Origin of the sequence: Leifsonia sp. C5G2 (assembly GCF_013359685.1) — a bacterium.
Taxonomy (GTDB): Bacteria; Actinomycetota; Actinomycetes; order Actinomycetales; family Microbacteriaceae; genus Leifsonia.
The window spans coordinates 113,074-225,899 of sequence record NZ_JABFMV010000006.1; the positions used below are offsets into that span (position 1 = coordinate 113,074).

General features: G+C 71.2%; 107 protein-coding genes, 2 tRNA genes and 1 riboswitch (2 of these 110 only partly in view). Of the genes, 31 read left to right on the forward strand and 78 right to left on the reverse strand.

Annotated elements, in window-relative coordinates; all coding sequences use genetic code 11:
• Both HNO83_RS09990 and msrA read right to left on the reverse strand, forming a co-directional pair.
• On the reverse strand, window positions 1-229 hold the 5' portion of the coding sequence (locus HNO83_RS09990) for a single-stranded DNA-binding protein (protein ID WP_175337379.1). The gene continues 197 nt to the left of window position 1, outside the view; 229 of the gene's 426 nt are visible here — the first part of the coding sequence; the start codon lies at window positions 227-229; its stop codon lies beyond the left edge, outside the window.
• Window positions 230-353: 124 nt separating this feature from the next.
• On the reverse strand, window positions 354-878 hold the full coding sequence (gene msrA, locus HNO83_RS09995; protein ID WP_175337380.1) for a peptide-methionine (S)-S-oxide reductase MsrA: 525 nt from the start codon (window positions 876-878) through the stop codon (window positions 354-356).
• Window positions 879-999: 121 nt separating this feature from the next.
• Between msrA and HNO83_RS10000 the strand changes: the two genes are divergently transcribed.
• Entirely contained in the window at window positions 1,000-1,704 is a 705-nt protein-coding gene (locus HNO83_RS10000) for a hypothetical protein (RefSeq protein ID WP_175337381.1), read from the forward strand.
• A gap of 81 nt (window positions 1,705-1,785) precedes the next feature.
• On the opposite strand, the gene nadE is transcribed toward HNO83_RS10000, so the two are convergent.
• The gene (gene nadE, locus HNO83_RS10005; protein WP_175337382.1) at window positions 1,786-2,625 is read right to left on the reverse strand and encodes an NAD(+) synthase; all 840 of its coding nucleotides are present in this window, start codon (window positions 2,623-2,625) and stop codon (window positions 1,786-1,788) included.
• Window positions 2,626-2,717: 92 nt separating this feature from the next.
• Here nadE and HNO83_RS10010 point away from each other — a divergent pair, with 92 nt between their 5' ends.
• Window positions 2,718-3,935: a cation:proton antiporter gene (locus HNO83_RS10010; protein ID WP_175337383.1), complete on the forward strand. Its 1,218-nt coding sequence runs from the start codon at window positions 2,718-2,720 to the stop codon at window positions 3,933-3,935.
• A gap of 71 nt (window positions 3,936-4,006) precedes the next feature.
• Here the strand turns inward: HNO83_RS10010 and HNO83_RS10015 are convergent, their stop codons facing one another.
• Complete coding sequence (locus HNO83_RS10015) at window positions 4,007-4,861, reverse strand: LysR substrate-binding domain-containing protein (protein WP_175337384.1); 855 nt, start codon at window positions 4,859-4,861, stop codon at window positions 4,007-4,009.
• A gap of 162 nt (window positions 4,862-5,023) precedes the next feature.
• On the opposite strand from HNO83_RS10015, the gene HNO83_RS10020 reads away from it, so the two are divergent.
• Window positions 5,024-6,328 carry an MFS transporter gene (locus tag HNO83_RS10020; protein ID WP_175337486.1) on the forward strand — a complete coding sequence of 435 codons (1,305 nt, stop codon included), beginning with the start codon at window positions 5,024-5,026 and terminating at the stop codon, window positions 6,326-6,328.
• A 40-nt stretch (window positions 6,329-6,368) separates the two neighbouring features.
• Window positions 6,369-6,441, forward strand: a tRNA-Arg gene (locus HNO83_RS10025).
• Between the two features lie 115 nt (window positions 6,442-6,556).
• On the opposite strand, the gene HNO83_RS10030 is transcribed toward HNO83_RS10025, so the two are convergent.
• Entirely contained in the window at window positions 6,557-6,859 is a 303-nt protein-coding gene (locus tag HNO83_RS10030; RefSeq protein ID WP_175337385.1) for a thioredoxin family protein, read from the reverse strand.
• A 96-nt stretch (window positions 6,860-6,955) separates the two neighbouring features.
• Between HNO83_RS10030 and HNO83_RS10035 the strand changes: the two genes are divergently transcribed.
• The 3 genes from HNO83_RS10035 (at window position 6,956) to HNO83_RS10045 (ending at window position 8,514) form a co-directional block, all read left to right on the forward strand.
• Window positions 6,956-7,756 (forward strand): SGNH/GDSL hydrolase family protein, encoded by an 801-nt coding sequence (locus tag HNO83_RS10035; protein ID WP_175337386.1) that lies wholly within the window; start codon window positions 6,956-6,958, stop codon window positions 7,754-7,756.
• Window positions 7,757-7,766: 10 nt separating this feature from the next.
• The gene (gene orn / locus HNO83_RS10040; RefSeq protein ID WP_175337387.1) at window positions 7,767-8,390 is read left to right on the forward strand and encodes an oligoribonuclease; all 624 of its coding nucleotides are present in this window, start codon (window positions 7,767-7,769) and stop codon (window positions 8,388-8,390) included.
• Window positions 8,391-8,438: 48 nt separating this feature from the next.
• Window positions 8,439-8,514, forward strand: a tRNA-His gene (locus tag HNO83_RS10045).
• Between the two features lie 131 nt (window positions 8,515-8,645).
• On the opposite strand, the gene HNO83_RS10050 is transcribed toward HNO83_RS10045, so the two are convergent.
• Window positions 8,646-9,203, reverse strand: a complete 558-nt coding sequence (locus HNO83_RS10050; protein ID WP_175337388.1) for an ArsR/SmtB family transcription factor — start codon at window positions 9,201-9,203, stop codon at window positions 8,646-8,648.
• A 73-nt stretch (window positions 9,204-9,276) separates the two neighbouring features.
• Here HNO83_RS10050 and HNO83_RS10055 point away from each other — a divergent pair, with 73 nt between their 5' ends.
• The 5 genes from HNO83_RS10055 to HNO83_RS10075 all read left to right on the forward strand — a co-directional run bounded on the left by HNO83_RS10055 (window position 9,277) and on the right by HNO83_RS10075 (window position 16,950).
• Window positions 9,277-10,524, forward strand: coding sequence for an MFS transporter (locus tag HNO83_RS10055; RefSeq protein WP_175337389.1), 1,248 nt, complete (start codon window positions 9,277-9,279; stop codon window positions 10,522-10,524).
• Window positions 10,525-10,865: 341 nt separating this feature from the next.
• Window positions 10,866-11,657 (forward strand): aggregation-promoting factor C-terminal-like domain-containing protein, encoded by a 792-nt coding sequence (locus HNO83_RS10060; RefSeq protein ID WP_175337390.1) that lies wholly within the window; start codon window positions 10,866-10,868, stop codon window positions 11,655-11,657.
• 54 nt (window positions 11,658-11,711) lie between these two features.
• A complete protein-coding gene (locus HNO83_RS10065) occupies window positions 11,712-12,779 on the forward strand; it encodes a hypothetical protein (protein WP_175337391.1) in 1,068 nt (355 codons plus the stop codon).
• Window positions 12,776-13,129: a metallopeptidase family protein gene (locus tag HNO83_RS10070; RefSeq protein ID WP_175337392.1), complete on the forward strand. Its 354-nt coding sequence runs from the start codon at window positions 12,776-12,778 to the stop codon at window positions 13,127-13,129. The genes HNO83_RS10065 and HNO83_RS10070 overlap by 4 nt, the downstream gene beginning before the upstream one ends.
• A 56-nt stretch (window positions 13,130-13,185) precedes the next feature.
• On the forward strand, window positions 13,186-16,950 hold the full coding sequence (locus HNO83_RS10075) for a CLIPPER-2 domain-containing protein (protein ID WP_175337393.1): 3,765 nt from the start codon (window positions 13,186-13,188) through the stop codon (window positions 16,948-16,950).
• 22 nt (window positions 16,951-16,972) lie between these two features.
• Here the strand turns inward: HNO83_RS10075 and HNO83_RS10080 are convergent, their stop codons facing one another.
• From HNO83_RS10080 to HNO83_RS10130, 11 genes are all read right to left on the reverse strand, one after another.
• Window positions 16,973-17,251, reverse strand: a complete 279-nt coding sequence (locus HNO83_RS10080) for a hypothetical protein (RefSeq protein WP_175337394.1) — start codon at window positions 17,249-17,251, stop codon at window positions 16,973-16,975.
• Window positions 17,248-17,901, reverse strand: coding sequence for a nucleoside/nucleotide kinase family protein (locus HNO83_RS10085; protein ID WP_175337395.1), 654 nt, complete (start codon window positions 17,899-17,901; stop codon window positions 17,248-17,250). Before HNO83_RS10085 ends, HNO83_RS10080 begins: the two co-directional genes overlap by 4 nt.
• On the reverse strand, window positions 17,885-18,664 hold the full coding sequence (locus tag HNO83_RS10090; protein WP_175337396.1) for an energy-coupling factor transporter transmembrane component T family protein: 780 nt from the start codon (window positions 18,662-18,664) through the stop codon (window positions 17,885-17,887). Before HNO83_RS10090 ends, HNO83_RS10085 begins: the two co-directional genes overlap by 17 nt.
• Entirely contained in the window at window positions 18,661-20,169 is a 1,509-nt protein-coding gene (locus HNO83_RS10095; protein WP_175337397.1) for an ABC transporter ATP-binding protein, read from the reverse strand. The genes HNO83_RS10090 and HNO83_RS10095 overlap by 4 nt, the downstream gene beginning before the upstream one ends.
• A gap of 2 nt (window positions 20,170-20,171) precedes the next feature.
• Window positions 20,172-20,795 carry an ECF transporter S component gene (locus HNO83_RS10100; RefSeq protein WP_349627124.1) on the reverse strand — a complete coding sequence of 208 codons (624 nt, stop codon included), beginning with the start codon at window positions 20,793-20,795 and terminating at the stop codon, window positions 20,172-20,174.
• Between the two features lie 34 nt (window positions 20,796-20,829).
• Window positions 20,830-20,940, reverse strand: a riboswitch (TPP riboswitch).
• A 28-nt stretch (window positions 20,941-20,968) separates the two neighbouring features.
• Window positions 20,969-21,307 (reverse strand): spore germination protein GerW family protein, encoded by a 339-nt coding sequence (locus tag HNO83_RS10105; protein ID WP_175337399.1) that lies wholly within the window; start codon window positions 21,305-21,307, stop codon window positions 20,969-20,971.
• Window positions 21,308-21,362: 55 nt separating this feature from the next.
• Window positions 21,363-22,637: a DNA polymerase IV gene (locus tag HNO83_RS10110; RefSeq protein WP_175337400.1), complete on the reverse strand. Its 1,275-nt coding sequence runs from the start codon at window positions 22,635-22,637 to the stop codon at window positions 21,363-21,365.
• 133 nt (window positions 22,638-22,770) lie between these two features.
• The gene (locus HNO83_RS10115; protein ID WP_175337401.1) at window positions 22,771-23,433 is read right to left on the reverse strand and encodes a hypothetical protein; all 663 of its coding nucleotides are present in this window, start codon (window positions 23,431-23,433) and stop codon (window positions 22,771-22,773) included.
• Between the two features lie 53 nt (window positions 23,434-23,486).
• Window positions 23,487-23,813, reverse strand: a complete 327-nt coding sequence (locus HNO83_RS20105) for a hypothetical protein (protein WP_249776644.1) — start codon at window positions 23,811-23,813, stop codon at window positions 23,487-23,489.
• Between the two features lie 34 nt (window positions 23,814-23,847).
• Entirely contained in the window at window positions 23,848-24,621 is a 774-nt protein-coding gene (locus HNO83_RS10125) for a YidC/Oxa1 family membrane protein insertase (protein ID WP_175337402.1), read from the reverse strand.
• 90 nt (window positions 24,622-24,711) lie between these two features.
• Entirely contained in the window at window positions 24,712-25,014 is a 303-nt protein-coding gene (locus tag HNO83_RS10130; protein ID WP_175337403.1) for a DUF6412 domain-containing protein, read from the reverse strand.
• A gap of 98 nt (window positions 25,015-25,112) precedes the next feature.
• Between HNO83_RS10130 and HNO83_RS10135 the strand changes: the two genes are divergently transcribed.
• Together HNO83_RS10135 and HNO83_RS10140 are read left to right on the forward strand one after the other, a co-directional pair.
• Complete coding sequence (locus HNO83_RS10135; protein WP_175337404.1) at window positions 25,113-25,772, forward strand: SDR family oxidoreductase; 660 nt, start codon at window positions 25,113-25,115, stop codon at window positions 25,770-25,772.
• 10 nt (window positions 25,773-25,782) lie between these two features.
• Window positions 25,783-27,516 (forward strand): long-chain-fatty-acid--CoA ligase, encoded by a 1,734-nt coding sequence (locus tag HNO83_RS10140; RefSeq protein ID WP_175337405.1) that lies wholly within the window; start codon window positions 25,783-25,785, stop codon window positions 27,514-27,516.
• Between the two features lie 72 nt (window positions 27,517-27,588).
• Here the strand turns inward: HNO83_RS10140 and HNO83_RS10145 are convergent, their stop codons facing one another.
• The 13 genes from HNO83_RS10145 to HNO83_RS10205 all read right to left on the reverse strand — a co-directional run bounded on the left by HNO83_RS10145 (window position 27,589) and on the right by HNO83_RS10205 (window position 42,543).
• Window positions 27,589-28,122 carry a PaaI family thioesterase gene (locus tag HNO83_RS10145; RefSeq protein ID WP_175337406.1) on the reverse strand — a complete coding sequence of 178 codons (534 nt, stop codon included), beginning with the start codon at window positions 28,120-28,122 and terminating at the stop codon, window positions 27,589-27,591.
• A 43-nt stretch (window positions 28,123-28,165) separates the two neighbouring features.
• A complete protein-coding gene (locus HNO83_RS10150) occupies window positions 28,166-29,104 on the reverse strand; it encodes an oxygenase MpaB family protein (protein WP_175337407.1) in 939 nt (312 codons plus the stop codon).
• 10 nt (window positions 29,105-29,114) lie between these two features.
• On the reverse strand, window positions 29,115-29,672 hold the full coding sequence (locus HNO83_RS10155) for a YbaK/EbsC family protein (protein ID WP_175337408.1): 558 nt from the start codon (window positions 29,670-29,672) through the stop codon (window positions 29,115-29,117).
• 4 nt (window positions 29,673-29,676) lie between these two features.
• Complete coding sequence (locus tag HNO83_RS10160) at window positions 29,677-30,279, reverse strand: GNAT family N-acetyltransferase (protein ID WP_175337409.1); 603 nt, start codon at window positions 30,277-30,279, stop codon at window positions 29,677-29,679.
• 14 nt (window positions 30,280-30,293) lie between these two features.
• Window positions 30,294-31,799 (reverse strand): Asp-tRNA(Asn)/Glu-tRNA(Gln) amidotransferase subunit GatB, encoded by a 1,506-nt coding sequence (gatB, locus tag HNO83_RS10165; protein WP_175337410.1) that lies wholly within the window; start codon window positions 31,797-31,799, stop codon window positions 30,294-30,296.
• A complete protein-coding gene (gene gatA, locus HNO83_RS10170; protein ID WP_175337411.1) occupies window positions 31,799-33,346 on the reverse strand; it encodes an Asp-tRNA(Asn)/Glu-tRNA(Gln) amidotransferase subunit GatA in 1,548 nt (515 codons plus the stop codon). Before gatA ends, gatB begins: the two co-directional genes overlap by 1 nt.
• 3 nt (window positions 33,347-33,349) lie before the next feature.
• Window positions 33,350-33,661: an Asp-tRNA(Asn)/Glu-tRNA(Gln) amidotransferase subunit GatC gene (gene gatC, locus HNO83_RS10175; protein WP_217498896.1), complete on the reverse strand. Its 312-nt coding sequence runs from the start codon at window positions 33,659-33,661 to the stop codon at window positions 33,350-33,352.
• Window positions 33,662-33,727: 66 nt separating this feature from the next.
• Window positions 33,728-35,530, reverse strand: a complete 1,803-nt coding sequence (locus HNO83_RS10180) for an alkaline phosphatase family protein (RefSeq protein WP_175337412.1) — start codon at window positions 35,528-35,530, stop codon at window positions 33,728-33,730.
• 34 nt (window positions 35,531-35,564) lie between these two features.
• A complete protein-coding gene (locus HNO83_RS10185) occupies window positions 35,565-36,908 on the reverse strand; it encodes an alpha/beta hydrolase (RefSeq protein WP_349627125.1) in 1,344 nt (447 codons plus the stop codon).
• Between the two features lie 204 nt (window positions 36,909-37,112).
• Entirely contained in the window at window positions 37,113-39,374 is a 2,262-nt protein-coding gene (gene ligA, locus HNO83_RS10190) for an NAD-dependent DNA ligase LigA (RefSeq protein ID WP_175337414.1), read from the reverse strand.
• 9 nt (window positions 39,375-39,383) lie between these two features.
• Window positions 39,384-40,076 (reverse strand): hypothetical protein, encoded by a 693-nt coding sequence (locus HNO83_RS10195; protein ID WP_175337415.1) that lies wholly within the window; start codon window positions 40,074-40,076, stop codon window positions 39,384-39,386.
• A 56-nt stretch (window positions 40,077-40,132) separates the two neighbouring features.
• A complete protein-coding gene (gene mnmA, locus HNO83_RS10200) occupies window positions 40,133-41,233 on the reverse strand; it encodes a tRNA 2-thiouridine(34) synthase MnmA (protein WP_175337416.1) in 1,101 nt (366 codons plus the stop codon).
• A 128-nt stretch (window positions 41,234-41,361) separates the two neighbouring features.
• Window positions 41,362-42,543, reverse strand: a complete 1,182-nt coding sequence (locus HNO83_RS10205; protein WP_175337417.1) for a cysteine desulfurase family protein — start codon at window positions 42,541-42,543, stop codon at window positions 41,362-41,364.
• 49 nt (window positions 42,544-42,592) lie between these two features.
• On the opposite strand from HNO83_RS10205, the gene glgX reads away from it, so the two are divergent.
• Entirely contained in the window at window positions 42,593-44,677 is a 2,085-nt protein-coding gene (gene glgX, locus HNO83_RS10210) for a glycogen debranching protein GlgX (RefSeq protein WP_175337418.1), read from the forward strand.
• Window positions 44,677-45,165 carry a Cys-tRNA(Pro) deacylase gene (gene ybaK / locus HNO83_RS10215; RefSeq protein ID WP_175337419.1) on the forward strand — a complete coding sequence of 163 codons (489 nt, stop codon included), beginning with the start codon at window positions 44,677-44,679 and terminating at the stop codon, window positions 45,163-45,165. The genes glgX and ybaK overlap by 1 nt, the downstream gene beginning before the upstream one ends.
• Window positions 45,166-45,246: 81 nt before the next feature.
• On the opposite strand, the gene glgP is transcribed toward ybaK, so the two are convergent.
• Window positions 45,247-47,820: an alpha-glucan family phosphorylase gene (glgP, locus tag HNO83_RS10220; protein ID WP_175337489.1), complete on the reverse strand. Its 2,574-nt coding sequence runs from the start codon at window positions 47,818-47,820 to the stop codon at window positions 45,247-45,249.
• Between the two features lie 228 nt (window positions 47,821-48,048).
• On the opposite strand from glgP, the gene HNO83_RS10225 reads away from it, so the two are divergent.
• Together HNO83_RS10225 and glgB are read left to right on the forward strand one after the other, a co-directional pair.
• Window positions 48,049-50,031, forward strand: a complete 1,983-nt coding sequence (locus tag HNO83_RS10225; RefSeq protein ID WP_175337490.1) for an alpha-1,4-glucan--maltose-1-phosphate maltosyltransferase — start codon at window positions 48,049-48,051, stop codon at window positions 50,029-50,031.
• 38 nt (window positions 50,032-50,069) lie between these two features.
• Entirely contained in the window at window positions 50,070-52,277 is a 2,208-nt protein-coding gene (glgB, locus tag HNO83_RS10230; protein WP_175337420.1) for a 1,4-alpha-glucan branching protein GlgB, read from the forward strand.
• A gap of 91 nt (window positions 52,278-52,368) precedes the next feature.
• Here glgB and HNO83_RS10235 read toward each other — a convergent pair whose 3' ends face one another.
• From HNO83_RS10235 to HNO83_RS10245, 3 genes are all read right to left on the reverse strand, one after another.
• Window positions 52,369-53,154: an SDR family oxidoreductase gene (locus tag HNO83_RS10235; protein ID WP_175337421.1), complete on the reverse strand. Its 786-nt coding sequence runs from the start codon at window positions 53,152-53,154 to the stop codon at window positions 52,369-52,371.
• Between the two features lie 68 nt (window positions 53,155-53,222).
• A complete protein-coding gene (locus HNO83_RS10240; protein WP_175337422.1) occupies window positions 53,223-54,182 on the reverse strand; it encodes a tetratricopeptide repeat protein in 960 nt (319 codons plus the stop codon).
• 96 nt (window positions 54,183-54,278) lie between these two features.
• Complete coding sequence (locus HNO83_RS10245; protein WP_175337423.1) at window positions 54,279-56,174, reverse strand: hypothetical protein; 1,896 nt, start codon at window positions 56,172-56,174, stop codon at window positions 54,279-54,281.
• 191 nt (window positions 56,175-56,365) lie between these two features.
• Here HNO83_RS10245 and HNO83_RS10250 point away from each other — a divergent pair, with 191 nt between their 5' ends.
• Together HNO83_RS10250 and HNO83_RS10255 are read left to right on the forward strand one after the other, a co-directional pair.
• Window positions 56,366-59,200, forward strand: a complete 2,835-nt coding sequence (locus tag HNO83_RS10250) for a DivIVA domain-containing protein (protein ID WP_175337424.1) — start codon at window positions 56,366-56,368, stop codon at window positions 59,198-59,200.
• Between the two features lie 31 nt (window positions 59,201-59,231).
• Window positions 59,232-60,269, forward strand: a complete 1,038-nt coding sequence (locus HNO83_RS10255) for an AI-2E family transporter (protein WP_175337425.1) — start codon at window positions 59,232-59,234, stop codon at window positions 60,267-60,269.
• A 10-nt stretch (window positions 60,270-60,279) separates the two neighbouring features.
• On the opposite strand, the gene HNO83_RS10260 is transcribed toward HNO83_RS10255, so the two are convergent.
• The 10 genes from HNO83_RS10260 to HNO83_RS10305 form a co-directional block, all read right to left on the reverse strand.
• Window positions 60,280-61,020 (reverse strand): alpha/beta hydrolase, encoded by a 741-nt coding sequence (locus HNO83_RS10260; protein WP_175337426.1) that lies wholly within the window; start codon window positions 61,018-61,020, stop codon window positions 60,280-60,282.
• Window positions 61,017-61,316: an Rv1322 family protein gene (locus tag HNO83_RS10265; protein ID WP_175337427.1), complete on the reverse strand. Its 300-nt coding sequence runs from the start codon at window positions 61,314-61,316 to the stop codon at window positions 61,017-61,019. The genes HNO83_RS10260 and HNO83_RS10265 overlap by 4 nt, the downstream gene beginning before the upstream one ends.
• Before the next feature lie 23 nt (window positions 61,317-61,339).
• Complete coding sequence (locus HNO83_RS10270; RefSeq protein ID WP_349627126.1) at window positions 61,340-62,041, reverse strand: aggregation-promoting factor C-terminal-like domain-containing protein; 702 nt, start codon at window positions 62,039-62,041, stop codon at window positions 61,340-61,342.
• A gap of 54 nt (window positions 62,042-62,095) precedes the next feature.
• Complete coding sequence (locus HNO83_RS10275) at window positions 62,096-62,641, reverse strand: DivIVA domain-containing protein (protein WP_175337428.1); 546 nt, start codon at window positions 62,639-62,641, stop codon at window positions 62,096-62,098.
• Between the two features lie 12 nt (window positions 62,642-62,653).
• Window positions 62,654-63,730 carry a phosphatidate cytidylyltransferase gene (locus tag HNO83_RS10280; RefSeq protein ID WP_175337429.1) on the reverse strand — a complete coding sequence of 359 codons (1,077 nt, stop codon included), beginning with the start codon at window positions 63,728-63,730 and terminating at the stop codon, window positions 62,654-62,656.
• Between the two features lie 3 nt (window positions 63,731-63,733).
• Window positions 63,734-64,288 (reverse strand): ribosome recycling factor, encoded by a 555-nt coding sequence (gene frr, locus HNO83_RS10285; RefSeq protein ID WP_175337430.1) that lies wholly within the window; start codon window positions 64,286-64,288, stop codon window positions 63,734-63,736.
• Window positions 64,289-64,345: 57 nt separating this feature from the next.
• Complete coding sequence (gene pyrH, locus HNO83_RS10290; protein ID WP_175337431.1) at window positions 64,346-65,059, reverse strand: UMP kinase; 714 nt, start codon at window positions 65,057-65,059, stop codon at window positions 64,346-64,348.
• Between the two features lie 128 nt (window positions 65,060-65,187).
• The gene (tsf, locus tag HNO83_RS10295; protein ID WP_175337432.1) at window positions 65,188-66,018 is read right to left on the reverse strand and encodes a translation elongation factor Ts; all 831 of its coding nucleotides are present in this window, start codon (window positions 66,016-66,018) and stop codon (window positions 65,188-65,190) included.
• Between the two features lie 47 nt (window positions 66,019-66,065).
• The gene (rpsB, locus tag HNO83_RS10300) at window positions 66,066-66,989 is read right to left on the reverse strand and encodes a 30S ribosomal protein S2 (RefSeq protein ID WP_175337433.1); all 924 of its coding nucleotides are present in this window, start codon (window positions 66,987-66,989) and stop codon (window positions 66,066-66,068) included.
• Window positions 66,990-67,219: 230 nt separating this feature from the next.
• Entirely contained in the window at window positions 67,220-68,725 is a 1,506-nt protein-coding gene (locus tag HNO83_RS10305; RefSeq protein ID WP_175337434.1) for a sugar porter family MFS transporter, read from the reverse strand.
• 220 nt (window positions 68,726-68,945) lie between these two features.
• Here HNO83_RS10305 and HNO83_RS10310 point away from each other — a divergent pair, with 220 nt between their 5' ends.
• Window positions 68,946-69,665, forward strand: coding sequence for a murein hydrolase activator EnvC family protein (locus tag HNO83_RS10310; RefSeq protein WP_249776645.1), 720 nt, complete (start codon window positions 68,946-68,948; stop codon window positions 69,663-69,665).
• 15 nt (window positions 69,666-69,680) lie between these two features.
• On the opposite strand, the gene HNO83_RS10315 is transcribed toward HNO83_RS10310, so the two are convergent.
• The 8 genes from HNO83_RS10315 to HNO83_RS10350 all read right to left on the reverse strand — a co-directional run bounded on the left by HNO83_RS10315 (window position 69,681) and on the right by HNO83_RS10350 (window position 76,804).
• Window positions 69,681-70,790 (reverse strand): tyrosine recombinase XerC, encoded by a 1,110-nt coding sequence (locus tag HNO83_RS10315; RefSeq protein ID WP_175337435.1) that lies wholly within the window; start codon window positions 70,788-70,790, stop codon window positions 69,681-69,683.
• Window positions 70,791-70,873: 83 nt separating this feature from the next.
• Window positions 70,874-72,568, reverse strand: coding sequence for a DNA-processing protein DprA (gene dprA, locus HNO83_RS20765; protein ID WP_349627127.1), 1,695 nt, complete (start codon window positions 72,566-72,568; stop codon window positions 70,874-70,876).
• Window positions 72,565-74,103 (reverse strand): YifB family Mg chelatase-like AAA ATPase, encoded by a 1,539-nt coding sequence (locus HNO83_RS10325; protein ID WP_175337436.1) that lies wholly within the window; start codon window positions 74,101-74,103, stop codon window positions 72,565-72,567. Before HNO83_RS10325 ends, dprA begins: the two co-directional genes overlap by 4 nt.
• Window positions 74,103-74,459, reverse strand: a complete 357-nt coding sequence (locus HNO83_RS10330) for a YraN family protein (RefSeq protein WP_175337437.1) — start codon at window positions 74,457-74,459, stop codon at window positions 74,103-74,105. Before HNO83_RS10330 ends, HNO83_RS10325 begins: the two co-directional genes overlap by 1 nt.
• A 143-nt stretch (window positions 74,460-74,602) precedes the next feature.
• Window positions 74,603-74,926: a DUF2469 family protein gene (locus tag HNO83_RS10335; protein WP_018190696.1), complete on the reverse strand. Its 324-nt coding sequence runs from the start codon at window positions 74,924-74,926 to the stop codon at window positions 74,603-74,605.
• A gap of 54 nt (window positions 74,927-74,980) precedes the next feature.
• Window positions 74,981-75,643: a ribonuclease HII gene (gene rnhB, locus HNO83_RS10340; RefSeq protein WP_249776646.1), complete on the reverse strand. Its 663-nt coding sequence runs from the start codon at window positions 75,641-75,643 to the stop codon at window positions 74,981-74,983.
• Window positions 75,644-75,773: 130 nt separating this feature from the next.
• Window positions 75,774-76,121 carry a 50S ribosomal protein L19 gene (gene rplS, locus HNO83_RS10345; protein ID WP_175337439.1) on the reverse strand — a complete coding sequence of 116 codons (348 nt, stop codon included), beginning with the start codon at window positions 76,119-76,121 and terminating at the stop codon, window positions 75,774-75,776.
• Between the two features lie 185 nt (window positions 76,122-76,306).
• Window positions 76,307-76,804, reverse strand: a complete 498-nt coding sequence (locus HNO83_RS10350; RefSeq protein WP_175337440.1) for a hypothetical protein — start codon at window positions 76,802-76,804, stop codon at window positions 76,307-76,309.
• Window positions 76,805-76,897: 93 nt separating this feature from the next.
• Here HNO83_RS10350 and map point away from each other — a divergent pair, with 93 nt between their 5' ends.
• On the forward strand, window positions 76,898-77,662 hold the full coding sequence (gene map, locus HNO83_RS10355) for a type I methionyl aminopeptidase (RefSeq protein ID WP_175337441.1): 765 nt from the start codon (window positions 76,898-76,900) through the stop codon (window positions 77,660-77,662).
• Window positions 77,663-77,759: 97 nt separating this feature from the next.
• Here the strand turns inward: map and trmD are convergent, their stop codons facing one another.
• Both trmD and HNO83_RS10365 read right to left on the reverse strand, forming a co-directional pair.
• A complete protein-coding gene (trmD, locus tag HNO83_RS10360; protein WP_175337442.1) occupies window positions 77,760-78,443 on the reverse strand; it encodes a tRNA (guanosine(37)-N1)-methyltransferase TrmD in 684 nt (227 codons plus the stop codon).
• A gap of 25 nt (window positions 78,444-78,468) precedes the next feature.
• Entirely contained in the window at window positions 78,469-79,680 is a 1,212-nt protein-coding gene (locus tag HNO83_RS10365) for an MFS transporter (protein WP_175337443.1), read from the reverse strand.
• Between the two features lie 46 nt (window positions 79,681-79,726).
• On the opposite strand from HNO83_RS10365, the gene HNO83_RS10370 reads away from it, so the two are divergent.
• Complete coding sequence (locus tag HNO83_RS10370) at window positions 79,727-80,395, forward strand: GntR family transcriptional regulator (protein WP_175337444.1); 669 nt, start codon at window positions 79,727-79,729, stop codon at window positions 80,393-80,395.
• On the opposite strand, the gene HNO83_RS10375 is transcribed toward HNO83_RS10370, so the two are convergent.
• From HNO83_RS10375 to rpsP, 4 genes are read right to left on the reverse strand one after another with little or no spacing between them, the layout of a single operon-like run.
• Window positions 80,392-80,796, reverse strand: coding sequence for a hypothetical protein (locus HNO83_RS10375; RefSeq protein WP_175337445.1), 405 nt, complete (start codon window positions 80,794-80,796; stop codon window positions 80,392-80,394). The genes HNO83_RS10370 and HNO83_RS10375 overlap by 4 nt on opposite strands.
• A gap of 60 nt (window positions 80,797-80,856) precedes the next feature.
• On the reverse strand, window positions 80,857-81,480 hold the full coding sequence (gene rimM, locus HNO83_RS10380) for a ribosome maturation factor RimM (protein WP_175337446.1): 624 nt from the start codon (window positions 81,478-81,480) through the stop codon (window positions 80,857-80,859).
• A gap of 1 nt (window position 81,481) precedes the next feature.
• Window positions 81,482-81,712: an RNA-binding protein gene (locus tag HNO83_RS10385; protein WP_115694959.1), complete on the reverse strand. Its 231-nt coding sequence runs from the start codon at window positions 81,710-81,712 to the stop codon at window positions 81,482-81,484.
• 4 nt (window positions 81,713-81,716) lie between these two features.
• Complete coding sequence (rpsP, locus tag HNO83_RS10390; RefSeq protein WP_175337447.1) at window positions 81,717-82,193, reverse strand: 30S ribosomal protein S16; 477 nt, start codon at window positions 82,191-82,193, stop codon at window positions 81,717-81,719.
• A gap of 182 nt (window positions 82,194-82,375) precedes the next feature.
• Here rpsP and HNO83_RS10395 point away from each other — a divergent pair, with 182 nt between their 5' ends.
• From HNO83_RS10395 to HNO83_RS10410, 4 genes are all read left to right on the forward strand, one after another.
• Complete coding sequence (locus tag HNO83_RS10395) at window positions 82,376-83,512, forward strand: glutamate--cysteine ligase (RefSeq protein WP_175337448.1); 1,137 nt, start codon at window positions 82,376-82,378, stop codon at window positions 83,510-83,512.
• Window positions 83,513-83,557: 45 nt separating this feature from the next.
• Entirely contained in the window at window positions 83,558-84,223 is a 666-nt protein-coding gene (locus HNO83_RS10400) for an SGNH/GDSL hydrolase family protein (protein WP_175337449.1), read from the forward strand.
• Between the two features lie 50 nt (window positions 84,224-84,273).
• The gene (locus HNO83_RS10405; RefSeq protein WP_349627128.1) at window positions 84,274-84,966 is read left to right on the forward strand and encodes an SGNH/GDSL hydrolase family protein; all 693 of its coding nucleotides are present in this window, start codon (window positions 84,274-84,276) and stop codon (window positions 84,964-84,966) included.
• 82 nt (window positions 84,967-85,048) lie between these two features.
• A complete protein-coding gene (locus tag HNO83_RS10410) occupies window positions 85,049-85,780 on the forward strand; it encodes an SGNH/GDSL hydrolase family protein (RefSeq protein WP_175337450.1) in 732 nt (243 codons plus the stop codon).
• Window positions 85,781-85,790: 10 nt separating this feature from the next.
• Here HNO83_RS10410 and ffh read toward each other — a convergent pair whose 3' ends face one another.
• The 3 genes from ffh to ftsY all read right to left on the reverse strand — a co-directional run bounded on the left by ffh (window position 85,791) and on the right by ftsY (window position 88,812).
• Complete coding sequence (ffh, locus tag HNO83_RS10415) at window positions 85,791-87,359, reverse strand: signal recognition particle protein (protein WP_175337451.1); 1,569 nt, start codon at window positions 87,357-87,359, stop codon at window positions 85,791-85,793.
• Window positions 87,360-87,422: 63 nt separating this feature from the next.
• A complete protein-coding gene (locus HNO83_RS10420) occupies window positions 87,423-87,926 on the reverse strand; it encodes a DUF2004 domain-containing protein (protein ID WP_175337452.1) in 504 nt (167 codons plus the stop codon).
• Window positions 87,927-87,936: 10 nt separating this feature from the next.
• The gene (ftsY, locus tag HNO83_RS10425) at window positions 87,937-88,812 is read right to left on the reverse strand and encodes a signal recognition particle-docking protein FtsY (RefSeq protein ID WP_175337453.1); all 876 of its coding nucleotides are present in this window, start codon (window positions 88,810-88,812) and stop codon (window positions 87,937-87,939) included.
• Window positions 88,813-88,847: 35 nt separating this feature from the next.
• On the opposite strand from ftsY, the gene HNO83_RS10430 reads away from it, so the two are divergent.
• A complete protein-coding gene (locus HNO83_RS10430) occupies window positions 88,848-89,654 on the forward strand; it encodes a CHAD domain-containing protein (RefSeq protein ID WP_249776647.1) in 807 nt (268 codons plus the stop codon).
• A 19-nt stretch (window positions 89,655-89,673) separates the two neighbouring features.
• On the opposite strand, the gene smc is transcribed toward HNO83_RS10430, so the two are convergent.
• The 8 genes from smc to HNO83_RS10470 form a co-directional block, all read right to left on the reverse strand.
• The gene (gene smc / locus HNO83_RS10435; protein WP_175337455.1) at window positions 89,674-93,249 is read right to left on the reverse strand and encodes a chromosome segregation protein SMC; all 3,576 of its coding nucleotides are present in this window, start codon (window positions 93,247-93,249) and stop codon (window positions 89,674-89,676) included.
• A gap of 21 nt (window positions 93,250-93,270) precedes the next feature.
• Window positions 93,271-93,891, reverse strand: coding sequence for a DUF6036 family nucleotidyltransferase (locus HNO83_RS10440; protein WP_175337456.1), 621 nt, complete (start codon window positions 93,889-93,891; stop codon window positions 93,271-93,273).
• Entirely contained in the window at window positions 93,891-94,463 is a 573-nt protein-coding gene (locus tag HNO83_RS10445; RefSeq protein ID WP_175337457.1) for a helix-turn-helix domain-containing protein, read from the reverse strand. Before HNO83_RS10445 ends, HNO83_RS10440 begins: the two co-directional genes overlap by 1 nt.
• A 127-nt stretch (window positions 94,464-94,590) precedes the next feature.
• A complete protein-coding gene (locus HNO83_RS10450; RefSeq protein WP_175337458.1) occupies window positions 94,591-95,304 on the reverse strand; it encodes an ABC transporter ATP-binding protein in 714 nt (237 codons plus the stop codon).
• Window positions 95,291-96,202, reverse strand: a complete 912-nt coding sequence (locus HNO83_RS10455; RefSeq protein WP_175337459.1) for an ABC transporter ATP-binding protein — start codon at window positions 96,200-96,202, stop codon at window positions 95,291-95,293. Before HNO83_RS10455 ends, HNO83_RS10450 begins: the two co-directional genes overlap by 14 nt.
• Window positions 96,199-97,446, reverse strand: coding sequence for a branched-chain amino acid ABC transporter permease (locus HNO83_RS10460; RefSeq protein WP_175337460.1), 1,248 nt, complete (start codon window positions 97,444-97,446; stop codon window positions 96,199-96,201). The genes HNO83_RS10455 and HNO83_RS10460 overlap by 4 nt, the downstream gene beginning before the upstream one ends.
• Entirely contained in the window at window positions 97,443-98,450 is a 1,008-nt protein-coding gene (locus HNO83_RS10465) for a branched-chain amino acid ABC transporter permease (RefSeq protein WP_175337461.1), read from the reverse strand. Before HNO83_RS10465 ends, HNO83_RS10460 begins: the two co-directional genes overlap by 4 nt.
• Window positions 98,451-98,565: 115 nt before the next feature.
• Window positions 98,566-99,789: a branched-chain amino acid ABC transporter substrate-binding protein gene (locus HNO83_RS10470; protein WP_175337462.1), complete on the reverse strand. Its 1,224-nt coding sequence runs from the start codon at window positions 99,787-99,789 to the stop codon at window positions 98,566-98,568.
• Window positions 99,790-100,006: 217 nt separating this feature from the next.
• On the opposite strand from HNO83_RS10470, the gene HNO83_RS10475 reads away from it, so the two are divergent.
• The 3 genes from HNO83_RS10475 (at window position 100,007) to HNO83_RS10485 (ending at window position 104,169) form a co-directional block, all read left to right on the forward strand.
• Window positions 100,007-101,068, forward strand: coding sequence for a GNAT family N-acetyltransferase (locus HNO83_RS10475; protein ID WP_175337463.1), 1,062 nt, complete (start codon window positions 100,007-100,009; stop codon window positions 101,066-101,068).
• A gap of 77 nt (window positions 101,069-101,145) precedes the next feature.
• Entirely contained in the window at window positions 101,146-101,976 is an 831-nt protein-coding gene (locus tag HNO83_RS10480) for a hypothetical protein (protein ID WP_175337464.1), read from the forward strand.
• 549 nt (window positions 101,977-102,525) lie between these two features.
• Window positions 102,526-104,169 carry a DUF6119 family protein gene (locus HNO83_RS10485; RefSeq protein ID WP_175337465.1) on the forward strand — a complete coding sequence of 548 codons (1,644 nt, stop codon included), beginning with the start codon at window positions 102,526-102,528 and terminating at the stop codon, window positions 104,167-104,169.
• Between the two features lie 109 nt (window positions 104,170-104,278).
• Here the strand turns inward: HNO83_RS10485 and mutM are convergent, their stop codons facing one another.
• From mutM to HNO83_RS10530, 9 genes are all read right to left on the reverse strand, one after another.
• The gene (gene mutM, locus HNO83_RS10490) at window positions 104,279-105,193 is read right to left on the reverse strand and encodes a bifunctional DNA-formamidopyrimidine glycosylase/DNA-(apurinic or apyrimidinic site) lyase (RefSeq protein ID WP_175337466.1); all 915 of its coding nucleotides are present in this window, start codon (window positions 105,191-105,193) and stop codon (window positions 104,279-104,281) included.
• A complete protein-coding gene (gene rnc, locus HNO83_RS10495; protein ID WP_175337467.1) occupies window positions 105,171-105,884 on the reverse strand; it encodes a ribonuclease III in 714 nt (237 codons plus the stop codon). The genes mutM and rnc overlap by 23 nt, the downstream gene beginning before the upstream one ends.
• Window positions 105,885-105,910: 26 nt before the next feature.
• Window positions 105,911-106,114 carry a 50S ribosomal protein L32 gene (rpmF, locus tag HNO83_RS10500; RefSeq protein ID WP_175337468.1) on the reverse strand — a complete coding sequence of 68 codons (204 nt, stop codon included), beginning with the start codon at window positions 106,112-106,114 and terminating at the stop codon, window positions 105,911-105,913.
• Window positions 106,115-106,116: 2 nt separating this feature from the next.
• A complete protein-coding gene (locus tag HNO83_RS10505; RefSeq protein ID WP_175337469.1) occupies window positions 106,117-106,680 on the reverse strand; it encodes a YceD family protein in 564 nt (187 codons plus the stop codon).
• An 11-nt stretch (window positions 106,681-106,691) separates the two neighbouring features.
• Complete coding sequence (locus HNO83_RS10510) at window positions 106,692-108,959, reverse strand: transglutaminase TgpA family protein (RefSeq protein ID WP_175337470.1); 2,268 nt, start codon at window positions 108,957-108,959, stop codon at window positions 106,692-106,694.
• Window positions 108,949-110,280 (reverse strand): DUF58 domain-containing protein, encoded by a 1,332-nt coding sequence (locus tag HNO83_RS10515; protein WP_175337471.1) that lies wholly within the window; start codon window positions 110,278-110,280, stop codon window positions 108,949-108,951. Before HNO83_RS10515 ends, HNO83_RS10510 begins: the two co-directional genes overlap by 11 nt.
• Entirely contained in the window at window positions 110,281-111,339 is a 1,059-nt protein-coding gene (locus HNO83_RS10520; RefSeq protein ID WP_175337472.1) for an AAA family ATPase, read from the reverse strand.
• 14 nt (window positions 111,340-111,353) lie between these two features.
• Complete coding sequence (coaD, locus tag HNO83_RS10525) at window positions 111,354-111,836, reverse strand: pantetheine-phosphate adenylyltransferase (RefSeq protein WP_175337473.1); 483 nt, start codon at window positions 111,834-111,836, stop codon at window positions 111,354-111,356.
• 84 nt (window positions 111,837-111,920) lie between these two features.
• A protein-coding gene (locus HNO83_RS10530; protein WP_175337474.1) for an ATP-dependent DNA helicase RecG crosses the window boundary here: on the reverse strand, window positions 111,921-112,826 show its 3' end. The gene runs 1,311 nt beyond the window's last position; 906 of the gene's 2,217 nt are visible here — the last part of the coding sequence; the start codon falls outside the window, past its right edge — the gene reads right to left on this strand; the stop codon is at window positions 111,921-111,923.

Here is a 112,826-nt window from a genome sequence, read left to right on the forward strand (position 1 = left end):
CGAGGACGGGGTCGCCCTTGGCGATGCAGTCGGCCGCGCTGAGGGCGAGCCGGCGGAACGCGCTGACGGTGTACCAGTTGCTGCCGCCGTCTTCCCAGGAGGCGGCCTGGCGGTTATAGCGGCGGCGGGTCGTGACGAGCCGGAAGCTCGTGATCGGCAGCCCGCCCTCGGTCACGAGGTGGCGCGGCTCGGTGGCGACGAAGCCGCGGACGGCGACGGTGTCGGACATGGTCTCCCCTTTCGGCGCCCGCCGGGCGGCGGGCTCGAGACCACTCTCGCGGGAGCGCTCCGGCGGCGGAGCGGCCCCGCCGCTTCCGTGGAGAACTCGGCGGCGTCCCCGCCTGTGGACGGATTCAGGCCGTGACGTAGTCCGCGTACGACGCGCGGATCTTGTTGACCTTCGGCAGCGCGACGGCCAGGCAGTATCCCTGGCCCGGGTTCTTGGCGAAGAAGTCCTGGTGGTACTCCTCCGCGCGGTAGAACGGGCCGAGCGGCTCGATCGTGGTCACGATCCCGCCGTCCCAGTACTCGGCGGCGCGGTCGCGCGCGCCCTCGAAGAGCTCGCGCTGGTGCTCGCCGTCATAGAACATCGCCGACCGGTACTGGGTCCCGATGTCGTTGCCCTGGCGGTTGAGCTGCCGCGGGTCGTGAAGGGTGAAGAACACGTCGAGGATGACGCCCGGAGGAACCACCTCGGGGTCGAATGTGACGGCCACCGCCTCGGCGTGCCCGGTGCGGCCAGTGCACACCTCCTCGTACGTCGGGTCGACGACGGTGCCGCCGGTGTACCCGGACACGACATCCTGCACCCCGCGCAGCACGCGGTACACCGCGTCCAGGCACCAGAAGCATCCGCCGGCCAGCACGAAGGTCTGCATGGGGTTCCCCTCTCGATCCGCTCCCACCATTCTGCCTCTCGCCGCGCACTGGAATGCACGCATACGCGACACGTCGCCCCGGCTCCGCGGCCCACCCCCTCCACGCCGTTACCATCGCGGCATGCAGTGGTGGAATGACTTCGTCGATTGGCTCACATCGCCGGCAGCACGCTCGGTGATCTTCTACGCGGCGGTCCTCGCGGTCGCCGTGATCCTGTCCGGCCTCATCGCCGCCTGGATCGCCCGGGGCGCCCTCAAGGGCCTCCTCTCCCGCACCGACCGCCAGCAGAAGGCCTCCGCGATCGCGGCACTGGTGGATGCCGCGACCGAGGCCTCGGTCTGGAACTCGCTGACCCCGGCCGAGCAGGTGCTCTCCGACCGCGCCGTCGGCCAGGCCGACATCATGGTGCGCCTGCTCCCGATCAAGGGCTCCGGCATCGCCGCGAACTGGGCCGGGCACCAGCTCGCCGAGATGAAGCGGGCGTCGGCCACCTTCGGCTACCAGCTCGACCCGGCGATCGCCGAGTTCCGCGACCGCCTGATCGAGTGGCAGAACAACCCGCGCCGCGCGCGGAAGATCTTCCAGAACGACCTGGAGCGCTGGCGCTTCGAGAACACCGACGGCGAGCGCACGTCGCTGGTCGCCCAGCAGGACGCCTGGGTCGCCCAGCAGCACCACGAGCAGTACGCGGCACCCGCGACCCCCGCCGCGGCGGCTGCGCAGCACCCGCAGGACGAGCAGACGAACCCGTTCGCGGCCACCGCGGCTGCGGGCGCCTCCGACCAGGACACCTCGCCCACGGCCCGCCTGGGTCAGCCCGTCTGACCGCTCGTCGCGAGCACTCCACCGACACGAAGGGCGCCGGCATCACGCCGGCGCCCTTCGTCATTCCCTCGTCGTGCGGGATCAGCGGCTGTAGCTGCCCTCGCCCCACCAGCTGTCGAACATGCTCGCGGGGGGCTGGCGCTTGTGCTCGGTCGCCCGGTAGCGGCCCTCGATGGCCTCGGCCACCTCGTCCGCGACGTCCTTGCCCTCCAGGAAGTCGTCGATGTCCTCGTAGGTCAGGCCGAGGTTGTCCTCGTCGGTCTGCCCAGGGTTGAGGTCGAGCAGGTCGGCGGTGGGCGCCTTCTCCCAGAGCCGTGCGGGGGCGTCGAGATGGCGGAGCAGCTGCTTGCCCTGCCGCTTGCTGAGCCCGGTGAGCGGCAGGATGTCGGTGCCGCCGTCCCCGTACTTGGTGAAGAACCCGGTCACGGCCTCGGCCGCGTGGTCGGTGCCGATGACGAGCAGGCTGCGCTGGCCCGCGATCGCGTACTGCGCGACCATGCGGATGCGCGCCTTCACGTTGCCCTTGACGAAGTCGGACATCGGCTCGTCGAGCGCGTCGGCGTACTCGTCCTCGACGCCGTCGGTGCCGCGCTGGATGTTGAACACGACCTGGCTCTTCGGGCGGATGAACTGCAGCGCCAGCTGCGCGTCCTCCTCGTCGCGCTGCACCGCGTAGGGCAGCCGCACGGCCACGAAGTCCGCGTCCGTCCCCTCGGCGGCCAGCCGCTCGACGGCCAGCTGGGCGAGGCGTCCGGCGAGCGTCGAGTCCTGCCCGCCGCTGATGCCGAGCACGAAGCCGGCGGCACCTGTCGTGCGGAGGTAGTCGACGAGGAAGCCCACGCGCCGCTCGACCTCGGCGGCCGGGTCGATCTCCGGACTCACGTGCAGGTCAGCGATGATCCTTGCCTGTTGTTCGCGCATGACGCCACACTATCCCCGGCGCATTTCGGCTGTGTGAACGCCGGCCGGGAAGGGTCTGCCGCCGCCCGGCCGGGCGTCGCTAGCATGCGCGCATGGACCCCCGTGTCGCCACCGTCGTGCTCGTCCCCCTGCTCGGCGTCGCCGCAGCGCTGCTCACCACGGCGGTCGGCCGGTTCGTCAAGATCCCGCTGGTGGTGTTCGAGATCGTGCTCGGGCTGCTGATCGGCCCGAGCGTGCTCGGCTGGGTGCCCGAGACGGACTCCCTGGCGGCATTGTCCAACTTCGGTCTCGCATTCCTGTTCTTCATGGCCGGGAACGAGATCGACTTCCGCTCCATCGCCGGGCGACCGCTGCGGACCGCCTCCCTCGGCTGGCTGGCCTCGCTCGCCGCCGGCGTCCTGCTCTCGACCCTGATCGCGGGGTCGCTCGTCACCGGCGTCTACATCGGCATCGCCCTCACCTCCACGGCGCTCGGGACGCTGATGCCGGTGCTGCGCGACGCGGGCGAGATGCACACGCCGTTCGGGAGGGCCGTGACGGCGGTCGGAGCCGTCGGCGAGTTCGGGCCGCTGCTGGCGATCTCGCTGTTCCTCAGCGGACGCAAGCCCCTCGCCGCCGCCCTGGTGCTGATCGGGTTCGCGATCGTCGCGGGCGGCGCGATCTGGTTCGCCTCGCGCGGCGGCCACCGCGGCTTCCACCGCCTGGTGAGGGCGACGCTGCACACCAGCGGCCAGTTCGCGATCCGCTTCGTCGTGCTCGTGATCGCGGCACTCGTCGGCCTGAGCATCGCGCTCGGGCTGGACATGCTGCTCGGCGCGTTCGCGGCGGGGGTGCTGTGCCGCATCCTGCTCTCGGGTGCGGAGCCCGCGGACGCACGGCACATCGAGAGCAAGCTGGAGGCGGTGGCGTTCGGCGTACTGGTGCCGATCTTCTTCATCAACACCGGGATCGGATTCGACCTGCCCGCGCTGCTCGGCGACCCGAGGGCGCTCATCCTACTGCCGGTGTTCCTTCTGCTGCTCCTTGTGATCCGCGGGGTGCCGGGGTCGTTGTCCGCGCCGCCGGGCTCGACGTTCCGCGACCGCGGTGCGCTCACGCTGCTCAGCGCGACCGGGCTGCCGATCATCGTCGCGGTGACGGCAATCGGAGTCCGTGAGCACGACCTCGCCAGCGGTACCGCGACCGCGCTCGTCGGCGCCGGGATGCTGTCGGTGCTGCTGTTCCCGCTGCTCGCGCTCACGCTGCGGCGGCGCTCCTCCGACGGCGGTGTGCGCCCGGCCGACCCGGACGCCGTGCCGGTCGAAGGCTGAGCGCGGCCGGTTGACGCGACACGCCGCGCGGCCGTTGCCGCCGACGGCGTGTCGCGCCAACCAGGCGCCGGTCAGGCGACGCGGCTGACCGCGCGGGCGAGGATGGCGGTGGTCAGCGCCTCCACGGGCTCGCGCGCGGCCGAGGGGTTCGACAGCAGGGTGAAGTCGATCCCGCCGAGCTCGGGCAGCCCGAACCGGTTGGTCACCTTGATGAGGTCGGTGGGGATGAGCGATCGCGGGAACACCGCGACCCCGATGCCGGCGCGCACCGCGGCGAGCACCCCGTTCACCTCGCGCGTGTTGCAGGTGATCCGCCAGGTGCGGCCCGCCGCCTCCAGCGCGTCGATCGCCGCCTGGCGGCTGATGCTCGGTCCCTGGTACGCAATCAGCGGCACCGGCCCCTCGGGATCGAGCATCGTCTTCTCCTGCCCCATCCAGACCAGCTCGTCGGTCGCCACGACCGTGCCGTCGGTGGTGCCCGGCGTCTGCTTGATGAAGATGAGGTCGAGCTGACCGGCCTTGAGCTTCCGGTGCAGTGGCCCGGACTGGTCGACGGTCAGCTCCAGGTTGATCTGCGGGTTCTGCTGCCGGTAGTGCCTCAGGATGCGCGGCAGCGTCGTGATCGCGAGGTCGTCCGCGGCCCCGAAGCGCAGCCGGCCGCGCATGGCCGAGCCGCTGAAGTAGCTGTCCGCCTCGGCGTGGGCCGCCAGGATCGTGCGCGCGAAGCCGGCCATCGCGTCCCCGTTGTCGGTCAGCCGCACGTCGCGGGTGTCACGGGCGATCAGCTGGCGCTTGGCGGCCTGCTCCAGCTTCCGGATGTGCTGGCTGACGGTGGGCTGGCTGATGCCGAGCCGGGCCGCGGCGCGGGTGAAGCTGCGCGTGTCGGCCACGGCGAGGAAGGTCTGGAGCAGAACGGGGTCGAACATGGGCCATCCATTCGGAAATCCAATGGGACTTATAGTGCCGATCGGCTCCAAGAATATCCTGGGACACGTAATGTCGATGGGGAGACTTCATACGGAACCAGCAGACATCGAGGTAACACGAGAGTGGCACACTCCCCCGCCGCCGCCCCGCCCACCGGGCCCATGCCCGTCCTCTCCGCCCGGCCGCCGTGGCGCGAGACGTTCGCCTCGCTGAGGGTCCCCAACTACCGCCGCTTCGCCGCGAGCAACCTCGTCGCCAACACCGCGGTCTGGATGCAGCGGATCGCGATGGACTGGCTGGTGCTGCAGCTCTCCGGCAGCGTCGCGGCCGTCGGCGTCACCGTGTTCATGCAGTTCACGCCCATGCTGCTCTTCGGCCTCTGGGGAGGCGTGCTCACCGACCGCTACTCGAAGCAGCGGCTTCTCGTCATCACCCAGTCGTGCGCGGCCGGGCTCGCCGCCCTGCTCGCCGTGCTCACGCTCAGCGGGGTGATCGAGGTGTGGCACGTCTACGCGATCTCGTTCGTGCTCGGGCTCGTGACGGTGGTCGACAACCCGGCCCGGCAGGTCTTCGTGAACGAGCTGGTCGGGCCGCGCTACCTGCGCAATGCGATCAGCCTCAACTCCTCGATCTTCCAGCTCGGGGGGCTCATCGGGCCCGCGCTCGGCGGCATCCTGATCACGGCGGTGGGCGGCGGCTGGTCGTTCGCGATCAACGCGGTCGCGTGCCTCGCCGTCGTCTTCGCCGTCGCGACGCTCAAGCGGTCGGAACTGCACGCCTCCCCCGCCGCACCGCGCGGCAAGGGGCAGCTCGCCGAGGGGATGCGGTACGTGCGCCGCAAGCCGGTGATCTTCTGGACCGTCGTGATGGTCGCCGTGATCGCCGTCTTCGCGTTCAACATGCCGGTGTTCCTCGCCGCGTACGCCAACAACGTGTACCACGTCGGCGCGCAGGGCTACGGGCTGTTCAACGCGCTCGTCGCGGCAGGCGCGCTCACCGGGGCACTCGCCTCCACCCGGCGCACCAGCGTGCGGCTGTCGATGGTCGTCGGCACCGCAGCGGCGCTCGGGATCGTGCAGGCCGTCGCCGGGTTCGCGCCGGGCGAGATCGCCTTCGGAGCATTGCTGGTCGGCGTCGGGATCGGGAACCTGCTGTTCATCACGGCGGCGAACTCGCTGGTGCAGATGTCGTCGAACGTGCAGATCCGCGGACGCGTGATCTCGCTCTACATCCTCGTGCTGCTCGGCGGCCAGGCCATCGGCGGACCGATCATGGGCTGGGTCGTCGAGCAGGTGGGACCGCACATCGCCATGGCGATCTCCGGTCTGGTGCCGGCGGCGGCCGCCGCCGTGATCGCCGTGCTGATCGCCCGGCAGGCCAGCCTGCGCCTCGCCTTCGGGCTGCGCGGGCGCAGGCCCGTCATCGCGATCGTCAACCGGGCGGGCAAGTCGGGCGCCCGGCTCTGACGCCGAGCGCCGGGCCGCCTCCGGTATCGTGGAGGCGCACGCCCCCGTAGCTCAGCGGATAGAGCAGGAGCCTTCTAATCTCTTGGTCGCAGGTTCGATTCCTGCCGGGGGCACCTCCCACGTCCACAGCGCCTCCCCAGCCGACAGCTCCTGAGTTGTTCGAGCGACACGCCGCGGCGAGGTCGAAGAACTCAGGAGCTGTCGGCTGGGCGGGCCGGGATGCGGCGGTCAGAGAGCTCGGGCGGCAGCGGCGAGCACCTGCGCGAGCGTCGGGACGCCCTCGGCGCGGAACACCTCGGCGCCGTCCGCCGATGCGACGATGACGGTCGGGGTCGAACGGATGCCGTCCCGCTCCGCGCTCTCGGGGTTGCGGGCCACATCCAGCTCGGTCACCGCGATCCGCGGCGCGAGCCGCGCCGCCTCCGCCAGCACCACGCGCGTCTGCATGCACGGTTCGCAGAAGGCGGAGGTGTAGAGCGTCAGCTGCGCACCCTCGGTGTCCGCCGGGTCAACGGCCGGTGTCGTTTCCACCCCGTCAGTGTACGTCCGGCGAAATCGGGACGACCATCCACTGCCGCACGCCGTGGACGCGCGACGGCGGCCCCGCCCACCGCCGACAATCGTCCCGTGAGCCGAACGACCTTCACGCGATACGTCGCCCTCGGAGACTCGCTCACCGAGGGGCTGTGCGATCCCGCTCCCGGAGCACCGGACGCGTACGTCGGCTGGGCCGACCGCCTCGCCGGCATCCTCGACGGCGACGCCCGCCTCGCCGGAGCCAGCCTGGAGTTCGCCAACCTTGCCGTCCGCGGCCGCCGGATCGCTGACGTGGTGGACGGCCAGATCCCGCACGCCCTGGACCTCGCGCCCGACCTCGTCTCGGTGATGGTGGGCGGCAACGACCTGATGAGCCCGGCGGCCGACCCCGACGCCCTGGCCGCCCGGCTGGAGGGCGGCATCCGCCGGCTCCGCGGCGCGGGCACCGCGGTGCTGCTGGCGAACATCTTCGACCCGCAGTTCGCGTTCTTCCTCAAGCCCTTCCGCGGACGGGCGGCCGTCTTCAACGCGAACATCTGGAGCATCGCCCGCGACCAGCACGCCACCGTCCTCGACGTGTGGGGCGTCCGGGAGTTCCGCGACCCCGCGATGTGGGCCTCCGACCGGGTGCACCTGAGCGCGCGGGGGCACCGGCTGCTCGCGTCGCACGCGGCGCACGCGCTCGGCATCCCGTACGCCGAGATCGGCGGTCCGGAGGCGGCGGCGCCCCCGGCCGCGGAGACCGCCGGGCCGCCCGACTCGGTGCCGCTGCGCACCTGGCTGCGGGTGTACGCCATCCCGTGGGTCGCGCGGCGGCTGCGGCACGTGTCCACGGGCGACGGGATGGGGCCGAAGCTGCCCGTGCCGCGGCGCGTCGGAGGCCAGCACTAGACTCGCTGGTATGGCTACTTCCTCGGATCGACTGGTCTGGATCGACTGCGAGATGACCGGCCTCGACCTCGAGGTCGACGAGCTCGTCGAGATCGCCGTCGTCATCACCGACTTCGAGCTGAACGTGCTCGACCCGGGCCTCAGCATCGTCATCAAGCCCGACGACTCGGCGCTCGCCAACATGGGCGACTTCGTGCGGCAGATGCACACGACCTCGGGACTGATCGAGGAGATCCCGAACGGCAAGAGCCTCGCCGAGGCCGAGTACGAGGTGCTGGAGTACGTGCTGAAGTTCGCCCCGACCGCGCGCACCGCGCCGCTCGCGGGCAACACCATCGGCACCGACCGCATGTTCCTTGCCAAGTACATGCCGCGGCTCGACAACCACCTGCACTACCGCAACGTCGACGTCTCCTCGATCAAGGAGCTTGCCCGCCGCTGGTTCCCGCGCATCTACTTCAACGCTCCGGAGAAGAACGGCGGCCACCGCGCCCTCGCCGACATCCTGGAGTCCATCCGCGAACTCGACTACTACCGGTCCGCCGCGTTCGTCGCGCCTCCCGGCCCCACCACCGACGACACCCAGGCGCTGGCCTCGGGCGTGGTGGAAAAATGGGCCCCGCGGATGTATTAGAATCGTCGAGTTGCGTGCGAACGGCTCGGTGAGCCGCGAGCAGCCATGGTGGGTATAGCTCAGTTGGTAGAGCGCCTGGTTGTGGTCCAGGAGGTCGCGGGTTCAAGCCCCGTTACTCACCCCAGTCGTGGGCCCGGTTCCGTGTGAACCGGGCCCTTTTTCGTGCCCGCGGCGGGCGACGATTCGTGCCGAATCGACGCTATTCGTCACGAATTGCGGCGATTCGGCACGAATGAGCGGGGCAGGCGGCCGCCGTCAGGCGTCGGGGGCTAGGCGGTGCAGCACGAAGAAGCCGCCGTGCGCGGGCTGGTCGGCACGCTCGTGGTCGGTGGAGATGTACTCGTCGAGGACGGCGACGATGCGGCGGTCGAGCTCCTCGATCTGCTCCGGCGACAGGTGCAGCGCGAAGCGCGCGTACGTCGCGATGGACGCCGGCCCGGCCTCCGCGAGCTCCTGCTGGAAGGCCTCCACGGGAGCCGCCCCTCTGCTCGGGTCCTCGTCCTGCGCCACCGAGAGCCACCAGGTCAGCCCGGTGGAGCGGTACGGCTTCTCGAGCGCGCCGCTCTCCCCCGTGCGCACCTCGGCCGGCTCGAGGAAACCCGCCGAGACCAGTTGCCGCACGTGGTAGTACGCCGTGCCCGGGTCCACGCCGAGCCGATCTGCGAGCTGCTTGTTGGTCAGCTCCCGGTCATTGCACAACCGCAGGATGCGCAGGCGCAGCGGATGCGACAGCGCCTTGATCTCTTTCGCGGTCGCCGGGCGACGGCGGGCGTCCGGGTCGCCTGGGCGATCGTCTGCGAGCGGGTCCGTCATGGTACGACACTACCGCAGATGGAGATTTCTCCAGGTGATTGAGTTTTCTCAATCACTGTGCCAGGCTGGCCGCATGACGGAGAACGGACTCGGCGCGCGGTACTGGAAGCTGTGGACCTCGGCCGGCCTCTCCAACCTGGCCGACGGGGTGATGAAGGTCGCCCTCCCGCTCGTCGCCGTGCGCTACACCGACTCCCCTGCCCTGATCGCCGGGCTCGGGTTCGCCTTCACCCTCCCCTGGCTGCTGTTCGCGCTGACGGCCGGCGCGCTCGCCGACCGGATGGACCGCCGCCGGCTCATGCTCGTGGCGAACACCGCCCGCGCGCTCGTGCTCGCCTGCCTCACCGGCGTCGCGCTGCTGGGCGGTGGATCCATCTGGCTGCTCTACGTCGCCGCCCTCTGCATCGGCGTGGCCGAGACGGTGTACGACACGTCGTCGCAGTCGATCCTGCCGCAGCTGGTCCGGCGCGAGCAGCTGTCGCGGGCGAACGGGCGGCTGTACGCCGCCGAGCTCACCGCGAACGAGTTCGTCGGGCCGCCGCTGGGCGGCTTCCTTGTGGCTACCGGCATCGCGCTCGCCTTCGGCGCGCCCGTGCTGCTGTGGGTCGCCGCGATCGGCGTGCTCCTTCTCGTGCGCGGACGGTTCCGCGCAGAGCGGACGGCCCCGAGCACCATCCGGGCGGACATCGCCGAGGGGCTCCGGTACCTCCGCAGGAGCACGCTGCTGCGCACGCTGGCGATCATGGTCGGCGTCTTCAACTTCGCCAGCTCCGCGGTGTACACGGTGTTCGTGCTCTACGCGGTCGGCCCCCAGTCGGCGATGAAGCTGAGCGAACCCGCATACGGGCTCCTGCTCACCGCGTCGGCGATCGGGAGCGTGCTCGGCACGTTCCTGGCGGAGCCGGTCGAGCGCCTGCTCGGGCGCGCGCGCTCGCTCGTGCTGACCATCGTCGGCTCCCTCCTCCTGATCGTCACGCCCGCGCTCACCGCGAACCCGTTCCTCATCGGCGCCGGGATGCTGATCGGCGGCATCACCATCTCGGTCTGGAACGTGATCACGGTCTCGCTGCGCCAGCGCGTCGTCCCGCTCCGTCTGCTCGGGCGGCTCAACAGCGCCTACCGGCTGCTCGCCTGGGGCACGATGCCGCTCGGTGCGGCCGTCGGCGGGCTGATCGGGCAGCTGTTCGGCGTGCAGTGGGTCTTCGTCGTGATGGCCGCCCTCGTGCTGCTGCAGCTCGTCCCGATGCTGTGGGTCACCGACCGCCGGATGGACGAAGCCGAGGCCGCCGTGGAGGTCGAGGACAGCGCCCCTGTTGGTTGACGCGTACACGACTTTGCCAGGATCCATGCCCGAACCGTCCAGACTAGGCGCCTAGGGTCTTTTTCCGACGGCTTCGACAGCCGTCGTGCCGCGCTGGCCCGCATCCGGTCCCCCCAACCCCCGGTCGCACTGCGACCGCCCCCGGATGCCCGCCGCTTCCACGCCCGGCACACCCGCGCCGCCGCTCGCGCGCCCTCCGGACCACGGGTCCACGGGTGCTCTCGCACGTTCCGGCGCGGTCGTCAGCCCGCAGGACCTCCCGGCGAAAAAGCACGGGTCCGTTCGTGTGCGCACCCTTGCGTCCGCACGCGTCAGGCGGGGAAGCCCGATCCAGGAAACACATGCTGAGTACCCTTCGTAACGCCGTCAAGAACAGTCCCCTCCCCTTCGGCCGCATCGTCTCCGGTGCCGCCGCCCTGCTGGTCAGCGCCAGCCTCCTCGCGCCCGCCGTGGCGCAGCAGCAGGAGAGCGAGCGCAAGACCCAGGAGCTCTCCCAGGCCACCGGGATGCGTCACGAGCAGCTGGGCGTCTACGGCTCCATCGTCCGCGAGCGCCTCGAGAAGGAGGCCAAGGACACTCTCTCCGCCGCACAGGCGACCGTCGCCGCGAACCGGCAGAAGGCCGACGCGTCGGCCGCCACCACCGCCATCGCGGGCCTGAGCGGCTTCACCAAGCTCAGCGACGACAAGCTGCGCGACACGATCGACACCACCAAGGCGGCGTCGAACGCGCTGGCCAGCGCCGGCGCCGAGGCGGACCGCAAGGCCGCCGAGGCCGCCGCCGCGGCCGCAGCAGCAGCCGCCGCCGCTGCCGCCGCCGCGAACACGCCGGACGGCGCGAAGTCGACCGCCGCCTCCCTGGCCTCCAGCCAGTACGGCTGGGGCGCGGACCAGTTCCAGTGCCTCGACAAGCTGTGGACCCGCGAGTCCGGCTGGAACTACCAGGCCTCCAACTCCGGCAGCGGCGCGACCGGCATCCCGCAGGCACTCCCCGGCAGCAAGATGGCCTCGTTCGGTACCGACTGGGCGACCAACGCCACCACCCAGATCAAGTGGGGCCTCGACTACATCTCCCGTGGCTACGGAACGCCGTGCGCCGCGTGGGGGCACTCCGAGTCGGTCAACTGGTACTGACCGGCACGACGGCGGCCCGCGGGGGCGCGGCCTGCCGCCGGTAGACTCGCGCGGGTGAGCACCAGCACCGACCACGCCCCCGCCTCCCCCGTCATCCGCGGAGCCCACCTCGTCGGCAGCGTCACCCTGCCGGACGCCGAGTCGGTGCTCCGCACCGTGAGCGCCCACCTCGGCGACCGGCTGCACCGCATCCCGGACGGCGAGGTGGGCGAGCGCTTCTACTGGGTGCAGTTCCAGACCGCGCGCCTCGACCGTATGGACGGGCTCACCCGCATCCCGGGCGAGCCGCGGCTGCTGCGCGGCGTCTTCGACGGCCGTCCGTTCCAGCTCGAACCCGGTGTCTCCGCCGACGAGCTGGTGTTCCCGGACCTCGGTTACGCCGAGGCCGCCCTCGACTCGTACGCCGTCTTCCGCCGGCTGCGCGACGAGGGCGCGATCGCGCCGGGGACCCGCTTCCAGGTCTCGCTGCCGACGCCCGCCGGCGTCGTCGGCCCGTTCATCGTCCCGGAGGACCGGGCCGCGTTCGAGCCCGCGTACGAGCGCGCCCTGTTCGGCGAGCTGCAGCGGATCGTCGACGGCATCCCGTACGAGGATCTGGCGATCCAGTGGGACACGGCGGTCGAGTTCGCGCTGCTCGAAGGCCGGATGCCGTCCTGGTTCGGCGACGACGTGCTCTCCGGCGTGCTGGAGCGCGCCGCCCGGCAGGCTGCCGCGGTCCCCGCCGGCGTCCAGGTGGGCTTTCACCTCTGCTACGGCGACGTGGAGGAGCAGCACTTCGTGCAGCCGGCCGACGCCGGGCATCTGGCGGCCGTGCTGCGCGGCATCCTGTCGGCATCCTCGCGGCCGGTGGACTGGGTCCACCTGCCCGTGCCGATCGAGCGCGACGACGCCGCCTACTTCGCGCCCCTCGCCGACGTCGAGCTCCCGGAAGGCACCGAGTTGTACCTCGGGCTGCTCCACCACGAGGACGGGGTCGAGGGCGCACGTCGCCGCGCCGCGGCCGCCGCCACGGCGGTGCCCGTGTTCGGCGTCGGCACCGAGTGCGGCTTCGGCCGCGGACCGAGCGAACGCACCGCGTCCCTGCTCGACCTCCACGCGGCGGTCGCCGAGGCCTGGCGATGACGCTGCAGCTCGACGCCGAGGCCTTCGAGGCCCTCGTCACCGACGAGCTCGACCAGCTGCCGGACGAGATGGTCGACGGGCTGGACAACGTGGTGTTCGTGGTCGAGGACCGACCGGAGGACGGCTCGCTCGACCTGCTCGGACTGTACGACGGCGTCGCGCTGACCGAGCGCGACAGCTACGGTTTCGGCGAGATGCCGGACCGCATCATCCTGTACCGCGAGCCCCTACTCGCGATCGCCGCCACCGAGGACGAGCTGCGCGACGAGATCCACATCACCCTGGTGCACGAGATCGCCCACTACTACGGCATCGACGACGAGCGGCTGCACGAGCTCGGCTGGGCCTGACCGCTCCCGCCGCCTACTGCCTTTCGGCATCGGGTCGGCCTCGTCATCCTGGCTGCATGCCAGCACCGACTGCCTGCACCCGCGCCGCGGCGCTGCTCGCCGCCGGTGCCTTGCTGATCCCCGGTGCCGCCGCCCTCTCGACGGCGGTCGCCGCCGCACCGGCCGCCGCAGCGCCCGGGAGCCCCGGCGTGCCGTCGTCCCCGTCCATCGTCTACGACGAGGACTTCGAGAACGGTCCGGCCACCTCCCCGATCCTGCGGCTGAACCAGTACACCGGGGCGAGCGGGCAGACCTACACCGCGGACCCGGCGTGGCTGACCGGCTGCAACGGCTGGGTCTCGGCGGCGGCGCAGTCCACGACCGCCGGTGAGCCGATCGCCGACTGCGGCAACCGCAGGGACCTGTGGAACCAGGTGCAGCAGACGTCGGTGGCCCTCGGGATGCTGCACGGTCAGACCGCGGCGGAGGCGGTGGACAACCACGCGATCTCGGCGCTCTCGCTCCAGCCCCTCGACGGGCAGAGCCTGGAACTGGCGACGACCGGCGGCGTCGCGCTGCCGACCTCCAGCCGCTTCCTCGCGTTCGGTGTGGATGTCGGCGCGAGCAATTGCCACCTCAACCATCCCCTGCTGCAGTTCTTCCTCGTCAACGAGGGCGGCCAGCAGTTCCCGGCGGGCTCGGAGATCGACGGCTGCTCGTCGCCCACGACGGTGACCGTCCCCCCACTCGGGACCTCGGGCGCGCAGACGTTCACGGTCGGCCAGTACACGACGAACGGGGCCGTGCTCTTCAGCGGGAGCTCGGTCGGCATCCGGATGGTCAACAACCAGCCCTCCGACTTCGGCAACGACCACGCCTTCGACGACATCCGGATCCTGGACGCGACGCCGCAGCTCGACAAGGAGTTCGTCGGCGGCTGGGGACCGAGCGGCGGGACCGCCCGGCTCCGGTTCACGGTGACGAACACCTCGGAGCTCGGCTCCAAGCAGGGCTGGTCGTTCCGCGACGCCCTGCCCGACGGCATGACCGTCGCCTCCCCGTCGAACGCGTCGACGACCTGCCCGGGCGGAGCGCTGACCGCGTCCGGCGGCGAGGTCTCCCTGACCGGCGACCTGAGCGTCGGGATGGCCTCCTGCACGGCCGACGTGGAGGTCACCGCACCCCGGGGCGGCTACACCAACGGGCCCGACCGGGTGATCGTGACGGGGCTGAACCCGCCCGGGTCGGCCTCGGTCACGTTCTCGCGGCCCGGGCTGGAGCTCACGAAGACCGCGGGCACCCCGGTCGACGTGAACCAGGACGGCCTGGTCGACGCGGGCGACACCATCCCGTACACGTTCGCGCTGCGCAACACCGGCGACGTGCCGCTGACCGGGGTCGCGGTCGACGATCCCCTGGTTCCGGGGCTGGACTGCCCGACCGTGCTCGCGGCCGGCGCGTCCGGCGACTGCGCCGCCGACTACACGATCACGCCGGCGGATGCGGCCGCCGGCACGGTCGTCAACACCGCGACCGCGACCGGAACGCCACCCGCGCCCGCCCCAGCGGCGGTGAGCCCGCCCGCGACGACCACCACGGCGGTGACGGCCGCCGCCCCCGGGATCGGCCTGCGCACCTCCGCCGACCCCCCGGGCGACCTCGTCGAGGGCGAGACGCTCACCTACAGCTTCGTGGTGGACGACACCGGCAACCTGCCCCTGCACGGCGTCGCGGTCGCCGTGCAGGCCTTCACCGGCAGCGGACCGCTGTCGCCGGTCGGCTGCCCGGCGACGGACGTGCCCGTCGGCGGGGAGATCGTCTGCACCGCGACCTACACAGTCACCCACGACGACCTGATCGCCGGGACGGTGGACCTGACCGCCACCGCCACCGGAACCCCCGCAGGCGTGGGCGCTGTACCCGTGACGAGCGCTCCCTCGACGGTCGGGCTGCCGACGCCGGCCGCGCCCGCCCTGACCGCCACGAAGACGGCGAGCCCGCTGGTCGTCCACGCCGCCGGCGACACGATCGCCTACACGGTCGCCGTCGAGAACGACGGCAACCTGATCGTGGACGGGCTCGCCATCGACGAGACCGGCTTCACCGGCAGCGGAGCAGTCCCGGCGTTCGACTGCGCCCAGACCCGGCTCGTGCCGGGACAGCGCACCACCTGCTCGGCCGTGTACACGGCGACACAGGAGGATGTGGACCGCGGCAGCATCCAGAACACCGCTACGGCGACCGGCTCGACAGCGGGCGACGCTCCGGTGACCAGCCCGCCGACCGCGGTCACCGTGACCGCGGACGCCACGGCGTCCCTCACCGTCTCGAAGTCGGCTTCGGCTGCGACGATCGCCGCGGCGGGACAGGTCGTGCGCTACGACTTCGCGGTGCGCAACACGGGCGGGCTCACTCTGCACGGGCTCGCCGTCGACGACGCTCCTGTCGCGCCCGCAGGCACCCTCGACGCGGCGCCGGCCTGCCCGGAGACGACCCTTCCACCGGACCGCACGGTCACCTGCACGGCGACGTACACGGTGACGCAGGCCGACATCGACCACGGCACGCTCGCCGACACGGCGACCGCGACGGCGTCCGACCCGGCGGGTGCGAGCGTCGTCTCGGACGCCGACACCCTGTCCGTCCCCGTCGTCGCCGTCTCGCGGCTCACCGTCGACAAGACGGCGGACGCCGCCTCGATCGCGCACGCGGGACAGGAGATCGGCTACACCTTCGCCGTCACGAACACCGGTGCGACCACCGTGAACGGCGTCGCCGTCACGGATACGCCGGTCGCGCCCGCGGGGCCGCTCGACACCGCCCCGCAGTGCAATGTGACGACGCTGGCGCCCGGAGACACAGCGGTGTGCGCTGCGGGCTATCGGGTCACGCAGGCCGACATCGACCACGGCAGCCTCGCCGACACGGCCACCGCCTCGGGTACCGACGCGCACGGCGACCCGGTCGTCTCGTCGCCGGACGGGCTTCGACTCGAATCGACGGCGGTCGCCGCGCTCGCGCTCGCGCCGCAGGCCGTCCCGTCGAGCGCGACCGCCGGAGAGGCCGTGCCGCTGAGCTTCGTCGCGACGAACACGGGCGCGGTCACCGTCGCCGACGTGGTGCTGGTCGACGACCGAGGCGGCGAGGTCTCGTGCGACCCGGCGACGCTGGCACCGGGCGAGAGCGCGACCTGCCGGATCGCGCCGACGGTCACGCAGGACGAGTTGGACGTGGGTGAGCTGTCGGTCACCGCGACCGCCGAGGGGACGACTCCCGCCGGCGTCTCCGTCCGGTCGCTCCCGGTGACCGAGACGGTCACGGTGACCGGGCAGGTCGCGAGCCTCTCGCTCGCCAAGACCGCGTCGGAGTCGAGCGTGGCGCTCGGCGGGACGATCGCCTACCGGTTCACCGTCGGCAATACAGGGACCATCACCCTGACGAGAGTGACGGTCACCGACACGCAGGCGGCCCCGGCCGGGCCGCTGACGGCGGCCCCCGTCTGCGCCGCCACCCGACTCGCACCCGGCGAGACGACGACGTGCACGGCCTCCTACCTCCCGACCGCGGCCGACCTGGCCCACGGCACGGTCACCGACACAGCGGTCGCGCACGCCGAGACCACGCTCGGCGATCCGGTGTCGTCGGAGGCGGCATCCCTCACGGTCACGGTGACCGCACCGGCGGGCGCATCCGGGACGGGCTCGGGCTCAGGTTCCGGCTCGGGCGTGGCCGGCGGTCTGGCGTCGACGGGAAGCGACCTATGGCCGCCGGTGCTCGTCGTGCTGGTGCTGCTGACCGCGGGCGCCGCCCTCCGGCGCCGCGCCCGGCATCACCGGGCGTGAACGCCCGGCGGGTTCGCCGGCCTCAGGCGCCGTAGCCGAAGATCGACTCGTCCTCCTTGTCGGCCTCCACCGGGTCGGAGTCGGGCTGGTCGAAGTGGTAGGTCACCAGACGCTCGCCGTTCGCCTCGCGCTCCTCGCCCTTCACGTACCAGAAGGTGGACTCGAGGCCCTCGACCGCGGCGATCACGCCGATCCGCTCATCCACCTTCCCGTCCACCAGGAAACGGCGGTCGGTCTGCCCTGCGAGCGGGCCGTCGGCGTACTCGACGATGTATTCGGGATCCTGTCGTGCGTCGGTCATGACTCCACCGTAGTCCCCGAAACGGGATCGGTGAGGTCGCCGACCCGAGCGGTGCGCGGCGCGGTCGGCGTCAGGTCGAGTCCGGTGACGTCCAGGACGAGCGCGGCCGACGCCACCGGGTCCTCTCGCGCCACGAAGCGGTCGAACTCGGCCTGCCACCGGTCCCACTGCGCGGCGAAGGTGGCGCCGTCGCGGGCCAGCGCCCGACGCTTCCGCAGCGCGTCGTCCGCGTGCAGCCACACCGTGAGGTCGGCGAGGGCGGCATTCCGCCGGGAGAGCGTGCCGCATCCCTCCACGATGAGCGGCTCGGTCCCTGTGATCTGGACGCGTCCCGCCGGCCGCTCGTTCGCCCAGTCCCAGCGCTGCCAGCTGCCGGAGCCGTGTGCGCGGAGCGGCGCGAGCAGGTCGCGGCCGACCGCGTCGCTTCCGGCATCGAGGCCGTCCCAGCCCGGGTAGAGGTCGTCCATCCGGACCAGGCGCGGGGCGCCCTCCGCAGGCCAGTCGGCGAGCAGCAGGTCGGCGAGGGAGCTCTTGCCCGCCCCGCTCGGCCCGTCGATCAGGACGACCGGCGTGCGGCCGGCGCGCGACGCGGTCGCCACGGCCCGGGACAGCGCGTCGGCGAGCGGTGCGAGGTCAGCTGAGGGGCGCATTCCAGCTCCCGGTGGCGACGGCGGCGGCGATCGCGGCGCCCGCGACCAGGATCGCAACCGCGAGGGCGGCCCAGTCGCGGGCGCGGAAGACGGAGGGCCGGGCCCAGGTGCGACGGACCTGCGCACCGAAGCCGCGCGCCTCCATCGCGGTCGCCAGCTTCGTCCCCCGGCGGAGCGACAGCACGAACAGCGCGAACGACTGCCCGAGGAAGCGCCGGAACGCGCCGGACTCGGCCACGCCGCGCGCGCGGCGGGCGAGGGTGAGGGCACGCCAGTCCTCAGCGAACAGCCCGACCAGGCGGAGGCCGGCCAGCGCGCCGAGCACGAACCGGGCCGGGAGGCGCAGCAGCTGCGCCAGGCCGTCCGCGAGCTCGGTCGGGTCGATGGTGATGAACAGCAGCACCGCGGGCAGTCCGATGGCGAGGACGCGGAGCATGGTGGCCAGGGCGAGCGCAGCCGAGCCGTCGCTGACCTCCACGAACCACCACTGCACGTACACGGTGCCCGAGGTGCGGCCGTAAAGCAGTGTGGTCAGGCCCGCCAGCGGCGCGGCGATCAGCACCGGTGCCGTCCGGGTGAGGACGGTGCGGAGCGGGAGGCGCGCGAAGGCGAGCAGCGCGACCTCCAGCACGAGCGCGACGCCGGCCGAGACCGGGTCGATCGAGAGCAGCAGGGCGACCGTCACGATGAGGGCGGCGCCCAGCTTGGCGACCGGGTTGAGGGTCGCGAGCGGGCCGGTGCGCAGCGGCTGGATGAGCGTCACGCCGCCACCTCCGCCGCGCCGAGCCGCAGGTCCGTCGCGCCGATGGCGGAGACGAACTCGGCGTCGTGGGTGGCGGCGACGACGGCGTGCCCGTCGCGGCGGAGGCCGGCGATCGTGCCGACCAGGCCCTCCCAGGTGCGCGCATCCTGCCCGAACGTCGGCTCGTCGAGCACCAGCAGCCGGGGCCGCGTGGCGAGCGCCGTGCCGACCGAGAGCCGCCGCTTCTGGCCGCCGGACAGGGTGAAAGGGTTGGCCTCCGCCACGGCGGCGAGGGCCAGCCGGTCGAGCAGCTCGTCCACCCGCGCGGTCACCTCGGCCGCGTCGAGCCCGAGCGCCCGCGGCCCCGCGGCGAGCTCGTCCCGCACGGTCGACGCGAGGAACTGGTGCTCGGGATTCTGGAACACGCTGCCGATGCGCGTCAGCAGCTCGCGCGACCGCCACGCCGACGGGTCGCCCGGGGCGCCGTCCGCGAGAGCCGGCTCGGCCGTCAGCGTTCCGCTGAGCGCGGGCAGCAGACCGCCGACGGTGAGCGCGAGAGTCGACTTGCCTGCCCCGTTGCGCCCGGTGAGCGCGAGGGCGGAGCCCGCGGCGATCGAGAGCTCGATCGGTCCGCCGACCGGGTCCGTGCGTACGGCACGTCCCCGCCCCCGGCGGCGACCGCGCGTGACCGCCGGGCCGCGGCCGAACACGAGCGACTGCGCCCGCAGCAGCGGGTCGCCCTCGGCGACGGGCGCCGCCTCCGGCACGATCGTGTCCGGCAGCCACACCCCGGCGCGGCGGAGCTCGCCGGCCGTGTCGCCGAGCACCGCCTCCGGAGCGCCGTCGGCCAGCACGCCACCATCCGCCCCGAGCACGACGACGCGCGTCACGAGGTCGCGCCAGACGGCGACCCGGTGCTCGACCACGACCAGCGTCGCACCCGTCGCGTCGAGGGCCGAGCGCACGGCGTCCCGGACCTCCAGGACACCCTCCGGGTCGAGGTTCGCGGTCGGCTCGTCGAGCAGCAGCACCCCCGGCTGCATGGCGAGCAGGCCCGCGAGCGCCAGCCGCTGCTTCTGCCCGCCGGAGAGCTGGGCGGTCGAGCGGTCGAGCGGCACGTCGAGCCCGACCTCGGCCAAGGCCTTCCGCACCCGCGGCCAGACCTCGTCGCGCGGCACGCCCAGGTTCTCGCAGGCGAAGGCGACGTCGTCGCCGACACGCGCGAGGATCACCTGCGCGTCCGGGTCCTGCAGCAGCAGCCCGGCCGTCCCGCGAGCCTCGGCGGGCGGACGGCCGCCCACCGTGAGCGCGCCCTCCGCCTCGCCGTCGTCCTCGCCGCCGAGCACGCCGGCCAGGCCCGCCAGCAGCGTGCTCTTACCGGCCCCGGACGCGCCGAGCAGGAGCACCCGCTCCCCCGGCTCGACGCGCAGGTCGACCCCGCGCGCGGCCCACGCCGCACGCCCGGCATACCGCCAGCCCCAGCCGTCGACGTGGATCGCGGCCGGCGACGGCCGTCCCGTCGCCACGCTCAGACCCGCGCCGCCTTCTGCGCCTCGCGGCCCGCGGCGAACCGGCTCAGCGCGCCCGTGCGGGCGAGCGCCCGCACCAGCAGCCAGGAGCCGAGGCCGGCGACGACCAGGCCCGAGATCGTGGTGGTGATGGTGTAGACGACCACGAACTCCGGCTTCGACCCGGGGTACCAGTAGAGGAGGTCGAGGATCGACTCGGCGATGCCAGCGCCGGCCCCGGCGAGGAGCGCCGGGAAGAGCCGCCAGTTGGCGTAGAGGAACAGTGCGAAGACGAGCTCCGCGCCGAGCCCCTGCACGACACCCGAGAGCAGCGTGGCGAAGCCCCACTGCGTCCCGATCAGCGCGGACACGGTGGCGGCGACGACCTCGCCGAAGAGGGCCGCGCCGGGCTTGCGCACGATCAGCGCGACGAGCACCCCGGCGAACAGCCACGGGCCGTTCAGGATGCCCTGGAAGCCGGGCAGGACCGCCGAGACCGGACCTGAGATGGGGTTCTGGACGACGCCCCAGATCCAGAAGACGACGCCGGCGGCGACCGCCACGACGCTGGCGACGACGATGTCGACGACCCGCCAGCGGAAGGTGCGCGGACGCGCCGAGGTGGAGAGAAGAGTTGCGTGCACTGTGCGTGCCCTTTCAGTCAGCGAAACAGGGCACGGGATGTGAGAATGGCCTCCCTGCGCTGGCATGACCCAGATCAGGTTCGACGGTCGAGACTTGGAGAAGTCTCCTCTCAGCCCGGCTCACCGGACTCCCGTGTTCACAGACAGTGTAGCCCGGCGGGCGGGCCCGCGTGCTACCGCTTGAGCGCCTTGATGACGCGCGACCAGGCGTGACCGGCGACCCAGACGAACGGGATGCCGACGGCGAGCAGCGTGATCACGTTCGGCCGGAACCGCACCCCCGACTCGTCGGAGACGTAGGCGCCGAACGGGACCGCCCAGCCGCCGCCACCGCCGCCGCTGCCGGCCGGAGCGTCCTCGCCGCCCTCTCCGCCCTCGCCGCCGCCGAAGCCGAACTGCACGGCCGCCACGGGCACGATGGTCGTCCCGTCGACGACGACCGGGTCGCCGTAGACCGACTTGATGCCGGAGGTGCTGAGCGTCTCCGCGAGCTTGAGCGTCATGTTCGTCATGCAGCCACGGTAGCGCGCGGGTGCCGCCGAGACCAGGCTCCTTCGGGCCGTCGCCTCAATCGCTGACGTACTTGGGGTTGCGGCCGTCCTGCTCCTCCTGGTCGGCGTCCCGCGAACGGCGGACCAGGGAGGCCGGGCCGATCGCGCCGCGGCCGAACCGGGCGCTGACCGCGTCGAGGGTGCGCTCGGTCTCGCGCCACTCCTCGTCCGGGTCCCACAGGGCCAAGGAGTTGCCGCCCGCGTCGAGCAGCTGCTCCGCGCGCACGCCGATGAGGCGGATGGGGGTCTGCCGCACATCCAGCCCCAGCGCTTCGAACACATCCCACGCCTCCTCGAACAGCCGGCGGCCGACGTTGGTCGGCTCGGCGAGAGTGCGCGAACGGGTGATGGTGCGGAAGTCGGAGAAGCGGACCTTGATGGCGACCGTCCGCGTCTCCAGCTCGTGCTTGCGCAGCCGCTCGCCGACCCGGCCGGAGAGGCGGAGCAGCTCGCGGCGCAACTGGTCGACGTCGGCGACGTCGACGCCGAACGTGTTCTCGTGGCCGATGCTCTTCTCGCGCGACTCTGTGACGACGCGGCGCGGGTCGCGTCCGTTCGCCAGCTCATGCAGACGGCGGCCCGAGGCGTCGCCCACGGCCTTCTGCAGCACGCCGAGCGGCGCGTCCGCCAGGTCCGCGACCGTGAGCAGCCCCATCCGCTCGAGGGACGACTGCGTGCTCGCGCCGACGCCCCACAGCGCGCCGACCGGCAGCGGCCGCAGGAACGACAGCGTCTCCGAGCGCGGGATCACCAGCAGCCCGTCAGGCTTCGCGCGGCCGGAGGCCAGCTTCGCCATGAACTTGGTCGCGGCGACGCCGACGGAGCAGGTCAGCCCGGTCTCCTCGTGCACGCGCGACCGGATCAGCTCGGCGATCCGGCGCGGCGATCCGAGCAGCCGGCGGGCGCCGGCGACGTCGAGGAACGCCTCGTCGATGCTCAGCGGCTCCACGAGCGGGGTGACCTCGTGGAAGATGTCCATCACCTTGCGCGAGTACTCGGTGTAGCGGTCGTAGTGCGGAGGCAGGATGATCGCGTTCGGGCACAGGCGCAGCGCCTGCGACATCGGCATGGCGCTGCGGACGCCGTAGCGGCGCGCCTCATACGTCGCGCTCGTCACGACGCCGCGGCCGCCCGCGTGCCCGACGATCGCCGGTTTGCCGCGGGCATCCGGGCGCTCGAGCAGCTCGACCGACGCGAAGAACGCATCCATGTCGACGTGAAGGATGCTCGACTCGGAGTCGTCGACATCGGCGGCGCTGACCTGCCGCTCGCTCCCGTCCGCTCGTCCCACCCCTCCACTCTCTCACCCCCGACCGACGTTCCCCCCTCCCTCCCCCTTCCCTCTTCCGCTGAGGTGCTCGTAGATGCTCGCGACACGCCGGAGGCGGGTGCATCTGCGAGCACCTCAGCGGAGGGTGGGCGGGTTAGACGAGGGCGGTGACGAGGGGGCGGAGCCAGGCGCGGAAGGCGTGGGAGTCGTCGCGCAGGGTCGCGCTGACCACGACGGTGTGCGGCCCGACGATCCAGGCGCCCTTCTCGGCCAGGGGCAGCACGTCGAGGTCGAGCCGGAAGTAGCCGGCCTGGCGGCGGAGCTCGTGCTCCCGCTCCCGGACCACGTCGACGATGTCTGCGGCGCGGCGGGCGTGGGTCGCCGCGGTCGCCTGCACGTACTCCGCGTGCCGGGCGGCGGCCCAGCCGGCGGCCGCGTCGTAGTGCGCGATCACCGCATCCTGCAGCTCCAGCGCCCGGTCGAACGCCTCGAAGTGCGGCGGACGCAGCAGCGGCGCGGTCAGCCGCCGCGTGCGGTCGGCGACGACCTCGAACCAGGCTTGCCACTGCACCGCGAGCGGGTCGTCGCCGGCGCCGGCCGAGCCGCCGGGAGCGCCGCCGGGAGCCGCGCGCGACGCGCTCCGCCCCGACCGCGCGCCGCGCGACTGCAGCGCGGGCGTCACCGCGGGGTCGAGCGCCGGGAGGGACGGCTGCACGGCCTCCGACAGCCCGGCGAGGTCGCGCACGGCGAGGGCGACGAGCAGGTCCCACGGGCAGTCCTCCGTGACCTGCCATCGAAGGGTGCCCTCGACGAACATGCCGTCATTGTAGGTTCGCGCCGCCCGCGGAGGTAGGGGGATGGCGAACCGGTTCAGTCCCCGGGCCAGGGCTCCTCGGCGATCAGCAGCGAGGCCGGGATGACCGCGGTCGCATACGGGCCCCGCCCGTCCCGCCGGTGCTGCGGCTCGGAGAACGACACCGTCCAGGTGGTCAGGCCGTCCAGCGGACCGTAGACGTTCCGGAGGCTGCGGTCGCCGGGCGCGACGATCACGCCGGTCGGCTCCCCCACCCAGTCGTCGCCGGTCGGCGGCTCGTGCTCGCGCACGTACACCTGCACACCGACGCCGAGACCGGGGCCGTCCGCGCCGGGACGGCCGGCGGCCGCCTCCCGCCGATCACCCGTTGCGCGCTTCCACATGCCGCCAGCCTGCCACACCCGGCTCCGCAGCCGCTCAGTGCGAGGTGCTCGCTCGGGCATTGCCTCCGGTGCCCCGCTCGGGGTCGAGGAGGCGGCGCAGCGTCCATCGCTCCGCGACGGTCCACGTCGTCGACGTGAGGATGTAGACGGCCGCCGCGAGCGGGACGAACGCGGCGAACAGTACCGTGATGTACGGCAGGAACGACAGCGCGCGCAGCACGCCGGCGGGGGCGGGCGAACCCTCCGGCTGCGGGAGCGTGAGCACCCGTCGCGACACGGTGGTGACGACCGCGATCAGTGCGAGCACGCCGAGGTAGACGAGCATCGCGGGCCACACCCCGGCCGAGGCGCCGGTCAGCCCGACGAAGCTGGTGCCGAGCGGCGCGCCGAAGACGTGCTGATCGAGCAGGCCGTTGGGGTGACCGGCGATCGTCGGATGCGTGAACACCGCGTACACGAGCGTCACGACGGGGATCTGCGCGAGCAGCGGCAGCATCCCGGCGAACGGCGACACCTGCTCCCGCTGGTAGAGCTCCATCGTCTTCCTGGCGAGCGTCTCACGGTCGCCGGAGTGGCGCCGCTGCAGCTCGGCGAGCTGCGGGGCGAGTCGCCTGCGGTGGTACTCCGCGCGCACCTGGCTGACGCCGACCGGCACGAGGAGGAGACGGACGAGGACGGTGAGCACGACGACGGCGACGAGCCCGGCGGCGGTGCCGGCGACCGGTTCGACGCCGGCGGAGAAGGCGGTGACGAGGCCGTACGCCCCGTCGAGGATGGCCGCGATCGGCGGCCAGGAGAAGAAGTCCATGAGTGAGTGATCCCTGCGATGAAGACGGTGGGTGGACGCGTCTGGTCGCGAGGGCGCGCCGGTCCCGCGGACAGCGGGCGGCGGCGCAGCCTACGCGACCGGCAGGGAGGCGCCGGGCGCCCTGGGCCGCGGACGGCCGTCGGCGTCGGGATCGGAGGTGCTCTCCACGAGCCACCCGACCACCGGCTCCACGGGCCGTGACCACACCGCACGGCGGCGGAGGGAGGCGGTGAGCGCGGCGACCGACCGGGTCGCCGCGACGGCGACCACGGCGACCAGCCCGAGGGCGCCGGCCACACCGGCGAGGGCCACGAAGGCCGCAGGGCTGCCGCCGCCGAACGCGCCGAGCGCGGACGCGACGGAGCGTCCGAGCAGCTCGAGCAGGGCGGTCATGGTCCGACGGTAACAGAGCGGGCGCCGCCCGGCCCAGAGCGTTCGCGCCGGGCGGACGCGTGTCGCCTTCCGAATGGGCGCGGTGGAAGGATGGACGCATGAGAGTCGCGATCATCGGAGCCCACGGAAAAGTCGCCCAGCAGCTGATGCGGGTGCTCTACGACCTCGGCGACGACTTCGTCGGGATCGTCCGGAACGACGAGCACGCCGACGACGTCTACCGCCTCGGCGGCGAGGGCGTGCTCCTCGACATCGAATCGGCCGACGCCTCCGCGCTCGCGGGCGCGATCGCCGGCTGCGACGCCGTCGTGTTCGCCGCGGGGGCGGGAGCAGGATCCGGCATCGAGCGCAAGCGCACCGTCGACTACGGCGGCTCGGTGACGTCGCAGGAGGCGGCCGCGCAGGCCGGCATCCGCCGCTTCGTGCAGGTGTCCGCCTGGGGCGTCGACGCGCCGGTCGAGGGCGACGACCCGGTGTGGGCCGCCTACGTCGAGGCGAAACGCGACGCCGACGCCGCACTCCGCGCCTCCGGTCTCGACTGGACGATCCTTCGCCCCGGCGGCCTCACCACCGAGGACGGCACCGGCCTCGTCACCCTCGGCGACAGCGTTCCACGCGGCAGCATCGCCCGGGAGGACGTGGCGCGTCTCATCGCCGTCGTGCTGCACGAACCGGGCAGCATCGGCCGGCAGTGGGAGGTCGTCGCCGGCGACACCCCGCTGGAGGACGCCGTGCGGGCGCCGGTCGCCTCCGCGTAGGCTTGCGGCCGTGACCACCGACAGCGCGACGGGCGACGCCGGAGCCCGCGACCACTCCCCCTACGACGCGAAGCCCTGGGTGGCCTCGTACGCCCCGGACGTCCCGGCCCGGGTGGAGGTGCCGGAGGGCTCCCTCTCGCACTTGATCGACGAGTCGGTCCGCACCTACGGGAGCCACGTCGCTCTCGAGTTCTTCGGCGCCACCACCACCTACGCCGAGCTCGGCGACCAGATCGCGCGCGCCGCGGAGGGCCTCCGCAAGCTGGGCGTGAAGAAGGGCGACCGCGTCGCGCTGGTGCTTCCGAACTGCCCGCAGCACGTCGCCGCGTTCTACGCGGTGCTGCGGCTCGGCGCCGTCGTGGTGGAGCACAACCCGCTGTACACGCCGCGCGAGCTGCGGCATCAGTTCGAGGACCACGGCGCGACGGTCGCGATCGTCTGGGACAAGGTGGCCCGCACCGTCCAGGAGCTCCCCACCGACCTCGGCGTGACCACGGTCGTCTCCGTCGACCTCACCCGGGCCATGCCCGCCTCCAAGCGGATCGCCCTGCGCCTGCCCGTGAAGGCGGCGCGATCGGCCCGCGACCAGCTGACCACGAAGGTCACCGGGACGATCCGCTGGGACGCCCTCGTCGCCTCCCGCAAGCTGAAGGCGAGCTACCCGCGGCCTGAGCGCGACGACCTCGCGCTCATCCAGTACACCTCCGGCACGACCGGGCTGCCGAAGGGCGCCATGCTGAGCCACGGCAACCTGTCGGTGAACGCGGCGCAGTCGCGCGCGTGGGTGCCGACGATCGAGCGCGGCTCCTCCGTCGTCTACGCGGTGCTGCCGCTGTTCCACGCCTACGGGCTCACGCTGTGCCTCACCTTCGCGATGAGCATGGGCGCCCGGCTGGTGCTGTTCCCGAAGTTCGACCCCGACCTGGTGCTGGATGTGGTCAAGAAGCGTCCGCCGACGTTCCTGCCGGCCGTGCCCCCGATCTACGAACGGCTGGTGCAGGCGGCGGAGAAGCGGAAGGTGTCGCTGTCGGGCATCCAGATCGCGATCTCCGGCGCGATGAGCCTGCCGCAGAGCATCGTCGACCTGTGGGAGCAGAAGACCGGCGGCTACCTGGTCGAGGGCTACGGGCTGTCCGAATGCTCGCCCGTGCTCATGGCGAACCCGGTCGGCGCGACCAGGAAGCCGGGCACCGTCGGCCTGCCGCTGCCCAGCACCGAGCTGCGCGTCGCCGACCCGGACGACCCCTCGGTCTACCGGCCGTTCGGCGAGGATGGCGAACTGCTCGCCCGCGGCCCCCAGGTGTTCTCGGGGTACTGGCGGAAGCCGGACGAGACCGCGAAGGTGCTCACCGCGGACGGCTGGTTCCGCACCGGCGACATCGTCACGATGGACGAGGACGGCTTCGTCCGCATCGTCGACCGCATCAAGGAGCTCATCGTCACCGGCGGCTTCAACGTCTCACCGACGGAGGTGGAGGACGCGCTGCGCTCGTTCCCCGGCGTCGCGGATGTCGCGGTGGTCGGCCTCCCGCACCGCCGCGGCGGCGAGGACGTGGTGGCCGCGGTCGTCATGGACGAGGGCGCCTCGTTCGACGAGGAGGCCATCCGGGCCTACGGGCGCGACTGCCTCACCCCGTACAAGGTGCCGAAGCACGTCGTGCAGGTGGACGAGCTGCCGCGCTCGATCGTCGGCAAGGTGATCCGCCGCAAGGTGCGCGACCAGCTGCTCGCCGCGCAGCACTAGCCCGCCGCGATTCGTGCCGAATGTGCGTTGTGGCGCGCTGAAAGCGCGCATTCGGCGCGAATCGCGCGCCTGCTAGTCGCCGATCGGGAAGACGAGGAGGGAGCCGGTCGCGGTCGCGACCGGTTTTCCCGTCGCGTCGGCGATCACGGCGTCGGCGAAGGCGACCCGGCTGCCCGGCTTCGACACGGTTGCCGTGCACGTCAGCGTCCCGGAGTGCGCGTAGACCGGGCGCAGGTAGTTCACGTTGATCTCGATGGACGTGTACCCCTGCCCCTGCGCGAGCGTCGTCTGCACCGCGCAGCCGAGCGCGGAGTCGAGCACCGTGCACAGGAAGCCGCCGTGCACCGTCCCGATCGGGTTGTAGTGCGACTCGTCCGGCTCGCAGACGAAGGTCGCCGTGCCCGGGTCGGCCGCGACCAGCGTCATCCGCATGAGCTCGGCGATGGGAGGCTGCGGAAGCTCGCCCCGGATCATCGACCGCAGGTACTCGAGCCCGGTCATGGTGGGCATCCGTGCGACGCCGGGCGCCGGGTCCTCCCAGGTGACGGTGCGGATGCGCTCGGTCGAGTGCTCGGTCGGGGACTCTTCGCTGGCGGCGTCGCTCATGCCGCCATCCTCTCGCGCCGACGACCACCCGCGCGAGCCGGGCTCAGGATGCGGCGGGCCGGTCGAGCCGGTCGAGCCGCCGCCGGGCGGCCAGCTCCGCCTGCGTCTGGGGCCCGAGCAGCACCCGCGCGCCGCGGAGCACCGCCGCGGTGGCCGCGTGCAGCGGCACCACCCGCTGCAGCGGAGTGGACGGGAGCCCGAGCATCGCGCGGTGGCGCGGCTCGAGCGTCGACACGGCGGCGTCGAACACCACCCGGTACGACGGCCGCAGCATGCGGCGGAGCGGCGCGCGACGGATGAAGCGGACGATCTCCTCCACCTCCGGACCGCCGCGCAGCTCCCCCGAGTCGGTCGCCGCGTCGATCCCAGCGCGCAGCTGGGCGGCTGTGCGCGGCGCATCCGGCACACCCATGAGCTCGGCCGCCGTCGCCCACTCGCCCACGTAGCCGTCGGCCCCGCCCGGGAGCGGCCCGCCCCACCGCTCGTGCGCGGTCAGGAAGGCGTCGGTGAACGCCAGGTGCACCCAGCGGGCGAGCTCCGGGTCGTTCGCCGAGTACGGACGTTCGACGCCGTGCCCGTCGACGAACGTGCCGGTCACCCGGCGATGCAGCGACTTCACCATCTCCGACCCCGCGATCGCCTGGCCGCGGCTGCCGAAGGTGACGGTGTGGATCCATTGGATGGTGCCCGCCAGCCGGCCCAGCGGGTCCTCGCGGTAGCGGGAGAAATCGCGCACGCCCGCCAGCGCCCCCGGGTGCAGCGCCTGCAGCAGCAGCGCCCGCACGCCGGCGACGAGGGTCGGCATCCCGCCGTGCACCGCCCAGGCCGCACTGCCGGGCCCGAAGAAACCCTCGTCCTCGCCGAACTCGAGGCGCAGCACCCAGGCCGGGACCTCGTCCGACCGCCCGGCGAGGGTCTCGATCAGCCGGGAGCGGATCGGCGCGAGGACGCCGCCGGTGGCACCGGTCGTCGTCCCGGTCATCGTGACCGGCTCATCCCGCGGCGACCTCGAGGCCGAGTCCGTCGATCGGCTGCGCCGAGGGAAGCTCGGCCAGCAGTCGCCCCGGCAGGAGGATCTTCGACCGCCGCACCCCCGAGCCGATGATGACGACGTCCTGCTCGCCGACGCGGGAGTCGACCAGCACTGGCCACTCCGCGGGCAGGCCGATCGGGGTGATGCCGCCGTACTCCATCCCGGTCAGCTCGACCGCCCGGTCCATCGGCAGGAACGACGCCTTGCGCACATCCAGCATCCGCTTCACCGTGTTGTTCACGTCGGCGCGCGTCGTGGAGAGCACGACGCAGGCGGCGATCCGCTCGACGCCCTCACGCTTGCCCGCGACCACGACGCAGTTGGCCAGGTGGGAGGCGTCCAGCCCGAAGGCGTCGCGCGTCGCCGCGGTGTCGGAGATGTCGGGGTCGATCTCGACGACGCCGACCTGCTCCAGCCAGCCGAGGCTCTCCAGCGCGGCGAGCGTCGCCGGGGCCAGCAGGTCGGTGCGGGTGGAGGCCGGCGCGGTGGTGAGCCCGCCGAGAGTGAAGACGCCCATGCGGCTACTCTGCACGTGGAGGCTGGGAGTCGGCAAACAGGGAGCCGGGCAGCAGCGCGTCGGCGGCCGGCTCGCCGGAGAGGCGCTTGTACATCACCGTGGTGCCGCCGAGTCGTCCCGACGGCATGACCGCGAAGTCCGGGATGACGCCGACGGCATGCCAGCCCCACCGCGCGTAGAGCGTCTCGGCCAGGCTGCCGGTCTCCGTGTCGAGGACGAGGAGGGTGAGCCCGGTGACGCGCGCGTGCTCCTCCAGCGCGCGCATCAAGGCGAGTGCGACGCCACGGCCGCGGGCCTCCGGGTGCACCATCAGCTTGACGACCTCGCCGCGGTGCGGGCCGTTCGGTTTGGGCGAGCGGAGCAACGTGATGGTGCCGAGCGCGCGGCCGTCGTCGCCGCGGGCCACCCACGACGTCGCATCCGGGTCGGCGAACAGCCCCTGCCACCACGACGTCGCCTCCTCGGCCGACGGCGGCTCGATCCAGCCGACGCTGGCTCCGGCCGCGACCGTCGCGATCAGCACCGCGGAGAGCCCGGCGGCATCCTCCGCCGCGCTCTCCGCGGTGACACGCTCGACGGCGACCGGAGCGCGTCCCGTCCCGGTCATCCGTCGGCGCTCCGCTACTCCGCCGAGCCGGCGCGCTCCAGCACCAGCTCGCGCACGCGGGCCGCGTCGGCCTGGCCGCGCATCGCCTTCATCACCGCGCCGATGACGGCGCCGGCGGCCTGGACCTTGCCGTCGCGGATCTTCGCGAGAACGTCCGGCTGGGCAGCCAGGGCCTCGTCGATGGCCGCGATGAGCGCCCCGTCGTCGGAGACGACGGCGAGGCCGCGGGCGTCGACGACCTCCTGCGGACGGCCCTCGCCGGCGATGACGCCCTCGAGCACCTGGCGGGCCAGGCGGTCGGTCAGCGTGCCGGCGTCGACCAGCGCAGCCAGCTCGGCCACATGCTGCGGGCTCACCAGGGTGCCGGCCGGCACGTTCTGGGCGTTGGCGAGACGGGCGATCTCACCCGACCACCACTTGCGCGCGGCGGCGGGCGAGGCGCCGGCGGCGATGGTCGCCTCCACCTCGTCCAGCAGGTCGGCGTTGGCGACGTCCTGGAACTCCAGAGCCGTGAAGCCCCACTCGGCGGTCAGGCGCTTGCGGCGGGCGGCCGGCTGCTCCGGCAGCGTGCCGCGCAGCTCCTCCACCCAGTCGCGGCTGGGCGCCACGGGGACGAGGTCGGGCTCCGGGAAGTACCGGTAGTCGTCGGCATCCGACTTCGGGCGGCCGGCGCTCGTGGTCCCCGTGTCTTCATGCCAGTGACGGGTCTCCTGCACGATCGTGCCACCGGCCTCCAGGATCGCCGCCTGGCGCTGGATCTCGTACCGGACCGCGCGCTCGATCGAGCGCAGCGAGTTCACGTTCTTGGTCTCCGTGCGGGTGCCGAGCTCGGTGGTGCCGCGGCGGCGGAGGGAGACGTTGGCGTCGCAGCGGACGTTGCCCTCCTCCATCCGGGCGTTCGAGACGCCGAGCGCCTTCACGATGTCGCGGATGGCGCGCACGTAGGTGCGGCCCACCTCCGGGGCGTCCGCCTCTGCGCCCTCGATGATCTTGGTGACGATCTCGACCAGCGGCACACCGCCGCGGTTGAAGTCGACGAGCGAGTAGTCGGCGCCCTGGATGCGGCCGGTGGCGCCGCCCACGTGCGTGAGCTTGCCCGCGTCCTCCTCCATGTGCGCGCGCTCGATCGCGACGGTGATCTCGCGGCCGTTCTCCAGCTCGATGGTGATCGAGCCGTCGTGGGCGATCGGCTCGTCGTACTGCGAGGTCTGGAAGTTCTTCGCGAGGTCCGGGTAGAAGTAGTTTTTCCGGGCGAACCGGCTCGACTCGGCGATGTCGCAGCCGAGCGCGAGACCGAGGCGGATGCTCGACTCGATCGCCTTCTCGTTCACCTGCGGCATGCCGCCGGGGAGACCCAGGCAGGTCGGGCAGGTGTTCGTGTTCGCGCCGGAGCCGAACTCGTTGGCGCAGCCGCAGAACATCTTGGTCTTGGTGTTCAGCTCGACGTGCACCTCGAAGCCGAGCACCGGCTCGAAGAGCTCGAGGGCCTTGTCGTAATCCAGCAGGTCGGCCTTGGCCATCAGACGGCTCCCTCTTCGCTCGCGAACATCTCGGTGGCGCTCAGGTCGGGCGCCGAGCTGAGCAGCGTCCCGCCCCAGCTCTCCTCCAGCAGCTGCTCCAGCGCCGCGCCGTAGGTGTACAGGCGGGCGTCCGCGCGCGCGGGCGCCATCAGCTGCATGCCGACGGGCAGGCCGTCCTCCGGCGCGAGGCCGATCGGCAGGCCCATGCCCGGCACGCCGGCGAGGTTCGCCGGGATGGTGGTGATGTCGTTGAGGTACATCGCCATCGGGTCGTCGATCTTCTCGCCGAGCTTGAACGCCGTGGTCGGCGCGCTCGGGCTGACCAGCACGTCCACCTTCTCGAACGCGGCCTGGAAGTCGCGCTGGATGAGCGTGCGCACCTTCTGGGCGCTGCCGTAGTAGGCGTCGTAGTAGCCGGCGCTCAGCGCGTAGGTGCCGAGGATGATGCGGCGCTTGACCTCCGGGCCGAAGCCCGCGTCGCGGGTGGCGGACATGACGCGCTCGACCGTGACGGGCGGCTCGGACGGGTCGACCCGCAGGCCGAACCGCACCGAGTCGAACCGGGCGAGGTTGCTGGACGCCTCGGCGGGCAGGATGAGGTAGTACGCGGCGACGGCGTACTCAAAGCTCGGGGCGCTGACCTCGACGATCTCGGCACCCGCGGACTCCAGCAGGGCCAGCGACTCATCGAAGCGCTGCTTGACGCCGGCCTGGAAGCCGTCGCCCGCGATCTCCCGGATGACGCCCACACGGACGCCCTTCAGGGCGCCCTCGCGGTGCCCGGCGCGCGCGGCGTCGGCCATCGACGGCCAGGTGTCGGTCAGCGAGGTCGAGTCGAGCGGGTCGTGGCCGCCGATCACGTCGTGCAGCAGGCCCGCGTCGAGCACGCTGCGCGACACCGGGCCGACCTGGTCGAGCGAGCTCGCGAGCGCGATCGCGCCGTAGCGGCTGACGCCGCCGTAGGTGGGCTTGACCCCGACCGAGCCGGTCACGGCCGCGGGCTGACGGATCGAGCCGCCGGTGTCGGAGCCGAGCGCGAGCGGCGCTTCGAAAGCGGACACCGCCGCGGCCGAGCCGCCGCCGGAGCCGCCGGGGATGCGCTCCAGGTCCCACGGGTTGCGGGTGGGGCCGTACGCCGAGTGCTCGGTCGACGAGCCCATGGCGAACTCGTCCATGTTGGTCTTGCCGAGCGGGACGAGGTCGGCCTCGCGCAGCTTGCGCACGACGGTCGCGTCGTACGGCGGGATCCAGCCCTCGAGGATCTTCGACCCGGAGGTGGACGGCATGTCGTGGGTGGCCAGCACGTCCTTGATCGCGATCGGGACGCCGGCGAGCGGGCCGAGCGGGTCGCCCGCGGCGCGGCGGCCGTCGACCTCGGCGGCGGTCCGGAGCGCCGTCTCCCCCGCGACGTGCAGGAAGGCGTGGACATCGGCGTCGACCGACTCGATGCGGTCGAGGTGGGCGCGCACGGCGTCCACCGAGGAGACCTCGCGTGCGGCGAGCTTCTCGGCGAGAGCGGAGGCGGACAGCCTGGTCAGATCGGTCATGGCCTACTCCTCGTCCAGGATGGTCGCGACCTTGAAGCGGTCGCCTTCGCGCGCCGGGGCGCCGGAGAGCGCCTGTTCGACCGTCAGCGACGGCCGCACCTCGTCCTTCCGGAACACGTTGGTCAGCGGGAGCGGGTGGCTGGTGGCCGGGACGTCCGGGCCCGCCACCTCCTGCACCTTCGCGACGGACTCGACGATCTGGCCGAGCTCCTTCGTGAGGCTCTCGAGCTCGTCGGGGCTGAGGTCGATCCTGGCGAGGTTCGCCAGGTGCGCGACCTGTTCTGCGCTGATCTCGCGTGCGCTGGTTTCAGACAAGGGTGCGTCTCCGTGGGATTCGGTGGTGGGCGGCGGGGCTCGCGTGGCGTCCCGCCGCTATCGATTCTAGGGCGAGCCGAACAGGCCGCGCCCCAGCCGGTCGACCGCTTCGTAGGCCTGCTTGTAGGTGGCCGGCACGGGCGCACCCGGTTCGCCGTAGCGCGCCATCAGCAGACCGACCAGGCCGACTCCGGGCGGGCTCAGCGGCCGGTCCTCATCCTGCGGCGCCGGCGCGTCGGCTTCGGGATTCGGCGGCAGGTACTGCGGGTGCGTGTCCGGCCAGGTGCCGGGCTGGCGGGGTGCCGTGCGGTTGATCGCGTTGTCGATCGTCCGCGCCCCGCGGTCGCGCTCGGTCAGGTGCTTCAGTCCGTACTTCTTGCTGAGCGTCGCCACGACCGCCGAGTGGTGCATCTCCTCGTGGATGATCGTGTTGCGCGCCGTGTACGCCGAGATCGCGATCGCCGGCACGCGCACGCCCAGGCGGTCGAACCCGAAGCCGTTCTCCCCCGGCCCGCTGTCGTCCGGCGGTGTGGCGGGCCCGGGCGGGACATGGTCGAAGGTGCCTCCGTGCTCGTCGAAGGTGACGAGCAGCATGGTGTTGAGCGCGTTCGACCCCTTCGCGCTCCGCGCCGAGCGGATCGCGGAGTACACCCGGTGCAGCAGCAGGTCGCCCGCGCGGACGTCGGAGATGGCGCCGCCCACGACGATGTCGCCCGCCACCTCCTCTTCTGTCATCGGACCGCCCGGCGGGTGCATGTCGTTGTGGTCGTACAGCAGCCGCGGCTCGACGAAGGCGTAGTCCGGGAGGGTGCCCTCGGCGACATCGGCGTAGAACTGCGTCATCGTCCGGAAGTGCGTCTTCCAGTAGGGCTGCAGCGCCGGCGCGTGGATGAACCCGGTCAGCGAGATCAGCTGCCGGTCGTCGAAGTAGACCCGCCAGCTGCGGCCCGCCTCCTCCAGCCGGTTGAAGATCGTCGGGCTGTCGTTCTTCGGGTCGAACCACTTGCCCGGCCCCTCGGCTCCGCCGTTGTCGACGTAGCCGTGCGAGGTGGACGCGTGGAAGAACGAGCGGTTGCAGAAGGTCTGCGACGGGACCGCGCAGTGCCAGTGGTCGTAGACCGCGAACTGCCTGGCGAGGGTCGAGAACACCGGGAGCATCTCCGGCGTGAAGCCGCCCATGATCCGGCGGTACTGGTCAGCCGTCGGCTCCTGGCCGGTGTCCTTGCGGAGCACGCCGATGTAGTCGCGCACGAAGCCGCGCATGGTCGGCTCGGCCCCGGCGGCCGGCGCGTTGTACGGCGGAAGCATCTGCCGGAGGCGGGCATCGGCGTTCGACGGCGGGTCGACCACCTCGTACAGCTGCGTGTTGACATGCGGGTACACCTCGCCGGGGTCGGGCGAGGGCTGGCGCATGATGAAGTCGGTGGTGCCGTCGTAGGCGTGCGCCGGGATGTCGGGGCCGCCCGCAGGATCCGGGTTGCTGTAGTCGCCGAACGCCAGCCCCTCGAACCGGCGGCCCTCCGGCAGGTTCTTCTCGTCGTAGAGCAGGCCGAGGAGGTTGTCGAACGAGCGGTTCTCGTACATCAGCACGACGAGGTGGTCGAAGCCGGGACCCCCCGCACGCGGCGGAAGCGGCGGGTACTCCTCGCCGGACTCGTCGGCCATCGGCGCGGTCTGGCCCGCCGCCGACCCGAGGGCCGCGCCGGCGGCCCCGCCCGCCGCGCCGCCCGTGACGGCGCCGGCCGCGACGAGACCCGCGCCCTTCAAGAACGAGCGCCTGCTCGCACCCGGAGGGCCGGGCTCCCCCGTGGTCCCCTCGGTGGGCTCGCCAGGGCCGGGCACGGCGGGGTGGTCGTCGTCCGATCGCATCCCCACCATTATGGGCGCACCCGCCGACAGGGGGTCAGTGCGCCGAGGCGGTCTTAACGGTGGCACCCGACGAGGAGCCGGGTCCGAGCACCAGGTTGCCGAGGTCGATGCCGATCATCGCCAGGTTGCGCATGCACTCCGTCCCGGCCGTGAAGTACGCATTGTGGCCCGACGAGCCGGCGAGGGTTTCGTGCGTGAGAGGGTCGACGGCACCGCTGACGCCCATCGGGGTCGCGCCGTAGCTCGGCGATCCCGGGTCGCTGCCGAAGAAGGCGCTGTTGACGATCGGGTCCATCGGGGCTTCGCCGACGAACACGTTGCCGTGCGCCACCGCGAGACCCGCCACCGACTGCGCGGCGCTGCCCGGCGAGCCCATCAGCGCGAGCGCGTCGACCGTCACGGTGTGGCGCTCGAGCGCCATCAACGCGGCGGTCGACCCGTACGAGTGGGCGAAGACGCTGAGGAACGGCTGGTCCGCGGTGCGGATCGCCCGGATCCCCTGCAGCGTGCGCTCCAGGCTGTCGGCTCCCTGCGTGGCGAGCGTGGTGCCGCCGATGTTCGTCAGGACCGGCGTCTGGTAGCCGATCCACGCGACGACCGCGACGCCGGGCGCTCCCCCGCTCCCGCGCGGCCCGAGCACGCGCCGCAGGAAGCCGGTCTGCAGGTCGTACTGCTCCTGAGCCACCTTCGCCCAGTCCTGGATCTGCTCGCCCACCGACATGTACATTCCCGGCACCAGCACGCTCACGTAGCGCGCGGAGGCCAGATCGCCGACGACGATCGCGGCCTTGGCGTCCGTCGACGGGTCGAGCCCGACCAGCGTCCTGGTCACCCCGTCGTGCTTCGACAGCGCCTTCCGGACGTTCTCGAGGGTCTCCAGCTGCCGCTGCAGGCCCACGCGCTCGGCGCGGCCGTGCTCCGTCCGCAGCCGGGTGCTGACGTGCGAGATGGTCTGCTTCAGGTCGAGCGAGTTGGCGCGGCCGCGCACAGCGTACGGGACGCCCTCCAGGTTGCCGATCACGTGCGGCGCGGCCTGGATGAGGAGCTTCTGCTTCGCCGGGTCGATCAGCTTCCAGAGCCGGCTGACGTCGGCCGCCGCCGGGGTCTCGACGAGCAACGACTCCAGCTTGGCCCGGTTGGCGTCGAGGAAGGACGGCAGGGCGGACGCGTCGACGCCGGCCACGGATCCCAGCAGGGACGCCGCGGCGCTCCGGCCGCTGGGGGCAGACGGGAGGTCGGAGGTGCCGGAGAGGACCGGGTCGCCCGTGACGGCGGATGCGCCCGGGAGTGCGGAGACGACGGAGACCGCGGAGGCGGGTTGCGGAAGGTCGGCGGGCACGACAGAGGCCCCGGTCAGTCCGGAGACGACCGAGGTCACAGTGAGAACAGCTGCAAAGCCGACCAGCACTCCGTCCGGGTCCCTCCGAGAGCGAGCGAGCTTAGCCCTTGCGCATGCGCCCAGGGGAGCGCACATCTCGACTCTACCCATGAACGGGTGGCGGACGGCAAGCCGTTCTACCCCCGATTCGGGGGGAGAATTTGGATCCTGTCGGCGACTTGGAGGACCGAGATCCCACGAATGTCACTCGGATTCGAGCGCGGCGGGTCCCTCCTCGACCAGCGTCTTGAACTGGGCGGCGTCGATCACCCGCACGCCGAGCTCCTCCGCCTTGGCCAGCTTCGACCCCGCCCCCGGTCCGGCGGCCACGAAATCGGTCTTCTTGGACACGCTCGACGCGGCCTTCCCGCCGGCCGCGATGATGGCCTCCTGAGCCCCCTCGCGCGTGAAGCCCTCGAGCGATCCGGTGGCGACGACGGTCAGCCCGGCGAGGACTCCCCCGGCCTCATCCGCGCGGCCGGGCCCCGGGTGGCCGGGGGTGGCGAACTGCACGCCGTCGGCGGCCCAGCGCTCGACGATCTCGCGGTGCCAGTCGACCTCGAACCAGGCCAGCACCGCGTCCGCGATGATGCCGCCCACCCCGTCCACATCGGCGAGCTCATCGCGCGTCGCCGAGCGGATCGCGTCGAGCGACCCGAAGTGGTTCGCCAGCGCGCGGGCGGCCACCGGGCCGACGTGACGGATGTTGAGGGCCACCAGGATGCGCCACAGCGGCTTCTCCCGCGCGGCGGACAGGTTGTTCAGCAGCTCGATCGCGCTCTTCGACGGCACGTACAGCTCGTCGCCCGCGAACTCCTCCGCCGCCGGGTCGTACACGCCGTCCTTCTTCTGCCGCCGGCGGCGGAACGGGGTGTCTACCTTCTCCTCCCCCGAGTCCGTCAGTTTCGGCAGGCCGGTCTCCGAATCCCGCACCACCACCTCGATCGGGAACAGATCGGCGAGCCGGAGCCCGAACAGCCCCGCCTCGGTCGGGAGCGGCGGCGTCTCCGGGAAGCGCGGCTGGGTGAGCGCGGCGGCGGCGACCTCGCCGAGCGCCTCGATGTCGAGCGCTCCGCGCGAGCCGATGTGCTCGACGCGGCCGCGCACCTGCGCGGGGCAGAACTCGGCGTTGGGGCAGCGGAGGTCGATGTCGCCCTCCTTGGCCGGGGCGAGCCGGGTGCCGCACTCCGGGCAGTTCTCGGGCATGACGAACTCGCGCTCGGTGCCGTCGCGCAGCTCCACGACCGGGCCGAGCACCTCGGGGATGACGTCGCCCGCCTTACGCAGCACGACCGTGTCGCCGATGAGCACGCCCTTGGCCTTCACCACCTCCTGGTTGTGGAGGGTGGCCTGCCGCACCTCGGAGCCGGCGACGCGCACCTTCTCCATCACGGCGAACGGCGTGGCTCGGCCGGTGCGCCCGACGCTGACGACGATGTCGAGCAGCTTGGTGTTGACCTGCTCCGGCGGGTACTTGTACGCGATCGCCCAGCGCGGCGCACGGCTCGTCGCACCCAGCTCGTCGTGCAGCGCGAGCTCGTCGACCTTGATCACGATGCCGTCGATCTCGTGCTCGACTGCGCCGCGGTGGGCGCCGTAGTACTCGATGAACTCGTTGACCTTCTTGGCGTCGTCGACCACCCGGTAGTGGGTGGAGGTCGGAAGACCCCAGCCCTTGAGCAGCTCGTAGACCTTCGACTGGGCGTCGACCGGCGGGTTCTGCCAGGCGCCGATGCCGTGCACGAGCATGTGCAGCCTGCGAAGGCGGTTGCGCATCAGCTCCAGCTGCGCGGGGTTCTTGCCCTCGGCCTTCTGCCGGAGCGACCCGCTCGCGGCGTTGCGCGCGTTCGCGAAGACGCGCTCGCCCGCCTCCAGCTGATGGGCGTTGAGCTCCTCGAACTCAGCCACCGGGAAGAACACCTCGCCGCGCACCTCGACGAGCGCGGGCGGGTCGTCGGTCGCCAGCCGGGTCGGGATGACGGGGATCGAGCGGATGTTCTCCGTCACGTCCTCCCCCACGACGCCGTCGCCGCGCGTCGCCGCGGAGACCAGCACACCCCGCTCGTAGCGGAGGTTGATGGCCAGACCGTCGATCTTGAGCTCGCACAGGTAGTCGACCCGCCGGCCCGCGTCGCGCTCGACCTTCGCCGCCCACGCCTCGAACTCCTCCAGCGAGAAGACGTTGTCGAGGCTCAGCATGCGCTCGGCGTGCTCCACCGGCGCGAACAGCGTGGTCTGGGCGCGGCCGCCGACGGTCTGCGTCGGGCTGTCCTGCGACTGGAGCTCGGGGTACAGCCGCTCGAGCTCCTCCAGCCGCCGCATCATGCGGTCGTACTCCTCGTCGCTCACGAGCACCGTGTCGCGCTCGTAGTACGCGTCGCGCAGTTCGAGGATGCGCGTGGTCAGCTGCTGCGCCTCGGCCCGCGCGTCAGCGAGCTGGTCGTCCGTCGTCGTCTCGATCGCCACGCGTCCAGCTTATTCGGCACCCCCGACGTCCGACGCGGCCGCCGGCGTCGACCGCGGCCGGCGTTCGCGGCGCGACGGCGGCCGCACCGGGCGGCGGCTGAGCACCGCCGCGACGAGGAAGCACGCCGCGCCGAGCAGCGTCCCGAGGTTCGCCCAGAGCAGGCTCAGCGGGTCGCCGGTCGACGGGATGGTGTACGCGCCGATCGCCGAGAGACCGAACAGCACCGACCCGACCAGGTTCAGCCCGGTGCCGTGCCAGGTGCGGGCGCTGGGATCCCACAGCCGCTCGCGGTCGACGGTCGCCGCGACCGCCAGCGCGCTGGACGCCAGGAAGCAGATCGACCCGAACGCGTCCGGGCGCCAGCCGTCGCCGACCCGGGTGGCGCTGTTCGCCGCCGTGATGAGCGCCTCCGTCGTGCTGAGATTGAAGAACAGCGTCCCGGCGAACTGGATGGCCGCGGCCCACCAGTCGTACCGGTCCGGCGCGGAGCTCTCCCGGCGCGGCGGCCGGCGCCCGCTGAGCGCGAGCTGGATGAACGCGGCGGCCGTGAAGAACAGCGCACCGATGAAGAAGGTCACGTTCGCCGCCACGTCTCCGACGGCCTCCTGGTACGCGGGCACGGCGCCGACGAGGAAGAAGAGCGAGCCGATCGCGAAGCCCCAGGCCTCGCGCCGCAGACGAGTCGAGCGCTGTGCCGTCATGGCGGGAGCCTAGGGCGCGGCGCGGCTCCCGGGTACCCCGCGCTGCCGGCGGCCGCTCAGACCGGGACGGCGGAGACCGTGCGGTCGATCGTCGTCTGGCCGAGCACGCGCGTGCCCACGTACACGACGGCCGTCTGGCCGGGCGCGACGCCGTTGAGCGGCACCTCCGGCCGGATGACGAGCTCGCCTGCGGTCACCGACGCGACGGCCGGCACCGGGTCGGCGTGGGCGCGGATCTGCACCTCGCACGCGAACGGGGTCGCCGGGTCGGCCGGCGGCAGCCCGGCCCAGGTGAACCGCGATCCGGCGATCTCGGCGATGTCGAGCGCCTCGCGCGGGCCGACGACGACCTCGTTCTCCTTCGGCCGCACCTCCAGCACGAACCGCGGACGGCCGTCGGGCGACGGGTAGCCGACGTTCAGGCCCTTGCGCTGCCCGACCGTGTAGGCGTGCGCGCCGTCGTGGGTCCCGAGCCGGTTGCCCTCGCGGTCGACGATGTCGCCGGTCGCCGTGCCCACGCGCTCGGCCAGCCAGCCGCGGGTGTCCCCGTCCGGAATGAAGCAGATGTCGTGCGAGTCCGGCTTGTTCGCGACGGAGAGCCCGCGCGCGGCCGCCTCCGCCCGCACCTCGGCCTTCGACGGCGTCGCGCCGAGCGGGAACATGGCGTGCGCCAGCTGCTCCGCGGTGAGCACGCCGAGCACGTACGACTGGTCCTTCGCCCAGGCGCTGGCGCGGTGGAGCTCGCGGTTGCCGTGCTCGTCGTTCATGACCGCGGCGTAGTGGCCGGTGCAGACCGCGTCGAAGCCCAGGTCGAGCGCCTTCTCCAGCAGCGCGGCGAACTTGATGCGCTCATTGCAGCGCATGCACGGGTTCGGCGTGCGCCCTGCGGAGTACTCGGCGATGAAGTCGTCGACCACGTCGAGCTTGAAGCGCTCGGAGAAGTCCCACACGTAGTACGGGATGCCGATGATGTTCGCCGCGCGCTGCGCATCCATCGAGTCCTCGATCGTGCAGCAGCCGCGGCTGCCGGTGCGGAGCGTACCGGGCATGCGCGAGAGCGCCAGGTGCACGCCGACCACGTCGTGCCCCGCCTCGACGGCACGTGCCGCCGCCACCGCGGAGTCCACCCCGCCGCTCATCGCCGCCAGAACCTTCACCCGCCCCATCCTACCGCCGCCCTCCGGGCAGTTCGGCTGCTGCCGGATAGCGACGACATGTCACCACTCGCGCCGCGTGGCGACATGATGTCACCACTCGACGGGCGAGATCGGGGGGCGGGGGCAGGTCAGGGGGCCAGGCGGGAGGGGCGCTCGGAGAGGCCGGCGCGGGTCGCCTGCTCGTAGGCGGCGGGGAGGGCGGCGAGCAGCGCATCCACGTCGGCCTCGGTCGAGGTGCGGCCGAGCGTGAAGCGCAGGGCGCTCCGCGCCTCCTCCTCCGTCCGTCCCATCGCGATCAGCACGTGCGACGGCTCCGGGATGCCGGCCTGGCAGGCCGAGCCGGTCGAGACCGAGACGCCCGCGAGGTCGAGCAGGAACAGCAGCGAGTCGCCCTGCGCGCCCGGGAAGGCGAAGTGCGCATTGGAGGCCACCCGCTCCCCCGACGCCGGCTCCGGCCCGCTCAGCACCGCCTCCGGCACCGCGGCCCGCACCCCGCGGATCAGCCGGTCGCGCAGCGCGGACAGCCGGGCCGTCTCCTCCACCCGCTCGGTCTCCGCTGCGCGGGCCGCGACCGCGAACGACACCGCGGCCGCCACATCCTGCGTCCCGCTGCGCACCTGACGCTGCTGCCCGCCTCCGTGGATGAGAGGCACCACCGTCGACGACCGGCTCAGCACGAGCGCTCCGATGCCCACCGGACCACCGATCTTGTGCGCCGACACGCTCAGCGCATCCACCCCGAGCGAGCCGAAGTCGAGCGGCACGTGGCCGTACGCCGCCACCGCATCCACGTGGACCGGCACACCGGCCGCCCGCGCGACCGCGGCGAGCGCCGCCACCGGCTGCACGGTGCCGACCTCGTTGTTGACGGCGAGGAAGCTCAGCAGCGCGACGTCGTCCCCCTCGATCGACTGGGGCACGACGACGCGGCCCTCATCATCGAGCGGCAGCCAGTCGGGACGCGCCCCCTCCGCGCGCTGCAGCCACTCCACGGTGTCCAGCGTCGCGTGGTGCTCCCCGCCGGGCACAAGGATGCGCGGCCGCCGGCCTCCGTCGGCCCGCGCCCAGTACATCCCCTTCACCGCGAGGTTGACCGCCTCCGTGCCGCCCGAGGTGAACACGACCTCGATCGGGTCGGCGCCGAGCGTGGCGGCGACGGTCTCCCGCGCCTCTTCGAGCATCCGCCTGGCCTGCTGCCCCTGGCTGTGGATGCTGGAGGGATTGCCGACGACGGCCATGGCGTCGGTGTAGGCGGCGATCGCCTCCGGGCGCATCGGCGTGGTGGCGGCGTGGTCGAGGTAGACCGGCACGGTGTTCTCCGAGCTTTCTCTCCGGGCGGGTATCACTACTGTAGATCGCATGACCTCGTCCGATCCCCTGCGCAACCTGGGTGTACATGTCGGGCAGCAGGCGGGCGAGCTCCGGGTGTTCTCCGCGAACGCCGACGCCATGGAGCTGTGCCTGTTCGACGAGACCGACCCGAACTGGCTGGTCAAGTCGGTTCCGATGACCCGCGACGCGAACAACGTCTGGGTCGGCCGGTCGCGCTCGCTGACCGTCGGCACCCGCTACGCGCTGCGCGTGTCCGGCCCGAACGCTCCCGCGAACTCCTTCGACCCGGAGGCGCTGCTGATCGACCCGTACGCCCGCGGCCTCGTGCACGTCGGCGGGGACGGCTGGCGCTCGGTCGTCGTGCCGGACGGCTTCGACTGGGGCGACGCCCGCAAGCCGAACACGCCGCTCGACCACACGGTGATCTACGAAGCGCACGTGAAGGGCATCAGCCGGCTGAACCCCGACGTGCCCGAGGAGCTGCGCGGCAGCTACGCCGGCCTCGCCCACGAGTCCACCATCGCGTACCTGAAGGATCTGGGCGTCACGGCGGTCGAGCTGCTCCCGGTGCAGGCGTTCGTGTCCGAGCAGCGACTCGTGCAGGAGGGCCTCACCAACTACTGGGGCTACAACACGCTCAACTTCTTCTCCCCGCACACGCCGTACGCCTCCCGCTCGGCCCAGGCGGCGGGACCCGCGGCGGTCCTGGCCGAGTTCAAGGGCATGGTGAAGCTGCTGCACCTGGCGGGCATCGAGGTCATCCTCGACGTCGTCTACAACCACACGGCCGAGGAGGGCATCGACGGCCCGCGGACCAGCTTCCGCGGCATCGACAACGCCACCTACTACCGGCACGACGACACCGGCGCCTACATCGACGTCACCGGATGCGGCAACACGGTCGACTTCGGCAACCCCGTCCCGCAGCGGCTCGTGCTCGACTCGCTCCGCTACTGGGCCAACGAGATGCAGATCGACGGGTTCCGGTTCGACCTGGCGGTGACGCTCGGCCGCGGGACCGACGCGTCGTTCCATCGCGATCATCCACTGCTCGTCGCCGCGCAGACCGACCCCGCGCTGCAGGGCGTCAAGCTCATCGCGGAGCCGTGGGATGTGGGGCTCGGCGGCTGGCAGACCGGCAACTTCCCCGGTCCCGCGGACGGGCACGCCGGCTGGTCCGAGTGGAACGACCGCTACCGCGACCGGGTGCGTAACTTCTGGCTGGCCGACATCGCCGAGGCCCGCCGCAACGGCCAGGCGCCCGTCGGGATCGGCGGCTTCGCCACGAGGCTCGCCGGGTCGTCCAACACGTTCTCGCCCGAGCGCGGCCCGCTGGCCTCGGTGAACTTCGTGACCGCGCACGACGGCTTCACCATGGCCGACCTGACCGCCTACGACGTGAAGCACAACCTCGGCAACGGCGAGGACAACCGCGACGGCACCGACAACAACCGGTCGTTCAACCACGGCGTCGAGGGCCCGACGGTGGATGAGGCCGTGCTGCTGACGCGCGCCAAGGCGGTCCGCAACCTCCTCGGGACGCTGCTGCTGTCGGCGGGCGTGCCCATGATCACCGCGGGCGACGAGTACGGCCGCAGCCAGCGCGGCAACAACAACGCGTACTGCCACGACAGCGAGCTCACCTGGCTCAGCTGGCTACGGACGCGCGAGCAACGGGAGCTGGCCGAGACGACCAAGCGCCTGCTGCAGCTGCGGCGCGAGAACCCGGCGCTGCGTCCCTCCCGTTACGCGGTCGCCGGGCAGACCACGCCGAACGCCAGCCACATGGACTGGTACGACGCGACCGGTCAGCGCATGGACGACGACGACTGGAACTCGCCCGAGAACCGCACGCTGCAGTACCTCGCGGCCTCGACGCCCGACAAGGAGGAGTTCAACCGCATCCTCCTGATCGTGCACGGCGTGGAGGACGACGTGGAGGTGTCCCTGCCGCAGGCGCCGGGCGTCACCTCCTACCAGCTGCTGTGGGACTCGGCGACCGAGGTGCCGATCCCTGAGGACGAGACCGAGTTGTCCCCGGGCGCCACTCGCCTGGTGGGCGGCACGTCCATGCAGCTGTACCGCGCGAACGGACCGCGCGAGGAGTCCTGATGGCGAAGCAGAAGGCCGCGGCCGGCACCCCGGCGACCGTCGCCCTGACGGCGCTCGGGCTGCCGTTCGCGGCGCACCCGTACGAGCACGACCCGTCCGCGCCGTCGTTCGGGCTGGAGGCGGCCGAGGCCCTCGGCGTCGAGCCCGACCGGGTGTTCAAGACCCTGCTGGCGGAGACCGACCTCGGTCTCGTCGTCGGCGTCGTGCCGGTCACCGGGATGCTGGACCTGAAGGCGCTGGCCGCCGCCGTCGGCGCAAAGCGCGCGGCGATGGCCGACCCCGCCGTCGCGGAGCGGCGGACCGGCTACGTCGTGGGAGGAATCAGCCCGATCGGCCAGAAGACCCGCCACGTGACCGTCGTCGACGAGACCGCGCAACTCTTCGACACGGTCTTCGTCTCCGGCGGCAAGCGCGGCTTCGACATCGAGCTCTCCCCCGCCGACCTCCTCACCGCGACCGCCGCCACCTACGCCCCCATCGCCAAGTAGCCCGGCCACCGTCGAGTCCGCGAAGACTTCACGCGACACGCCGGTCGGGCGTGCAGTCTTCGCGGACTCGATGGGGTTGGGTCAGGAGGCGGTGGTGACGAGGCCGAGTTCGGCGGGGGTCAGGAGGGACGGGTTGACCGGGACGACGCGGACCGTGTAGCCGAAGGAGCCGGCCCACGCGAGGCGGACGGTTCCGACGAACTCGTGGGCGACCGATGCGTCGTGCGTTCCGGGGACGGACGCGTCGACGGTGAGCGCCTGGCGGTGCACGTCGACCAGCTCGTCGCCCTCCTGGCTGCGGCCGTAGACGACCTGCACCTCGACGTCGTCCGGCGACAGTCCGTTCAGCTGCACCAGCGCGCGGACGTGCAGCTCGTCGCCCACCTGCGGCACCGCGTCCAGCCCACCCGCGTCGACGTGCGCGACCGCGACGCCCGGCCAGGCGGCCTTCACCCGCTCCTTCCAGGCGGCCAGCGAGCGGGCGCCCGCGTAGTCGTCGGCGGTCAGCCGGCTCTCGGAGCCCGCCGCGGGCAGGTACAGCCGCTCGACGTACTCGCGCACCATCCGCTCCGCCGACAGCGGAGAGGACAGCGTCGCGAGCGTGTGCCGGATGCGGGCGACCCACGCGGCGGGCACACCGTCGGCGTCGCGGTCGTAGAACCGCGGCGCGATCTGGTGCTCGATCAGGTCGTACATCGCCTCGGCCTCCAGCGCGTCGCGCTCGGCGCCGTCGCCCGCAGCGTCCGCGGACGGGATCGCCCAGCCGTTCTCGCCGTCGTAGAACTCGTTCCACCAGCCGTCGAGGATCGACAGGTTCAGCGCACCGTTCAGTGCCGCCTTCATGCCGGAGGTCCCGCACGCCTCGAGCGGGCGCAGCGGGTTGTTCAGCCACACGTCGGTGCCCGGGTAGAGCAGCTGCGCCATCCCGATGTCGTAGTCGGGCAGGAACACCATCCGCTGCCGGATGTCGTTCTCCGACGCGAACTGCACCAGCTTCTGGATGAGGCGCTTGCCCTCGTCGTCGGCCGGGTGCGACTTGCCCGCGATCACGAACTGCACCGGCCGCTCCGGGTCGGTGAGGATGCGGCGGAGCCGGTCGGGGTCGTGCAGCATGAGCGTGAGCCGCTTGTACGTCGGCACGCGGCGGGCGAAGCCGATGGTGAGCACGTTGGGGTCGAGCAGGTCGTCCATCCACGCCGGCGAGATGCCGCCCGGGTTCTGCTCCGCCCATGCCGCCTCGAGCCGGCGGCGCGCGTCCTGCACCAGCTGCTCGCGCATCCGGTTGCGCACGCCCCACAGGTCGAGGTCGCTCACCGCGGAAGCGTTGCCCCAGTCGGCGTGCGTCGTGTCCTCGGTGCCGAGCCGCTCGAGGGCGAGGGCGCGCAGCATCGGGTCGGTCCAGGTGGGCGCGTGCACGCCGTTGGTGACCGAGTCGATCGGCACCTCCTGCGGGTCGAAGCCCGGGTACAGGCCGTTGAACATGTGCCGGGACACGTCGCCGTGCAGCTGCGAGACGCCGTTGGCGTGCTGCCCGAGGCGCAGGCCCATGACGGCCATGTTGAACACGTCGGGCGAGCCACCCGGGTAGTCCTCCGCACCGAGCGGCAGCACCTCGTCGGCGCTCACCCCCGGCAGCAGCGAGGTGTTGAAGTACCGCTGGACCAGCGACCGGTCGAACCGGTCGATGCCCGCGGGCACCGGCGTGTGCGTCGTGAACACGGTGCCCGCCCGCACAACCTGGAGCGCCTGGTCGAACGTCAGCCCCTCGCCGATCAGGTCGGAGATGCGCTCCAGCCCCAGGAACCCGGCATGGCCCTCGTTGGTGTGGAACACCTCCGCGGGCGGCGCGCCCGTGAGCTCGGTCCACGCCTTCACGGCGCGCACCCCGCCGACGCCGAGCAGCAGCTCCTGCAGCAGGCGGTGCTCTCCCCCGCCGCCGTAGAGGCGGTCGGTCACCGAACGCAGGCGCTCCTCGTTGTCGGGGATGTCAGTGTCGAGCAGCAGCAGCGTCACCCGGCCGACCGCGGCCTGCCAGACGCGCGCGTGCAGCACGCCGTCCGGGAGGGCCAGCGAGATCTGGACCGGCGAGCCGTCCGGGTTGCGCAGCACGCTCAGCGGCAGCCCGTCGGGGTCGAGCACGGGGTAGCTCTCCAGCTGCCAGCCGTCCGGCGAGATCGCCTGCGAGAAGTAGCCGGAGCGGTAGAACAGGCCGGCCGCCACGAGGGGCACGCCGAGGTCGCTCGCCGCCTTCAGGTGGTCGCCCGCGAGGATCCCGAGGCCGCCGGAGTACTGCGGCAGGGTGGCCGCGATGCCGAACTCGGGCGAGAAGTACGCGATCGTCTGCGGCGCGTCCGACCCGAGGGACTGGTACCAGCGCGGCTCGCCCAGGTACGACCGGAGGTCGTCGCGGATATGGTTCGCCCAGTCGACGTAGCCCTGATCGCCCGCCAGCTCCTGCAGCCGGGAGGGCTCGACGGCGCCGAGCAGCGCGATCGGATCGTGTCTCACCTGCTGCCACAGGTCCGGCGAGATCCTGGCGAAGAGCTCGCGAGTCGGCTCGTGCCAGGACCACCGCAGGTTGGCGGCGATCTCCTCCAATGCGGAGAGGTTCTCGGGGAGGACTGCGCGGACGGTGAATCTACGGATGGCCTTCACCCGGTCCACTGTAAACGAGCCTCATGTCGCGCAGGTTAATGAGTGTACGGTCGGGACGTGGTGAAGAACGCAGCGACCAGGTCAGCAGCCGCCGCGACAGAGGCGGCCACGGCGACGCCCGCGGCAGGCAGCCGGGGCACGAACGGGCAGGAGGCGGACGGCACGGGCACGAAGGGAGCGCCCGCGGCGAGCGCACAGCCGCCGCAGGCGCCTGCGGCGTACGAGCCGCTGCTCCCGCGCATCCCGATCCTGGAGCTCTCCCCGCAGGTGGATGAGGGGCTCTGGGCGGCGACCGCGTTCAGCGGCGAGGTGATCCCGTTCCGGGCGACCGCGTTCCGGGAGGGGCACGACAAGATCGGCGTGGACCTGATCCTGCTCGACCCGTCCGGTACGCAGACCGAGCACCACATGCACCCGATAGAGCCCGGCACCGACCGCTGGGAGGTCGAGGTGCAGCTCGAGGAGACGGGCCTCTGGCGGTACCGCGTTCAGGCGTACGCCGACGAGTACGCGACCTGGCGGCACAACGCCGAGGTGAAGGTCCCGGCCGGGATCGACGTCGAGCTCATGCTGACGATCGGCCACGACCTGCTGGTGCGGGCGTCGAAGGACAAGCGCCGCAGCACCGCGGAGCGCCGACACCTCTCCGAGGCGGCGAAGGTCGTCGCGGACACCAAGCGGCCGGTCGAGGAGCGCTTCCAGGCCGCGGTGGACGACCGGATCCGGCACGTGCTCACCGAGCGGCCCGTGGTCAGCCTGCCGTCGCTGTCGGCCACGCGCGCCGTCCAGGTCGAGCGCACCCGCGCGGGCGTCGGCAGCTGGTACGAGTTCTTCCCCCGCTCCGAGGGCGCGAAGAAGCTCGCCGACGGCTCCTGGCAGTCCGGCACGTTCCGCACCGCGGCGAAGCGGCTTCCGGAGGTCGCGGCGATGGGCTTCGACGTCGTCTACCTGCCGCCGATCCACCCGATCGGGCGCACCTTCCGCAAGGGCCCGAACAACACCCTGGTCGCGGGCGAGAACGACCCGGGATCGCCGTGGGCCATCGGCAGCGCCGAGGGCGGCCACGATGCCATCCACCCCGACCTCGGCACCGAGAAGGACTTCGTCTTCTTCCTCGGCAAGGCCAAGCAGGCGGGCCTCGAGGTCGCCCTCGACCTCGCCCTGCAGGCGTCGCCCGACCATCCGTGGGTGACCGAGCACCCGGAGTGGTTCACCACCCTCCCCGACGGCACCATCGCCTATGCGGAGAACCCGCCGAAGAAGTACCAGGACATCTTCCCGATCAACTTCGACAACGACTACGAGGGCCTGCGCCAGGAGGTGCTGCGCATCGTCCGGCACTGGATGTCGCTCGGCGTCCGCATCTTCCGCGTGGACAACCCGCACACCAAGCCGCTGCACTTCTGGGAGTGGCTCATCCACACGGTCAACGCCACCGACCCCGACGTGGTGTTCCTCGCGGAGGCGTTCACGCGCCCGGCGATCCTGCGGACGCTCGCGAAGGCCGGCTTCCAGCAGTCGTACACGTACTTCACCTGGCGGAACACGAAGGAGGAGCTGGAGGAGTTCCTCGACTCGCTCGCGCACGAGACGGCCGACTACCTCCGGCCGAACCTGTTCGTGAACACGCCGGACATCCTCACCGAGTACCTGCAGTTCGGCGGCCAGCCGGCGTTCAAGATCCGCGCCGCCATCGCCGCGACCGCAGCGCCCACCTGGGGCGTCTACTCCGGGTTCGAGCTGTTCGAGAACGTCGCCCGGCCGGGCGCGGAGGAGTACATCGACAACGAGAAGTTCGAGTACCGGCCGCGCGACTACGCGAAGGCGCAGGCGCAGGGCCGCTCGCTCGCCGGCTACCTGACCATGCTGAACCGGGCCCGCAGCGAGCACCCCGCCCTGCGGCAGCTGCGCAACCTGACGCTGCACAGCAGCGACGACGACAGCATCCTGGTCTACTCGAAGTACCTCGACGGACGGTTCACCCGCAGCGGCAAGGCCGACGCGGTCATCGTCGTCGCCAACGTCGACCCGCACTCGGTGCGCGAGACGATCGTCCACCTCGACTCCACGGCGTTCGGCATCCCGTACGGCGCGCAGTTCGAGGTGAAGGACCGGGTGACCGGCCAGCGCTGGATCTGGGGCGCCGACGACTACGTCCGCCTCGACGCGTTCACCGAGCCCGTGCACATCCTGTCCGTCCGACCGCTCTGACCGCCGAACGCGACCCGCAAACCTCAAGGAGTACCGCCATGTCCCCGATCCCCGAAGGTGCGGCTGCCGTCGATCTGCCCACGCTCGACGACACCCTGCTCGCCACCATCGCCTCAGGCAGCCACCACGACCCGCACACGGTCCTCGGCCAGCACCAGGTCGCCGCCCCCGGCGTCGCCGACCCCATCACGGTGATCCGCACGCTCCGGCCGCTGGCGAAGGAGGTGTTCGCCGTGCTCTCCAACGGCGCGCACGTCGAGCTCGCCCACCTCGGGCACGGGGTCTGGCAGGGCGTCGACATCGTCGGCCCCGGCGCCTACCTGATCGAGGCGCGCTACGACGACGGCAGCGTGTGGACGGCGGACGACCCGTACCGCTTCCTGCCCACGATCGGCCAGCTCGACCTGCACCTGATCGGCGAAGGCCGGCACGAGACGCTGTGGACGGCGCTCGGCGCGCACGTCCGCGACCTCGGCGGCGTGGTCGGCACCGCGTTCGCCGTCTGGGCGCCGAACGCGCGCGCCGTGCGGGTCGTCGGCGACTTCAACGGCTGGGACGGCACCCTCCACTCCATGCGCAACATGGGCTCCTCCGGCGTCTGGGAGCTGTTCGTCCCCGGTCTCGGCGAGGGCGCGATCTACAAGTACGACATCCTGGCGCAGGACGGCCGCTGGGTGCGCAAGATCGACCCGCTGGCGCAGCTGGCCGAGACCCCGCCGGCGACGGCGTCCCGGATCACCGTCAGCCGGCACGAGTGGGCGGACGACGAGTGGATGCAGCACCGCGCCGCACACGACCCGCACTCCGGTCCCATGAGCGTCTACGAGCTGCACCTGGGCTCCTGGCGGCCGGGGCTGGGTTATCGCGAGGCCGCGGACGAGCTGATCGACTACATCGGCGCGCTCGGGTACACGCACGTGGAGTTCCTGCCGCTCGCCGAGCATCCCTTCGGCGGGTCGTGGGGGTACCAGGTGACCGGGTACTACGCGCCCACGAGCCGGTTCGGCGACCCCGACGACCTCAAGTACCTGATCGACCGGCTGCACCAGGCCGGCATCGGCGTCATCCTCGACTGGGTGCCCGGCCACTTCCCCAAGGACGACTGGGCGCTCGCCCGTTTCGACGGCCAGCCGCTGTACGAGCACGCGGACCCGCGCCGCGGCGAGCACAAGGACTGGGGCACCTACATCTTCGACTACGGCAACTCGCAGGTGCGCAACTTCCTCGTCGCCAACGCGCTGTACTGGCTGGAGGAGTTCCACGTCGACGGCCTGCGCGTCGACGCTGTCGCCTCGATGCTCTACCTCGACTACTCGCGCAACGCCGGCGAGTGGGAGCCGAACATCCACGGCGGCCGGGAGAACCTGGAGGCGATCGGCTTCCTGCAGGAGGTCACCGCCACCGCGTACAAGCGCAACCCGGGCACCGTGATGATCGCGGAGGAGTCGACCAGCTACACCGGCGTCACCGCTCCGACCTCCTCCGGAGGCCTCGGCTTCGGCCTCAAGTGGAACATGGGCTGGATGCACGACTCGCTGCAGTACATCCACGAGGACCCGATGTACCGCAGCTACCACCACAGCGAGCTCACGTTCTCGTTCGTGTACGCGTGGAGCGAGAACTTCCTGCTGCCGATCAGCCACGACGAGGTCGTGCACGGCAAGGGGTCGCTGCTGGGCAAGATGCCGGGCGACCACTGGCAGCAGCTGGCCAATGCGCGCGCGTTCCTGGCGTTCATGTGGGCGCACCCCGGCAAGCAGCTGCTGTTCATGGGTCAGGAGTTCGGGCAGCTCTCGGAGTGGAGCGAGGAGCGCGGCCTCGACTGGTGGATGCTCGACCAGCCCGCGCACCGCGGCCTGTGGAACCTCGTCGCCCAGCTGAACGCCGTGTACCGTGAGCACCCGCAGCTGTGGGCGCGCGACAACGAGCCGGCCGGCTTCGAGTGGCTCGACGGCTCCGACGCGCAGGGCAACGTGATCGCATTCCTGCGGAAGGATCAGGACGGCGACCCCATCGCGGTGCTGTTCAACTTCTCCGGCAACCCGCACAGCGACTACCGCGTCGGCCTGCCCTTCGCCGGCGAGTGGGAGGAGCTGCTCAACACCGACGCGGAAGCGTACGGCGGCTCGGGCGTCGGCAACTTCGGCGCCGTGACCGCGGTCGACGAGCCGTGGATGGGCCGCCCCGCCTCCGCCGTCCTGACCCTCCCCCCGCTCGGAGCCCTCTGGCTCAAACCCCGCCGCTGAGCACACCGCCACCGTCGAGTCCGCATAGACTACCCGCGACACGCCGTGCGGGCGTGCAGTCTTCGCGGACTCGACGGTGGGCGGTGCTGGGTCAGGGGCGGGAGGCCAGCCAGGTGTCGTAGCGGAGGCCGTCGACGGCGTGCTCGGGGGCTAGGTTGCGGCCGGCGCGCCAGGTGGAGCCGAGCGGGCCGCCGAGCCGGAAGGGCAGGATGTAGCGACGGGTCCCGCTGGCCCGCTTCCACTGCTCGGCGAGCGAGCGCGCGGACTCCACCCGGGGTCCGCCGATGTGCAGGATGCCGTCCGGCTTCCCCGCGCCTTCGGCGGCATCGACGAGCACACGGGCGACATCGGCGACCGCGATCGGCTGGAACCGCGTGCGCGTCGGCGAGAGCAGCGCGCCAACAGGCCGCCCGCGGTCGAAGATCGCGGTGACGAAGTCGTGGAACTGGGTCGCGCGCACGATGCGCGTGTCGAGCGCGGAGTCCACGTAGGCCCGCTCCTGGGCCGCCTTCGCGCGGTAGTAGCCGTACGACGACCCCTCGACGCCGACGATCGACAGGAGCACCGCGCGGTGCACGCCGAAGCGGGCCGCGGTGTGGACCAGGTTCTGGGTGCCGGTGGCGAAGACGTTCGCGGCCTGCTTGCCCAGGCCGTTGCTGGTGTCGACGAGGACGTCGACACCGTCCACCGCCTCCTCCAGCCCCGTCCCGGTGACGAGATCGGTCGTGACATACGCGGCGCCCGGGACGTACGCCTCGGCGTCGTCGTCGGGCACCCGGCGAGCCGCGACCACCACCTCGTGCCCGCGTTCCACCGCCTCGGCGGTCACGGCGCGTCCGGCCAGGCCGGTGCCTCCGACGACGAGCACACGGGACATGCGCGGTCACTCCCTCTGGTGGGGCGGACGATGAGGACGCCGCAGACCCGCCCGATGCAGAGAGGGCGTCAGTACAGCAGCGACGCCAGCCTAGCCCTGGCCTTGGCCACCCGGGGGTCGTCGACACCCACGATCTCGAAATAGTCCAGGAGGCGCGACCGGACCTCCTCCTTGCCTGCGGAGTCGAGAGACGGGAAGACGGTGAGCAGCCGGTCGAAGGCGTCCTCGATGTGCCCGCCGGAGATGTCGAGGTCGGCGACGCCCAGCTGGGCCGCCGCGTCCTTCGGCGCCTCGGCCGCCGCCGTGCGCAGCTCGTCCGCGCTGTGCCCGCTCAGCCGCGCCAGCAGGCTGACCTGCGCGAGTCCGGCCACGGCCATCGCGTCCCGCGGGTCCTGGGCGATCGCGGTGCGGTACGCGCGGATGGCGCCCTCGTAGTCGCCGCGGTCGATCGCCTCGTACGCCTCGGCGTGCAGCGGCGGGAGCGGCGGCTCCGGCGCCGGCTCCGCTGCGGCATCCTGCTCGCCGGCTGCTCCCTCGACGGTCACCGTGTCGGTGACGCCGTTCTGCGCCGCGAGCTGCAGCAGCTGCTCCAGCACATCCTTGAGCTGGTCCTCGGGCACTGCGCCGGAGAAGAGCTGGACGGGACGCCCAGCGACCAGCGCGGCCACGGTCGGCACTGCCGTCGCCTGGAAGGCCTGGGTGAGCTGCGGGTTCGCGTCCACGTCGATGCGCACGAGCACGAGCCGGCCGCCGAAGCCGCCGACGACGCGCTCGAGGATCGGCGAGAACTGCGACCACTGCTCCGAGCGCTCCGTGCCGAGGTCGACCACCACGGGCACGCGGGTGGACAGGTCGATGAAGTCGTTGAAGTTGGCGTCCGTGCCCTCGAAGTACAGGCTCGGGAGCGTCAGCGCGGCGGACGCGCCCGCCTGTCCGGCCGCGGCGGGCGTGCCTTCCGCCGGCCGGTTGACGAGCGAGCTCAGGTCGACGGCTCCCCGGAAGTTGGTGGGCGGCGGGACGTTGCTCATTGATCCTCCAGATGCGTGCGGTTCCGGCATTGCACGACTGACAAGCCTACTCGCGTGCAGACCGCCTCGGACGACTTCGCCGCCCGGTGCGACCCCTCAGCCGATCTCCTTGGCCGCGACGAGACCCTGCGCGAAACCGAGCAGACGGATCTTGTCCTTCGATCCGACCGGCGGAACGTAGAACATCAGCTGGTAGTCGAACACCGACTCGACACCGGTGTTGGAGGAGGTGACCCCGCTCAGCGCGGCCGTCGTCGCGCCGGGAAGGACCTGCGCACCGGCCTCCACGACCTTGTGCAACTGCGTCTCGCGGGGGTTGACCCACACGATGGCACCCGAATCGTTGGTGGCCATCGCGAGCACATCTCCTGGCCCGACGCCCGGCGTCCAGCTCAAAGCGGACGTGTTGCCGTACTGCTGGGCCAGCTGCTGCTGCTCCTTGAGTTTCCACGCCGCGCCGACTTGGGGCTGCAAAGTGTCGCCCGCGGAATCGAACCGACTCGCGTACTGGCTCTTGTCGCCGTACATCAGGATGTCGCCATACGCCGCGGCCACTTTCGCGGGCGGCAGGGCGAGCAGCTTGGAGTCCGGGGGCACGACGGCGGACCCGATGCTCGCCGGCGCGAGGTTCGGTACCTTCGCCTTCGGCTCGAGCGAGACGGCGTACTCCACCTTGTAGTTGTCGCGCGGCGACTCCTGCACCATCGTGAGGGCGATGGGCGCCTGCGCGTTGCCCTTCGCGTCCTTCGGCGAGTCGATCACCGCGGCCACCGTGCGCGGCCAGGCGTCGGTCGCCTGCGGGAGGGAGAGCACGATCGGGCTCGCCGGGATGGCCGGGAGCGCCGGTTCGTCGGTCTTCTTGGCCCGGATGGCGTAGTTCGCGGTGCGCAGCTCGAGCGCGGGCCCGACGAAGCGCTCCTTCGCGAGGTCGGCGCTGGCTTTGCTGTCGGCCGCGGCCGCGGACTCGGAGATGCGCTTGACGATGCGCTCGAGCTGCGGAACCGTCACCGCGGGCGGCAGCTGGTCCTTGGCATTCGGCGCCTCGGTCGCGAGCGGGGTCGCGGTCTTCGTCGGCGTCGTCGCCGCGTCCGTTCCCGTCGTGCACCCGGTCAGGGCAAGCGCGCCGATCAGGGCGGCCGGGAGCATGACGCGGGCGCGGCGGGTGGAGCGGCGGCCGCGCGGCGTGGACTCGATCATCGCGGTCGGCTTGTACTTGGGCGCCTTCGGCAGCTTCGGCATCTTGGGGCCGCTCTTCCGGCGCGGCCCGCGCGAGCGGCGGTGCGCGTACAGGCCCCACAGGTAGAGCGCGATGCCGATCACGAGCAGAATCAGGCCGCCGATGATGAGCGGGAACGCCCAGGGCGTGCTCGAGTCGACCGGCCAGGTGACGCTGACGTTCGACGGCGCGGCCTTGGTGCCGTCGGAGGCGACGATCACGCTCACGTCGTCGGGGATGTTCATGCGGGTGACCTGTGCGGCCGTCCCGTCGAACTCCTCCAGCCACAGATCGGAGCCCGCAGGGTTGGGGCCGGGCTTGGACGCGGTGTCCGCGGTCGTCGCGGAGCCGGTGCCGGTCGCGGCGCCCGCCGCCGGAGTCGCTGTGGGGGCCGGAGTCGAGGTCGACGTCGAACCGCTGCCGCTGCCCTCGTTCGCGGCCTTCGGCGTCACGGTCTTCGTGGAGAGCTTGCCCGTGGCCTTCTGGTAGCTCACGGCGACGTAGCGCTGGTCGCCGAGCCACGCCTTCATGTCCGCTGTACGGCCGTAAGCGACCACCTGCTTGCCCGGCTCCGGGGTGCCGGTGACGGTGAGCGTCTGCTGACCGGGGTGCGCGTTCAGCGCGGAGCCGTCGATCACGACGTACCGGGGGTCTCCCGAGACGGTCGTCGCGGCCTTGACGCTGGTCGGCGGCGCGAAGACGGTGCGCTGAGCGATCCCGGCGACGATCATGACGGCGGCCACGACGAACGCGACGATGGCGAGTACGAAACGCAAGCAGGACTCCTCATGTGCCGGAATTCGGGGGCGGGCACATTTATCTGACGATAGCGGACGTGCCTGAAAGGCAGCTAACCCTTCTCTGGACGCTCGCGCAGCCCCCGTGCGGGCTCCGACAGCGAAATTGTAGGATCGACGCGGCACGCGAGCGGCGAGTCGACCCGAATCACCCCCCAGGAGCAACCACAGTGGCCACCGACGAATCCAACTTCACGCAGGTCTTCCGCGGGTACGACAAGGACGAGGTCGACAAGGCGCTGCAGGAGCTCCGGCGCGAGCTGATCAAGTCGAACACCCAGGCGTCGGACGCCGCGAAGGAGATCAAGCGCCTCCAGGCCCGCATCGAGGACCTGAACGACGAGATCGAGGAGGTCGGCAGTCCCACCTACTCGGGCCTCGGCACCAAGCTCGAGAACACGCTGCGCGTCGCCGAGGAGCAGTCGACCCGGCTGATCGCGCAGGCCGACATCGACGCCGAGAAGCTGCGCACCGGTGTCAGCGCCGAGGTGGAGAAGGTCAAGAAGGCCGCGGCGGCCCAGGCGGAGCGCATCCTGGCCGACGCCCAGGCCCGCGCCACCACCCTGCTGGAGGACGCCCAGATCGAGTCCGGCGAGCTCCTGACGAAGACGCGCGCCGACAAGGAGACGCTGCTCACCGACGCGATGCGCGAGGCCGCCGCCATCCGCGGCGCGGTGGCCACCGAGGCCGCCGAGCTGCGCGCCACCAGCAAGCGGGAGGCCGCCGCCGTACGCGCGGAGGCCGACCGCGAGGCCGCGGAGCTGAAGGCCGTCGCCTCCCGCGAGGCGGAGGCCGCCCGCGCCGAGGCCGCCGAGCTCGACCGGACCATCGCCGAGCGCCGCTCCGAGCTCGAGAACGCCCTGGCCGACGACCGTGCCGCCTTCGAGCGCGAGGCGGCGCAGATCCGTCTCGACCTGGACCGCCGCGTCGCCGAGACCGACGACCGCCTGGCCGCGCAGGAGGCCGAGACCCGTAACGCCCTCGCCGCCGAGGCAGCCCAGGCCCGGGCCGACCTCGCCGCCGAAGTGGAGGAGCAGCGCGCCGCGCTCGCGGCCGACGTCGCCCAGACCCGCGCCGACCTGGAGAACGAGGACGCGACCACCCGGCAGGCGCTCGCCACCGAGGTCGAGCAGACGAAGAAGGCCCTCGCCGCCGAGGTCGCCCAGGCGAAAGCCGCCCTCACCGCCGAGAGGGACCAGACGCGCTCCGCGCTCGAGAACGAGGTCACGACCACGCGGTCCGCGCTCGCGGACGAGGTCCAGCGCACGAAGGCCGAGCTGGCCGACGAGGTGACCCGCACCCGCTCCGCCCTGGCCGAGGAGGTCGCCCGCACCACGTCGGAGCTGGAAACCGAGGTCACCACCACCCGGTCCGCGCTCGAGAACGAGGTCACGTCCACCCGCGCCGCCCTGCAGGACGAAGTGACGACGACGAAGTCCGCTCTGGCCGAGCAGGTCGAGCGCACCACGAAACAGCTCGCCGACGACGAACTGCAGACCCGCACCGCACTGGAGAAGGAGTCCACCGAGACCCGTGCCGCTCTGGAGGCCGACCGCGCCGCGACCGCCGCCGCGCTCGCGGCCGACCGGGAGCAGACCGCGAGCGAGCTGGCGGCGGAGGTCGAGCAGACCCGCACGCGCCTCGCCGCGGAGGCCGAGCGGCAGCGCCGCGAGCTCGAGGCCGAGGCCGCGGAGCTGCGCGCGGACCTGGCGACCGAGGTCGACACCGCGCGCACCGCGCTGGCCGACGAGATCGCGCGCGAGCGCAGCGCGGTCGAGGCCGAGCTCGCCGCCGAGCGCGCCCGGCTCGCCGCCGAGGTCGAGTCGACGACCTCCGCCCTCGCCGCGGAGGTCGCCCAGACGAAGTCCGCTCTGGAGACCGAGGTCACGACCACGAAGGCGGCCCTCGCAGCCGAAGTGGAGCAGACCACGTCGGCCCTCGCGACCGAGGTCACCACGACGAAGGCCGCCCTGGCCGACGAGGTGGAGCGCACCCGCACCGAGCTGGCCGCCGAGGTCGAGCAGACGAAGGGCGAGCTGGCCGCCGAGGTCGAGCAGACGAGGTCGGCCCTCGAGACCGAGGTCAGCACCACCAAGGCCGCCCTCGCCGCGGAGGTGGAGCAGACGAAGTCCACCCTCGCCGCCGACCGCGAGCAGACCGCGAGCGCGCTGGCGGCCGAGTCGGAGCAGACCCGCTCCCGCCTCGCCGAGGACGTGCGCCGCACGACCCTGGAGCTGGAAGACCTCCGTGCCTCCACCGCCACGGAGCTGGCCGACCAGCGCGAGCAGCAGCGGCTGGAGCTGCAGCGCGAGGCGGAGCGCACCCGTGTCGAGCTCGCAGGCGAGACCGAGCAGACCCGGGTCGACCTGGAGAAGGAGACGGCGGAGGCGCGGTCCGCCCTCGCCAACGAGGTCGCCGAGGCCAGGACGGCGCTCGAGGCCGAGCTGGCGGAGCGGAAGGCCGCCTTCGAGCAGGAGGCAGCCAACGCCCGCGCCGCCCTCGAGAGCGAGCTCACGACGCTGCGCACCACGACGCAGAAGGAGGCGGAGGCGCGCAGGCACGAGATCGAGCAGGCCCGCATCGACCTCGACGTGGAGCTGCGCGCCCGCCGCGACGAGGCCGAGAAGGAGTACCTCGCCCGGCACCAGGAGGCGGTGGCCCAGACGCAGAAGTACCTGGACGAGGCGAACGTGCAGCTCGCCGACGCGGTGAAGCGCACCGCGCAGGCCCGCTCGGAGGCGGAGGCCTTCGAGGCGGAGGCGCGGCGCACCGTCACCGAGGCGCGGAAGCAGGCCGAGGAGACCGCGTCGGAGGTCATCCGCGACGCCGAGGAGCGCTCGGCCGCCCTCCTGGAGGAGACGGAGGAGCGCACGCAACGCCTGGTCGCCGACGCGGAAGAGCGGCTCGCCCAGATTAGGATTGAGCGAGAGGCCGTCGCCGGGTACTTCGAGAACCTGCGCGGCGTGCTCCAGCAGGCCGAGAAGGCGACCGCCGACCGCGAGTGAAGCAGCCCGCGACCGACCACAGGGGGAACCCGTGAAGATCCAGAACCCGTTCCGCCTCGGCCTGATCGGCACCCTCGGCGTCGGACTCGGGATCCTCATCCTGAGCGCCATCACCAGCCTGGCGACGATCATCACCTACATCGGCGCCGCGCTGTTCCTGGCGCTCGGCATCGAGCCGCTGATCTCGTTCCTCGAGCGCAGGCGGTTCCCCCGCTGGCTCGCGCTCGTCGTCACCCTGGTCATCATCATCGGCGCGTTCGTCGGGCTCATCTGGGCCATCGTGCCCATCGCGGTCGGACAGGCCACGCAGCTGGTGCAGAACACCATCGAGTGGGTGAACAACGGCGGCGCGGAGAAGTGGTTCCTCAGCCTCCAGCACCAGTTCCCGTCGGTGGTCAACCAGCAGAACATCGACGCGGTCACGCAGTGGCTGCAGCAGAACCTGCCGGACATCACCTCGAAGGTGCTGCAGACGGGCGTCGGGATCGTGCAGGGCGCGTTCGGCGTGATCATCGTCATCATCCTGACCATCTACTTCACGGCGTCGCTGCCCAGCATCAAGCGCGCGGCCTACCAGCTGGTCCCGGCCTCCCGTCGCGCGCGTTTCGCCGACCTCGGCGACCAGATCACCGACTCGGTCGGCAAGTACGTCATGGGCCAGGTGGCGCTGGCGCTCGTCAACGGCGTCCTGAGCGCGATCTTCCTGACGGTGATCGGGGCGAAGTTCCCCATCCTGCTCGCCTCGATCGCGTTCTTCTTCTCGCTGATCCCGCTCGTGGGAACCATCACCGGCTCGGTCGTCATCGTGGCCGTGTGCTTCCTCTCGGGGACGCCCACCGCCATCGCGGCCGCCATCTACTACCTGATCTACATGCAGGTGGAGGCGTACGTGCTGAGTCCCCGCATCATGAACCGGGCGGTCTCGGTCCCCGGCGCGCTCGTGGTCGTCGCGGCCCTGGCCGGCGGCACACTGCTCGGCATCCTCGGTGCGCTGGTCGCCATCCCGTTCGCCGCCGCGATCCTGCTCATCGTCAAGCAGGTCGTCATCCCGCGCCAGAACGAGCTCTAGCCGGCCCGGGTCAGGACGCGGGGGGCGGCCACTCGGTCGGCAGCGGGAGCGCGGCGGGGTTCAGGCGCTGCACGATCTCGGAGAGCACGCGGCGGGTCTGGTTCTCCCCCACCCACAGGTGCTTCCCGCCCTCGACGTCGACGAGCTCGATCTGCGGTACGGGCGCGAACCGCTGTGCGGCCTCCGCCGGGCGCAGATAGTCGTCGTGCTCGGGGATGAGGGCGACCATCGGGCGCCGGTCGCCGGCCCACGCGGCCAGATGCTCCGGCTTCGCGCGGTGCAGCGGAGGGGACAGCAGGATGACGCCCTCCACCGGCAGCTCGCGGCCGTACATCAGCGCGAGCTCGGTGCCGAACGACCAGCCCAGCAGCCACGGATGCGGCAGGCCGCGCGCCGCCACGAACGCCATCGCCGCCTCCACGTCGTGCCGCTCGCCCACACCGTGGTCGTACGCGCCCTGGCTGCGGCCGCGCGGGGACGCCGTGCCGCGCGTGTTGAAGCGCAGCACCGCGATGTCGGCCAGCGCGGGCAGCCGGCCCGCGGCCTTGCGCAGGATGTGCGAGTCCATGAACCCGCCGCCGGTCGGGAGCGGGTGCAGGGTGACGAGGGTCGCGACCGGGGGCCGGTCGAGCGGCGACGCCAGCTCTCCGACCAGGGTGAGGCCGTCGGCCGTGTGGAGCTCGATCTCCTCGCGCTGCGCGGGCAATTCGATGCCCCCGCGGATCTCCGCCGTCGTTCCCTCAGTGCTCATGCGATCCTCCAGCAGGACTCGTGCCAGTGACGGCGTGCGGCCAGGTCGGCCGCGTCGCCGAGGACGCCGTCCGCGCGCCAGGCGACGACGTGGGCGACCCCTGGCGGGATGTCGCGCCCGCACCCGGGACACAGGTAGCTCTTCTGCGCCTGGACGGCCGAGACGGGCTGCACGTTCCATTCGACGCCGCGGCGCACCTCGATGCGCCGCCAGCCGGCGAGCAGGCGCTCCAAGCCGTCCGGCTCCTCGTCCCTCGGGCCGCCCTGGCGGCCTCGGGGTCGGTTGCTGCGCGGCATGACTCCCAGTCTAAAGGGAGCGGTCAGTACCAGCCGTCGGACTGCGAGTGCGCCCAGGCACCGCACGGGTTCGTGTAACGGCCGGCGATGTAGCCTAGGCCCCAGCTGATCTGCACCGTCGCGTCGGTCTGCCATCCCGGGCCCATCTTGCTGCCGGGGAGAGCCTGCGGGATGCCGTACGCACCGCTCGGGTTGGACGCGTTGACGCGCCAGCCGGACTCCTTGTTCCACAGCGCGACGAGGCAGCTGTACTGGTCGTCGCCCCAGCCGCGGGACTTGACCATGTCGTACGCGATGGCCTTCGCGGTGCCCGGATCCGGCACCGGCGCCGACGGCGCACCGCCGCCGGAGGACGACGACTTCTTGGCCGTCGGGGTCGGAGTCGGGGTGGGGGTCGGCGTCGGCTTCGCCTTGACCGACACCGGGTCGCGGCTGATGCTCAGCGCCGGGACCTCGGGAGCCGTGAGGCTCTGCGTCGGGGCCTCGCCGTAGCGGGACGTGGTGGGGATGTCGTGCAGGGCCTCCGCGTACGCCGGAGTCGTCGTCGCACCGGAGAACGGATCGACCACGTTCACGAGCGCGAACCCGACCGCCGCGGTGAAGGCGAAGCCCCACACCGCCGCGCGCGACCGGATGTGCGGCCGCCTCGAACGGCGGAATGCGACACCGACCGGGTTGGCCGGAGTCAGCGGCACGATCTCTGCTGCTGCTTCTCGTCTACCCACGATCACAGAACGATAACGGAGATCCGGCGAAAACCCAAGAAACCGGCCGCGCACTCAGCGAACCGCCAGCATGACGTCGGTGACGCTGTCGAGCAGCAGATCGACCTGCGCCTCCCGGTAGCCGCCCCGCTGCTCGCGGAACGTGACCGTGCGCACCTCGTCCACGCTCATCGGCCGGCCGTCCTGGAAGTAGCGCACCAGGCGGTTCGCGAAGCGGTCGACGTCGTTGCGGTTGTAGCCCAGCGTGAGGAAGCCCACCCGGTCGAAACGGTGCCCGAGCGGACGGTCGAGCCGGTTGAGGACGACCTGGGCGGTCGTCCGCGCGTCCTCGAACCAGGCGGCGTCGCCCTGGCGCGCCCGGGCGTTCTCGCGCTCACGGGCCGCGAAGGCGTCCTCCAGGCGCTCCAGGGCCGCATCCACGTGTGTGGTCGAGTAGCCGCCCTTCGCCATCGAGAAGGCCGTGTGGCGGATGTCGGCGGCCGTCAGGGCGGGCGCGCTCTCGTCGCCGTCGTAGGCGCGGCGGGCCGTCTGCAGGAACTCGTCCACCTGCTCGACGTCGTATCCCGGCGCGGACTTGGGGCTGCGGGGGAAGGTGCTCACTCCCCCATTGTGTCATCGGAAGATCAGGAACAGCACGTAGGTCGCCGCCGCCGACGGCAGGATCGAGTCGAGCCGGTCGAGGAATCCGCCGTGGCCCGGCAGCCACGAGCTCATGTCCTTGATGCCGAGATCGCGCTTGATCAGCGACTCCGCCAGGTCTCCCGCGGTGGCCGTCAGCAGCAGCACGACGCCGAAGACGACACCGAACCACCACGGCTCGCCGAGCATGAACACCGACAGCACGACACCAGCGATGACGGCCGCGGCGGCGGCCCCGGCGAACCCCTCCCACGTCTTCTTGGGGCTGATCGTCGGCGCCATCGGGTGCTTGCCCCACGACAGCCCGCTCACGTACGCGCCGGTGTCGACCGACACGACCGTGATGAGGAACGCCAGCACCCACCACTCCCCCTGCGGCTCGGCGAGCAGCAGGATGACGAAGCTGGCCAGCAGGCTGACGTACAGCTGCAGGAACACCGACCACAGCAGGTCGCGGCCCAGCGCCCTGCCGCCGTGACGCCGGGCGGCGGCGATGGCCTCCTCCACTAGCCGCCAGACGACGACCAGCAGGATGCCGCCCGCGAGCGCCACCAGCTGGCCGCCCGCATGGAGGAAGAAGGTCACCGGCACGATCGCGACCGCCGCGATCACCGTGGGGATGCGCGGCACACGACGCCCCGCACCGCGGAACGCCTGGGCCAGCTCGAAGCTGGCGAACCCGGCCATCGCCATCCCGAAGACCAGGAAGAGCTCTTTGATGAAGATCAGGCTGACCACGACCACCGCGCCGACGACGAGGCCGATCACGGTGGCCAGGATGAGGTTGCGGCCCGTCCGCTCCGCGATCCGCTCGTTCGTCGCGTCCAGCTGCGCCTTGCGCGCCTGGACCTGGCGTTCGAAGTCGGCGCGCGTCGCCTGCACCTGGGCGCGGAACTCCTCCCGCGACCGGGCCTTCGCCCTGCGCGCCGAGCCGGTCTGCGGGAGCGGCGCCGACGCGGGCGCAGAGGCAGCCGCCGACGCGGCCGGCACGGCCGTGTTCGCCCCCGGCGGTTCCTGCGCCGGGTCCCCCGGGCTGCTGTCGTCCGTCATCGGCTAGACCTCGAGCAGTTCGGCTTCCTTGCGCTTCAGCGCCTCGTCGACGGCGTCGACGTGCGTGCGCGTGATGGCCTCGAGCTCCTTCTCGGCGCGGGCCAGCTCGTCGTCGCCGACCTCGCCCTTCAGCGCGTCGAGCTCGTCCTTCGACCGGCGGCGGATGTTGCGGAGCGCGACCTTGGCGTCCTCGCCCTTGCCGCGCACGATCTTGACGAACTCCTTGCGGCGGTCCTCGGTGAGCTCGGGCAGCGTGACGCGCACGATCTCGCCGTCGTTGCCGACGTTGGCCGAAAGGTTCGGCATCGCGACGATGGCCTTCTCGATCTCCTTCAGAGCCGACTTGTCGTACGGCGTGACCAGAAGGACGCGCGCCTCCGGGTTCTGGAGGCCGGCCAGCTGCGCGAGCGGCGTGGGCGAGCCGTAGTAGTCGACGAGCACCTTCTGGAACAGAGCCGGGTTCGCCCGGCCCGCGCTCACCGTACCGAAGTCGTCCCTCGCCGCGTCCACGGTCTTGCTCATGCGCTGGCGTGCATCGGAAATCACATCCGCGATCACGGTCTCTCCTTCAGATCGGTGGGTCGGTGACTAGTCTATTGCGCGGCTGGTCGACCCTCAGCCGAGGAGCGTGCCGATCTCGGCCCCGAGGAGGGCGGCGGTGACGTTCCCGGCGGGCTCGATGCCGAAGATGCGCATCGGCATCCCGTTGTCCATGCAGAGGCTGAGCGCGGTCGAGTCGACGGCCTTCAGGTTCTGCTGCAGCGCCTCCTGGTGGCTGATCTGGTCGATCTTGCGGGCGTCGGGATTCGTGCGCGGGTCGTCGTCGTACATGCCGTCGACGCCGTTCTTGGCGACCAGGACGACGTCCGCGCTGATCTCGAGCGCGCGCTGCGCGGCGACCGTGTCGGTGGAGAAGTACGGAAGACCGGCGCCGGCGCCGAAGATGACCACGCGGCCCTTCTCGAGGTGGCGCTCCGCCCGCCGCGGGATGTAGGGCTCGGCGACCTGGGTCATCGAGATGGCGGACTGGACGCGGGTCTCGGCACCCGCCTGCTCCAGGAAGTCCTGGAGCGCGAGCGAGTTCATTACCGTGCCGAGCATGCCCATGTAGTCGGCCCGCCCGCGGTCCATGCCGCGCTGGGACAGCTCCGCGCCGCGGAAGAAGTTGCCGCCGCCGACCACGATCGCGATCTCGACGTCCTGCGCCGCCTGCGCGATCTCGCGGGCGATGCTGCTGACGATGTCCGGGTTGACCCCGAGCTGGCCGCCGCCGAAGGCCTCGCCGGAGAGTTTCAGAAGGACCCTGCGTCGTTTCGTCCCTGCGGTCATGCGAATCGTGCGTCCTTCCGTGCGGTGTCGTGGCTCCACGCTACTGGGTGGGTCTGCGCGGGCGTCATGTCCCGCGCACAGAAAAGGAGTCCGGATCGTCTGAACGATCCGGACTCCTTCATGGTCTGCTACGCGCCGACCTTGAACCGGGCGAAGCCGGAGACGGTGAGACCCGAATCCTTGAGCACCTGGCTGATGGTCAGCTTGTTGTCGCGGGCGTACTCCTGCTCCAGCAGGGCGACCTGCTTGAAGAAGGCGCCGAGGCGGCCCTCGATGATCTTCGGGAGCGCGGCCTCCGGCTTGCCCTCGTTGCGCGAGATCTCCTCGACGATGCGACGCTCGTTCTCGACCTCGTCGGCCGGGACGTCCTCGCGCGTGAGGTAGGTCGGGTTCGCGAACGAGATGTGCTGCGCGATGCTGCGGGCGGTCTCCGCGTCGTCGCCGGCGTAGCCGAGCACGACACCGACCTGCGGGGGCAGGTCCTTGGAGGTCTTGTGCAGGTAGACCGCGAACTTCTCGCCGTTCACGACGGCGATGCGGCGGAGCTCCACCTTCTCGCCGAGGATGGCGGCCTCGTCACCGATGAGCTCGGCGACGGTCTGGCTGCCGGCGGGGGCCGCGAGGGCCTCCTCCACGGTGGTGGCGCCCGCGGCGGCGGCCGCGTCGAGCACCTTGTCGGCCAGGGCGATGAACTTGTCGCCCTTCGCGACGAAGTCGGTCTCGCAGGCGAGCTCGATCATCGTGGCGGTGCCGTTGTCGTTGTCCTTGGCGGCGACGAGGCCCTCGCTCGTGGAGCGGTCGGCGCGCTTCGCGTTGCCCTTCGCACCCTTCAGGCGCAGGATCTCGGTGGCCTTCTCGATGTCGCCATCGGCCTCCTCGAGCGCCTTCTTGGTGTCGACCATGCCGGTGCCGAGCTGCTCACGGAGAGCCTTGATGTCGGCGATGCTGATGTTTGCCATGTTCTGACTGGAACCTTCTTCTTCTCGAAGACTTCTGGTGGGGAGGGTTACTTGGACTCGGCGTCCGCGGCCGCCTCGGCGTCCGCCTCACCCTCGGCGATGATCTCGGCGGAGTCGGCCTTGGCCTCGGCCAGGTCGGCGTCGGCGGCCTTCTCGGTCTCGGCGCTCTCCTGGAGCTCGGTGCTCTCCTCGGTGGCAGCGGCCTCACCGGTCGACTGCTGGAGGAGCTCCTGCTCCCACTCGGCGAGCGGCTCGGCCGGCTCGGAGCCCTCCTCGGGCTTCTGGTGACGCTGGATGAGGCCCTCGGCCGCCGCGTCGGCGACGATGCGGGTCAGCAGCGTGACGGAGCGGATGGCGTCGTCGTTGCCCGGGATCGGGTACTGGACCTCGTCCGGGTCGCAGTTCGTGTCGAGGATGCCGATGACCGGGATGCCCAGCTTCTTGGCCTCGTCGATCGCGAGGTGCTCCTTCTTGGTGTCGACCACCCACAGCGCGCTCGGGGTCTTCGACAGGTTGCGGATGCCGCCGAGCGACTTGTGCAGCTTGTCGAGCTCGCGCTTCTTGATCAGCAGCTCCTTCTTGGTGAAGCCGCTGGTGGTGCCCTCGAAGTCGAGCTCCTCGAGCTCCTTCATGCGGGCGAGGCGCTTGGACACGGTCTGGAAGTTGGTCAGCAGACCGCCCAGCCAGCGCTGGTTGACGTAGGGCTGGCCGACGCGGGTCGCCTGCTCGGCGATCGCCTGCTGCGCCTGCTTCTTGGTGCCGACGAAGAGGATAGTGCCGCCGTGGGCGACCGTCTCGCGCACGAAGTCGTACGTCTTGTCGATGTACGCGAGCGACTGCTGCAGGTCGATGATGTAGCTGCCCGAGCGCTCGGTGAGGATGAAGCGCTTCATCTTCGGGTTCCAGCGGCGGGTCTGGTGCCCGAAGTGGACGCCGCTGTCGAGCAGCTGGCGCATGGTGACGACGGCCATTGCCGTTCTCCTTTTGGTTGCGGTTGTCTCTGCGGCGGCCGGCGGCCGCCACACCTGGTGCCCCGCGCGCATCCGCTCCCCCTTCGACCGCACGGCGCGGGGCCGTGCTGTTCGGAGAGGAGACCGGTGGATGCGCGTGCCGCCCGGGCGGGTGAACCGCTGAGGGCGTTTGGGCACGCGTAGTCACTCCGACGAGCGGAGTGCTTGCAACATCCTAGCAGGAAAGGGCGTCAGGCGGACTCGCCGCCGGAGCGCACCTGCGGCCCGCGCGAACGGCCGCCCGCGTTCTTGAACAGCGTCTCCGCCTGCTCCAGCGCCATCCCGTTCGTCTCCGGGATCTTGAAGAAGACGAAGAAGAACGACAGCGCCGCGAAGACGGCGTACATGCCGTAGGTGAACGGGAGCGAGAAGTCCGCCATCGGCGGGAACGAGATCGTCACCAGGAAGTTCGCGATCCACTGCGCCGCGGCGGCCACGCCGAGCGCCTTCCCGCGGATCCGGCTCGGGAAGATCTCGCCGAGCAGCACCCACACCAGCGGCCCCCACGACGCGCCGAAGCAGACGACGAAGATGTTGGCGGCGACCAGCGCGATCGGGCCCCAGGGCTCCGGAAGGGTGACCGCACCGTTCTCCTTGACCGCGAACGCGAACGACAGCGCCATCACGCCGAGCGACAGCGCCATCCCGACGGAGCCGGTGAGGAGGATCGGGCGGCGTCCGACGCGGTCGACGAGGAGGATCGCGACGATGGTGACGACGACGTTGGTGACCGAGGTGATGACGGTGATGAGGAGGGAGTTCTGCTCGGTGAACCCGACGGCGCGCCACAGGGTCGTCGAGTAGTAGAAGATCACGTTGATGCCGACGAACTGCTGGAAGACGGACAGGATGATGCCGATCCAGACGATGGGCTTGAGCCCGAGCCGGTTGCCGGCGAGGGTGGCCTTCGCCCCCTCCTTGTCCTCCTTGATCGCGTTCTCGATGTCGCCGATCTGCCGGTCGACATCGCTCTCGGGCACCAGGGTCGCGAAGATGCGCCGCGCCTCGTCGCGCCGGCCGCTCGCCAGGAGGTAGCGCGGCGACTCCGGCAAGGTGAGGGCGAGCACGCCGTAGACGACCGACGGGATGACGCCGACCAGGAACATCCACCGCCAGGCCTCCAGGCCGAGCCAGAGCTCCTTGGACGCCGACCCGGCGATCCCGGCGAGGAGCGCATCCGAGAGCAGCGCCACGAAGATACCGATGGTGATCGCCAGCTGCTGCAGCGATGCCAGCCGACCGCGCGACTGGCGCGGCGAGATCTCCGCGATGTACGCGGGCGCGACGACGGAGGCGATGCCGATGCCGAGACCGCCGATCACCCGCCAGAAGCCGAGGTCCCAAGCTGAGAACGCGAGCCCGGCGCCGATGGAGCTGGCCAGGAACAGGATCGCGCCGACCAGCATGACCCGCAGCCGCCCCCACCGGTCGGCGAGGCGTCCGGCGATGAACGCTCCGACGGCGCAGCCGAGCAGGGCGATGGCGACGATGAAGCCGGTGACGAAGGCGTTGAGGGCGAAGTTGTGCTGGATCGAGTCGACAGCGCCGTTGATGACGGAGGAGTCGAACCCGAACAGGAAGCCGCCGACCGCCGCCGCGAGGGCGAGCCCGACGACCTTGCGTCGCATCGCCGCCGTCGGGCGGTGTGCGGTGTCGTCGTCGGTCGTGGTGCGCGCGGTGCTTCGTTGTTCTGACATGTCATCCCTTTTCGGTTGTGCTCGCCTCGCTGCCCGCGTCGGCCGGCGGCGAGGGCGAACAACACGGTACGCCGGGAAGCCGGTGGGGAGAACCGTCGGGTTTCCGCCGACGTGCTCACAGGACGGCCGCGGGTGGAGTTGTGCACAGATCCCGTCGGGAGCGGGGTGCGCGGCGGGCTGCGCCACGAGGCTGGGGACGCCGGTCGGTCCGGCAGAGGGGATGGTGGAGGTCGGGATGGTGCGGGTGGAGCGGGTGGGGCGCGCGGCGCGTGCGGTGGTGGCCGTGGCCTGGATGGCGGCGGGTGCGATCCTGCCGTCGCTGGACGGAGCCGGATCAGCCGGGGTCGGAGTCGGCCCTGGAAGCGTAGTCGGATCGGCCCGGGTCGGATCGGCCGGAGTCGGCGCTGGATCGGCCGGCGTCGGATCGGCCGGAGTCGGAGTCGGCGCTGGAGGCGCGGCCGGCGCCGGGGGCAGAGCCGGCGCCGCTGAGGCGCGGCCGTACCCGTCGGCGGCGGAGGCCCGCGCGGGGTCATGGCAGTGGCCCGTGCCGTCGCACCGCCCGGTGGCGGCGTATGCCGCTCCGCCGACCCGGTACGCGGCGGGGCACCGCGGCATAGACCTCGCTGCCGCACCGGGCCTGCCGGTCGCTGCGCCGGCGGATGCGGTCGTGCGCTTCGCCGGGGTGGTCGTGGACCGTCCCGTCGTGACCCTCGATCACGGCGGAGGCGTCCTGTCCAGCTTCGAGCCGGTCCTGGCCGGTCCGTCCGTGGGTTCCTCTGTCGGCCGGGGAGCCGTCATCGGGACGATGGCGTCCGGTGGTCACTGCGCGGACGCGTGCCTCCACGTGGGCGTGCGGATCGACGGGGAGTACGTCTCCCCGCTCCGGTTCTTCGACCGCGTCCCGCGCGCCGTGCTCCTGCCGCTGGGGCCGACGCGGTGAGGGTCGGCCGGTGCTTCAGGCGCGGGGGTGCGCGATCCGGTAGGCCTCCTTGAGCCGCTCGGAGGAGACATGCGTGTAGATCTGGGTCGTCCCGAGGCTGGCGTGCCCGAGGATCTCCTGCACGGCGCGGAGGTCGGCTCCTCCGTCGAGCAGGTGTGTGGCCGCCGTGTGTCGCAGGGCGTGCGGCCCGGACGGCCCTCCGCCGGGGAGGTCGGCGAGCAGCCCCGCGACGAGCTGGTAGACCGCCCGGCTGCCGATGCGCCCGCCCCGGGCGCCGAGGAACAGCGCCGGACCGGACGCCGCCGTCGCCAAAATGGGCCTGCCCGCCGTAATCCAGCGTCCGATGGCCCGCAGCGCGGGAACCCCGAACGGCACCACGCGCTCCTTCGACCCCTTGCCGACCACCCGCAGGGTCAGCCGGTCCAAGTCGACGTCGTCCACGTCGAGACCGGTCAGCTCGGACACTCGGATCCCGGCGGCGTAGAGCACCTCGATCAGGGCGACATCCCGGAGCGAGCCGGGCTCGCCGTTCTCCGCCCGCTTCGCCAGCCCGGCGATCATCGCGTCCATCTGCTCGCGCGTGATCACTCGAGGCAGCGTCTTGTCCGCTTTGGGCGCCCGCAATCGGGCGGCGGCGTCGACGATCCTCGAACCGTAGCCGTCCGCATCGACGGACGCGCCCCGGTCGGGTTCGCCCGCGGCAGACCCGCCATCGGCGGGCCCGCCCCCGGCAGACCCTCCACCGGCATCCCCTCCACTGGCAGACCCGCCCCCGGCAGACCCGCCGCCGGCGGTCTCCGCGGAGGCGGCTCCGCGAGGCCCGCTCAGTGCGTCTCCGGGTGCGGTGCCGGCCGACGCCGTGCGCGCGAGCCAGGCGCTGAACCCGCGGGCGGACGCCGATCGGCGCGCGAGCGTGGACTTGGCCAGACCGCGCTGCGATCCCTCCCAGAGCCAGTCCCGATAGAGATCGAGGGTCAGGCCGGCGGGCGATGCGACGCCGCGCGTCCCGGCGAACTCCGCCAGCGCCGTGAGGTCTGAACGGTACGCCCGGATCGTCTGCGGCGAGTATCCGCGCTCCACGCGCAGGTGTCGCTCGTAGGCGTCGATCGAGGCGTTCAGGTTCACCCCTCAAGCATCGCGCGGCGGCGCTCGCGAGCGCCGGAGCGACGCGCGACGGGCGACGCGACGCCTCCCGGCGGTGCGGCCCATCAGCGCGACGCCTCTCGCCGCTGGTCGCCGACCAGGACCCAGCCTTCGCCCGACTCCCGAGCTCTCCCGGAAAGATCCATGCGCCCGAGCACCGCGGCGACCGTCGAGAACGGGAGTCCCGCGCGTGCCGCGACCTCGTCGGCGCTCGCCGCACGCGACCGTGACAGGTGGGCGACGACCCGGTACTCGGGACTCGCCGCGTCCGGCACCCCGCCGCCCGGGTCGGCGCCGTCCGGCGGTGGCGCGCCGCCGCCGAGCGGATCGGCCAGCTCGGCCATCTCCTCGACGGTCGTGACGCAGGTGGCCGCGTACTCCCGGATCAGCCGGTGCGTCCCTGCCGACGCCGGTGACAGGACGCTGCCGGGGACCGCGCCGAGAGGTCGCGCCATCTGGGCGGCATGCCCGGCCGTGTTGAGCGAGCCGGAACGATGTCCGGCCTCCACCACCACCGTGGCGGTCGCGGCCGCTGCGATGAGCCTGTTCCGCATCAGGAAGCGCCACCGGGTGGGGGCCGAACCGGGCGGCAGCTCTGAAGCGAGAACACCGGTGGCGGCGATGCGGCGAAGCAACTCGCTGTTGCCTGCCGGGTAGAGCCGGTCGACGCCACCCGCGAGGAAGGCGACGGTCACGCCCCCGCTGACGACCGCGGCGCGGTGGGCTGCTGCGTCGATCCCGTAGGCGCCGCCGGACACGATCGCGAAGCCGCGGTCCGCCAGCCCTGCCGCGCTCTCCCCCGCCACGTGCTCGCCGTACGCCGTGGCCGCCCTGGCCCCGACGAGAGCGATCGAACGGTCCAGCCGCGTCAGCCGGGTCGGGTCGCCTCGGACCCACAGGGCGAGCGGTGCTCCGTGCTCGAGCGCGTCGAAACCCGAGGGCCAGAGCGGTGAGAGCGGCGTCAGGAGCCGCGAATCGATCCTCGCCGCACGCTCGAGGACCCGCTGCGCCTCCGCCAGCGAGAGGCGCGATCGCCAGCGAGAGAGGCATTCGTCGAGACGGCGCTCAGCCCTGTTGTCACGCCGCCCGGATCCGCCTCGGGAGTGCCGTGGCACTGCCGGCTCAGGCCGGTCGGCCGCCCGGAGGCCCCCGAAGGACGGCCCCCAGTCGGCAGGCGGAACGGACGCGTCCGGGCGCTGAGCCGCGTGCGATCCCGGTTCCGGAATGCCGACCGCTCCGATCTGCGGGATCGGTGGGGCGTCCGGCATGGCGGCCGCCCTCGGCAGAGGAGCCGTGCCCGCGGACACCGGCGCGCAGTCCGGCCCGTCGTCCATCCGAGAGGGAATGGGATCGCCGGAGCGCAGGACGTCGTCTGCGCTCCCTCGCAGCACGTCGAGGAGGCGTCGGCCGTCGGACCCGTCGATGACCGCCGAGACGAACGCGACGGGACCGAGAGCCTGCAGGAGGCGTCCCGCTTCCTGATCCCCCGGCTCGATGGCTGTCGAGAGCGCCACGCGCGCGAAGAGCTCTGCGCGGACGTCCGGATCGCCCAGGGAGGGTTCCGCCGAGCCGTCGACCGACGGCACGACCGGTTCGAGGATCCGGGCGAGGGCCTTGTCCGAGATACCGGGGAAGGCTCCCGGAACAGTGCCCGTCGCCGGCCCCGCACCAGCCGAGGCCGGGCCGAACTCACCGTTCGTGCCCGCTCGGAGCGGCGCGATGTGCCGACGGAGGCCGCAGTCGTCGCATGGCGGGGTCATGAGGCGATCCCCCGTCGGAGGAAGAGGGCACGGCCGACGTGGTCGACATCCGGTGACGATGCCTGGTCGAGGTCGGCGAGCGTCCAGGCCAGGCGAAGGGTGCGGTCGTAGCCGCGCATCGTGATCGCGCCGCGTTCGAGGGCGCGATCGAGCGGTGCGATCGCGCGGGAACCCAGGCGATGCTCGCCTGAGCGCAGCCAGCTGCCGGCGACGTCGGCGTTGCGCGACCACTCCGTTCCGCGCAGCCGCTCGGCCGCAACGGCGCGTGCCGCCTCCACACGTGCGCGGAGCATCATGCTGCTGCGGTCGGAGCGCAGGTGAGCAGCGGAACGGATGGCCGCGACCCCGAGCCGCCGAACGGTGAGCCGGATGTCGACGCGGTCCAGGAGCGGCCCGGACATCCGGGCGAAGTAGCGACGCCGGGCCATCGGCGAGCAGGTGCACTCTTCGTCCGCAGATCCGTAATGGCCGCACGGGCACGGATTCGAGGCGAGCACGAGCTGGAAGCGCGCCGGGAAGGAGGCCGCTCCACTCGCCCGGTGGATGGTGATGCTGCCGTTCTCCAACGGTTGGCGGAGTGCGTCGAGCACCGACGGAGGGAACTCCGCCGCTTCGTCGAGGAACAGGACGCCGTGCGTCGCCCGCACGATCGCGCCTGGCGCGATGCGACCGGTCCCCCCTCCCACCAGTGCGGCAGCCGAGGCGGTGTGGTGCGGCGCCTCGAACGGCGGCCGGCGGACGAGGTGCTTGCCGACCCCCGCCCCGGTCAGGGAACGGATGCAGGTGGCCTCCACCGCCTCGGGTCCGCCGAGGTCGGGCAGGATCGTCGGCAGGCGGCGGGCGAGCATCGTCTTGCCCGAGCCGGGCGGTCCGACCATCGACAGGTGATGTCCACCGGCGGCGGCCGCCAGTAGGGCTCCGACGGCCTCGTCGTTGCCTGCGACCTCGGCCATGTCGGGTTCGGAGGTCTTGCGCGCCTCGGGCGCGGGCAGGAGCACGGGCTCCTCCTCCACCGGATCGAGCTCCGCACCGTGCGCGATGGCCGCGGCACGAAGGCCGGTGACACCCCGGATGTCGATCCCGTCGACCAGGGACGCCTCCTCGGCATTGCCCGCGGGGACGAAGACCCGGGCGAACCCCGCGTCCCGCGCGGCGAGCACCGCGGGCAGGATGCCGGAGACCGGCCGCAGCCTGCCGTCGAGCCCGAGCTCGCCGAGGTGGACGGCACTCGCGGCCGACTCCGGCGGGATGGCACCGGCCGCGGACAGCGCCGCGATAGCGATGGCGAGGTCGAACCCGGACCCCTGCTTCGGGAGAGCAGCGGGCGACAGGTTGATCGTGAGCTTCTTCTGGGTCAGCGGGCAGCCGGCATTCACCGCCGCCGCTCCGACGCGCTTGCGGGACTCGCCGAGCGCCGTGTCGGGCAAGCCGATCAGGACGAAGGCGGGAAGACCGGCCGAGATGTCGGCCTCGACTTCGACGACGTGGCCGCGGACCCCGTGGAGGGCGACCGCGAAGGTGCGTGCGAGTGCCATCACACGATCCCGGTCAGGTGCTCGACCAGTGGACGCTCGCTCCACGCGTCGGTCACCGCGACCGCGTCGATGCGCACGTCTGCCGCCGCCGGCGCGTGCTCGCGGCACCAGTGCGCGGCCAGGCGCCGCAGCCGCGCGCTCTTCGCCGACGTGATCGCCTCGAACGGGTGACCGAATTCGAGCGACGAGCGCGTCTTCACCTCCGCGAAGACCAGCGTCCTCCCCTGGCGCAGCACCAGGTCGAGTTCTCCGGTCGGGCACCGCCAGTTGCGGTCGACGACCCGGTAGCCGAGTCCCTCCAGCCAGTCGGCCGCGACCTGTTCGCCGCGCCGGCCCAATTCATCTTTCCGTGCCATGTGAACCTCCGCCACCAGCCTCGTGGAGAGGTGCGGAGGGGGAACGGCGGAGGGAGCGAACGGTGGAGAACTGGTCGGCCGGTCAGCCTGTGGACGGAAGACGCGATCGCGCGAAAGCGAAGGCCGACGCGATCACACGGTCGTCACTCGTCGAGCGCGAGCTCCTTCGGCAGCTCGAACTCCTTCGACGACAGCTCCTCGATGTTGACGTCCTTGAACGTCAGCACCCGCACGGACTTCACGAAGCGGTCGGCACGGTACACGTCCCACACCCAGACGTCGTTCATCGTCAGCTCGAAGTAGAAGTCGTGCTCGGTGTCGCGCCGCACGAACTCCACCTCGTTCGCGAGGTAGAACCGCCGCTCCGTCTCGATCACATACTTGAACTGCGAGACGACGTCCCGGTACTCGCGATACAAAGCCAACTCGACCTCGCGGTCGTAGTCGTCGAACTCGTCTTCATCCATTGTCCGACAAGTCTATGCCGGTTGAGCCGGGAGCGGGCCGGGTGCGCCCCGGCGCTACTCGGACAGTTCGACCAGGGCGGGCTGCTTCAGCCAGGTGAGGCGGTGCAGCGCGCTGGGGCCGAGCTCGGCGATCGCCGCGAAATGCTCCGGCGAGGAGTAGCCCTTGTTGCTCGCCCAGCCGTAGCCGGGATACTCCAGGTCGTGCGCGATCATCATCCGGTCGCGGTGCACCTTGGCGATCACGGATGCGGCCGCCACCGACGCGCAGTCGCGGTCGGCCTTGATGCGGGTCACGACCTTCGCCGGCCGCATGAGGGACGGGTTGAGGTAGTCGTAATTGCCGTCGAGGATGAGCGTGCTGTCGTGCACCGGGGCGTCCTGCTCCTCCAGCTGAGCGAGGGCGCGCGCGCCGGCGAGCCCCAGGCAGCGCATGATCCCCAGAGCGTCGACCTCCTCGGCGCTGGCGAGCCCGACGGCGTGGTGCATCGCCCATCTGCGGCAGAGCGGTTCGAGCGACTCGCGCACCGGCTCCGGCAGCAGCTTGGAGTCGCGCAGTCCTGGCGGGATGCGCTTGACCGCGGTGTCGATGACGACCATCCCGACGGCGACCGGCCCGGCGAGCGCTCCGCGACCGACCTCGTCCACCGCGACGATCGAGGTCACTCCCTCGCGGTACAGGGCCTTCTCGAAACGCAGGGTCGGGGACACCGGGGTCATCATCCGCTCGTCACTCCCTCACGATCCTGCCGACCGTCCCAGGATAAGCGCTCGCGGAGCCGTGAGCCGACCGGAAACGGCAGAACCCCCGATCCGAGGGACCGGGGGTTCTGGAAGGAGGCGCCGAGAATCAGTTCTCGCGCTTCTCCTTGATCTTCGCCTTCTTGCCGCGGAGCTCACGCAGGTAGTAGAGCTTCGCGCGACGCACGTCACCGCGGGTGACGACCTCGATCTTGTCGATGACCGGGGAGTGCACCGGGAAGGTGCGCTCGACGCCGACCTGGAAGCTGACCTTGCGGACCGTGAAGGTCTCGCGGACGCCCTCGCCGGAGCGGCCGATGACCACGCCCTGGAAGACCTGGATACGAGAGCGGCTGCCCTCGATGATGTTCACGTGCACCTTGACGGTGTCGCCGGCGCGGAACGCGGGGATGTCCTGCTTGAGGGACGCGGCGTCCACCTGATCGAGGATGTGCATGGCTGTTCGCTCTCTGTACCCGCCGCAGGTCGGGGACGGACTCGGGGCCGGCTCCAGGCGGAGCGGCCATGATTCGGTAAGTGGGTGTCCGCGAGAAGTGCTGGCTCCCCTGTGGCAGAGCCTGGCCGCGGCACAAGGGTCAATTCTGCCAGACGCGGGGCCTGTTTGCCAAAGCGGACGGCGGTTCAGTCGCGCTCGCGCTGCTCCTCGATGACGATGTACTCGCCGCCGTCGACCGACTCGCCCGGCGCATCCGGCACCTCGCGCGGCTGCGCGGCCCGCTGGTACGCCTCGAAGGTGAGCTGGACGCGGGCCCGCGTCTCGGTCAGCAGCTCCCACAGAGACACCCAGAAGATGGCGGCGAACAGCAGGATGCCGAGCACGGCGAACCAGCCGGTGGCGCCGGGGAGGAAGAAGCCGAACCCGATGATCGAGAGGTGCCAGACAGCGAAGAGCGCCACATCCCACCACGAGACCGCGCGCTGCTCTCGCACACTGCGCCGGGCCATCACGATGCCTCCGACGACCAGCATGGCGACGAACAGGATCGGGCACAGCACGAGGAGGCCGAGGAACGACCAGCCGCTTCCCTGGCTGAAGGCAGCCCAGCCGACGAGCAGCCACGCGGGCAGCACGACGGCGGACGGGAAGAGCCACCAGTAGAACGCCTTGCGGATGATCACGCCTCCAGGGTAGCCGCGGGCGGCTGTGCCGGGGCTGCGGGTTTGCCGCGCCCACCTGACAGACTGGAGTCGTCGTCGATGAGAGGAGCCCGTGTGATCGAGCTGAGGACGCCCGCCGAGATCGAGCAGATGCGCCCCGCCGGGCAATTCGTCGCCGACGTGCTGGCGCAGACCGCGGCCGCCGCGAAAGTGGGCGTGAACCTGCTCGAGCTGGACGCCCTGGCGCACGAGCTCATCCGGCGCCGCGGGGCCGAGTCCTGCTACATCGACTACCACCCCTCGTTCGGAGCGAGCCCGTTCGGGAAGGTGATCTGCACCTCCGTCAACGACGCGGTGCTCCACGGGCTCCCGCACGACTACCGGCTGCAGGACGGCGACCTCCTGACGCTCGACTTCGCGGCGAGCGTCGACGGGTGGGTGGCCGACTCGGCCGTCAGCCTCGTGGTCGGCACGCCCCGGGACCAGGACCTGCGCCTCATCGAGACCACGCGCCGCGCTCTGGCGGCCGGCATCCATGCCGCGCAGCCCGGCGGGAAGGTGGGCGACATCTCGGCCGCGATCGCCGCCGTCGCGCATGCGGAGGGCTACTCCATCAACACGCAGTTCGGCGGTCACGGCGTCGGGCGGACGATGCACGGCGATCCGCACATCCCGAACGACGGCCGCGCCGGTCGCGGCTACCCGCTTCGCCCGGGCCTGGTGATCGCGATCGAACCGTGGTTCCTGGAGACCACCGACGAGATCTACACCGACCCCGATGGCTGGACCCTCCGCAGCGCCGACGGCTCCCGCGGCGCTCACTCCGAGCACACCATCGCCATCACCCCCGACGGCCCTCTCGTCCTCACCGCCCCCTGACCCTCCCTCCCCTCCACGCCAACAGCTCCTGAGTTCTTCGACCCGACACGCCGCCGAGGGGTCGAACAACTCAGGAGCTGTTGGCTTGGGCGCCCGGTTACGGGAGGAGGTCGGGACGGACGGCGCGGGTGCGCGCCAGCTGCTGCTCGTGGCGCCAGGCGTCGACGGCGCCGTGATTGCCGGACAGGAGCACCGGGGGCACCTCCCGGCCACGCCAGACGGCGGGCTTCGTGTAGCTCGGATACTCGAGAAGCCCGTCCTCGTGCGACTCCTCCACCAGGCTCTCCGGGTTGCCGACGACGCCGGGGATGAGCCGCCCGACGGCCTCGATCATCGCCATGGTGGCGACCTCTCCCCCGTTGAGGACGTAGTCGCCGATGCTCATCAGCCGCACCCGGGCGCGCGCGGCCGTGTCGTCGAACACCCGCTGGTCGATGCCCTCGTACCGGCCGCAGCCGAACACGAGGTGCTGCTCCTGCGCCAGCTCGCGCGCCGTGGCCTGGGTGAACACCTCACCGGCCGGCGACGGGAAGATCACCACCGGGTCGGACGCGCCCTCCAGGATGCCGTCGAGCGCCTCCCCCCAGGGCTCCGGCTTCATCACCATGCCCGCTCCCCCGCCGTACGGCGTGTCGTCGACGGTGCGGTGCCGGTCGTGCGTGTGGTCGCGGAGGTCGTGCACGCCGAGCGTGATCAGCCCCGACTGGCGGGCCTTGCCGAGCAGGGAGATGTCGAGCACATCGAAGAAGGTCGGGAAGATCGTGACGATGTCGATGCGCATGGGGAAAGTCTAGGAGGGCGCGGCTTCACGCCGGCACGACGGCCAGCTCCCGGTCGCGCGGCACGAGGGGCGTCGCGACGGCGGGGCACACCGCTACGAGCGCGAAGGCGAGCGGGTAGCCGACCCAGCCGATGAGGGCGCCGACCGCGGGCCCGACGACGGAGGCGGCGAGGAACTGGCCGGTGTTCTGCGTGCCGAGCGCGCGTCCCGACCAGAACGGTCCGGCGATCTCGGCGACCGACGTGTAGGCGAGCCCGTTGTCGGCGACCGTGACGATCGCGGCGACGATGAGGATGACGGCCGCGGCGACCGATCCGAGGGCGGAGGCCGCCGCCATCAGCAGCATGACGGCCACAGCGCACAGCGAGACCCAGCGCAGCGGGCGCAGGTGGCTGCCGACGCGGTCGCTGAGCACGCCGACGCCGATGCGGCCGATGGCCCCGGCGAACTGGCTGACGCCGATAACGATGCCTGCCGCCAGCGATGGGAAGTGCAGCTGCGACACCAGCCAGACGAGCCCGAACGTGGACACCGTGAACTGCGGAACGACGAGCAGCATCGAGACCCCGTGGATGCGCCACAGCAGCGACGTCTCCCGGTACGGCCGCCAGGCCGCCTGCGGGTGCGCCTCCTCCCCCTCGGCCGCACGGCGCGGCGGGCGCGGCGGGTCGACGATGCCGATCGCGCACAGCACGGCGGACACCGCGCACAGCACGGCGGGGACGACGAGCGCGGCCGCGATGCCGCCCGTCGCGGCGAGCAAAGGGACCGTCACCGCGGCGATCGCGACGCCGAGCGGCTGGCACATCTGCCGGATGCCCATGGCGAGCCCCCGGCGCTCCTTCGGGAACCAGCCGATCACCACCCGGCCGCTGGCGGCGTTGGGGCTGGCGGACGCCATCCCGCCGACCAGGAACAGCGCGCCGAGCGCCAGGTAGGAGGCGGTGAACATCGCGGCGAAGGCGGCCAGTGCCGTCACCGCGAGACCGGAGGCGATGACCCAGCGCTCCCCGATCCGGTCGCTGAGGGCTCCCCAGGCGATCAGCGTGAGCACGAGCCCGAGCGTCGGCGCCGAGGCGAGCAGTCCGGCCTGCGCCAGGCTCAGCCCGCGCTCGGTGTGCAGCAGCGGGATGAGGAAGGCGGGAGTCGAGACGAACACGGTGGAGCTCGCCTGCGCGAGGACGCCGAAGGCCAGCATCAGCCAGGGGCGTGGATGACGTGCGCGCGTGCCGATCATGGGTATACCCTAGCGGTATACCAAGCCGGTATACCAAAGGAGGACCGTGTCCGAGCTGCAGCCCGTCGACGAGCCGTCCGGCGTATACCACCGCCTCCGGGCCCAGATCCTCGACCTGGACCGCGTCCCCGGCTCGCGCCTCACCGAGCGCGGCCTCGAAGCCGAGCTCGGCGCCTCCCGCACACCGCTCCGCGCCGCGCTCATGCGGCTGGAGGCCGACGGATTGGTGGGCCGCGACGGCCGGGCCTGGCAGGTCTCCCCCATCGACCTCGGCGAGATCGCGCGCCTCAGCGAGCTGCGGGACGCCGTCGAGACGGCGGCGGTCCGGCTCACCTGCGAGCGTGCACCGGAGGCCGACATCGCCGCGCTGGCACACGACCTGGAGACCGTCGACCGCGACCAGCCCGCCGACGACGCGGTGCGCGCCGGCACCGACTTCCACGTCCGGCTCGCCGCACTCTCGGGCAACCACTTCTTCGCCGATGCCGTCGGCTCCGCCATGACCCGGCTCGCGCGCTCGCGCTGGCTCGTGGCGCGCAGCGAGGAGGCGTGGGACGAGCACCGCGAGATTCTGCGGCTCGTCGCCGAGAGGCGTCCGGAGGAGGCCGCAGAGCTCATCCACCGCCACATCGTCGGCACGCACGAGCGTCTGCTTCAGGCGCTGGATGCCGACGCCCGGATGCTGCGCGGGCGCGGCCTCGCGATCGTCCGCTAGCCGCGGGGGGCGTCCAGCAGCTCCGACACCGGGGCGATGCGCACCAGCCGGTCGGCGCCGGGATACTGCGCCGGGGCATCGCTGACCAGGGCGTCCGTGTGCAGCCGCGCGAGCGCCACGTACTCGGCCGCCTCGGTCTCCGCCCAGCCCAGCTCGGACGCGACCTTCCACGCGGTGCGGCGCAGCACCCGATCGCCCAGCAGGCGCACGTTCAGGGCGTCCACGGCGGCGAGGAGGCCGCGCGCGTCGTCGTCCGCCCGGCGGCCCGCGACGGTGTCGGCATGGAGCGAGGAGAGGGTCTGCGAGCGAAGCAGGGTCGGCGCGAGTAGATCATGTCCACCGCGCCAGCCGGACTCGGCGAGACGGACGGCGGCGGAGGCGTCGATCACGTAAGCGGCCATGCCGCATTCCACCATCTGTCCTGGGGAAAGGGAAGAGGGCGACCCGTCCGGGTCGCCCTCTCAGTCCTCGTCGCCCGCAGGCTCGTCGCCCGCAGGTTCCGGGTCGTCGTCCGGCAGCTCTTCGAAGAGCCCGGCCGGCGGCGTCAGCGTCACCGTCCCCGCGGCCAGGTCGACCTCCGGGACGATCGCCTTCACGAACGGGACGAGCACCTCGCCGTTCCCGGTCGCGATCGCGAGCAGGTCCTGGGCCGGCAGGTGGTCGACGCGGACGACCCGCCCGACACTGGCGCCGTCCCGGAGCGCGTCCAGTCCGACCAGCTGGTGGTCGTACCAGGCGTCGTCCTCCTCCGGCAGCTCCTTCACGTCCTGGCTCACCCAGAGGATGGCCTTGACGAGGGTCTCCGCCTCGGTACGGTCGTCGACGCCCTCGAAGAACCCGACGGGGTGGCCGTTGTACCAGCGCAGCTCGCGGAGCTCGAGGGTCTTGCCGTGCCACTTGGACGCCGTCGGCACCTGCAGGGTGAAGACGGCCCCGGGGACGAACCGCTTCTCCGGCTCGTCCGTGTACAGCTCCAGCTTGAGGGCGCCCTTCAGCCCGTGGGCCTTCGTGAGTCGCCCGACGCGCAGCTCGGTCTGATCGGGCCGAGGCGCGACCTCCTTGCGAGGCAGTTTGTGGTCGGCCACCTCAGTCGTCGACGACGTCGACACGGACGCGCCGGCCGTCGGCCAGCGCGGTCACGAGCGTGCGGAGCGCCTTGGCGGTCCGGCCGGAGCGGCCGATCACCCGGCCGAGGTCCTCGGGATTCACGCGAATCTCGAGGACCTCGCCACGCGGGGAGCTCTTGGCCACGACGTGGACGTCGTCAGGGTGATCGACGATCCCCTTGACCAGGTGCGTGAGCGCGGGTGCGAGCAAGACGTCAGGCCTTCTCGTCCGAAGCGTCTTCCGCGATGGCCTCGGCCTCGGCGACGACGTTGGCCTCGTCGGCCTCCTCGCGCTCGACCTCGGCCTCGACGACGGCCTCCGCCTCAGCGGCGGTGGGCTTCTCTGCCTTGGGCTTGAGGACCGGCTTCTTCTTCTCGTCGGCGACGAACGCGACCTTCTCGTCGGCGACCTTCACGGTCGAGACGGCGTTCTTGTCGCCCTTGAACTTGCCCCAGTCGCCGGTGAGCTTCAGCAGCGCGGTGACCTGCTCGGTCGGCTGGGCGCCGACGCTCAGCCAGTACTGCGCACGGTCGGAGTCGACCTCGATGCGCGAGGGCTCCTCGGTCGGGTGGTACAGACCGATCTCCTCGATGACACGACCGTCGCGCTTGGTGCGCGAGTCGGCGACGACGATGCGGTAGTACGGAGCGCGGATCTTGCCCAGGCGCTTCAGTCGGATCTTTACAGCCACGATTCTCCTGTGTGAGTGGATGAGTTGTGTCGAACTGACTGCCGTGGGCGTGGGGGCACACGCGGCAGGAGGTCTAGTGTTCGTCCCACGCACCGGATAGAGGGTCGGGTACGTCGAACTCAACTAGCTATTCTGTCAGACATTGCGCCGCTTTGAACAATCGGATGGACGGTACCCGACGCATGCAGATCGAATTCTCGGAGTCCGAGCGCTCCACGGTGGGTATCGAGTGGGAGCTGGCGCTCGTCGACGGCGCCACAGGCGACCTCGTGCACATCGCCGACGAGGTGCTGCGCGAGCTGGGCACGCCGGACGGCGAGGAGCACCCGCAGATCACCCACGAGCTGCTCCTGAACACCGTCGAGCTGGTGAGCCGCGTGCACAAGACGGTCCCGGCCGCGATCACGGATCTGCAGGAGCTGATCGGCCTCGTGCGCGAGGTCACGGACCCCCTGGGCGTCGAGCTCATGTGCGCGGGGACGCATCCGTTCGCCCAATGGTTCGACCAGAAGGTCACGCCGAACGAGCGGTACGACCGGCTGCTCGACCGCACCCAGTGGTGGGGCCGGCAGATGATGATCTGGGGAATCCACGTGCACGTGGGCATCGACTCCGTCGACAAGGCGCTCCCGATCGTGAACGGGCTGCTCACCTACTACCCGCACTTGCAGGCGCTGAGCGCCTCGAGCCCGTTCTGGGCGGGGGCGAAGACCGGGTACGCGTCGAACCGGGCGCTCATGTTCCAGCAGCTCCCGACCGCGGGCCTCCCGTACCAGTTCGGCACCTGGGCGAACTACGAGGAGTACGTTCAGGACCTCGTGACGACCGGTGTCGTGGAGGACCACAGCGAGGTGCGCTGGGACATCCGGCCGTCGCCGAAGTGGGGCACGGTGGAGATGCGGGCCTGCGACGGGCTCTCGACGGCCGACGAGGTCGGCGCGGTGTCGGCCCTCATCCACTGCCTCACCGACCGCATGTCCGGTCAGCTGGACGAGGGTGTGGAGCCGGTCACGCTGCAGCCGTGGTTCGTGCGCGAGAACAAGTGGCGTGCGGCCCGGTACGGGCTCGACGCCGAGATCATCCTGGCCCCGGACGGCAGCGAGCGTCTGGTCTCGGACGACCTGCGCGACCTCGTCGAGGACCTGCAGCCCGAGGCCGAGCGGCTGGGCTGCGTCGACGAACTCGCGACGGTCCTGACCATCCTGGACGCGGGGGCCAGCTACCAGCGGCAGCTGGCGGTCGCCGAGGCGAACGGCGGGAGCCTGCAGGCGGTGGTCAGCTCCCTCACGCACGAGCTGCGCAGCGGCCTCGCGCGCTGACGAATCGGGCAGCGGATCCATAGGATCCGGGCGTACCGTGTTCGCATGCTTGCCCGCCGTCCTCTCGCCGCAGCCGCGGCCGCGATGACGGCCGCGCTCCTGGCGCTGGTCGCTCTTTCGGGGTGCGCGGTGGCGTCCGCCGGTCCGCTGGAGGATGCCGTCGTGCCGGCGGGAGCCGAGCGGGTCGCCGTGATCGGCGACTCGATCGAGTCCGGACTCGGCCTCGACCCCGACGAGTCGTGGCCTGCTCTGGTGGCCGCCAGCCGGGGCTGGCGGCTGAGCAACCTCAGCGTCCCGGGCGCCGGCTTCGTCGCGCAGGGATCCGACGGGGGCGACTTCTCCGCGCAGGTCGCGACCGCGATCGCGTCGCGCCCGCAGCTCGTGCTCATCGGCGCGTCGGACAACGACCTCGGCACCGACCCGGCGACGGTGTCCGCGGCCGTCGAGAAGGCCGTCGATCAGATCCGCTCGGCGCTCCCGCACACGCGGATCGTCGGCTTCAACGCGCTGACGGGACAGGCGGGCGACGACGAGCTCGCCCCGCTGGACGCGGCGGTCAAGAAGGCCGTCGAGGCGGACGGCGGCACATGGCTCGATCTGGGTCAGCCGTACCGCGGTCTCGCCGGCCTCGTGCAGGACGACGGGGAGCACCCGACTCTGCCCGGGCAGCAGGCCATCGCCGCGGCGGTCGAGGCGCAGCTCCCCGACTGAGCGGCTCCCGGCCCGGCAGCCTCCAAGAATGCATGCATATGCTCTGAGGCGTGACGAACCGACGCCCCCGCCACCTTCTCGCCACGGCCCTCCTCGCCGGAGCGCTCGTCCTGTCCACGGCCGGCTGCACGGCGACCGGCGGCCAGGCGGCTCAGCCGACGGCCACGGCCACGGCGACGGCGGAGCCGCGTCCGGTGACCGCCGCGGCGATCGGCGACTCGATCGCCATCGGGTACGGCGTGCCGGCCGACGACGCCTGGCCCCTCCTGGTCGCCCGGCGCCTGGGCTGGAACCTCACCGACCTGGCCGACAGCGCCTCCGGCTTCACCCGCAAGGGCGGCAGCTCGCACACCTTCGACGACCAGGTCAGCGCCGTCATCCGGCTGCGACCCGAGATCGTGATCGTCGCCGCCACGCGCAACGACGTCGACGCGCCTCCGGCGACCCTCGCGGCCGCCGCCACCTCGGCGCTGGAGCGTCTGCGCGCAGCGCTCCCCGACACCCGGATCATCGGCGTCAGCCCGATCTGGGGAGCCGACACCCCCACTCCCCAGGTCGGCACCGTGAGGGCGGCCGTCCGTGCGGCCGTCCTCGACGTCCGCGGATCGTGGGTGGACCTCGGCCAGCCGTTCACCGGGCACCCGGAGCTGCTGATCGACGGCAAGCACCCGACCGTCGCGGGCCAGCAGCAGGTCGCGACGGCCGTGGCGGACAAGGTCGCCGCACTGCTCTCGCGCGAGTGACGACGGGCGGGTACCACCACTCCGACACTCCCGGAAGCCGGTCACAGGCTGTTCGCAGGTTCGAGGCCGTAGCGTCGCTTCCGTGCGCACCCGTACCCGACGCCTCGGCACCCGGCTCCCCCTTGCCGCCTCCGCCGCACTGACGGCCGCCCTGCTCGCCCTGGCGGGCTGCTCCGCCGCCCCGACGGCGCGCCCGGTCGCCGCTCAGCCGAGCGACGTCGCGGCCCCCGTCGCCGGTGCCGCTGCGGGCAGCACGGACACGGTGGACGCCGTCGCCATCGGCGACTCGATCGCCTTCGGGAAGGGCGTGACCCCGGCCGAGGCCTGGCCCGCCCTCGTCTCCGCGGCCCACGGCTGGCGCCTCACCGACCTCGCGGTGTCGGGCTCGGGCTTCGTGAAGCCGGGCTGGAACGGGTCCACCTACCGCCAGCAGGTCGACGCCGCTCTGCGCCTGCACCCGCAGGTCATCCTCCTGGCCGCCACCCGCAACGACCGCGAGCAGGACCCCGCCGCGGTCACCGCCAACGCCGACCGGATGCTGCGCGAGCTCCGCGAGCGGTTCCCTAAGGCGACCATCGTCGGGATCACGGGAATCTGGGGCTCCGACCAGCCGCCCGCGACCATGACGCGCGTCGATGGGATCGTCGAGGACGCGGTTCGCGGCGTGAACGGCACCTGGATCGACATCGGCTTCCCGCTCGTCGGCCACCCGGAGCTGCTCCAGAAGGACGGCATCCACCCGAATGCGGCCGGCCAGGAGGTCGTGGCGCACACCATCGAGTCGAAGCTGCGCCCGCTCGACCTCGCGCTCTAGCCGACTCCGGTCAGCGGCCCAGGAACTTCTGCAGGGCGGCCATCTCGTCCTCGGAGGGGCCGCCATCCTTCGCGCCGCCCGATCCGAGGCCGAACCCGCTGCCGCCGCCGGGGGCGCCGGCGGGCTTGACGCCGGCCGCGAGGGCCGCGTTCTCCGCCGCACGCTTCGCCGGGTTGCCCGACCGCGAGCCGCTCTTCTTCTTGTTCTTCTGCTGCTTGCGCCCGGCGTAGGAGGCACCCGGGATCGGGCCCATGCCCGGCACGTTCGGCACGCCGCCCTTCGCGACCGTCTTCATCATCTTGGCGGCCTGCTCGAAGCGGGTGACGAGCTGGTTGACCTCGGTGACGGTCGTTCCGGAACCCTTGGCGATGCGCAGGCGACGGGAGCCGTTGAGCAGCTTCGGGTTGGTGCGCTCGGACGTCGTCATCGACTGGATGATCGCCTCCGTGCGCACGATCTCCTTCTCGTCGAAGTTGTCGAGCTGCTGCTTCATCTGGCCCGCGCCCGGCAGCATCCCCATCATCTTCTTGATGGAGCCCATGTTGCGCAGCTGCTGCATCTGCTTGAGGAAGTCGTCGAGCGTGAAGCTGTCGGTCGCGAACTTCTCGGCGACCTTGCGCGCCTCCTCCTCGTCGAAGGCCTCCTGGGCCTGCTCGATGAGGGTGAGGATGTCACCGAGGTCGAGGATGCGCGACGCCATGCGGTCGGGGTGGAACGGCTCGAAGTCGTCGAGCCCCTCGCCGGTGGACGCGAAGATGATCGGGCGGCCGGTCACGGATGCGACCGACAGGGCGGCGCCGCCTCGCGCGTCGCCGTCGAGCTTGGAGAGCACGACGCCGGTGAAGTCGACGCCGTCCTGGAACGCCTTGGCGGTCGCCACGGCGTCCTGACCGATCATCGCGTCGATGACGAACAGCACCTCGTCGGGGTCGGTCGCCTTGCGGATGTCCGCCGCCTGCTTCATCAGCTCGGCGTCGACGCCGAGGCGGCCCGCGGTGTCGATGACGACCGTGTCGTACTGCTTGGTCTCGGCGAACTTCATGGCGTCCTTGGCGACCTTCACCGGGTTGCCGACGCCGTTGCCCGGCTCCGACGCGAACACGGCGACGCCGGCCTGCTCGCCGACGACCTGAAGCTGCGTGACGGCGTTGGGGCGCTGGAGGTCGGCGGCCACCAGGAGCGGGGTGTGCCCGTCCTTCGCCAGCCACTTGCCGAGCTTCCCGGCGAGCGTGGTCTTGCCCGCGCCCTGGAGGCCGGCGAGCATGATGACCGTCGGCGGACGCTTGGCGAACTCCAGCCGGCGCTGCTGGCCGCCCAGGATGGCGACGAGCTCCTCGTTGACGATCTGCACGACCTGCTGGGCCGGGTTGAGGGCCTTGTTCACCTCGTCGCTCAGCGCGCGCTCGCGGACCTTCGCGGTGAAGTCCTTGACCACCGGGAGGGCGACGTCGGCGTCGAGCAGGGCCCGGCGGATCTCCCGCACGGTGCCGTCGACGTCGGACGGCGACAGCTTGCCCTTGGTGCGCAGGTTCTTGAAGGTGTCCGCAAGACGGTCGGACAGGGTGCCGAAAGTAGCCATGATGCAGTGATTCTATCGGGCGACGTTGGCCGGTCGCCGTGAACGCCGATCAGTCGCCGGACATCAGTCGCCCGACGTCTCCACGTTGACGACGTCGCCGCGCACGTCGAACGACACCGTGAGCAGAGCATCCGACTCGTCTGGCGCGATCGAGTAGTCGAAGGTGGCGAACACCTCGTCCTCATCGGCGTGGTCGGCCTGGATGACGACGGTCAGCAGCTGGAGCGACCGCAGCACGTCGATGGCGATGTCGCCGGAGCTGTACACCAGCAGGTCGACCAGGCTGTCGCCCAGCTTGTCCACGTGCTCGTCGATGTAGCTCGTCGTGGCCGACTGCCGCGAGCTCAGCTCGGCGACCAGCGCGTCCCTGGCTCGGGCGTCGAAGCCCTCCAGCGCCTGGATGAGCGCCGCCGCGGCGTCCAGAGCGAACTCCGGCACCGCGGACTCGTCGTCGGCCAGCAGCTCGACCGCGACCGCCTGGTCGCCCAGCTCGACCGTGTCGTCCCAGGCGAGACCGCCGCTCGCCGTCTCGTCGATGAGGCCGAAGAAATCGTGCTCGATCGCCATCGAAGCTCCCCTACCCGACCAGCTGCTGCGCGAACACGTGCGGCGTGAAACCGGTCAGGTCGTTGATGCCCTCGCCCTGGCCGACGAGCTTGATCGGGATGCCGGTGCGCTCCTGCACGGCCAGCACGAAGCCGCCCTTCGCGGAGCCGTCGAGCTTGGTCAGGACCAGACCCGTCACGCCCGCGTGCTCCAGGAAGGCCTCGGCCTGCGCGAGCCCGTTCTGGCCGGTGGTCGCGTCGAGAACGAGCAGCACCTCGGCGATGGGCGCCTGCTTCTCGACGACGCGCTTGATCTTCGACAGCTCGTCCATCAGGCCGCCCTTGGTCTGCAGCCGGCCCGCGGTGTCGATGATGACGATCTCCGTGCCGTCGCGCTTGGCCTTCTCGACCGTCTGGAAGGCGACGGACGCCGGGTCCTGCCCCTGCTGCTGCGGGCGGACGATCTCCGCCCCCGCGCGCTCGGCCCAGGTGGCCAACTGCTCCACCGCCGCCGCGCGGAACGTGTCGGCCGCGCCGACGACCACCGAACGGTCGTACGTGCGCAGGAACTTGGCGAACTTGCCGATCGTCGTGGTCTTGCCGACGCCGTTCACCCCCACCACGAGCACGATCGCCGGGCGGTCGCTCAGCTTCAGGGTGGTGTCGAGCTTCGAGAGCCGCTCCTCCATCGTCTCCCGCAGCATCCGCTGCAGGTCGGCGGGGTCGGTCGTGTGGTAGCGCTCGACCTTGGCGCGGAGGTCGTCGACGACGGCCTCGGTGACATCGGGCCCGAAGTCGGCCGTGATCAGCGCGGTCTCCAGGTCGTCCCAGGTGTCGTCGTCGATGGTCTTCTTGGCGAACAGCCCGCGGAGGGCGCCCGACAGAGACCAGGGGGTGCGGTCAGCCATGACACTCAGACTAGCCGCGGATGTACGGTGTGCTCATGTACGCGCTGGTGGGGGTCTCCGCGGAGCTGGCCGAGCAGCTGGTCGCGATCGAGACAGGAGGCGAGGACGCCGTGCACCAGGCGCGCACGCGCGTGCGGCGGCTGCGCAGCATCCTGAGCGTCTACAAGAAGGCGTTCGACCGCGAGGAGGCGCGCAGGATGCGCGACCGGCTGACCCGGCTGGGCGAGCGCCTCGGAGCCGTGCGCGACCTGGAGGTGCGCAGCCGCGACCTCGAGGACCTGCTGCTGGCGGAGTCCTCCCCCGAGCTCGTGGATGCGGTGGAGGCGCTGGCCGCGGAGTCGCGCGACGCCCACGACCGGGCGCTCGCCGAGCTGCTCTCGCACCTGCGCGGGCGGACCCACCGCGTGCTCCTGGCGGACCTGCAGCGGTTCGCGGCCGACCCGCCGCTGGCGAAGGCCGGACGCACGCATCCCGGGCGCGTCACGCGGAAGGGCCTGGCGAAGGCCGTTGAGCGCGTACGCCGCAACACGGGCACCACCCTGGAGCAGCGTCACGAGCTGCGGAAGGCCGCCCGCCGCCTCCGCTACGCCGCGGAAGCCGTCATCGACGACCGCGGGCGATCGGCCGTCCGGCTGGCCGCGGCGGCGGAGACGGTGCACGACAGTCTGGGCGACCACCGCGACCTGGTGCTGCTCGGCCGGCACCTGCGCGAGCACACCGCCGGCCGCGGGCTCAGCCCGTCGGCCACCGCGGGGATCGCGATGCTCGCCGCCGAATGCGACCGGCGCGCCGAGGAGAGGCTGGACGGCCTGGACGAGGCGCTCGACGCGATCGAGTGGTGAGCCCGCCGTCTCCCCTGTCTCAGCCGGCCTGCTCCTGCGCCACGCGCTGGCCGACGACGGCCGAGACGCCGTCCTGCCGCATCGAGACGCCGTAGAGGGCGTCGGCGATCTCCATCGTGCGCTTCTGGTGCGTGATGACGATGAGCTGGCTGCTCTCGCGGAGGTCCTCGAAGATCGTGAGCAGGCGGCCCAGGTTCGCGTCGTCCAGCGCCGCCTCCACCTCGTCCATGATGTAGAACGGGCTGGGGCGCGCCTTGAAGATCGCGATCAGCAGGGCGACCGCGGCGAGCGACCGCTCCCCGCCGGAGAGCAGCGAGAGCCGCTCGATCTTCTTGCCCGCCGGCTTCACCGTCACCTCGATGCCGGTGGTGAGCAGGTCGTCCGGGTTCGTCAGCCGGATGCTCCCCTGCCCGCCCGGGAACAGGATGGGGAACACGCGCGTGAAGGCCGCCTCGGTGTCGGCGAAGGCCGACTCGAAGATGGTCTGCATCCGCTCATCGATGTCCTCGATGATCGTGAGCAGGTCTTTGCGGGTGTTGGTCAGGTCGGTGAGCTGCTCGGTGAGGAACTTGTGCCGCTGCTCCAGCGCGGCGAACTCCTCCAGCGCCAGCGGGTTCACCCGGCCCAGCTGGGAGAGCTTGCGCTCGGCCGACGCCAGGCGCTTCTGCTGCTGCTCGCGGGAGAACGGGACGGTCTCGACCTCCTGCTCCTCCGCCGCGTCGCCTGCGGCCTCTGCGGCCTCCGCCGCCTCGATCTCCTCGCGCCTGCGGTCGACCGGGACGGGGACCTCCGGGCCGTACTCGGCGACCAGCACGTCCTCCACCAGGCCGAGCTCGCTCCCCGCGCGCTCCAGCAGGCTGGAGAGGTGCAGCTTCTTCTCGTAGATCTGCAGCTCCAGCCCGTGCACCGACTCGGTGATGGCGTGCAGCCGCTCGCGCACGGCGTTCTCGTCGCGGCGGAGGGCGGCGAGCTCCTCGTTCTGGGCGGCGCGCTCCGCCTCGGCGGCGGCGAGCTGCAGCCGTGCCTGCGCCACCGAACGGTCCGCCGACGCGAGCACGGCGGGCAGGGCCGCGATGACGCTCTCGGCGGCGTCCAGCTGCCGGCGGCGGATGACGGCGCGCCTGGCGGCCTCCTCCGCCGCGGCGCGCTCGGCCTCCAGCCGGCGGGCGAGCGCCTCTCCGCGGGCCTGCTCGGCACGGACGCGCTCCTTCGCGGTCTCGACCGAGAGGCGCGCCTCCACCTCCGCCTCGCGCGCGGCATCCAGCTCCGCCGACAGGGCGTCGCGGGCGCTCACATCCAGGATGGGACGGGGACGCGACCGTGCCGCCTCCAGCTCCGCCTTCGCCTTCTCGGCGGCCTGCTCGGCCTCGGTGACCCGCTCCGACGCCTGCTCCAGTGCGCGGTCGAGCCGGTCGGACTCCGCCTCCGACGCCTCCAGCTGCACCTTGAGGCGGTTGAGCTGCTCGGTCTGCGCGGCGAGCTTCGCGTCGAACTCGCGGAGGGTGGTCAGCGCCGCCTGCGACTGCTCCTTGGCGACCTGCAGCACACCGCGCTGCTCCGCCAGGGCGAACGTCGCCCGGTCGATCAGGGAGGTCACCTCGCTGAGCCGCTCCTGCGCGGCCTCGCGGTCGGCGATCAGCTCGATGCGGCTCTGCTTCGCGCCGGACCCGCCGCGGAGCACGTGCTCGCTCAGCACGTCGCCCTCGCGGGTGATGATCGTGATCGGGATGCCGATTCCGCGGCCGCGGAACGCCTCGAAGGCGCGCCGGGCGACATCGACGTCGTCGGCGATGGCGGTGAAGGCGAGGATGCCGCGGACACCGTCCGGTGCGTCCACCACGTTCGTGGCGGGCACGACGCCGGCGACCCCGGTCAGATCGACACCGGCGGCGGGAGCGTCGGCGACCACGACCTCCACCCTGCCCAGGTCGTCGGCCGCCGCGTGCGCGACCGCCGCCATCGCGGAGTCGCGGTCGTCGGCCAGCACGGCGTCGGCGAGCGTCCCGAGGGCGGCGGCGATCGCGGCCTCGTAGCCGGGGTGGACGCGCACATGCTCGGCCACGAGCCCCCGCACGCCGGAGAGGCGCGCGGCGACCAGCGCGGCGGAGCCGTCCTTCTGGTCGAGGGCGAGCGACAGCGCGCTGGTGCGGGCGGCCAGGGCGTCCCGCTCGCGCTCGAACGTGTGCAGCTCCTCGCGCAGCCGCTCGATCTCGGCCTCCGCCTCGAAGACGGTCGCCTGCGCGAGTTCGTACGCCTCGTCGAGGTCGCCCTCGCCGACGTCGGAGGTCGCGGCCTCGGCCTCGCGCGCGGCGAAGTCGGCACGGGCCCGCTCTCGCCGCTCTGTAGCGGCGTCGAGCGCGTTCTGCTGGCGGAGCACCTCGCCCCGGACCGCGGCGAGCCGCTGCGCGGCGGCGTCGGCCTGACCGTTCAGCTTCGAGATCTCCAGGTCGTGACGGGAGACGAGGGCGCTCTGGGCGGCGATCTCCTCGTCGACCGCGTCGAGCCGGGCGCGGGCGTTCCTCGTCGCCGCCTGTGCCGCCGTCCAGGCGGTCTCCGCCTCGACGACGACGCCGCGCAGGCGCTCGACCTCGTCGCGGGCATCCTGCACGTTCTGCGGCGTGACGCTGGGGCCCGAGTCGGGAGCGTCCCCCTGGCTGCCGAGCAGGGCGACCCTCTGGTTGGCGAGGGTGAACAGCCCGCGCAGCCGCTCCTGCACCGACTCCAGGGCGAACGCGGTGCTGCGGGCGACGTCCACGGCGTCGCCGACCTGCGCCTGCTCCAGCCGGGTGCGGCGCAGCTGCTTCTGCTCCAGTTGCTCCTGCAGCACGATCTGCTCGCTGTGGCGCTCCGCCTCGGTGCGGCTGTGATCGTCGAGGGTGCGGCGCAGCGTGACCACCTCGTCGGCGAGCAGGCGGGCGCGCGCGTCGCGAACGATCGCGGCGATCGACTGCGCCTCCCGCGCGATCTCCGCCTGGTGGCCGAGCGGCTTCAGCTGGCGGCGCACCTCCCCCGCCAGGTCGCTCAGGCGGGTCAGGTTGGTCTGCATCGCCTCCAGCTTGCGGAGGGTCTTCTCCTTGCGGCGGCGGTGCTTCAGGATGCCGGCGGCCTCCTCGATGAAGCCGCGGCGCTCCTCCGGGCTGGCGTGCAGCACCGCGTCGAGCTGACCCTGGCCGACGATGACGTGCATCTCGCGGCCGAGGCCGGAGTCGCTCAGCAGCTCCTGCACATCCAGGAGCCGGCAGGACTGGCCGTTGATGGCGTACTCGCTGCCGCCGTTGCGGAACAGCGTGCGCGAGATGGTGACTTCGGAGTACTCGATCGGCAGCGCGCCGTCGGAGTTGTCGATGGTCAGCTGCACCTCGGCGCGGCCGAGCGGGCCGCGGGTGGCGGTGCCGGCGAAGATGACGTCCTCCATCTTGCCGCCGCGCAGCGTCTTGGCGCCCTGCTCGCCCATCACCCAGGCGAGGGCGTCCACCACGTTCGACTTGCCGGACCCGTTCGGCCCGACAACGCAGGTGACGCCCGGCTCGAAGGCGAACGTCGTCGGCTGCGCGAACGACTTGAAGCCTTTGAGCGTCAGACTCTTCAAGTACACGCAGGCGAATTTACCGGACGTTCACGGCCGCACCGCGCCGGAACGCCGCTGGGACAACGAGGAGTCCCGGGCGATGTCCCTGTAGAAGGTGGGATGGCCGTCGGGATACCCGAGTGACCGGAGCAGCATCACCGCCTTGTCGGGAAGCGACTCTCCACGGAAGTAGTCGGCGAAGTGGTCGTCGGCGTCGACGATGGTCTCGATACCGCATGCGGTCATCAGCGCGCGGATGTCGTCGTCGTCCCGCCCTGCACGGGAGGCGTTCAGTTTCATGGCGAGCAACGCCTCCTGTGTCGCGAGCTCGACCGTCAGAGCACCGTGGGACAGCTCAGGACTCGCCTCCCACAGCGGCCGACCCGCATATGCCGGGTACAGACCCTGCGCTTCGAGGTTGATCCAATTGTCCGGCCATCCACGCTGCTGAGCGACACGCGCGGCGATCTGCCCGATGACATCCTGAGGGAGCAGGACGACGGCATCGATGTCCACGGTGGACCGGCGCTCGGCGTGGCCGCCGAGGATCATCGCCGAGCCGCCGATGATCTTGAGCGTGCCCTGCGCACCGTGTTCGGCGAGGCCGTCGCGGATCTGCTCGAGTCCCCAGATGATGTCCTCCTGGGTAAGGATCCTGTCGCCGGCCATCAGACGCTGGCGAGGGTCTCGCGCGGCAGGATCACGCCGTGCTCGATCAGGATCGGATCGGTGTCGTCGTAGTGCCGCTGGTACCACCGGTACCCCAGCGACTCCTCCGCGATCGGCGCGTACCGCCCCTCTGCCGTCACCCACGCCGGGCTCTCCAGCCCCAACTCGCGCAGGCGCAGCTCTGCTAGCCCCGCGATGGCCGCGTCGAAATGCGGGTCGCCCGTGGGGTCGGGTTCGACCGCGAGGCTGAGGGCGATCCGGAAGGAATCGCCCGCGCGCAGGTCGTCTGAGAACTGGATGAGCGCACGGAAGGCCGTTGCCGTGTCTCCGTCGGCCAGCTGGGCGCGGATGAACTGGGCGACGTCGGCCGCGGCGTTGATCCGGCCGGGCACCGCGATCAGGGTCACCCCGAGGCTGTCGGCCAGGGTCTCGAGCGTCGCCGTGGTGACGCCCGCCTTGCCGCTCTCGTAACGGGAGATCGCGCTGTGGGCGATGCCGGAGCGGGCGGCGATGTCCTTCTGCGTCCACCCGGCCTGTTCGCGCGCCTTCTTGAGTTGTCCGTTGAGTTGCATGGTCGGCACCCTCCGATTAGCGAATTCACTAATCGTAGCCGACGAGAATGAGACCGTCATACCCTTCTGACGCAGAAGTGCGCCGGCCCGTGATGGGCCGGCGCACTCTATGCAGGCAATGCAGACGTCACGCGACGCCCAGGTACGCCTCCTTGATCGCCGGATCGGCGAGCAGTTCGCGTCCGGTGCCGGCCCGGGTGATGACCCCGGTCTCGAGCACGAACGCGCGATGGGCGCGGGCCAGCGCCTGGTTGGCGTTCTGCTCCACCAGCAGCACCGTGGTCCCCTGCTTGTTGATCTCGGTGACGATCGTGAAGATCTGCCGGATGAACTGCGGCGCGAGACCCATCGACGGCTCGTCGAGCAGCAGCAGGCGCGGGTTCGACATCAGCGCACGGCCGATGGCGAGCATCTGCTGCTCTCCGCCCGACATCGTGCCGCCGACCTGCGTCTTGCGCTCGGCGAGCCGCGGGAACAGGGCGAACACCCGGTCGAAGTCCTCGCCCATCTTGGAGCGGTCCTTCCGGCCGAACGCGCCCATGTCCAGGTTCTCCATCACCGTCATGCCGGGGAAGATCCCGCGGCCCTCCGGCGCCTGTGAGATCCCGCGGACCACGCGGATGTGCGCCTTCATCTTGGTGATGTCCTCGCCGTCGAACAGGATCGACCCCTTCGACGGGTTCAGGATGCCCGAGATCGTCTTCATGGTCGTCGACTTGCCGGCGCCGTTCGCTCCGATGAGGCTCACGATCTCGCCCTCCTCCACGGAGAACGACATGTCGTGGATGGCCTCGATGCGGCCGTAGGACACGCTGATGTTCTTCAGCTCAAGCAACGTCATCTTCAGGCTCCCCGAGGTAGGCGGAGATCACGCGCGGGTCTTCGCGGATGACCTCCGGAGCGGCGTCGGCGATCTTGCGACCGAACTCCAGGACGACGATGCGGTCGGTGACGCCCATGACCAGCTTCATGTCGTGTTCGATCAGCAGAACCGTGTACCCGTCGGCGCGGATGGTGCGGATGAGCTCCATCAGCTCCTCCTTCTCCGCCGGGTTGAAGCCGGCGGCCGGCTCGTCCAGGCAGAGCACCTTCGGATCCGTGGCGAGCGCCCGCGCGATCTCCAGGCGGCGCTGGTAGCCGTACGGGAGCGACCGCGACAGGGACCCCGCGTGGTCGGCGATGCCGACGAACTCCAGCAGCGCCATCCCGCGCTCGATTGCGGACTTCTCCTCCCTGGTGTGCCGCGGCAGACGCAGCAGGGCGCCGGGCACCGAGGTGCGGTGCCGCGCGTCCAGCCCGACGACGACGTTCTCGAGCGCCGTCATCTCCCCGAACAGGCGGATGTTCTGGAACGTGCGCGAGAGCCCCATCCGAGTGATCTGGTGCTGCTTGCGGCCCTTGATGGTCGCGCCCTCCAGCAGTACGTCGCCGCTCGTCGGCTTGTAGACGCCGGTCATCGCGTTGAAGCAGGTGGTCTTGCCCGCCCCGTTCGGTCCGATCAGGCCGAGGATCTCGCCGCGCTTGATGTCGAAGGTCACGTCGTCGAGCGCCGTCAGACCGCCGAACTTGACGGTCAGGTTGCGCACCTCCACGATGTTCTCCCCGACCTCGACCGCGATCTCGCGGTCCGGCGCTGCGGCCTCGGCGACCGTCAGGTCCACACCCGCGGCCTCCAGTTCGTCCTCGTTCGCACCAAGGACCGGCTCCTGCTCCGGAGCGGTGTTCCGTGCATCCGTCATCGTGCGCCTCCCTTCGCGCCGTCACCGTCGAGTGATCCTTCGTCGAGCGCCCCGCCGCTGACCGCGGGCGTCGCGCCCGTGGCGGTCGTCGGCCGACGCTTGGCCGCATCCGTCACCAGGCGGTATGCATGCCTGCCGTATGCGAGCAGCTTCTGCCGCGCCGGGAACAGGCCCTGCGAGCGGAAGATCATGATCAGCACGAGCGCGATGCCGAAGATCAGGTACTTGTAATCCGCGATCACGGTGAACCGCAGCGGGATGTACGCCACGATGGCGCCGCCCAGCATCGCGCCGACCTTGTTGCCCGCACCGCCGAGGACGACGGCGGCGAGGAACAGGATCGAGGTCTGGACGTCGAACTTCTGGTTGTTGACGAAGCCGACCTGACCGGCGAACAGCGCACCGGAGAGACCGCCGACGCCCGCGCCGATCGCGAACGCCCACACCTTGTACTTGAAGGTGGGGACGCCCATGATCTCGGCCGCGTCCTCGTCCTCGCGGATGGCCACCCAGGCGCGGCCGACGCGGCTGCGCTCCAGGTTGCCGACCAGCAGCAGGATGACGATGATCACCGTGATGGTGAGCCAGTACCAGGGCACGCCGTTGGAGTTGGAGAAGATCGGAACGCCGTTCGCGTTCTCCCCCGGCGGATGGCCGACGTTCTGGAAGCCGACCTGGCCCTTCATCGCCGGGATGATCGTGGCGAGGATGCGCACGATCTCACCGAAGCCGAGGGTCACGATCGCCAGGTAGTCGCCGCGGAGGCGGAGCGTCGGGACACCGAGGATGATGCCGAACGTCATCGTCACCGCGATGGCGACCGGGATCGTCCACAGGTACGGGATCTTGAGGAACGGCGAGTCGGGGCTGGTCAGCATCGCCGCCGTGTACGAACCCACCGCGAAGAACGCGACGTACCCGAGGTCGAGCAGGCCGGCGTAGCCGACCACGACGTTCAGGCCGATCGCGATGAGCGCGTAGACGGCCATCGAGAAGCACGCGAGTGCCCAGTCGTTGCCCGGCGCCGTGCTCAGCGGGAAGAAGTTCAGGTACGGCAGCGCGTACGCGAGCGCGACCACGATCAGCAGCCACGCCCACTGCACGGCACGAGGGAGGTTGTTCCAGCGGTCGCGGAGCTGCTGGAAGCGGCCGTTGCCGCGCTTGCCGCGGCCGGCCTCCATCGCGTCGACGGCCTGCTCTTCGCGGCCGTCGGGGAGGACCCGGGGACCTTCTGTCATGCTCATGCGCGGCTCCTTCCGAGGGAGGTGCCCAGGATGCCGCTGGGCTTGATCAGCAGCACCAGCACCAGGACGACGAAGGCGACGACGTCGGTCCACTGCGAGTCGCCGAGCAGGATCTGGCCGTAGTTGCCGATCACGCCCAGCAGCAGGCCGCCGAGCAGGGCGCCGCGGACGTTGCCGATGCCGCCGAGGACGGCCGCGGCGAACGCCTTGACGCCGAGGATGAACCCGCCGTTGTAGATGACGCCGGAGGGAACCAGCATCACGTAGAAGAGGGCGGCGGCGCCGGCGAGGATGCCACCGGTGATGAAGGTGATCTGGATGATCCGCTCCTTGTTCACGCCCATCAGGGTCGCCGTGTCCGGGTCCTGCGCGACCGCGCGGATGCCGCGGCCCGTTCGGGTGCGGCGGATGAACCAGTCGGTCGCGATCATGAGCAGGACGGAGGCGATCACGATGATCAGCTGCTGGCTGTTCACGATGGTGCCGAAGACGTCGAAGATCGGCTGCGGGATGAACATCGTGACCGCCGGCTCCGCGTTCGCGCCGCGGATCAGGAAGATCAGGTACTGGATCGTGAAGGACGCGCCGATCGCGGTGATCAGGAAGACCAGGCGGGGCGCGTTCCGTTTGCGCAGCGGGCGGTAGGCGACGCGTTCGAGCAGCCACGCGGTGGCTCCCGATGCGACCATGCCGACGAGGAGCGCGAGTATCAGGTCGCCGATGATCGCGACCGGGCTGAGGTTGGGGGCGCTCGGGCCGAAGCCGAGCGTGGTGAGGGTCACGACGACGCCGTAGGCGCCGACGATGAACACTTCGGAGTGGGCGAAGTTGATGAGATTCAGCACGCCGTAGACGAGCGTGTAGCCGACGGCGATCAGACCGTAGACGGCGCCGAAGGTGAGTCCGTCGAAGGTGGCGCTCCAGAAGTTCTGGACGAGCGCGTTGACGTCGAAGTTGATCCAGGAACTGTCGAGGGCGGGATGGAGGACGAGGGTTTCGAGCATTCGAGCATCCAGGGTTCAGTGCCGGATCATCGTCGATCCGATCGATTTTCGAGCGTAGTCCGAAAAGAAGGGTGCCGCGGACCGCCGGCCCGCGGCACCCCTCCCTGTCGGTGGATCAGCCGATGGTGCCGATCGGCACGATCTTGCCGTTCTCGACCTTGTAGCCGTAGACGGCCGGGGCCTGCAGCTCACCCGTGGAGTCCCACTTGTAGTGCTTGCTCAGACCGTCGGCGTCGTAGTCCTTCACCCAGGAGAGCAGGTCGGCGCGGGTCGTCTTGCCCTTGTCGATGCCCGCCAGGAGGACGGTGGTGGCGTCGTAGCCCTCGATCGAGTACGTGCCCGGCTCGGCATTCGCGAGCTTCTTGTAGGCCGACTCGAAGTCGGGGATGAGCTCACCCGGGATGCAGGGGCAGGTGAAGTAGGCGTTGCCCGAGGCGTCGCCGGCCAGCTTGATGAACTGGTCGTCCTTCACGCCGTCGGGGCCGACGAACGTGCCCTTGTAGCCCTTGTTGACCAGCTGCTGGTCGAACGGAGCGCCCTCGGCGTAGTAGCCCGCGTAGTAGACCGCGTCCGGCTTCGCGTTGATGATCTTGGAGATCGTCGCGGAGAAGTCCTTCTGGCCGGTGGTCACCTTGTCGGTGCCGACGAGCGCGTCGCCGAGCGCCTTCGAGGTCTGCGTGCCGAGGCCGATGCCGTAGTCGGAGTCGTCCTGGACCAGGTAGACCTTCTTGGCCTTCAGCTTGTCCGTGAGGAACTTCGCGGCGGCGGGACCCTGCACGGCGTCGTTGCCGAGGCCGCGGAAGAAGGTCTTCCACCCGTTCTGCGTCAGGCCGGGGTTGGTGGCCGACGGGGTGATGTGGACGAGGCCCTGCTGCTCGAAGATGTTGCCGGTCGCCTTGGACTCGCCCGAGAACGGAAGGCCGACGACGCCGACGATGTCGGTCTCGTTGACCGCCTGGGTCACGGGACCGGTCGCCTTGTTCGGGTCGCCCTCGGTGTCGAACTTCTTGAAGCCGACCTGGCAGCCCTTGTTGGCCTCGTTGTGCTGGTTGATCGCCAGCTGGATGCCGTTGTAGATGTTGATTCCGAGCTGGGCGTTCGGGCCCGTCTCGGCACCCACGTAGCCGATGGTCAGGCCGGCAGGACAGGTGGCCTTTCCGTCGCCGGCGGGGAGGACCGCGTCCTTCGGGACATCGACCGACGTGATGGCCGGGATGTCCACCTTGGACGAGCCCCCGTTGCTGGATCCTCCCGTGGACGGCTGGTTGGCGCATCCGGCGAGGAACAGTGCGACTGACGCTGCAACAGCCGCACCGATGATGACTTTCTTCCGTAGCATCTCTTGCCTCTCGACGTTATTGCGTCACGAACTCGCCGTTTTCGCCGGTTCGTGCCACGAATATGTGTGCTGAGAATACAGGGCTCGCAACGATTTGCAACCAACATCGGAACGCAGATTTACACGATCGAAACCAAACGGTGAAGGCGGGTTCACACGCCATCCGCCCCTGGATAGGCTGATTGCCTCGCGACCGGCCCGAGGAGGTGTACGCGCGATGCGTGTGACGCGGCTGCTCATCCCCGAGGCCGTCGGCACGCCCGGAGCGGCCGCCTTCGAAGAACTCGTCGGCGTGCTGAACGGCATCGTCGTCGACCTCTGGGGCGACGACGACTTCGTCGAGACCGCGGAGCAGGCGCTCGCCGCGCATCGGGAGCAGGAGTACACCGAGCGCATTGTCTTCGTGGCCGTCGAGGACGGCGCGATCGTGGGCCGCGTCGAGGCGATCTTCCCGCTGGAGCCGGACTCGGAGACCGTTTCGCTGCTGGTCGACGTCGTGCCGGCCCTCCGCGGCCGCGGGATCGGGTCGGCGCTGCTGGCGAAGGGCGAGGAGCTGGCGGCCGACGGCGGCAGACGGGTGATCTCGACGTACACCGAGCACCCGATGCGCACACTCGAGCCCACCGACCGCCTCGTCCGGGCGCAGGCGGGGACCGCCGGGCTGCCGCGCGAGTCGCACGACGTGCGGTTCGCCCTGCGCCACGGCTACACGCTCGGCCAGATCGAGCGGTCGAGCGAACTGCAGCTGCCGCTCCCCCGCGAGCGGGAGCACGGGCTGACAATGACGCTCGACGGCTACCGGCTCGTTTCGTGGTGGGGCGCCGCGCCGGACGATCTGCTGGACCAGTTCGCCGCGATGAAGTCACGGATGTCGACCGACATCCCGCAGACCGGCATCGCGGTCGACCCGGAGGACTGGGACGGCGAACGCGTGCGGTCGCAGGAACGCACCCTGGTCGCGCGCGGCGAGCCGCTCCTGGTGACCGCTGCCGTGCATGAGGCGTCCGGGGAGATCGCCGCCTACACGGAGCTCGCGGTCCCCGCCGACGGCACGAAGGCGGAGCAGTACGACACCCTCGTCGCCCGGGCCCACCGCGGCCACCGGCTCGGGACCGCGGTCAAGCTGCGCAACATCCAGGAGCTGGGGCGGCGCGCGCCGCACATCCGCCGCATCCTCACCTGGAACGCCGACGAGAACGACCCCATGCTGGCGATCAACCGCGCGTTCGGCTTCCGCCCGCACGCGCTGACCGGCCACTGGCAGAAGACCCTCGACTGACCCCGCGCGCGGTCTCACACGGCTAACAGTATGTTGGTTCAGAACCACGATCGTCCGGCGACGAACCTAGAGGTGACATGCCTGTTGTTGCATACCGAGAGTATCGGGCGTACGAGCGTCAACGAATCGAGACGAACAACGCGATGATGGGCCTCTTGGCCGGCTCAAAGTTGGCGTCGCAGTTGCTGGTGCTGACAGACGGGGCCTCACGGCCGCTGAGCGAAATCTTCCCGAGCATCGAGCACATCGAGCGATTCAACCTCCGCAGCGACCTCGCACGGAGCGTCCTCGACGATGCGGAAGACCTTCTCGGGATCTTGCCTGTTCCACAGGTGCTCGCGCTTCACGAGCACCTGTTTCGCTCAATGCTTGAAGTGGCAGCGCCTGGCAACAGCAGACTGCTCGACAATTTGGGAACAAGTAACATCCACGAAAGGTTCGCCGAGACCGTTTCGGCGGTGTTCCCCTCCGAGGCATTGGAGCTATTCCATTACCTGCGTGTGGCCAGGAACTCCCACATCCACACCGGAGGTTTCACGACGAAGTCGCTTGCCACTCGTTCGGCTGGACTATCGCGAGATGCGGAAGCTCTATGGAACACGGTCGCCGGAAGTCCGCTACGCCGCTACCAGGTAGGCGACCGAGTGCGTATCGGCATCAGCGAGTTGACTGGCGCTCTTGCACTTACGAAAAGGCTGGCAGAAGTCGCCAACGTCGGACTCCAGGGTTTCCTGTCCAGGGATCAGTGGGCTGACTTACTGGTCGAAGACTGGGCGTCCGAGGTGCGACAAGGCGACATAACCCAGAAGCTTCGCAGCCTTAAGGGGTTTGCGAAGATGCACGGCTATCGGGAACTCAGTTTGACACAGGAGGTTCTACGATCCGCCCTCGAACGACACCTGGCATAGCCCAAGAAAAGAGGGCGCTCTTCCAGTTGAGCTACATCTCGACGATGGAGACGCCAGGCCTCGAACCTGAATCACCCTGCTCTGTGAATGCCTTGGCCTTGAACCAAGCGGGGACTGATCCCGAGCACTCTAATCAACAGACTCTATTCGCTCGCGCGTGACTGACGCAACGCCAGGGGACAGCAGGCTCGAACCCAGCGCAGATCTTCGTACCCTGGGCGTGACTAATATGCCCACCAGCGGGCTACCAGACCTCCGTCATCACCCGGAACGCGGACGAGAACGGCCCCATGCAGGCGATCAACCGTGCGTTCCGCTATCGCCACACGCGCTGACCGCCCACTGACAGAACACCCTCGACTGTCCCCCGCGCTGTCTACGGGTCTGTGCCGAAACAGACCGGTTGAATCTGGCTAAGCCAGGAAACTACTAGCGGCGGGTACAAGGGTGCACGGGCATCTGGTATGGCGAGGTTTTGCGTACGTAATGCCAGCCTAGGGCGACTAATCGCCCCCGAACGTGTCACAAGTCGAACGGAGCCAGCTCTCGATGGGCGTGATATCAAAAGTCATGGTTGAAATTACCTCGACAAAACGCACCACTCTTTACAGGATGCTCGAGGGATGCACTCTTGAAACGGCCCTCACGCAGGCTCGGAGAGAATCTGACGATGACTTCTCGGTCACGGACCTGCTAATAGAAGATCGGCCGGCACGCCTCGTTGCCGGAACCATAACAACGAGAGCGAAATGGGCGACTGATCTAAAGCTCCTAACGGGCCAATCGGTATCGCTAAACAACAGCTCGCCAGGCGCGGCGCTTTTGATCCAAGAGGCGAGCGATGTCATATGGGCGATTACGTGGGGTACTGGGTTTCACTTCCTTGACACCGAGCAGATCGACTTTGGGTTTGGATCAGGCATTGTCGCTCGTTCTGCCCTTCCGACGGAGGTTAAGTCTCTTACCAAAACGATTCTCGATCATCGCGCAAGGGTCGACCGCAGCTCGATGCCGAATGGAAGTACTATTCGAGATCTCGGGGTAGATGGCTATGGCGAGGTCGTCAGCAGGATCGAGGCCAAGGCCCAGATTCCAAATCTTGCCGTCGGCGACAAGGTGATTCAGCTTCGCGCGGCCGATTCGTTGAACGTACCTCTGGCCAAGTCCCCTGCCAAGCTCATCGAAGACTTGAAGGTACTTGAGAAGCTGTCACACGGTGCCGTGATTTCTGGGCTCGAGAGTCTCGAACAGCTTGTCGCCCTCAAGCCCCAGGACAGCCGAGTTCCGGCGCTCGACCAAAGACTCGTGGATGCGCTCAAATCTGGACACGCCCACCGTCTCGGCATCGCATGGCCACATGAACGGCTCGACGCGTACGCACCCGTCATGAGCGTTAAGGTCACGGGCTTCGGCGATCGGAAGCGACGCGTGTCGGAACTCGCGCCGGATATAGCCGATGTGATCGACTGGTTTCGAGCGGTTCCGCGCGAAGCTGTACTTGATCGCCTCAAGTCGGTGCGAGTCGAGCTACACAGTGAAGCCGAGCCGCAAGAGACCTCGCTCTCCGCTTCCGCTGTCCCCCTTCGCCGGTGGCTCGCTTTTGAAGTCGAGGAGGGCAACCGACGGTTCTGCCTACACGATGGCAGGTGGTATCGGATGGATGACAAGTATCTGGCACGCATTGACGAGCGCGTCGCAGAGATCCTCGAAGAACCCGCATCGCTAGTTCTACCGCCTTGGGGAACCGAAAGTGAGGAGCAATATAACAAGGCCGCAGCACAAGCGGTGTCCGGTTTCTCCTTGGACCGAAAGTTGATCAGCACTCCGCTTCACTCACGTGGCGGCATCGAACCGTGCGACGTGTTCGTCGCGCCAGGAGTCCTTGTCCATGTCAAACGGGGCCGAAGCTCCGCTGATCTGAGCCACCTTCTTGCGCAAGGGCTTGTCTCGACTGACGCTCTCGCCCGAGACGAAAACGCGCGCGCTGCATGGAGAAAGAGGATCACCGAGGAAAGCGGCGGTCAGGTCAAAGACGCACGAATTGAGGAAGTAGTCCTCGCGATCGGCAGCGAGCGTCCCGTGACCGTGGACACCATGTTCACGTTCACTAAAGTGAACCTCGTGAAGCAGTTCGACGCGCTTCGATATCTGGGTGTACAAGTCCATGTGATCCGGATCGAACCTCCCCGGTAGTGGACGCTCGCGGCGGAGTAATAACGGCACCGACCTCAGTAACGATCTAAGGGGTGTGTCGAGTACGAGCGCAAGTGCAGATGAGGTCGCAAATGTGCCTTCAGGAACGTCAGGCGGCCGCGCGCGGGCGGCGCAGCCGCTGGCAGTGCGGGCAGAAGTGCGAGCCTCGGTTCATGAACTGCTCGCGGACGATGAGCGTGCCGCAGCGCGGGCAGGGCCTCCCCTGCTGGCCGTAGGCGTTGAGGCTGTGCGAGAAGTAACCCGACGCGCCGTTCACGTTGACGTACTGCGCGTCGAAGCTGGTGCCGCCCTCGGCGAGTGCCTTCTCGAGCACGTGGCGCACCTCCGCCAGCAGGGTGCGGGCCTTCGCACGGCTCAGCGTGTTCGCGGGCTGGGCGTAGTGGATGCGTGCCGCCCACAGCGCCTCGTCGGCATAGATGTTGCCGATGCCGCTCACCAGCGTCTGGTCGAGCAGAGCGCGCTTGATATCGGTCTTCTTGCGCGCGAGCGCCGCGAAGAACGCGGCGTCGTCGAACACGGGATCGAGCGGGTCGCGCGCGATGTGGGTCACCTGGGTCGGGATGAGGGCCTCGTCGGTCCCCAGGCCCGCCGGCGCGCCGTCAGCCGTCGGGACGAGCGCATCCACCGCCATCGAGCCGAAGATGCGCTGGTCGACGAAGTGCACCCACAGCTCGCCGTGGACGGGATGTTCGATGTGCAGCCGGATGCGCAGGAGGCCCGCCTCGATCGTGCCCGGTTCGCGGAGCAGGATCTGGCCGCTCATCCCGAGGTGCGCGACGATCGCGCGACGCGGCTGCCCCTCCAGCGGGATCCAGAGGAACTTGCCCCGGCGCACCGGCCGCTGCATCACCCGGCCGGTGAGCAGTATCTCGAAGACGCCGGCGAGCGGGTCGTGCCGCTTCAGCGAACGCGGCTCGAAGACCTCCACTCCGAGGATGGTCGCACCCGTGACCGCCGGTTCCAGCCCGGCGCGGACGACCTCAACCTCGGGGAGCTCTGGCACGTCGTCTCGTCAGTTCCGTCCACGCGCTCAGCGCCGCGGTCATCTCGGCCTGCTTCTTGCTCGTGCCCTCGCCGGTGGCGGTCACGAGCTCGCCGACGGTCACGGTGGCGTGGAAGGTCTTCGAGTGATCGGGGCCGGTGTTCGTGACCGAGTAGACCGGGGCCCCGGCCCCGCGGCGGGCGGCGACCTCCTGGAGGCTGGTCTTCGGGTCCATCGCGGCACCGAAGCGCTCGGGGTCGTCGAGCAGCGGCTCGACCAGCCGCAGGACCAGCGCCGTGGCGGCATCGCCGCCGGCGTCGAGGTACGCGGCCCCGATGATCGCCTCCACCGTGTCGGCGAGGATCGAGGCCTTCTCGCGGCCACCGCTCTGGTTCTCCCCGCGGCCGAGCCGGAGGTACTCCCCCAGCCCGATGCCGCGCGCGACCTCGGCAAGCGCGACGGAGCTCACCAGGCTGGCCCGGCGCTTGGCGAGCTCGCCTTCGTCGAGGTCCGGGTTCTCCCGGAACAGCTTGACGGTGACCGCCTGCCCGAGGATCGAGTCGCCGAGGAACTCCAGGCGCTCGTTGTTCGGGATGCCGCCGTGCTCGTACGCGTACGAGCGGTGCGTCAGCGCAAGCTCGAGAAGCTCGGGGTCGATCTCGACCCCGAGCTTCTCGAGAAGTGCAGTGCGGTCAGTGTTCTCTCCGACCACGGTGTTCACTCGCGTGAGCGCGACGATCAGACGTCGGCGACCTTGCGGCCCTTGTACTCGAGGAAGAGGGCGGTGCCCGCCGAGTCCTCGACGACCTTGGCGCGGTGCGGCAGGCTGTAGGTGACCTTGCCGTTCTCGATCGTCTTCACGAGCGTGGGGACCGAGGCCTTCCACTGCGAACGACGGGCGTGGGTGTTGGCGCGCGACTGCTTCCGCTTGGGAACGGCCATGGCTATCTCTTCTCTGTGTTCGTTCCGGACGCATCCGGGCGGTCATCGGTGTCGGAAGCCTGGAAACCAGCGAGCGCAGACCAGCGAGGATCGAAGGTCTGCGTGGGCTCACGGTCCGGTACATCCGCCAGCCTCTCCCCGGTCTCGGGGTCGAGACCCGGGCAGTCCGGCCGGCACACCGGCTGGAACGGCAGTGACAGCACCACCGCATCCCTGATCAGAGGTTCAAGATCCACGTGGTCGTCGTGAACCTCATGATCGAAAGCTTCGTCAGAAGGATACGCGAAAAGTTCCTGGAAATCGACTTGGACAGGCTGCTCGATGTCGATCAGACAGCGTCCGCAGACGCCGACGGCGGTCGTGATGGCGTCGCCGGTGGCGAGGATCCCCTCGTGCATCGACTCCAGCCGCAGGTCGAGATCGATGGTCTCGCCCTCCGGGACGCTGATCAGCCCCTCGCCGAGCTTCGTCGTCACCGGGATGCTGATGCGCTGCTCGCGCATCGCGCCCGGACGGCGCTCGAGGTCGTACACATTGATCGCGTACGGGGAGTTCTTGGTAGTCACGAGGAACTATTTTACGCGGCATTCCGCGGTCTGACGGCGGAGGACCAGCCCGCTGGCAGCAACGACACAGGAACGAGCAGCGCCTTCGTGCGCAGCGCAGGACCCGCCTGTGCCTCCAGTGCGCCGAGCACCGCCTCGAGGTCGTCGGCGAGGCCGCCGGCCCACCTCCGCATCGGCGGACCGTACGCATCGCGTTCGACGGCGCCGAGAAGCCGGTGGAGTGCCTCCTCGCCGGGCGTCCCCTCGACGGCAGCGGCCACCCGTTCGGCGAACACGCGCGGCGTCTCGGTCGGCGGCGCGGTCCACCCCAGGTCCCGCACGGTGTCGCGCAGCTCGTCCCACGCGAGGGACGCGCCGCCCCACTCGTCGTTCAGCTCCCGCAGTCGCCGCCGTCGCCGCAGCCTCCGCCACACCGCCGGCGTCAGGAGGACGCCCACGGCGAGCAGGGCGACGCCGATCCCCGTCGCGAGCGGCTGCCCGCCGGAGGTCGTGGCCGACGTGGCGGCTCCGGCCGGGTTCGCCGGGTCGGTGGGCACGAGGGCGCGGGGGGCGGAGCTGGAGGTGGACGTCGAGGTGGGCGCGGGTGCGGCGGCGCCGGTCTGCGGCCGGGTGTAGTCCGGTACGGTCCCGCGGCCGACCGTCGGCTCGAACGGCACCCAGCCGACGCCCGCGAAGTACAGCTCCGGCCAGGCGTGAAGGTCGTCGCTCGTCACCGTGTACTCGCCCGGGTTCGTCGCCGTCCCGCCGCTCGTGGCACCGGGGAGGTAGCCCTCCGCCACGCGGGACGGGATGCCGAGCGTGCGCGCCATCAGGGCCATCGCGGAGGCGAAGTGGACGCAGTAGCCGCTCTTGACCTCCAGGAACCGCGCGATCACACGGGAGCCGTCGCCGTCGTAGCCCTGCTTCAGCGGGGTCTGCGTCGAGTAGACGAAGCTGTTGTCGCGGAAGTAGTCCTGCAGCGCCACCGCCTTGTCGTACTCGGTGATCGCGTCCCTGGTCGCCGAGAGCGCGGTGTCCTGGATGATCGACGGCAGGTTCGGCGGCAGGAAGAGGTCGCGCTGCACGTCCGCCGGGACGAACCCGCCCGCGGCCTTGAGCTGATCGGCGGTGGGCTGCAGGACGAGGCTCGTCGCCGTGTACTTCTGCCCCTGCGTGGTCGCATTGATGCCGCCGATGGTGAGGTCGTCCGGGTCCCACGACCAGGTCCCGTTCAGCCCCTTCACCGATTGGACGGGAGCGGGCACCGGCAGCCAGCGGCTGGTCATGTTGTCGATGCTGACGGTCGTGGTGATCTTCGTCGTCTTGATCGTGTTCGCGAGCCCGGGGACGGGGCCGACCTTCGCCCCGTCGCTGAGACGGTTGGTGTCCCGCTCGCGGTGCTTCCAGACCGATCCGGTGAACTGGTCGAGGGAGGCGAGCTTGAGGTACTGCCCGCTCGGAGCCGACGTCGTGTACGTCAGGGCGCGCACGGCGGCGGGGCGGCGCAGGTCCTTTCCGAGGTCGACGAGCGGTGTCACGGTCCCGCCGATGGAGATGCCCCCTGCGGTGAACGACGTCGCTCCGCCCTGGTCGAAGCCCGGCGCGGTGCCGGCGAGCAGCGCGGCGACGACGACGGCGGACGCCCCGACGGACAGCGCGGGGACGGGCCGAGGTGTGCCCTGCCTGCGGGTCCGGATGTCGCAGCGCAGCAGCCAGAGGTAGGCGGCGGCCGAAGCGGCGAGTGCGATCGGGTCGAGACCGTCGCCCAGCAGCGCGCCCGGCACGACCAGCACGGCGCCGACGCCGACAGCGGTGAACGCCGGTGTGCGGATGGCCACCGCCAGGAGATCGAGGATGACCGCGAGGAAGCAGCCGCCGCCGACCACGAGGAACAGGAACTCCGGGAGCGCCTGGGCCGGCGTCCCCTGCTGGTAGATGGAGAGCAGCGCCTGCTGCCCGTAGTCCGACCAGCTGCGAAGGGTCGCCGGTGTCGGAATGAGGCCGAGCAGACCCGTCCCCCGGCCGAACGCCACCGTCATCACGACGGCGGCCTCCACCGCCAGCAGCACCGGGACGAGCCCGCGGTGCACGCCGACGGCGCGCAGGGCCGCGCCGGTGACGAGGATCCCGGACGCGGTCGCCACCAGCGCGAACCACCATCCGGCGCCCTGGATGAGACCCGAGAGCGCGTAGCTCAGCGCGAGGACCTGGATGATGAGCGCGCCCGTGATTCGCCAGTACGCGACCCGTCGCCGGCCGGAGACGCGGGGCACCGCGAGGGCGAGCGACTCAGTCGCCACGGGGGATCACCCCCGCCCGCTGGCGGCGGACCGCCCGCTGCCACGCGTCAGCCGGGTCGTCGCCCGCCTCGAACCGCACGCACATCCAGCCGGCGTCCGCGAGCACCTCGACCGTCTCCTCGGGCAGCGACGCGGCGACGAACGCCACGGCGGGGTCGCCCATCGAACGCAGCGACGCCAGCGCGCCGAGCTCCGTCGGCGGGGTGCCGCCGAGCACCGCGAACACGGGCACGGGACGGCCCGCCCGGCGCAGACCGGCGCCGAGCTCGGCCACCGCGTCCTCCCGTTCGGCGGGCGACGACTCGATCGCCGCGAGGTCTGCGAGCAGCATCCGGTCGGCGCTCCCGGTGTCGTAGGTGGCCGTCGTCGCACCCATGGTCCCCGTGCGCCCAGCACCGCTGCGGCCGGAGAGCTGCCGCTCCCCCGACTCGACGATGCTGAGCACGAACCCATCGTCGAGCAGGTGGACGCCGATCGAGGCCACCAGGTCGACGAGGGTCTCGAATTCGGCCGCGGCGTCCGCGTCGTGGGCGGGCAACGGCCGCGTGTCCATCAGCATCCACGCCTCGGGGTTGCTGCGCTGCTCCTCCTGCCGCACCATCAGCTGGTCGTGCTTGGCGGTCGCCCTCCAGTGCACCCGCCGCAGCGGATCGCCGGGCCGGTACTCGCGCGCGATGAGCTCGTCGGCGCTCGGGATGCTGTGCCTCAGCAGCTCGTGCTCCGTGCCCTCGCTGTGCGCCACCTCCAGCTCGCCCCGGCTCAGCGCGACCACGCGCGGGGTGACGAGGAGCTGCCGCGGCTGGCCGAGCGCGTACTCGGCGTAGGCGACGCCGAACGGGTCGGTGCGGCTGACGACGAGCGGGCCGACGGGATGCGCGCCGCGCCGCTCCGGGACGACCTCCTGCCGCAGCACGGCCGTGTCCCTGCCGTGGTAGCCGTCGGCCTGGTGCGCGCCCAGCCGCGGCAACGGAGCCGACTCCTGCACGCCGACCTCCGGGGGCGCCGACTCGCGCCACCGCGCCGCCGGGCTCGGCCGCGCGGACTGGTTGCGCACGGTCGTCACGATCGTGGTCCGCTCCCCCGCCGCGACCACGTCGGGGTGGAAGCTGCGCGTCACGGTCAGCCGCGGGCGGTCCACCGTCACCGAGATCATCGCGGCGAGCGGCAGCACCGTCAGGAAGACGCCGACGAACAGCACGTCGGTGCGCCCGAACCAGGCGGAGGCGATCAGCGCGACGACGCCGACCGCACCGAGTGTCCAGCCGCGCGCGGTCGGCCGCGGCCGCTTCAGCGGAGAGGAGGCGCGGCCGCGGGCAGGCACTCAGCGACCCTGGCCGCCGACCGTGCCGGAACCCACCGGGACCGGCGTCGACGCGACGATCCGCCGCACGATGTCGGCGATGACGGGTGCGCTCTCGTGGTGGTGACCGAGTGCGCGGCTGGTCGGGAGCAGCCGGTGGCCGAGCACGGGCACTGCCAGAGCGTCCACATCGTCGGGGAGGACGAAGTCGCGTCCGGCGAGCGCCGCCATCGCCTTCGCGGCGCGGATCAGCTGCAGGGTGGCGCGGGGGCTGGCGCCGAGCCGCAGGTCGCGGTCCTCGCGCGTCGCGCGCACCAGATCCACCGCGTACTGCTTGACCGGCGTCGAGGCGAACACGCTGCGCGCAGTGACCATCATCGCCCGCAGCTCGTCGGAGGTGACGACGGGGCGGATGCGCGAGAGCGGGCTGGAGGTGTCGCGCGTGGTGAGCATGGCGAGCTCGGAGCCCTCGTCGGGGTAGCCCATCGCGATGCGGGCCATGAAGCGGTCGCGCTGGGCTTCCGGCAGGGCGTAGGTGCCCTCCATCTCGACCGGGTTCTGGGTCGCGACGACGATGAACGGCGCCCCGAGCGGATAGGTCGAGCCGTCGACCGTGACCTGGCGCTCCTCCATGCACTCCAGCAGCGCGGACTGCGTCTTGGGGCTGGCCCGGTTGATCTCGTCGCCGATGACGATGTTCGCGAAGATGGCGCCGGGCTTGAACTCGAACCGCCGCTCCGCCTGGTTGTAGACCGAGACGCCCGTCACGTCGCTCGGCAGCAGGTCGGGCGTGAACTGGATGCGGCTGACCGTGCAGTCGACCGACTTGGCCAGCGACTTGGCGAGCATCGTCTTGCCGACGCCGGGGACGTCCTCGATCAGCAGGTGCCCCTCGGCCAGGAGCACGACGAGCGCGGTCTGCACGGCCTCGTGCTTCCCGTCGATGACGGACTCGACGTTGGCGGTGATCTGCTCCGCGGCGCGCCTGAGCTCGTCCAGGTCCATCCCGGGCGCCGCGCCCGTCTCCTCCTCCGGCGCGACCGAGGACTCGGTGGGCTGACGCGTCGCGTAACTGTTCATGGCTCCCCCGGTGGCTAGGTCTCTTGGAGGTACTCGTGGACGGCCGGCGGCACGTACGGGCTGACGTCGCCGCCGAGGGCGGAGACCTGGCGGACGAGCGAGCTCGACACGTGGGCGTTCGCCGGGTTGGGCAGGAGGAAGACGGTCTCGACGTCGGCGAGATGCCGGTTGACGATCGCCATCGGCGTCTCGTACGTGACATCCACCTGGGAGCGGATGCCCTTGACGAGCACGTGGGCTCCGACGTCCGTGCAGTAGTCGACGAGCAGTCCGACCGACCAGGAGGCGATGACGATGTTGCCGACGATGCCGGCGTCTTCGATCGAGCGCTCGATCAGCGCGACCCGCTGCGCGATGGGCAGCAGCGCGGACTTGTCCGGGTTGTGCACGACGACGACGTGCACCTCGTCCCACAGGCGCGCCGCACGCTCGATCACATCGAGGTGCCCGAGGGTGACCGGGTCGAACGATCCAGGGACAACGGCGATCCTGTTCATAGACCCCCAGACTATCCCGCGGATCCCGGCATTTCGTTGTGAATCCGTTACCAAACGGTTTCGCCCGCGTGGCGGCCCCTGCGGCTAGGACTTGCCGAGGAAGGCGCGCTCGCTCTCGTCCAGGCGCCGGGCGAGGGCGGCGGCGAGCGCGGGATGGGCCGCGAGCGCCGGGTCGCCCTCCAGCGTCTCCTCCGCGGCCACGCGCGCCTCGGCGATCAGCTCGCCGTCGCTCGCGACGCGCAGCAGCCGGAGCGACGAGCGCCCGCCGGACTGCCTGCTGCCGAGCACGTCGCCCTCGCGGCGCAGCTCCAGGTCGACATTCGCGAGCTCGAACCCGTCCAGGGTGGCGGCGACGGCCTCCACCCGCTCCCGCGCGAGCGTGTCCGGCTCGGCGGCGGTCACCAGCAGGCAGAGGCCCGGGATGTCGCCCCGCCCCACGCGCCCGCGCAGCTGATGCAGCTGCGAGACGCCGAAGCGGTCCGCGTCGAGCACGACCATGGCGGACGCGTTCGGAACGTTGACGCCCACCTCGATGACCGTGGTCGCGATGAGCAGGTCGATGTCGCCCGCGGCGAACGAGCGCATCACCTCGTCCTTCGTCTCCGAGGGCAGGCGGCCGTGCAGCACGCCGATGCGAGCCTGGGCGAACAGCGGGTCGGCCCGCACCTGCGCGGCGACGGCCTCCACGGTGGCGATCGGCCGGGGCGTCGCGCCCTCCTCGGTCTCGGCCGGCTCCGGCTCCTCGCCGTCGTCCTCCGCGTCCTTGCCGGTGATGGCCGGGCACACCACGAACACCTGCCGGCCCTTCGCGATCTCCTCGGAGGCGCGCTCCCAGATCCTGCGCTCCCACCCCGGCCGGTCGGCGAGCGGGACGACGAAGCTCTCGATGCCCTGGCGGCCCTCGGGCAGCTGGGCGATCGTCGAGACGTCCAGGTCGCCGAAGACGGTCATGGCGACCGTCCGCGGGATCGGCGTCGCGGTGAGCACGAG

Excerpts from the sequence above, each read along its gene's own strand:
- msrA (WP_175337380.1), bottom strand. The coding sequence starts at position 878 with ATGCAGACCTTCGTGCTGGCCGGCGGATGCTTCTGGTGCCTGGACGCG.
- HNO83_RS10000 (WP_175337381.1), top strand. The coding sequence starts at position 1,000 with ATGCAGTGGTGGAATGACTTCGTCGATTGGCTCACATCGCCGGCAGCA.
- nadE (WP_175337382.1), bottom strand. The coding sequence starts at position 2,625 with ATGCGCGAACAACAGGCAAGGATCATCGCTGACCTGCACGTGAGTCCG.
- HNO83_RS10010 (WP_175337383.1), top strand. The coding sequence starts at position 2,718 with ATGGACCCCCGTGTCGCCACCGTCGTGCTCGTCCCCCTGCTCGGCGTC.
- HNO83_RS10015 (WP_175337384.1), bottom strand. The coding sequence starts at position 4,861 with ATGTTCGACCCCGTTCTGCTCCAGACCTTCCTCGCCGTGGCCGACACG.
- HNO83_RS10020 (WP_175337486.1), top strand. The coding sequence starts at position 5,024 with ATGCCCGTCCTCTCCGCCCGGCCGCCGTGGCGCGAGACGTTCGCCTCG.
- orn (WP_175337387.1), top strand. The coding sequence starts at position 7,767 with ATGGCTACTTCCTCGGATCGACTGGTCTGGATCGACTGCGAGATGACC.
- HNO83_RS10050 (WP_175337388.1), bottom strand. The coding sequence starts at position 9,203 with ATGACGGACCCGCTCGCAGACGATCGCCCAGGCGACCCGGACGCCCGC.
- HNO83_RS10055 (WP_175337389.1), top strand. The coding sequence starts at position 9,277 with ATGACGGAGAACGGACTCGGCGCGCGGTACTGGAAGCTGTGGACCTCG.
- HNO83_RS10060 (WP_175337390.1), top strand. The coding sequence starts at position 10,866 with ATGCTGAGTACCCTTCGTAACGCCGTCAAGAACAGTCCCCTCCCCTTC.
- HNO83_RS10070 (WP_175337392.1), top strand. The coding sequence starts at position 12,776 with ATGACGCTGCAGCTCGACGCCGAGGCCTTCGAGGCCCTCGTCACCGAC.
- HNO83_RS10075 (WP_175337393.1), top strand. The coding sequence starts at position 13,186 with ATGCCAGCACCGACTGCCTGCACCCGCGCCGCGGCGCTGCTCGCCGCC.
- HNO83_RS10080 (WP_175337394.1), bottom strand. The coding sequence starts at position 17,251 with ATGACCGACGCACGACAGGATCCCGAATACATCGTCGAGTACGCCGAC.
- HNO83_RS10085 (WP_175337395.1), bottom strand. The coding sequence starts at position 17,901 with ATGCGCCCCTCAGCTGACCTCGCACCGCTCGCCGACGCGCTGTCCCGG.
- HNO83_RS10105 (WP_175337399.1), bottom strand. The coding sequence starts at position 21,307 with ATGACGAACATGACGCTCAAGCTCGCGGAGACGCTCAGCACCTCCGGC.
- HNO83_RS10115 (WP_175337401.1), bottom strand. The coding sequence starts at position 23,433 with ATGTTCGTCGAGGGCACCCTTCGATGGCAGGTCACGGAGGACTGCCCG.
- HNO83_RS20105 (WP_249776644.1), bottom strand. The coding sequence starts at position 23,813 with ATGTGGAAGCGCGCAACGGGTGATCGGCGGGAGGCGGCCGCCGGCCGT.
- HNO83_RS10125 (WP_175337402.1), bottom strand. The coding sequence starts at position 24,621 with ATGGACTTCTTCTCCTGGCCGCCGATCGCGGCCATCCTCGACGGGGCG.
- HNO83_RS10130 (WP_175337403.1), bottom strand. The coding sequence starts at position 25,014 with ATGACCGCCCTGCTCGAGCTGCTCGGACGCTCCGTCGCGTCCGCGCTC.
- HNO83_RS10135 (WP_175337404.1), top strand. The coding sequence starts at position 25,113 with ATGAGAGTCGCGATCATCGGAGCCCACGGAAAAGTCGCCCAGCAGCTG.
- HNO83_RS10145 (WP_175337406.1), bottom strand. The coding sequence starts at position 28,122 with ATGAGCGACGCCGCCAGCGAAGAGTCCCCGACCGAGCACTCGACCGAG.
- HNO83_RS10150 (WP_175337407.1), bottom strand. The coding sequence starts at position 29,104 with ATGACCGGGACGACGACCGGTGCCACCGGCGGCGTCCTCGCGCCGATC.
- HNO83_RS10155 (WP_175337408.1), bottom strand. The coding sequence starts at position 29,672 with ATGGGCGTCTTCACTCTCGGCGGGCTCACCACCGCGCCGGCCTCCACC.
- HNO83_RS10160 (WP_175337409.1), bottom strand. The coding sequence starts at position 30,279 with ATGACCGGGACGGGACGCGCTCCGGTCGCCGTCGAGCGTGTCACCGCG.
- gatB (WP_175337410.1), bottom strand. The coding sequence starts at position 31,799 with ATGGCCAAGGCCGACCTGCTGGATTACGACAAGGCCCTCGAGCTCTTC.
- gatA (WP_175337411.1), bottom strand. The coding sequence starts at position 33,346 with ATGACCGATCTGACCAGGCTGTCCGCCTCCGCTCTCGCCGAGAAGCTC.
- HNO83_RS10180 (WP_175337412.1), bottom strand. The coding sequence starts at position 35,530 with ATGCGATCGGACGACGACCACCCCGCCGTGCCCGGCCCTGGCGAGCCC.
- HNO83_RS10195 (WP_175337415.1), bottom strand. The coding sequence starts at position 40,076 with ATGACGGCACAGCGCTCGACTCGTCTGCGGCGCGAGGCCTGGGGCTTC.
- glgX (WP_175337418.1), top strand. The coding sequence starts at position 42,593 with ATGACCTCGTCCGATCCCCTGCGCAACCTGGGTGTACATGTCGGGCAG.
- ybaK (WP_175337419.1), top strand. The coding sequence starts at position 44,677 with ATGGCGAAGCAGAAGGCCGCGGCCGGCACCCCGGCGACCGTCGCCCTG.
- glgB (WP_175337420.1), top strand. The coding sequence starts at position 50,070 with ATGTCCCCGATCCCCGAAGGTGCGGCTGCCGTCGATCTGCCCACGCTC.
- HNO83_RS10235 (WP_175337421.1), bottom strand. The coding sequence starts at position 53,154 with ATGTCCCGTGTGCTCGTCGTCGGAGGCACCGGCCTGGCCGGACGCGCC.
- HNO83_RS10240 (WP_175337422.1), bottom strand. The coding sequence starts at position 54,182 with ATGAGCAACGTCCCGCCGCCCACCAACTTCCGGGGAGCCGTCGACCTG.
- HNO83_RS10260 (WP_175337426.1), bottom strand. The coding sequence starts at position 61,020 with ATGAGCACTGAGGGAACGACGGCGGAGATCCGCGGGGGCATCGAATTG.
- HNO83_RS10265 (WP_175337427.1), bottom strand. The coding sequence starts at position 61,316 with ATGCCGCGCAGCAACCGACCCCGAGGCCGCCAGGGCGGCCCGAGGGAC.
- HNO83_RS10280 (WP_175337429.1), bottom strand. The coding sequence starts at position 63,730 with ATGACGGACGACAGCAGCCCGGGGGACCCGGCGCAGGAACCGCCGGGG.
- pyrH (WP_175337431.1), bottom strand. The coding sequence starts at position 65,059 with ATGACCGCAGGGACGAAACGACGCAGGGTCCTTCTGAAACTCTCCGGC.
- tsf (WP_175337432.1), bottom strand. The coding sequence starts at position 66,018 with ATGGCAAACATCAGCATCGCCGACATCAAGGCTCTCCGTGAGCAGCTC.
- rpsB (WP_175337433.1), bottom strand. The coding sequence starts at position 66,989 with ATGGCCGTCGTCACCATGCGCCAGCTGCTCGACAGCGGCGTCCACTTC.
- HNO83_RS10305 (WP_175337434.1), bottom strand. The coding sequence starts at position 68,725 with ATGTCAGAACAACGAAGCACCGCGCGCACCACGACCGACGACGACACC.
- HNO83_RS10310 (WP_249776645.1), top strand. The coding sequence starts at position 68,946 with ATGGTGGAGGTCGGGATGGTGCGGGTGGAGCGGGTGGGGCGCGCGGCG.
- dprA (WP_349627127.1), bottom strand. The coding sequence starts at position 72,568 with ATGACCCCGCCATGCGACGACTGCGGCCTCCGTCGGCACATCGCGCCG.
- HNO83_RS10325 (WP_175337436.1), bottom strand. The coding sequence starts at position 74,103 with ATGGCACTCGCACGCACCTTCGCGGTCGCCCTCCACGGGGTCCGCGGC.
- HNO83_RS10330 (WP_175337437.1), bottom strand. The coding sequence starts at position 74,459 with ATGGCACGGAAAGATGAATTGGGCCGGCGCGGCGAACAGGTCGCGGCC.
- HNO83_RS10335 (WP_018190696.1), bottom strand. The coding sequence starts at position 74,926 with ATGGATGAAGACGAGTTCGACGACTACGACCGCGAGGTCGAGTTGGCT.
- rnhB (WP_249776646.1), bottom strand. The coding sequence starts at position 75,643 with ATGACCCCGGTGTCCCCGACCCTGCGTTTCGAGAAGGCCCTGTACCGC.
- rplS (WP_175337439.1), bottom strand. The coding sequence starts at position 76,121 with ATGCACATCCTCGATCAGGTGGACGCCGCGTCCCTCAAGCAGGACATC.
- trmD (WP_175337442.1), bottom strand. The coding sequence starts at position 78,443 with ATGCGCATCGACATCGTCACGATCTTCCCGACCTTCTTCGATGTGCTC.
- HNO83_RS10365 (WP_175337443.1), bottom strand. The coding sequence starts at position 79,680 with ATGATCGGCACGCGCGCACGTCATCCACGCCCCTGGCTGATGCTGGCC.
- HNO83_RS10375 (WP_175337445.1), bottom strand. The coding sequence starts at position 80,796 with ATGGCCGCTTACGTGATCGACGCCTCCGCCGCCGTCCGTCTCGCCGAG.
- HNO83_RS10395 (WP_175337448.1), top strand. The coding sequence starts at position 82,376 with ATGCAGATCGAATTCTCGGAGTCCGAGCGCTCCACGGTGGGTATCGAG.
- HNO83_RS10400 (WP_175337449.1), top strand. The coding sequence starts at position 83,558 with ATGCTTGCCCGCCGTCCTCTCGCCGCAGCCGCGGCCGCGATGACGGCC.
- ffh (WP_175337451.1), bottom strand. The coding sequence starts at position 87,359 with ATGGCTACTTTCGGCACCCTGTCCGACCGTCTTGCGGACACCTTCAAG.
- HNO83_RS10420 (WP_175337452.1), bottom strand. The coding sequence starts at position 87,926 with ATGGCGATCGAGCACGATTTCTTCGGCCTCATCGACGAGACGGCGAGC.
- ftsY (WP_175337453.1), bottom strand. The coding sequence starts at position 88,812 with ATGGCTGACCGCACCCCCTGGTCTCTGTCGGGCGCCCTCCGCGGGCTG.
- HNO83_RS10430 (WP_249776647.1), top strand. The coding sequence starts at position 88,848 with ATGTACGCGCTGGTGGGGGTCTCCGCGGAGCTGGCCGAGCAGCTGGTC.
- HNO83_RS10440 (WP_175337456.1), bottom strand. The coding sequence starts at position 93,891 with ATGGCCGGCGACAGGATCCTTACCCAGGAGGACATCATCTGGGGACTC.
- HNO83_RS10445 (WP_175337457.1), bottom strand. The coding sequence starts at position 94,463 with ATGCAACTCAACGGACAACTCAAGAAGGCGCGCGAACAGGCCGGGTGG.
- HNO83_RS10450 (WP_175337458.1), bottom strand. The coding sequence starts at position 95,304 with ATGACGTTGCTTGAGCTGAAGAACATCAGCGTGTCCTACGGCCGCATC.
- HNO83_RS10455 (WP_175337459.1), bottom strand. The coding sequence starts at position 96,202 with ATGACGGATGCACGGAACACCGCTCCGGAGCAGGAGCCGGTCCTTGGT.
- HNO83_RS10460 (WP_175337460.1), bottom strand. The coding sequence starts at position 97,446 with ATGAGCATGACAGAAGGTCCCCGGGTCCTCCCCGACGGCCGCGAAGAG.
- HNO83_RS10465 (WP_175337461.1), bottom strand. The coding sequence starts at position 98,450 with ATGCTCGAAACCCTCGTCCTCCATCCCGCCCTCGACAGTTCCTGGATC.
- HNO83_RS10470 (WP_175337462.1), bottom strand. The coding sequence starts at position 99,789 with ATGCTACGGAAGAAAGTCATCATCGGTGCGGCTGTTGCAGCGTCAGTC.
- HNO83_RS10475 (WP_175337463.1), top strand. The coding sequence starts at position 100,007 with ATGCGTGTGACGCGGCTGCTCATCCCCGAGGCCGTCGGCACGCCCGGA.
- HNO83_RS10480 (WP_175337464.1), top strand. The coding sequence starts at position 101,146 with ATGCCTGTTGTTGCATACCGAGAGTATCGGGCGTACGAGCGTCAACGA.
- HNO83_RS10485 (WP_175337465.1), top strand. The coding sequence starts at position 102,526 with ATGGGCGTGATATCAAAAGTCATGGTTGAAATTACCTCGACAAAACGC.
- rpmF (WP_175337468.1), bottom strand. The coding sequence starts at position 106,114 with ATGGCCGTTCCCAAGCGGAAGCAGTCGCGCGCCAACACCCACGCCCGT.
- HNO83_RS10520 (WP_175337472.1), bottom strand. The coding sequence starts at position 111,339 with ATGAACAGTTACGCGACGCGTCAGCCCACCGAGTCCTCGGTCGCGCCG.
- coaD (WP_175337473.1), bottom strand. The coding sequence starts at position 111,836 with ATGAACAGGATCGCCGTTGTCCCTGGATCGTTCGACCCGGTCACCCTC.